General features: G+C 44.9%; 72 protein-coding genes and 2 tRNA genes. 39 read left to right on the top strand and 35 right to left on the bottom strand.

Translation table 11 applies throughout. From position 1 onward, the window contains the following. Together ybiA and IQ263_RS05050 are read left to right on the top strand one after the other, a co-directional pair. A partial coding sequence (ybiA, locus tag IQ263_RS05055) for a riboflavin biosynthesis intermediates N-glycosidase (protein WP_194066465.1) occupies positions 1-442 on the top strand: 442 nt, incomplete at its 5' end. A 374-nt stretch (positions 443-816) separates the two neighbouring features. Next, entirely contained in the window at positions 817-3,825 is a 3,009-nt protein-coding gene (locus tag IQ263_RS05050) for a GAF domain-containing protein (protein ID WP_194066464.1), read from the top strand. A 10-nt stretch (positions 3,826-3,835) separates the two neighbouring features. On the opposite strand, the gene IQ263_RS05045 is transcribed toward IQ263_RS05050, so the two are convergent. Together IQ263_RS05045 and IQ263_RS05040 are read right to left on the bottom strand one after the other, a co-directional pair. Next, positions 3,836-4,612: a pentapeptide repeat-containing protein gene (locus tag IQ263_RS05045; RefSeq protein ID WP_194066463.1), complete on the bottom strand. Its 777-nt coding sequence runs from the start codon at positions 4,610-4,612 to the stop codon at positions 3,836-3,838. A 347-nt stretch (positions 4,613-4,959) separates the two neighbouring features. Then, positions 4,960-5,604 carry a pentapeptide repeat-containing protein gene (locus IQ263_RS05040; protein ID WP_194066462.1) on the bottom strand — a complete coding sequence of 215 codons (645 nt, stop codon included), beginning with the start codon at positions 5,602-5,604 and terminating at the stop codon, positions 4,960-4,962. 1,192 nt (positions 5,605-6,796) lie between these two features. Between IQ263_RS05040 and IQ263_RS05035 the strand changes: the two genes are divergently transcribed. Further along, a complete protein-coding gene (locus tag IQ263_RS05035; RefSeq protein WP_194066461.1) occupies positions 6,797-7,234 on the top strand; it encodes a helix-turn-helix domain-containing protein in 438 nt (145 codons plus the stop codon). A 422-nt stretch (positions 7,235-7,656) separates the two neighbouring features. Here the strand turns inward: IQ263_RS05035 and IQ263_RS05030 are convergent, their stop codons facing one another. After that, on the bottom strand, positions 7,657-8,007 hold the full coding sequence (locus IQ263_RS05030; RefSeq protein ID WP_194010563.1) for a metal-sensing transcriptional repressor: 351 nt from the start codon (positions 8,005-8,007) through the stop codon (positions 7,657-7,659). Positions 8,008-8,300: 293 nt separating this feature from the next. Between IQ263_RS05030 and IQ263_RS05025 the strand changes: the two genes are divergently transcribed. The 3 genes from IQ263_RS05025 (at position 8,301) to IQ263_RS05015 (ending at position 12,929) form a co-directional block, all read left to right on the top strand. Then, entirely contained in the window at positions 8,301-9,578 is a 1,278-nt protein-coding gene (locus IQ263_RS05025; protein WP_194066460.1) for an HhoA/HhoB/HtrA family serine endopeptidase, read from the top strand. Positions 9,579-9,716: 138 nt separating this feature from the next. Beyond that, a complete protein-coding gene (locus tag IQ263_RS05020; protein ID WP_194066459.1) occupies positions 9,717-10,367 on the top strand; it encodes an RNA ligase family protein in 651 nt (216 codons plus the stop codon). A 183-nt stretch (positions 10,368-10,550) separates the two neighbouring features. Continuing rightward, positions 10,551-12,929, top strand: coding sequence for an EF-hand domain-containing protein (locus IQ263_RS05015; protein WP_228049794.1), 2,379 nt, complete (start codon positions 10,551-10,553; stop codon positions 12,927-12,929). A 102-nt stretch (positions 12,930-13,031) separates the two neighbouring features. On the opposite strand, the gene IQ263_RS05010 is transcribed toward IQ263_RS05015, so the two are convergent. Then, positions 13,032-16,265: an NACHT C-terminal alpha/beta 1 domain-containing protein gene (locus tag IQ263_RS05010; protein ID WP_194066457.1), complete on the bottom strand. Its 3,234-nt coding sequence runs from the start codon at positions 16,263-16,265 to the stop codon at positions 13,032-13,034. A 166-nt stretch (positions 16,266-16,431) separates the two neighbouring features. On the opposite strand from IQ263_RS05010, the gene IQ263_RS05005 reads away from it, so the two are divergent. Continuing rightward, entirely contained in the window at positions 16,432-16,620 is a 189-nt protein-coding gene (locus IQ263_RS05005) for a hypothetical protein (RefSeq protein ID WP_194066456.1), read from the top strand. A 246-nt stretch (positions 16,621-16,866) separates the two neighbouring features. Here the strand turns inward: IQ263_RS05005 and IQ263_RS05000 are convergent, their stop codons facing one another. Together IQ263_RS05000 and IQ263_RS04995 are read right to left on the bottom strand one after the other, a co-directional pair. Beyond that, on the bottom strand, positions 16,867-17,229 hold the full coding sequence (locus IQ263_RS05000; protein WP_194066455.1) for a type II toxin-antitoxin system PemK/MazF family toxin: 363 nt from the start codon (positions 17,227-17,229) through the stop codon (positions 16,867-16,869). Continuing rightward, positions 17,184-17,414, bottom strand: coding sequence for a ribbon-helix-helix domain-containing protein (locus IQ263_RS04995; protein WP_194066454.1), 231 nt, complete (start codon positions 17,412-17,414; stop codon positions 17,184-17,186). Before IQ263_RS04995 ends, IQ263_RS05000 begins: the two co-directional genes overlap by 46 nt. Positions 17,415-17,421: 7 nt before the next feature. Between IQ263_RS04995 and IQ263_RS29170 the strand changes: the two genes are divergently transcribed. Then, a complete protein-coding gene (locus tag IQ263_RS29170) occupies positions 17,422-17,550 on the top strand; it encodes a hypothetical protein (protein ID WP_255515813.1) in 129 nt (42 codons plus the stop codon). On the opposite strand, the gene IQ263_RS04990 is transcribed toward IQ263_RS29170, so the two are convergent. The 8 genes from IQ263_RS04990 to IQ263_RS04955 form a co-directional block, all read right to left on the bottom strand. Further along, entirely contained in the window at positions 17,526-18,737 is a 1,212-nt protein-coding gene (locus IQ263_RS04990) for a glutathione S-transferase family protein (protein WP_194066453.1), read from the bottom strand. The genes IQ263_RS29170 and IQ263_RS04990 overlap by 25 nt on opposite strands. Positions 18,738-18,761: 24 nt before the next feature. Next, positions 18,762-19,643: a tetratricopeptide repeat protein gene (locus IQ263_RS04985; RefSeq protein WP_339384743.1), complete on the bottom strand. Its 882-nt coding sequence runs from the start codon at positions 19,641-19,643 to the stop codon at positions 18,762-18,764. A 309-nt stretch (positions 19,644-19,952) separates the two neighbouring features. Continuing rightward, positions 19,953-23,135, bottom strand: coding sequence for an ATP-binding protein (locus IQ263_RS04980; protein ID WP_194066451.1), 3,183 nt, complete (start codon positions 23,133-23,135; stop codon positions 19,953-19,955). Between the two features lie 516 nt (positions 23,136-23,651). After that, complete coding sequence (locus IQ263_RS04975) at positions 23,652-25,220, bottom strand: hypothetical protein (RefSeq protein ID WP_194066450.1); 1,569 nt, start codon at positions 25,218-25,220, stop codon at positions 23,652-23,654. Between the two features lie 779 nt (positions 25,221-25,999). Then, positions 26,000-26,359, bottom strand: a complete 360-nt coding sequence (locus IQ263_RS04970; RefSeq protein WP_194066449.1) for a hypothetical protein — start codon at positions 26,357-26,359, stop codon at positions 26,000-26,002. A 121-nt stretch (positions 26,360-26,480) separates the two neighbouring features. After that, positions 26,481-27,860 (bottom strand): oligosaccharide flippase family protein, encoded by a 1,380-nt coding sequence (locus IQ263_RS04965; protein ID WP_194066448.1) that lies wholly within the window; start codon positions 27,858-27,860, stop codon positions 26,481-26,483. Positions 27,861-28,043: 183 nt separating this feature from the next. Next, positions 28,044-28,832 carry a TIGR03943 family putative permease subunit gene (locus IQ263_RS04960; protein ID WP_194066447.1) on the bottom strand — a complete coding sequence of 263 codons (789 nt, stop codon included), beginning with the start codon at positions 28,830-28,832 and terminating at the stop codon, positions 28,044-28,046. Between the two features lie 435 nt (positions 28,833-29,267). Further along, positions 29,268-30,344, bottom strand: a complete 1,077-nt coding sequence (locus IQ263_RS04955) for a permease (protein WP_194066446.1) — start codon at positions 30,342-30,344, stop codon at positions 29,268-29,270. Positions 30,345-31,163: 819 nt separating this feature from the next. Here IQ263_RS04955 and IQ263_RS04950 point away from each other — a divergent pair. Beyond that, the gene (locus IQ263_RS04950) at positions 31,164-32,603 is read left to right on the top strand and encodes a sensor histidine kinase (protein ID WP_194066445.1); all 1,440 of its coding nucleotides are present in this window, start codon (positions 31,164-31,166) and stop codon (positions 32,601-32,603) included. 322 nt (positions 32,604-32,925) lie between these two features. Here IQ263_RS04950 and dnaN read toward each other — a convergent pair whose 3' ends face one another. After that, on the bottom strand, positions 32,926-34,065 hold the full coding sequence (dnaN, locus tag IQ263_RS04945) for a DNA polymerase III subunit beta (RefSeq protein ID WP_194066444.1): 1,140 nt from the start codon (positions 34,063-34,065) through the stop codon (positions 32,926-32,928). 197 nt (positions 34,066-34,262) lie between these two features. On the opposite strand from dnaN, the gene IQ263_RS29165 reads away from it, so the two are divergent. Next, positions 34,263-34,397 (top strand): hypothetical protein, encoded by a 135-nt coding sequence (locus tag IQ263_RS29165; RefSeq protein ID WP_255515812.1) that lies wholly within the window; start codon positions 34,263-34,265, stop codon positions 34,395-34,397. A 170-nt stretch (positions 34,398-34,567) separates the two neighbouring features. Here IQ263_RS29165 and dnaA read toward each other — a convergent pair whose 3' ends face one another. Further along, positions 34,568-35,941 (bottom strand): chromosomal replication initiator protein DnaA, encoded by a 1,374-nt coding sequence (gene dnaA, locus IQ263_RS04940; RefSeq protein WP_194066443.1) that lies wholly within the window; start codon positions 35,939-35,941, stop codon positions 34,568-34,570. 313 nt (positions 35,942-36,254) lie between these two features. On the opposite strand from dnaA, the gene IQ263_RS04935 reads away from it, so the two are divergent. From IQ263_RS04935 to IQ263_RS04920, 4 genes are all read left to right on the top strand, one after another. After that, on the top strand, positions 36,255-37,496 hold the full coding sequence (locus IQ263_RS04935; protein ID WP_194066442.1) for an HhoA/HhoB/HtrA family serine endopeptidase: 1,242 nt from the start codon (positions 36,255-36,257) through the stop codon (positions 37,494-37,496). A 471-nt stretch (positions 37,497-37,967) separates the two neighbouring features. Then, positions 37,968-38,501 (top strand): peptide deformylase, encoded by a 534-nt coding sequence (gene def / locus IQ263_RS04930; protein ID WP_194066441.1) that lies wholly within the window; start codon positions 37,968-37,970, stop codon positions 38,499-38,501. A 55-nt stretch (positions 38,502-38,556) separates the two neighbouring features. Continuing rightward, positions 38,557-39,129, top strand: a complete 573-nt coding sequence (locus IQ263_RS04925; RefSeq protein WP_194066440.1) for a TerD family protein — start codon at positions 38,557-38,559, stop codon at positions 39,127-39,129. A 229-nt stretch (positions 39,130-39,358) separates the two neighbouring features. Continuing rightward, on the top strand, positions 39,359-39,958 hold the full coding sequence (locus IQ263_RS04920) for a TerD family protein (RefSeq protein WP_194066439.1): 600 nt from the start codon (positions 39,359-39,361) through the stop codon (positions 39,956-39,958). Between the two features lie 243 nt (positions 39,959-40,201). Here the strand turns inward: IQ263_RS04920 and lysS are convergent, their stop codons facing one another. Then, positions 40,202-41,755 carry a lysine--tRNA ligase gene (gene lysS / locus IQ263_RS04915; protein ID WP_194066438.1) on the bottom strand — a complete coding sequence of 518 codons (1,554 nt, stop codon included), beginning with the start codon at positions 41,753-41,755 and terminating at the stop codon, positions 40,202-40,204. A 596-nt stretch (positions 41,756-42,351) separates the two neighbouring features. Here lysS and tkt point away from each other — a divergent pair. The 5 genes from tkt to IQ263_RS04890 all read left to right on the top strand — a co-directional run bounded on the left by tkt (position 42,352) and on the right by IQ263_RS04890 (position 51,048). Further along, the gene (gene tkt, locus IQ263_RS04910) at positions 42,352-44,367 is read left to right on the top strand and encodes a transketolase (RefSeq protein ID WP_194066437.1); all 2,016 of its coding nucleotides are present in this window, start codon (positions 42,352-42,354) and stop codon (positions 44,365-44,367) included. 519 nt (positions 44,368-44,886) lie between these two features. Next, entirely contained in the window at positions 44,887-47,700 is a 2,814-nt protein-coding gene (locus IQ263_RS04905; RefSeq protein ID WP_228049793.1) for a PAS domain S-box protein, read from the top strand. Positions 47,701-47,749: 49 nt separating this feature from the next. Further along, a complete protein-coding gene (locus IQ263_RS04900; RefSeq protein WP_194066436.1) occupies positions 47,750-48,199 on the top strand; it encodes a response regulator in 450 nt (149 codons plus the stop codon). Between the two features lie 138 nt (positions 48,200-48,337). Continuing rightward, on the top strand, positions 48,338-49,837 hold the full coding sequence (locus IQ263_RS04895) for a sensor histidine kinase (protein ID WP_194066435.1): 1,500 nt from the start codon (positions 48,338-48,340) through the stop codon (positions 49,835-49,837). Positions 49,838-49,959: 122 nt separating this feature from the next. Next, positions 49,960-51,048 (top strand): response regulator, encoded by a 1,089-nt coding sequence (locus IQ263_RS04890; RefSeq protein WP_194066434.1) that lies wholly within the window; start codon positions 49,960-49,962, stop codon positions 51,046-51,048. A gap of 281 nt (positions 51,049-51,329) precedes the next feature. On the opposite strand, the gene IQ263_RS04885 is transcribed toward IQ263_RS04890, so the two are convergent. From IQ263_RS04885 to IQ263_RS04870, 4 genes are all read right to left on the bottom strand, one after another. Further along, positions 51,330-53,936, bottom strand: a complete 2,607-nt coding sequence (locus IQ263_RS04885) for a PAS domain S-box protein (protein ID WP_194066433.1) — start codon at positions 53,934-53,936, stop codon at positions 51,330-51,332. After that, on the bottom strand, positions 53,933-54,328 hold the full coding sequence (locus IQ263_RS04880; RefSeq protein ID WP_194008229.1) for a response regulator: 396 nt from the start codon (positions 54,326-54,328) through the stop codon (positions 53,933-53,935). The genes IQ263_RS04885 and IQ263_RS04880 overlap by 4 nt, the downstream gene beginning before the upstream one ends. Positions 54,329-54,590: 262 nt before the next feature. Beyond that, positions 54,591-56,027 (bottom strand): hybrid sensor histidine kinase/response regulator, encoded by a 1,437-nt coding sequence (locus tag IQ263_RS04875; RefSeq protein WP_194066432.1) that lies wholly within the window; start codon positions 56,025-56,027, stop codon positions 54,591-54,593. Continuing rightward, positions 56,020-58,884, bottom strand: coding sequence for a hybrid sensor histidine kinase/response regulator (locus IQ263_RS04870; protein WP_194066431.1), 2,865 nt, complete (start codon positions 58,882-58,884; stop codon positions 56,020-56,022). Before IQ263_RS04870 ends, IQ263_RS04875 begins: the two co-directional genes overlap by 8 nt. Before the next feature lie 354 nt (positions 58,885-59,238). Here IQ263_RS04870 and IQ263_RS04865 point away from each other — a divergent pair. After that, positions 59,239-59,311: transfer RNA gene (locus IQ263_RS04865), tRNA-Arg, on the top strand. 48 nt (positions 59,312-59,359) lie between these two features. After that, positions 59,360-59,444: transfer RNA gene (locus tag IQ263_RS04860), tRNA-Ser, on the top strand. Between the two features lie 92 nt (positions 59,445-59,536). On the opposite strand, the gene IQ263_RS04855 is transcribed toward IQ263_RS04860, so the two are convergent. After that, on the bottom strand, positions 59,537-59,779 hold the full coding sequence (locus IQ263_RS04855) for a translation initiation factor (RefSeq protein WP_194066430.1): 243 nt from the start codon (positions 59,777-59,779) through the stop codon (positions 59,537-59,539). Between the two features lie 101 nt (positions 59,780-59,880). Beyond that, complete coding sequence (locus IQ263_RS04850; protein WP_194066429.1) at positions 59,881-60,384, bottom strand: hypothetical protein; 504 nt, start codon at positions 60,382-60,384, stop codon at positions 59,881-59,883. Between the two features lie 282 nt (positions 60,385-60,666). On the opposite strand from IQ263_RS04850, the gene IQ263_RS29160 reads away from it, so the two are divergent. Next, complete coding sequence (locus IQ263_RS29160; RefSeq protein ID WP_255515811.1) at positions 60,667-60,795, top strand: hypothetical protein; 129 nt, start codon at positions 60,667-60,669, stop codon at positions 60,793-60,795. 101 nt (positions 60,796-60,896) lie between these two features. Next, positions 60,897-61,415, top strand: a complete 519-nt coding sequence (locus IQ263_RS04845; protein ID WP_194066428.1) for a pentapeptide repeat-containing protein — start codon at positions 60,897-60,899, stop codon at positions 61,413-61,415. A gap of 298 nt (positions 61,416-61,713) precedes the next feature. Here IQ263_RS04845 and IQ263_RS29155 read toward each other — a convergent pair whose 3' ends face one another. Continuing rightward, the gene (locus IQ263_RS29155; RefSeq protein ID WP_096830678.1) at positions 61,714-61,836 is read right to left on the bottom strand and encodes a hypothetical protein; all 123 of its coding nucleotides are present in this window, start codon (positions 61,834-61,836) and stop codon (positions 61,714-61,716) included. 21 nt (positions 61,837-61,857) lie between these two features. Between IQ263_RS29155 and IQ263_RS04840 the strand changes: the two genes are divergently transcribed. Beyond that, positions 61,858-62,469: a DNA-3-methyladenine glycosylase gene (locus IQ263_RS04840; RefSeq protein ID WP_194066466.1), complete on the top strand. Its 612-nt coding sequence runs from the start codon at positions 61,858-61,860 to the stop codon at positions 62,467-62,469. 49 nt (positions 62,470-62,518) lie between these two features. Then, positions 62,519-62,818, top strand: coding sequence for a hypothetical protein (locus tag IQ263_RS04835; protein WP_194066427.1), 300 nt, complete (start codon positions 62,519-62,521; stop codon positions 62,816-62,818). A 20-nt stretch (positions 62,819-62,838) separates the two neighbouring features. On the opposite strand, the gene IQ263_RS04830 is transcribed toward IQ263_RS04835, so the two are convergent. The 5 genes from IQ263_RS04830 to IQ263_RS04810 all read right to left on the bottom strand — a co-directional run bounded on the left by IQ263_RS04830 (position 62,839) and on the right by IQ263_RS04810 (position 69,186). Next, positions 62,839-64,164, bottom strand: a complete 1,326-nt coding sequence (locus tag IQ263_RS04830) for an O-antigen ligase family protein (protein ID WP_194066426.1) — start codon at positions 64,162-64,164, stop codon at positions 62,839-62,841. After that, positions 64,164-65,642 carry a nidogen-like domain-containing protein gene (locus IQ263_RS04825; protein WP_194066425.1) on the bottom strand — a complete coding sequence of 493 codons (1,479 nt, stop codon included), beginning with the start codon at positions 65,640-65,642 and terminating at the stop codon, positions 64,164-64,166. Before IQ263_RS04825 ends, IQ263_RS04830 begins: the two co-directional genes overlap by 1 nt. 237 nt (positions 65,643-65,879) lie before the next feature. Next, positions 65,880-66,554, bottom strand: a complete 675-nt coding sequence (locus IQ263_RS04820) for a WD40 repeat domain-containing protein (RefSeq protein WP_194066424.1) — start codon at positions 66,552-66,554, stop codon at positions 65,880-65,882. 225 nt (positions 66,555-66,779) lie between these two features. Next, on the bottom strand, positions 66,780-67,133 hold the full coding sequence (locus IQ263_RS04815; RefSeq protein ID WP_194066423.1) for a hypothetical protein: 354 nt from the start codon (positions 67,131-67,133) through the stop codon (positions 66,780-66,782). A gap of 556 nt (positions 67,134-67,689) precedes the next feature. Beyond that, a complete protein-coding gene (locus IQ263_RS04810; protein ID WP_194066422.1) occupies positions 67,690-69,186 on the bottom strand; it encodes a glycosyl hydrolase family 57 in 1,497 nt (498 codons plus the stop codon). Between the two features lie 262 nt (positions 69,187-69,448). Here IQ263_RS04810 and IQ263_RS04805 point away from each other — a divergent pair, with 262 nt between their 5' ends. The 6 genes from IQ263_RS04805 (at position 69,449) to IQ263_RS04780 (ending at position 73,703) form a co-directional block, all read left to right on the top strand. Further along, positions 69,449-69,631 carry a hypothetical protein gene (locus IQ263_RS04805; RefSeq protein ID WP_194066421.1) on the top strand — a complete coding sequence of 61 codons (183 nt, stop codon included), beginning with the start codon at positions 69,449-69,451 and terminating at the stop codon, positions 69,629-69,631. Beyond that, entirely contained in the window at positions 69,628-69,927 is a 300-nt protein-coding gene (locus IQ263_RS04800; protein WP_194066420.1) for a hypothetical protein, read from the top strand. The genes IQ263_RS04805 and IQ263_RS04800 overlap by 4 nt, the downstream gene beginning before the upstream one ends. A 274-nt stretch (positions 69,928-70,201) precedes the next feature. Further along, entirely contained in the window at positions 70,202-71,677 is a 1,476-nt protein-coding gene (glgA, locus tag IQ263_RS04795; protein WP_194066419.1) for a glycogen synthase GlgA, read from the top strand. A 288-nt stretch (positions 71,678-71,965) separates the two neighbouring features. Further along, positions 71,966-72,337: a DUF4342 domain-containing protein gene (locus IQ263_RS04790; protein ID WP_194066418.1), complete on the top strand. Its 372-nt coding sequence runs from the start codon at positions 71,966-71,968 to the stop codon at positions 72,335-72,337. Between the two features lie 335 nt (positions 72,338-72,672). Then, a complete protein-coding gene (locus IQ263_RS04785; protein WP_194066417.1) occupies positions 72,673-73,062 on the top strand; it encodes a deaminase domain-containing protein in 390 nt (129 codons plus the stop codon). 167 nt (positions 73,063-73,229) lie between these two features. Next, a complete protein-coding gene (locus IQ263_RS04780; protein ID WP_194066416.1) occupies positions 73,230-73,703 on the top strand; it encodes an SMI1/KNR4 family protein in 474 nt (157 codons plus the stop codon). 97 nt (positions 73,704-73,800) lie between these two features. Here IQ263_RS04780 and IQ263_RS04775 read toward each other — a convergent pair whose 3' ends face one another. The 3 genes from IQ263_RS04775 to IQ263_RS04765 all read right to left on the bottom strand — a co-directional run bounded on the left by IQ263_RS04775 (position 73,801) and on the right by IQ263_RS04765 (position 75,913). Continuing rightward, positions 73,801-75,123 carry a serine hydrolase gene (locus IQ263_RS04775; protein ID WP_194066415.1) on the bottom strand — a complete coding sequence of 441 codons (1,323 nt, stop codon included), beginning with the start codon at positions 75,121-75,123 and terminating at the stop codon, positions 73,801-73,803. A gap of 204 nt (positions 75,124-75,327) precedes the next feature. Next, positions 75,328-75,708, bottom strand: coding sequence for a hypothetical protein (locus IQ263_RS04770; protein WP_194066414.1), 381 nt, complete (start codon positions 75,706-75,708; stop codon positions 75,328-75,330). Between the two features lie 31 nt (positions 75,709-75,739). Further along, positions 75,740-75,913 (bottom strand): hypothetical protein, encoded by a 174-nt coding sequence (locus IQ263_RS04765; protein ID WP_194066413.1) that lies wholly within the window; start codon positions 75,911-75,913, stop codon positions 75,740-75,742. A 364-nt stretch (positions 75,914-76,277) separates the two neighbouring features. Between IQ263_RS04765 and IQ263_RS04760 the strand changes: the two genes are divergently transcribed. Further along, entirely contained in the window at positions 76,278-78,137 is a 1,860-nt protein-coding gene (locus IQ263_RS04760) for an AAA-like domain-containing protein (RefSeq protein ID WP_194066412.1), read from the top strand. Positions 78,138-78,604: 467 nt separating this feature from the next. After that, on the top strand, positions 78,605-79,204 hold the full coding sequence (locus tag IQ263_RS04755; protein ID WP_194066411.1) for a Uma2 family endonuclease: 600 nt from the start codon (positions 78,605-78,607) through the stop codon (positions 79,202-79,204). Between the two features lie 155 nt (positions 79,205-79,359). On the opposite strand, the gene IQ263_RS04750 is transcribed toward IQ263_RS04755, so the two are convergent. Together IQ263_RS04750 and IQ263_RS04745 are read right to left on the bottom strand one after the other, a co-directional pair. Continuing rightward, entirely contained in the window at positions 79,360-79,878 is a 519-nt protein-coding gene (locus IQ263_RS04750) for an O-acetyl-ADP-ribose deacetylase (protein WP_194066410.1), read from the bottom strand. Between the two features lie 48 nt (positions 79,879-79,926). Further along, positions 79,927-80,736 carry a 5-formyltetrahydrofolate cyclo-ligase gene (locus IQ263_RS04745; protein ID WP_194066409.1) on the bottom strand — a complete coding sequence of 270 codons (810 nt, stop codon included), beginning with the start codon at positions 80,734-80,736 and terminating at the stop codon, positions 79,927-79,929. Positions 80,737-80,985: 249 nt separating this feature from the next. Between IQ263_RS04745 and IQ263_RS04740 the strand changes: the two genes are divergently transcribed. Then, positions 80,986-83,709, top strand: a complete 2,724-nt coding sequence (locus tag IQ263_RS04740; protein WP_194066408.1) for an AAA-like domain-containing protein — start codon at positions 80,986-80,988, stop codon at positions 83,707-83,709. A gap of 560 nt (positions 83,710-84,269) precedes the next feature. On the opposite strand, the gene IQ263_RS04735 is transcribed toward IQ263_RS04740, so the two are convergent. After that, positions 84,270-84,734 (bottom strand): COP23 domain-containing protein, encoded by a 465-nt coding sequence (locus IQ263_RS04735; RefSeq protein ID WP_194008208.1) that lies wholly within the window; start codon positions 84,732-84,734, stop codon positions 84,270-84,272. 365 nt (positions 84,735-85,099) lie between these two features. On the opposite strand from IQ263_RS04735, the gene IQ263_RS04730 reads away from it, so the two are divergent. The 5 genes from IQ263_RS04730 to IQ263_RS04715 all read left to right on the top strand — a co-directional run. After that, the gene (locus IQ263_RS04730) at positions 85,100-85,597 is read left to right on the top strand and encodes an HNH endonuclease (RefSeq protein WP_194008207.1); all 498 of its coding nucleotides are present in this window, start codon (positions 85,100-85,102) and stop codon (positions 85,595-85,597) included. Positions 85,598-86,040: 443 nt separating this feature from the next. Then, the gene (locus IQ263_RS04725; protein ID WP_194066407.1) at positions 86,041-87,315 is read left to right on the top strand and encodes a DHH family phosphoesterase; all 1,275 of its coding nucleotides are present in this window, start codon (positions 86,041-86,043) and stop codon (positions 87,313-87,315) included. Between the two features lie 23 nt (positions 87,316-87,338). Then, on the top strand, positions 87,339-87,671 hold the full coding sequence (locus IQ263_RS28180) for a hypothetical protein (protein WP_228049792.1): 333 nt from the start codon (positions 87,339-87,341) through the stop codon (positions 87,669-87,671). A 660-nt stretch (positions 87,672-88,331) separates the two neighbouring features. After that, a complete protein-coding gene (locus IQ263_RS04720; RefSeq protein ID WP_194066406.1) occupies positions 88,332-90,011 on the top strand; it encodes a GAF domain-containing protein in 1,680 nt (559 codons plus the stop codon). 71 nt (positions 90,012-90,082) lie between these two features. Further along, positions 90,083-90,200: IS630 transposase-related protein (locus tag IQ263_RS04715; protein ID WP_194066405.1), on the top strand; the 118-nt coding region annotated here is incomplete at its 3' end.

The following is a 90,200-nucleotide window of genomic DNA, read 5'->3' as shown; positions in this document are numbered from 1 at the left end:
TTATAAAGTAGAGGAGCCTTACGGCTGCTTTTCCAATTTTTCACCGCATGAGATTTTCCTGGGCGGTCAAAATTGGTTAACCGTGGAACATTACTATCAAGCCCACAAATTTGTTGGTAGCGTCGATAGAAGATTAGTGGCGGCGATTCGAGGCGTCGCAACTCCTCAAGAAGCAGCCCAATTAGGTCGCGATCCCCATCACCGGATTCGCGACGATTGGGAAGCGGTGAAAATTCCGATTATGCGCGAAGCAATTTTAACTAAGTTTCTCGCTCATCGAGACATTCAAGCTATTCTTCTGGGTACGGGGGAGCGAGTGATTGTGGAGGATTCGCCAACCGATTACTACTGGGGCTGCGGCTGCGATGGAACCGGCCAAAATCATTTGGGTAAAATTTTGATGAGCGTGCGACACGAAATTGGTCAGCGTCTGGGAGGCTGAGAGAAACTCAAATTCCTTTTTTTTTTTGATTATTATATGAAGTTAGACAAACAAATGTCAAGTTACCTTGATGATTAATAATTATGAGAGTGAGATTTTAAGATTGCGAGAAATTTATGAGAATATTATAATAATAATTATCATTCGGTTAAGCTTCTTGGTCTGTTGAAGGCAAAGACTAAACCGGGGCGATCGCACATTTTCCGTCCCCCAGCGCTCCAGCGTCCTCTCTAAGCCGCGCGCGCGCGCCCAATTCATTCTACAGATCGGTTAAATTAACAAATCAGGCAGGTGCAGTGCTCGTCAGAGCGATATGACAGCATATCAAAACTTCTTATTTTTATCGTAATTCTGATGATTGTCAAAGGAGATTTATGCAACTGACAGAAAACACACAAGAAGAATTAAATCATAAACTAGACAGAGAAATTTTGGTGCGGCGGATCACAGAACGCATCCGCCAATCTCTAGAATTAGAAGATATTTTAACCACTGCGGTAGCAGAAGTGCGGTCTTTTTTGAAAACAGATCGCATCATGATTTATAGGTTTAGTGCCGACTGCAGCGGAGAAGTTGTTGCCGAATCAATTAATAACAACCGTCTCCCTTCCTTGAAGGGTTTGCACTTTCCAGCAGACGACATCCCCCCCCACGCCAGGGAGATGTATGTGAGGATGCGCCAGCGGACAATTATAGATGTTAACTCCGGGACGATCGTCCTGAGTCCCCTCGATGCCGCCGATACTGGTCAACCTTTGCTAAATGAAGAAACGCACTACCGATCGCTCGATCCTTGCCACGCAGCTTACCTGATGGGAATGGGAGTGCAATCTTCCTTCGTCGTGCCGATTTTGCACCGCCGGATCGTGTCGAAAAACAGCCAAACAGAAGATATGTGCGAAGCCCCCGCGTGCGTGACTAGATACGAGCCGGGAAGCGATCGCCAAACTCACATCGAACTGTGGGGACTCTTAGTTGCTCACCACTCGGTTCCCCGCAATATTTCACCCACAGATTTAGAAGTAGTTCAGCTCGTAGCAGATCAACTGTCAAATGCGATCGGCCACTCGATCCTGCTCCACCAAATCCGCTCTCAAGCAGCCCGCGAAGCCACCGTGAGCCGCATCGCAACCATGTTGTACGGTCACGCCAATATTCAACTGCAACAGGCTTTAGAGGCCACTGTAGCAGCCTTTGGTGGCAGCGGTGGCAGAATTTATCTCAACGCCCCGAATGTCAAAAACAGCGACAAGTTATCGGTTAAGGGCGATCGAGCATTTGCCATTACTGCCCAAAGCGAGCCTAGCTTTGAACTGTTCGCCACCGGCGAGCAACCCACACTTTCCAACGGAGAAACACTAGGGGCGATCGAAGCTCATCCGCTCTGGCAGCAATGGCTGAGCAAAGGATTCAAAAACACCGAAAAAATTCCCAAATTCTCAACTTTTACTAATTCTCAATTCCCAGCTTGGATAATTACAGACCTCTACAAAGAATCTCAATTTCGAGTTTTATTCCCAGCTTTCCAAGCTACTAAAATTCGGGGTTTGCTGGTAATTCCCCTCCACCACGAACAACAAGTAGTAGGCTGTTTGACCATTTTTCGCAATGAAATTGATACCGAAAAAATGTGGGCGGGGCGCTTTGACAGCAGCGCTGCACAAACCCTTCCCAGACAATCCTTTGACGTCTGGCGAGAAATCAAAAAAGGTCAGTCGCCGGAGTGGAAACGGGAAGATATCGAGCAAGCTTTAGCGATCGGCAGCCAATTTTGTGCGGCAATTGGGCAGTACCTACTTTATAAAGAAGTGCAGGCCCTGAATGCCAACTTGGAGCGCCAAGTTCAAGAACGCACTGCCCAATTGCAAAAATCCTTGGACTTTGCTCGAGTATTGACCAGAGTTAGAGACCAAATTCGCAGCACCTTAGATTTAAAAACTATCCTGCAAACTATTGTGCGGGAAGTGAGAGTTTTGCTCGATACGGATCGCACCGTAATCTATCAATTTACCGCCGCCAAACAGGGCGAGGTAGTTGTCGAAGCTGTGCGTGGCGAGTGGGAGTCAATTTTAGGTCTCAAATCTCCACAAGAATGCTTCCCCGAAGGCTCAGATTGCTTTTACCGAGCTGGACGAGTGCGAGCAATTAACGATATTGAGACTGAGGATTTAACGCCCTGTCACCGCGAATTTTTGGAAAAATTGCAGGTGAGGGGAAGTTTAATTGTGCCGATGATGGGCACAGATACCGAATGTTGGGGGTTGCTGATAGCCCACGAGTGTTCAGCGCCGAGGGTTTGGCAAACAGCAGAACAAGAGTTGCTGCAACATTTGGCCTCTCAAGCTGCGATCGCCATTCACCAAGCAGAACTTTATCAAGAAAGTCTCAATGCCGCAACTGCCGATCGAGCAAAAGCCGAACAGCTAGCTAAAACCCTCACAGAACTCAACAATACCCAAGCCCAACTGATTCAAACCGAAAAAATGTCCAGTCTCGGACAACTGGTGGCGGGAGTCGCCCACGAAATCAACAACCCGGTTAACTTTATCTACGGTAATCTTTCCCACGCCAGCGAATACAGCAAAGATTTGCTCTGCTTGGTGGAACTCTACCGCCAGCACTATCCCAATCCCCACCCAGAAATTAGCGAGTGCTCCGAAGCCATCGACGTTGAATTTCTGGTCGAAGATTTACCCAAAATTTTGACTTCCATGACAGTCGGATCTGAGCGCATCCGCCAGTTAGTTGTATCTTTGCGGAATTTTTCTAGACTCGATCAAGCTCAAAAGAAACCTGTTGATATTCACGAAGGCATCGACAGTACCATGTTGATTTTGCAACACAGATGCAAATCCCAGTCAGATCGCCCCAGCGTAGAAATCATCAAAGAATACGGCAATTTGCCCTTAGTAGAATGCTATGCTAGCTCGCTAAATCAGGTGTTTATGAATTTGCTCGGCAATGCCATTGACGCGCTAGAAATGGGACAAAAAGAGCAAATTATCAAGGTTCCCGGACTCTCTGGCAGCGCAGCAGCGACATATTTTAGCTCCCAGCAACAGGAGATAGAACCTGCAGATATAAAGGGCAGCAGCGAGTCTTTGATTCCTGATTTTTCCTACCCTTCCATTCGGATTCGTACCGAATTGATCGATGAAACAACAGTAGGAATTTGCATTGCAGACAACGGTCACGGCATTCCCAAAGAGTTAATTTCTCACATATTTAATCCCTTTTTTACAACTAAACCCGTCGGTCGGGGGACGGGTTTAGGACTTTCTATCAGTTATCAAATTGTAGTTGAGAAACACCAAGGAGCACTCAAGTGTATTTCTGTGCCAGGTCGGGGTACAGAGTTCTGGATCGAGATTCCGGTGAATTAGCAAGCTCTGCTTAAGGCAAGAGTATCTTCACCAGAACCGAACCGAGGGAGCCGAGAAGACTCACCAAGTTGCCGTTACCCCCAGTGCGCGGCTCGGTTGGTTTTTGGCGCGCCACAATGGCTTCGGCTAACTGCTTTGACAATTCCTGACCTTGGGGATTTCCTTGATCGGTAAAGAGTTGCTTAGCTCGATCGGCATCTTGAGTCGCCCCGGCGAAATCTCCCAAATCAGCCCGAGACATACTGCGCGCGAAATAAACGGCGGCTAGATCCGATTTCATATTCAGGGCTTGATTGTAATAATCAATGGCGTTTCTGTAGTTTCCCGCTTGAGCTTCCATTACTCCCAAGCGATAGAAATCTTCCGCGCTGCCGATATTAGTTGGCATTCCCCTAACTCCCAGCAATTGGGCGTTAGTTAAATTGGTGTCAGTTAAATTGGCATTGCTGAGATAGGCGCTTCTCAAGTCAGCTCCGCTGAGGTTGGCTCCGCTGAGGTTGGCTCCGGTGAGGTTGACACCAAACAAACTTGTGCCGCTGAGATTGGCTCCGCTGAGGTCGGCTCCGGTGAGGTTGGCTCGGCTGAGGTTCGCCAATCTCAAGTCAGCTCCTTTGAGATTCGCTCCTGTTAAGTTGGCTAAAACCAGACCGGCACTGCTCAGGTCGCAGTTGGGGCACTGTTTCGTGGCTAGTAATTGTTGCGTGTGTTGGATGTTCTCGGCCATTGCAGGAGCTAGAGGGGCGATCGTGCTCAACAGCGTTGCAGCAGCAAGGATTCTAAGTTTCATATTAACCATCCAAAATCCCAAATATTAAATCTAAAATAGCTTTTATCAAAGCAAGTGAAAGCCAAGATAACAGATATTGCTAAATATTACCTGATTCTAGACATCATAGATAGGGCTTACCCACGGGCGATCGGAAACTGGTTTTTTTAGGAAAATACGCGCGTTGTAGTCCACAGATCAGGTAAAAACCCGGTTTCTTTGACCTGAATGCCTCCAGGCCGATACATTGAAATTCACGTCCTCAACAGAGTCTCAAATAAACATTTCGCCACCAATAAATAAGGGTAACAAAAAGCTTGTTACCCTTGAGCAGCGGTTCTCACCAACCATAAAATTTAAAACATAAATTAGTCGTGGATCGTGCCGTCGGGCATCGTCGTACCCTTCAGATATACTCCGTTCAGGTTAACTTTTGTAAGGTTTGCTCCTAGGAGGTTTGCCCCGCTTAAATCAGAGGCACTTAAAATCGCTTCTGTCAAGTCTGCCCTAATTAAGCTCGCTCCCATTAAGTCGGCTCCGCTGAGGTCTACTTTGCTCAGGTTTGCGCCAATTAAATCGGATTCTGTCAGCACCGCCCTCCGCAAGTTTACTCCGTAAAGATTTACTCCGTGCAAGTCTGTGCGGCAGAGTATTGCCCGAGATATGTTGGCTCCAATTAAAGTTGCTTGGATCAGCGAAGCACCGCTCAAGTCTGCTTTGCTCAAATTTGCTCCCATCAACTCTGCTCTGTACAGGTTAGCTTCCAGTAAAAGTGCTTCTGTGAAGTCCGCTCCAGCTAAGTCGGCTCTGCTCAAATTGATTTTGGACAAATTGGCTTTGCCAAAGTTGACTCTGCTGAGTTTGCCTTTGCTGAGATTGGAGCCAATCAAGTCTGCTTCATACAGATTTGCTCCAATCAATTCTGCTTCGTAGAGATATACTTCGTGCAGGTAGACCCCACTAAAATTTCTTTCTCCTATTGCGTATAGCTTGAGCAGTTCGTCAACTTTCATTTTGGCTTCTCTACACCTTTTAAATGCAGAATACTGTCAGTTGGTTGGTTGTACCGGATGTTCTGCCATTTTAGATTTTAGATGCTGACAGGTTCACACCCAGGCCGAGAACTCTGAGACTGTTTGGGAAGTAGAAGCGCAAAACAGGATTCTCTTTGTCCCTTAATTAACAAAAAATTAAGATTAATTTTTTTAACAGCCTCGATCGCACTTTTTGAGTAAATCAAAGGAATTTTAACTCGAAAGGGCGATCGAGGCCATAAGTTCTTGCGTATAGTTGAGTTTACTGAGGAGTGGTGTGACCGCGATCGCTAATTGATGTTAGTAGTATCACATAGAAACAACCGTTTCGATCGCGACAAAGCCCAAAAAATAGCCGATAATGGTACTGTACGGCTGGGAAATTGACAATCCCACCGCCTGCGTGTTTTACTCAACAGGCGATCGATCGAGTAGTTTCACAGAGACAGGCCTGTGGCACGAAGGTCGGTTCTAGCGTCACTCGACGCAACCTGTTCAGATTGATGAAAGTGCTGATGTCGCAGGATTTCTGGCACAGCGAGAGCCAGAAATGCACTTATGGGTACAGGGAAATGTATGTGTAAAATTTCGATCGCTGGCGTACAGATTTAACCTGTTTGCTAGCACGTAATGATTAAAAGTTGCCAATATCGGCACAAAAAATACCGAAACACACCAGAAAAACGATGATAAATGTTGAGTAAAAATAGCAGAAATGGTATCGCATAAAATTTAACTAAGTAAGTCGGTGGGGAAAAACACAACTGTGTTAAGAAAGATAAATGAGGCTAAAACCCCAATCCCTCCTGCATTCTGTCTCCTGACTCCTGCCTCATCCCAACTACAAATATTTACGCCTTTCTACTTATTGCAGCGAATGTAGCAGTCAAACGGTTAACCGAGATCGGTATTAGCAATGACGCTGGTGCGATCGTCGAAGACAAAATTTACCCAAAAAGCAGGTAATTTCTCAAAAAATCTGGTTGCAGCCCCGGGCTAAACCAAGAACCAGCTTACTATCGTCTGAGTAAGCCGATGACTGAAAAAATTTGATTGAGAGCGCTTGTGTATTGCTTGATTAGCAAACAACAGGCGATCGATTGGGATGGGGCAGATTTTTATCCCTTGTCAAACAAACCTATTGTATAACGCAAATCGTGAGGTGATTGGTATGGCTGGAGTATGTAAACTTAGCATCACAGAGACAAGTGAAGAATTGAAAAGCTTGCTAAACGAACAAAAAACGGCAAGTGGCTTTCAAAAAATTCAAGCACTTTACCTGTTTAAAATTTGTCAAATTAAGACAGTTAAAGAATTAGCAATGACAATCGGCGTCAACCGAATTACTGTGCAGCGGTGGCTGAGAAAATACCGCTCTGACGGACTTGAAGGACTCCTAGAAACAAAGCACAGCGGCGGCCGCAAGCCTGCGATTCCTCCTCTAGCCCGCGCTAGTTTGGCAATGCGCCTCAGCGACCCCCAGAAAGGCTTTAAAAGCTATGGAGAAATTCAAGAGTGGTTGCAGCAGGAATACAGTATTGAAGCTTCCTATAAAGCCGTTTACGCAACAGTCAGATATCAGCTAAAAGCCAAGCTGACGAAAGTCTAGACAGTTGATATAGCCGAGTCTCAGAAAGATGAGGTACTATCCGGCATAGGGCATAGGGCATAGGGCATAGGGTTATCCTCACTTTTTTGAGAACCGCTATAGTTGATACTCGCGCGGCAAGTTAATCACCGTCCAAAAGTTTGCAAGTTTTGAAGCTTTTGAGGATTGGCTTCTTCAAGAAAAACTCAACTAATTGTTTTTGAACTAAGAATGGCGCGGGTCAGAAACCCGGTTTCTTCCTAGATACTGCGCTAGCAAACCAAGATGTTTCGCAAAAACCGGGTTTCTTTGGCATCAGTTTTGTGAAGCAAACTCGCTCTCAGAGTTTGTGAAAGATGCTTAAAAAATGTGCCATAATTTATAGCTTGCAAGTTTTGTCTAATTTGCAGGTTTTGTTATATGGAGGTAAAAATCGGCAGCAATTAAGGCAGAAACCGATCCAAAGCCGCTTTCAATTCTTCTATTTCGGTATCAATATTGCCTTCTTTAGCGGCTCGGGCGATGCACTCGGTTAAATGTTCGTCAAGAATGATTCTCGCTACGCGATCGAGGGCTCCTCTAACTGCTGCAACTTGCACGAGAACTTCGGGACAGGGACGGTTTTCTTGCACCATTGTTTTGATGCCGCGGACGTGTCCTTCAATCCGAGATAAGCGATTTACCAACCGCCGCATCGATTCTTCATCGTGATGGTGAGGGTGGGCCGATTCATTGTGATGGTGGTGGGAATTTGAGGGCAAGGATTTGTCAGTAGAAGTATCAGATACAATCATTGGGGTTATGCCATTTTAGATTTTAGATTTTAGATTTTAGATTGGGGAATGAGTTATTCGGTAAGGGTTGGCTCCCGTGTCTAGTGTTGCATTATTTTGTGAAACTGATGTTAGTAGGGAAATTTTTCAAGTTAGAATTGAGAATATGTTGAATTCGTCAAAGCTGCTGACTCATGTATTGTAACTGTCAAAATATATTTAGGATCTAGAGAGCCGCAAATAATTAAGCGGGCGCGATCGCACACCTTCGCACACCTTGACCAGAATAACTCAGAGTAACAAAGATTGACGCTATGCGACTATTTAAGTTTTTTGACCGCGCACCCCGCACAGGCGATCGCCACTTCGCCCTAATTTTAGGAATGACGATCGCCCTGAGCGTTCTAGCCATCAATCCTGCACTGGCTTTAGCAATTGACAAAAATCCGCCAAACTCGCGGCAAATGGCAAGAACAGCCGTGCAGCAAGCAGATTTGAGTTCCCCAGCGACTCTGCCAAATCCGCAAATGCTAGCGCTGCAGAGCCCGGAAATCCCGGCGGCGACAAATACCAACAGTTTTGTGACGGCGGCAGTCGATCGAGTCGGGCCAGCAGTTGTTCGCATTGATACCGAGCGCACTGTCAGCCGCAACCTCGACCCGTTAATGGAAGACCCCTTCTTCCGCAGATTTTTGGGAGAAGATTTGCGAAGCATGACCCCCAGACAAGAACGCTTGCGCGGTCAAGGTTCGGGCTTCATCATCGACAAAAGCGGGATTGTTTTAACCAATGCTCACGTAGTTGACAAAGCCGATCGAGTGACTGTCACCCTAAACGACGGGCGGACATTTCCAGGACAAGTCCAAGGTACTGACGAAGTAACGGATTTGGCTGTGGTCAAAATTAATACTAAGGAAGTTAACTTGCCCGTGGCAACCTTGGGAGATTCCGATGCGGTGAAAGTGGGAGATTGGGCGATCGCCGTGGGCAACCCCCTCGGATTTGACAACACCGTCACCTTGGGCATTATCAGCACTCTCAAACGCTCCAGTGCAGCCGTCGGCATTCCCGACAAGCGGCTCGATTTCATTCAAACGGATGCGGCCATCAATCCCGGCAATTCCGGCGGCCCGCTGTTAAACAGCAGGGGAGAAGTGATTGGCATCAACACGGCGATTCGAGCTGATGCAATGGGTATTGGCTTTGCAATTCCGATCGACAAAGCCAAGGCCATCTACGCGCAGTTAGCCAAGGGAGAACAAGTCAGCCACCCGTTTTTGGGGATTCAGATGATTGCTTTGACTCCTGAAATGGCCAGAGAGAATAATGCTGACCCCAATGCTCCTGCGATTGTCCCGGAAGTCAAAGGGGTGTTAGTGATGCGAGTTGTGCCCAATACGCCTGCTGAAGAAGCAGGGATTCGCAAGGGAGATGTCATCGTTCAAATTGACGGCGAGAAAGTGACACAGCCGGCACAGTTGCAAAATTTGGTGGAAAACAGCAAAATCGGTCAAATTCTCAAGCTGAAGGTGCGCCGCGGTGCCCAGACGAAAGATATTGCGGTTCAAACTGCTCAATTGAGGGATTTTTAGGGAAGAAGGGGAAGGGGGGAAACTGTTAGAAACCCTTTCCTTCTTCCTTCTTCCGACTTCCCTCGGACTGACATCCGTTACATCCGTTACATCCGTTACATCCCGTACATTGCTCGTTGCCGAACTTCCTTCCTCTATATGACACGAGTTCAACTTGCCTATCCCAAAATTCCAGATAGTAAAAATTGCCCTAACAAACAATGTATAGCTTTTGAGAAGTACGATGGCACTAATTTGCATTGGGTTTGGGAAGTTGAACTTGGTTGGTATGCTTTTGGTACGCGTCGCAGTAGATTTGATTTGGATGAAATGGGAATTGCAGAATTTAATGCTGCACATCCAGGTTTAGAAACAGCACCGGAAATATTTAAGAGAGATTTTGCTAGTCCGTTAGAGTCTATCTTTCGAGAAAATGAACAGTATCACTGTGCGGAAATTACGGTGTTTACAGAGTTTTTTGGTGCTAACTCGTTTGCGGGAATGCACCAAAAGGACGATCGCAAACAATTGGTGCTTTTTGATGTGGAAACCGATCGCGGTATGGTTATTCCCGATCGGTTTATTCAGGATTTTGGTAAATTAAATATTGCGCGAGTGATTTATCGCGGCAAACTGACGGGCAAGTTTATGGATGATATTCGCGAGGGGAAATACGGTGTGGATGAAGGTGTTGTGTGCAAGGGAGGCAGCAACTCTAATAATCTGTGGATGGTGAAGATTAAGACTGATGCGTATATGCAGAGATTACAGGAATTTTTTAAGGATGATTGGGAAAATTACTGGGAGTAATATCAAACTGATAGAGTAACTGTCACAAGCCAAAGTGGGAGATGTCGGCAACCCCCTGGGATTTGAGAAGACCGTTGCGTAAGTCATCAGGAATTAAAGTATATTGGTCGTAATCAATAGACAGCTAATAAAAAAATCAGGGAAAATTTAGTTATGACATCTGTGGAGCTTGAAAAAAAAGCCATGACTGAAGAAGAGGTGGCAAAGTTATGGGAAGCCTTCAAAGTATTTGACGCAGACGGGAGCGGTTCTATCTCATCAGAAGAACTGGGTCAAGTGATGCGATCGCTAGGCCAGAGTCCTAACGAAACCGATCTGCGCGACATGATTAAGGAAGTGGACGTAGACTTGTCGGGCAGTATCGATTTTGAGGAATTCAAAATGCTGATGGTGTCCCAGCAGGGCGATCGCCAGAGTCGTCTCAAAATGGCATTTAGTGTATTTGATGAGGATGGCAGCGGTCAAATCACTAAAAATGAGATGCAGGGTGTGATGAGCCAGTTTGGGCTCACAGAGCAAGAGCTGGATGAGATCATCAAAGAGGTAGACAATGATGGCGATGCCTCAATTGACTTTGAGGAATTCTGCAAACTGGTACCGGATGAATCAGAGCTCACAACCGGATATCAAGACTCGCCGGTTCCAGTTGTCAGTACACAGACAACGGAGATTTCAGATAGTACAGCCGCTGCGATCGCAAGTACAGCAACTGCGATCGATGAGGCAGCTTCTGCCACTATTGAACCTAATCTAGAAGAAGCACCCACCGATAGCAATCCAGAAATAGCGCGGCTAAAAGAACTACTCGCCCAACACCCACAAACTGAGAAGAAGCGCGGTACGTCCCGCTTGCAAATGCAGATTGGTTTGTTTCGTCTGATCCAGGGAGCGGCCTACCGCAGCTTCCGTGAGAGTTTTTCCGCCAACCACCAGACTCACCTGCGCGTGAGAAATTTGCCGTACAGAATCGCTGATTTTGTGCAATTTGTCAAAACTGCGATCGCCCTTTATAAAGGATTAGGTATCGTAGAGTCTGCGTGCAACCCTGTACTGGATTCAGTCGTGAAATCGATCGAAGATGAATATGCCAGACTAGAGGCTCGCATCAAGAACTGGAAGACGATCGAAAAAACTCCAGAAATGTTGGCAGAACAAAAAGCCATGTTGGAGGCGCGGGGTAAATCTGCCAGCGCCAAGGAGAAGTTTGCCGCGGGAGTCGAGTTTGCAATCACCATCAAGAAGAAGAGTCTCAACTTGCGCGACATCGCCGAGGGCGTGCTTGCCATCAACGAACTCAACCGACTGCGAAAAATGGAGCTGAGTGAGGAAATGGCACCGCCACCAGCCCAATCCGAGGGAAATCCCAAAGATTACCTGAAGAAGTGGAACCGCGTCATCCTCTCGGATGCCTCAGAGAAAATCGATGGTGCGATGATGCCCGTGGCCTATTGGTATGAAGACTTTATGCCGAAGTTGCTGGCTGCCTTTAGCGTCATTACCGCAGCAGACATCCCCTTGAACACGGTGCCTGACGAAACGGCTTTAAACCAGTGGTACGAAGCCACTAAAACGTCAGGGGAATTTGGGCGCTATGGGGCGGATGTTATAGAAAGCTTTCCCAAATGCGCTCCAAAACAAAAGCTAATGCTTCAACAGGCATGGCGCTTGACGCACAACTACCTAAATGGGGTACAGAAACGACGCGAACGCATGGAGTTTGGGCGCGAGTCTGGCGAGCTTTCGCAATATGTGTCATTTATCGACGTTTATATCGATCGCAGTGAAATAAAGAATTCACAAATGCGCGTCAGCTTCCCTTACTATATTGGCCCTGCGGTGTGGCGTTTCTTCCACACTACGGCTGAAATCGTCTCTACCAAGACCCCCCAACAGCAAAAAACTCTGGTGGCCATCTTCAAGGACTTTTTCAAGCTGTTTGCCACTATGTATCCCTGCCCCTACTGCCGCCACCACCTCAACGCCTACGTCGTGCAGAATAAGGAGGTGGAAATGTACCCTGTGGAGTACCTTGTGCTTGGGCGTGACCCGCGTCTGAATAACTTTGAGGTATCAATGGAGGCAAAGCTGTCCACCGTAGTAGATGGCGATTCCCTGCGCTTATTCTTCTGGAAGCTGCACAATACTGTCTCCTCATCAATTGCGCGATCGGAGGAGTGGTATCACAAGGATGAGAAAGCATTTTATACCACTCGTTATTGGCCCAGCATTGACTCTGAGCTAGCACGAGCCAAAGCCCTCAAACACATCAGCATTGCCACCGATCGGATGTACCGCCTCTACGGTATGCTCAAACCCGCAGCACGACTGACAGGGGTGAGAGCAACATTGCAAAAGCTATTGGATAAGCGGGATGAGGAAGGCATCAAGGAGGCCTGCTTAGTTGCCCAAGATTATATCAAGGAGTTGGAGGAGGCGATCGTCACCGGACAATTCCTACAAGAGACATATTACTTTGACCCCGATCTTGTCGATCGAGCTCCTGTCTTTAGTCCTGAAGAAGAGGAGTTTGCTCGCAGCGGTGTGTTCGTAGAGGTTGCTTAGATATCAGCTAAAAAGTTAAGCTTAAAAGCTTAACTTTTTACCGATTATAAAAAACTCGACAACTTAGCGTGATTAAAATTATTCACTTGATGGCGATCGCTTTTACAGATTTTCGAGAAGGCTCACTTTTATCCACTTGACGATATTCTCAATCAGATGAGTATCGCTATCTGAAAATTGTTTCAAGTACAGATTGTCCTCTGGTTGACTGCTAACAATACAAATCAAGCCATCAAATTTGCTGATGGCATCAAGAAAGCACTGACTAAAGTCTTTGGGTTCTGTTCCTTTATGGTTTTCGTATAAGACTAAGACAATCTGTTTTTCGCTGTCTAGCAAATCCCAATAAGTTTGAAGGTCAAGCATTGTTTTAGGTGTTCCATCATCGCTTTTAGAACAGCCCTGCTTAACCATTTCGCTATAAATTTTACTTGATGGGTTATCAGGTTCAATGAACTTGCTCCCGTCAATACAAATTAGCTTCACAGAATCCCTTAATTGTGAATCAGTGGAGAGCGCACGCAGAATTTCCTGGGGAAACAGTTCCCATTTGTGGCTTTGTGGTTCACCATGCCAAGCCCTGAAAAATTCTGGGTAGCTCATGTTTTGGGAACAAGGCCAAATCGCTTTATAGCAGTTGTAGTAGAGATTAAAATCACTTTCAGCAACCAGGTCGGATAGACAGTCTTTCATAGATGAAATTGCTAACTCAAACTGATGGGTTTGGAGTTTTTTACCCAAACATTCAGCCACGATAACACAGATCGACGAATCGATATTAGAGTACATCAGTTCAATCAGTTTTTTGACTGCTTCATCATTGCCTATTCCAACTTTTTCTAGTTTTTTTGCAGCTCCAATACAAATAGATAAGTCAGCACTGCTGCCAAGCATATCGGTTAGTTCTGTAATTGATTCTGGATAGTTCGCTGTAGTTTCCAGCAAGAGAGCCACCGCAATCGCTTTAGGGTGTTCAGGTGCAATTTCTATTAAGCGACTAGCTACTAAATGATGAATGAAATCATTAGGATTAAAATCTTTATAACTATCAATAATCTCGCTCAGAGTTTCAACTGCTTTTTTTAAGTATTGACTATCCATTCTCGCCAAGCTATAAGCTGCTCTAGAACGAAGATTATCATTTTGTTCAGAATCCATTAATTCAATCAAAGGATTGATAGCTTTTGACTTGTGACTAGGCGCAATTTTACCTAAACAGTCAGCGGCTTTAACGCGGGTAAGCATATCAGTATTGCTATCTATCAGGTCACTTATAACTTTGATTGATTCTGAGTCGTTAAAAGCAATTTGTGCTAAACTATCAATCGCTTGATAGTGGTTAGAGTTACATTCATAATGGGTGGCATCAGGGGTGCTAGTGCAAATCAAGGACAGGAGAGTAGAAATAGCTTCTGGTGAACCCATACCAATTTGCCCTAATTCCCAAATCAATAAATAACCTACACAAAGATTTAGCCTATTGTTAATTGTGTCAATCAAAATGGTGACAGCAAGGGTACGATCTGTTTCTAGAAGTGTTTCTCTCGCCAACTGTGCGCTTGGAGCGTCAAATGTCTGAGAACTGAAGCCTAATCTAACAAGCCACAATACAATCTCCCTATCACGTCTGCACTCTTTAAATTCAGCTATTGCCGACGCTGCTAAACAACACGCTCGATAAAAATAAAAGTCTTGACACCTATCCTCAAACTCTACCAATGACTTAATAAATTTTTCTTTCTCCTTATTGTCCACATCCTCACGTCCCAGCCATAGCAAAATGACCTCTTTCCACTGTGGCTCAAAAATGAGATATTTACCTTGATCTGGGTTGTGAGGAAGGTGCTTTAAAAAGTAGTCCCAATGCGGTATAGCTTTCGCGGCAAAATACTCCTTGAATGAGTCATGTATAAAGTCATAGTCCTTTTGGTCAGGACTGACACGCTGCAACCATCCAAGTTGGTTGATAGCTAACCCAAACAAATCCTCATTTGATTTCACTAAGTGAGAACAGACTAGGGAATGCGATAACGGATATTCGCCTCTCTCAATTGCCTGTTTTGCCAATTGGCAGAGAGAATTTATCAAGCGTTGCTTTTGGGGTTTAGTAGATTCTGGAATGCTCCGGTCATAGTCTGTATTAAGAAACCATTGAATTAGACCTGCTTTGGTACTGGGCAATTGGCGTTGTGGTTGCCAAGTACGACACAAAAACGTTAAATATAGAGGATTACTAACTAAATCTTTAATGCGGTGATATCTTGGCTGGTTTAACTCAGTCCATAACTGCTCTGCGTCGCTGGTAAACCAAGCATTAATTAACTTTTCGATCTGTTCAAGTCTCAAGCCTAGATTTTGATAAGTATCAAACCCTAAAACTTCTAAGGCATCTTTACTGGAGTTCCAGATACTTGTCCGACAGGTCAACACTACTCGGCACTTTATTCTCCTGTCTGTCAACTGTTCTAAAAATTTATTGGGTAGCTTTTCAACTCCATCTAGCAGAAAACAAGCCCGACCATTTTCTAAGCGTTTATCTAAGTTGGCGAGCCATTCCGAGGGTACATCTCCCACCTTTCCAGAAGCATCTTTCAACCACTCTTTCAAATATTGATCTACGGGTTTTGTGCCTACCTCTCTCCCATCAATCCAGATCGGTACTTCATCTGTCTGTTCCAACTGTTCCAACATCCAAAACCCAATTTTGAGCAACAGCGTAGTTTTTCCAGCCCCCGATTCTCCGATAATGGCTAGCCGTCGCCCTTGGCTTTTCGGACTTTTTTTTCCCTCCCGCAGAACTTCATGAAAAAACTGCTCCTCTGCGTCAAACTTCTCTGTTACTGCGTAATCGATATTTCTACCATTCTGATCTTTTTTCTGCTGTAGCAATCCCAGTGGCACAAAATCTAGTAGTTCAAAGGATAGCCTCCTATCATCCGCACCATTGAGCCAATTATCGACGGTGAGCCGTCTTTTACGCTCAAGCATGGTGAGGCAAAGTTGTCGCCAGTCAGGTGCGCTCGTACCCGTTGGTTTCAGCGACTCACTTTGACTGACATCCGTGCGATCGACAATCTCATTCCAAGACAGACCTAAAACTGTACAGAAAGCCTTGAAGACATTGGTGTTAACGGCTTCTGTTCCGTACAGAAAGCGCTTCCAAGTCCCTTCAGAGCAACCATCAGCATAAGGGGGGCTTTCTTGCCAAACTTTGTTTGGCTCCAGAACTTGACTAGCTTCCACAAGCCATCTGGGATCATCTATATTCCACCCTTTTTCTTTCCTCGCCTGCTTAATCTCTGCTTGTCCCTTCTCAGAAGCTTTGAGGCTTGCCATATACACCTGAATCAAGTCATTGTCAAGATCAATTTTAGATCATAGCTCGCGATCTGAAACTGACTCTAGTGAAAGTTTGAAAAATTAATCATTGTAGAAATGTGGAAAGCAAAGTTTGCCAACTAACTTCTCCTCAATGCAAACCCCAACCCCATATATAAAACAGATGGCTACTTCCAACAAATACGGTTCTCCCGAATCCCAACCCACCGCCGTGCAGCTTGCTTTCCCTTGGGGCGAGGAACAAATTCTCGACAAGTCTCCTGCATCACCAACTGAGCGTGTGACTCAGCATAAAACTTCAAGCAAAAAACAACACCCGCCACAAGTTGTGGTAATTCTCATTTGTCAGTAAACCTTATAATCCTTACAGGGCGGCTATCGCCGCCCATCCAACCAAACCACAACTTCTTTGTCCATGTAGCTAGCTATATCCCATGTATGTATGGTCAGCCTGAATTCGCTCATCAAAGTCCATATTTCCGTTTTCGATGCCACTTATATCGATGCCAAAGGGCAAAATGTAGGAAAAGTTTTCAACTATCCAGAAATCCTTCATTACTCGATGCTATGTTTGTCACTCCCCAGCTTTTGCATTGCCCTAATCTTCAAGCTCTAAATATCGAGCCAAAATCAGTTGAATTTCGGATATTTGTTGCAACTCCAATTGCCCAAGACAGCGCACAAGTCTGCGTTTATCAAACGTCATCGGATCGACGCACACGATAAAACTCTCGGTATTCAGACCATTGAGAGTCGAAGGAATCACAGGCAAAACAACAGCTCGTAAACCCTCGTTTGGAACAGCAGAAGTGATGGGCAGAACTGTGACTTTACTGCGTTGATTAAAAGCAGTTCCTGAAATAATTACCGCCGGTCGAGTCTTGCGGATTTCTGTACCGACTGAGGGATCGAAATTCACGAGCCAGATGCTTCCCAGTCGGTAATCGCTGCTTGCTGCCATGCTTCCTCCTCATCGGCTAATTCATCACTCAGTTCATCGAGCAATAAACAGGCTTCTACCATTGCCTGCTGTTCTTGTTGTTTGCGCCATCCTTGCAATAAAAGCTCAACTAGCCGACTGCGATTTTCTACACGCTCGTCAATGTAACGCACTAGCTCATCTGGCAAAGAGATAGATACTTTCATATTATTTATGCCACTTTTAATACTACCAATGGTAGCAGAAATATCGACCAGATTGCAAGTTGATGAAATAGAGCAGCAGCAGCGCCGATTCCGTCTGATTCCGATCGCCCCCTACACAAAATTAGCCGGATCTTGATCTCGCCGATGCTTCAGCAGAATCGGAGAACCTTGGCCATCACCCACCAAAGCCGCCGTTTTCTCCAACGCTTCCCTCAATCGCTTGGCGGCGTAGATGGACATATCGCGGGGTACATTCACCCGATCGCGCAAATACCGCAAAGCCGCATCAGAACCCGGTGGCGGCGTACAAACTTCGCCAGTCATCATCAAAGTTAAAGCACAGCGCAAAGCCTCATCAAATAAATTGTCATCAGCAGGATTGACTCGAATGATGTTGCGGTGGTGCTTAATGACGCGGTGAAGTGCTTCAGCGCGGGAGGTTTCCGGTTCTGGATACATCACATCCGGCAGTCCAGCCCAAGGCCCATTATCCACGCGGGCTTTATTGACTAGCATCTGAGGTTCGCCGTTTTCATAACACCCGCCCATCTGAGGCGGTAAATCGTGGACGTGGGTGTGAAAATCGCTTTGGGTGCCCCGATAGGTAGGGCGGGTTTCCATCGCCGCAAACCAGTCAGCAAAGCGCGGGTTTTCTTCCCGCATCGAGTAGCCTTTGTAGTAGTAAAGACTGGCATTCATCCGTTCCACGTAGGGCGTAAAGATGACATCCGCAGTGCCAAATTCATCGAGGAAATAAGGCCCCGGAGTGCTAGCCAAGGCTGCTTCTACCTGGGTGACGACGCTGATAAATTGGTTGCGGTTGTGCTGTTCTACTTTGGCTGAACTTGCTGGGTAGCACAGCCAAGAGCACCAAGCCCTAAACAGCAGTCGTTCTAGCCGCCGCATGGGTATGACTGCCGGGTTTTCCATCCCCAAACCCAAGGGGCCATAGACTCGTTCGAGGGCGATTAAGATATCATCGCTTTCGGTGATGATGCGGCCGTCTAGCTCGATCGCCGGTAACATTCCTGACGGCACTTTGCGCTTGTACCAGCTTTCTTTTTCCCCATAGCAGAACATTGTAACTTTGTCAATACGGTAGGGGATTTCTTTTTCTTCTAGCCACAGCCAGATTTTTTGGCAGTAGGGACACCACGCATGATTGTCGCGGTACAGCGTGACTCTCACGTCGGATTCGGGATGTCCGAAGAGGCGCAAGCGGGCTTGAGAGTTGGTGGGGCCGTTGGTGCGATCGACTTGAAAGTCTGTGAGTGCCTCCAATTCTGTCCAGCTTAGGGGCGCGAGGCGATCGGTGGTTGTCATAGTTAAATTGGGCTGATAATAAGCTTAGGGCGATGTCTGGGGAGGGGGTGGAGCCTCTTGAATTTTGGTGAGTGCTGCTTGAATTTGGGGGGTGGCTAGGAAGTTTTGGGTGGCTGCGATCAAGCGATCGCCCCAGAGGTTTTCTTTGAGAAAATCTACAGTGGCATAGCGTCTGTCTAATTTCAGGGCCGCTTCTCCCATTGCTAAACCTTTTTCTTTGTCGCCTTTGCTGTACAGTGCTACTGCTAGAGCTAGCATTGGTTCTGCTGCTTTGTTGTCGATCGCGATCGCTTGTTGCCAGCGTTTGATTGCGCCATCGACATCTCCGGTTTCGTATTTGACTAATCCGATGTTGTTGATAGCGGGCCACAGGTTTTTTTCTAAAGCAAAGGCTTTTTCGTACTGGGCGATCGCATTATCAAACCGCTTGAGCTTGTAAAAAGCGTTGCCCAAATCAAATAATGCGCCCGGAGTGTCTGGCTTTATTTTCAAACCAGCTTGCAGGTATTCGGCTGCTTTTTCGTACTTCGCTTGCCGAAAGTAAGCTTCTCCCAAGACAAATTTAATTGAGGGATTTTCTGGCGATAGAGATTGAGCTTGCCCCAAAGCTTCAATCCCTTTGTCCAACTGTTCGACTTGAAGGTACAAGCTGCCTAACAAAGTCCAAGCTCGATCGTTCTTGGGGGCTAACTGTGTGGCGAGTGCGGCTCTGGGGATGGCGAGTTGGTACTGCTGGAGTCTGGCTAGCTGGACTGCTTCTTCAGCAAGGCTCAAGGCTGTCTGGTCGAGTTGGGCCGAGTCGATTTGCAGGGTGTAAGGCAGGAGTGCCTGTGCGACAACGGGCTTGGGCATTGTCCCCAAAAAAAGCGCGATCGCCAGAGATATTAAAGAAATGCGATTAGGCACTGTACAGCCCCAGGAAAAAATATAATGGTTTCTCGATCGCCTATAATAACTCATATTTTTGAGTTTTGATATTGCTTCCTGACTCGCAACGTTTTGCGGTTTTCTGTTAAATTGTTCCCAGATTCTGTTTTGCACTCAGGGATAATATTTTTGATTCACTGCTTTAGAGAGGACTGAAATCCTTACTTAAAACCAGAGGATTTTTTTATTTTAGCAACTTTAGTGAGTTAATAAAGTCTGTTAAATACTGCTTTAGAGAGGACTGAAATCCTTACTTAAAACCTGAGACTTTTTTGTTTTTAGCAATATTTAGTGAGTTAATAAAGCCTGTTGAATTTGGTCTAACAATTGTGCTACCGATAAGGAAGAAGGCAAAATTTTAGCCGATACTTCTTGCAGCAAAAAGTCGATCGCCTCGGATTCTGAATTTACAACAGATCGATAATCCCAGACTAAAATTGGCAGTTGTCCAGTCATTTGTCGCAGGTTCGAGAGCGCTTGCAACATAGCAGTTGATTCTGAGGGGGCATCTCGCAAGCACAGCAAAACTAAGTCAACGCTTTGATATTGCAACTGCTGCAAAACTTCTCTCCAGCAGGGTGCGATCGACCCTCGGAATCCTGCGGTTTGGATGTATTGAATAAAAGCTTGAAAGTTGGGAGTACAAAACTGGGAATTGGGCATGGGAATCTCGGCATTTGTCGATCGATCGCCATTTTTCAATTCTTTTGTTATATTCTCCCCAGCCGCGCGGTGCAAGTCCGGTAAAGTCGAAATGTCAGCCAATAAAATGCTGGGCTTCCAACTCATGCCCGCAGCTACTTGAATCACTTGCCACAACGCAGAGGCGCCCAAAAGAGTGCCTTCGGGACTGCCGGCTGCCAAACAGGGAAATACCGACAATCCTTTGATTTGATTGGCCAGTTGCGTAGTTGCTGGGTCTAAAGTCACCAAGGGGAGAGAACCCAAATTTCGAGACCGACTTAACTGTTCAATAAAAGCTAAGGGGTTTTGCAGTTGACTTGTACTGTCCAAAACGATCGCCGAAGGCCGCCAAATTCGGGCGACGAGTTCTGCTTGGTCGAGGTCGTCTGCCTCTAAAACCCGGCAGTAGGTGGGATTTAGCAGTAAAGCGGAACCTTGAGACGAACTATTTTGCGGGCTTAGCCACAACACGGTTAAAGAATTTATCACCTTGTTGCTACTAGCATTACTTTGGCCGATCGAATCTGCCAGCAACCTTCGCAAAGCGGGTTCTTCCACCGGCAAGCTCAAAAAGCCTTCGGCGCGGTTGATAGCAGCCCGTTCTTTTTCGCCTCTGGTGGCTGTGACGATCGCCGGAATCGATCGGGTATCTGGATCGCTCTTGAGCAGCGTCAGCACGTCCCAACCGGACAACAGGGGCAGCAGCGGGTTGAGGAATATCGCTTCGGGACTGAACCTGCGGGCTTTTTCCAGGGCTTCGGTGCCGGAACGGGCGACTATTACTTGGTAGCCCAAACTGGAGAGGACGTTGGTTAAATCTTCGATATATTTGGGAACTGCTTCGACTATTAATACTAAACGAGAGCGAGAATTGGCGATCGGATGCTGATATTTTGGTTTGAATAATTCTTCCTCGGCCAAAGCAGGCGGTGGGGATTCTTCCCCGCAGTTTCCGGGAGGATTTGGCGGCAGCAGCAGGGTAAATTCAGAGCCTCGGTTTTCTGAGGAAATAAACGAAACGTCTCCGCCGTGGAGCCTCGCGAGCCTTTGAGTGAGTACCAGTCCGAGTCCGGTTCCTTGAAAACGTCTGGTCAGGGGGCTTTCTAGCTGTTGGAATTTTTGAAAGATCAGGTGCTGTTTGTCGGCGGGGATGCCGATGCCGGTGTCCCAAACGGTGAAGGCGAGCCAACCTTCCCAAACATTTACTTTCAATCCGATTTTGCCGCCGGCTTCGGTGAATTTTAGGGCGTTGGCAAGGAGATTGACGAGCATTTGTCGCAGCCGCAGTTCGTCGGCAATCAAATAGCTCAGTCCCGGTTCTATTTCGAGTGTAAATTCTATTTTTTCTGACGGTTCTGCCTTTGCTTCGCCGTTTGTTTTGGGGGGAGATTTTTCTTCTTGCTGTTGCAGTTGTTTTGCTTGTTCAAAGGCTCTTTTGCAGGTTGCTGCTATTTCTACGGATTCGGGAATTAGTTCTAGCTGCCCGGTTTCCATGCGGGTCAAGTCTAAAATGTCGTTAACTATTGTCATCAAATGCCGTCCGCTTTGATGGATTAGTTTGGCGTAACGTGATTGCCGGTCGTTGAGTTCTCCGATCAATTTATCTTTGAGGAGGCTTGACAAACCGAGGACGGCGGTGAGCGGGGTTTTTAGTTCGTGGCTGATGCAGGATAAAAATTCGTCTTTTAGTCGGTTGAGGTGGATTAAGTCTGCGTTTTTTGCTGCTAGTTCTTTGGCGACTAAATGTTCTTCGGTGACATCTTGTCCCATGACTAAAATTAGCTGGTCTCCGAGCGGCTGTTTGACAAATTGCCAGATCCGTTCTTGACCTGTTTGTACCGGGCAGTCGCAAATGTATGTGTCTGGTTTGCCTGCGATGGCGCACCAAGCTGGAGCGGTTAAGGTTGATGGGGAGGCGGCTGAGTACAGGGGTAGCGCGCAACTGCTGGCGGAGGCTGCATCCCGATCGCCCGATCGACTTACTCCTACTAAGCTCCTGCACTCAGAGGTGATAGCCTCGAATTGCACAGTCTGGTATTCGGTGGTTACATGGCTTGGTTGGTGGGACGAGTGTTTGCCCAAATTTGCTGCTGGTTCTGGAATTGGTTGAGGCCCGGCTCCCAGCAAAATCCGCCACGCTGCGTTTTGACTGACTATTTGTCCGCTGGGGGTTTGCAATCTCAGCGGTAGGGGCAGTTTTTCTAGGAGTTGGACTAGGGAGTTAAGGTTTTCCGAGGGTTTCAATCCCGCTTCTAAAAAGCGCCCTTTGCCCTCGGCGGTGGCTAGCGCCGAGGAAACGGGTATTAATTCGATTTCTTTGACTGCTGTTGACTCCGCCTGACTGCTGCTGTTGAGTGTGGCGATATATTGCAGCAGGCTCAGGCTCTCTAGGAGTCCTAAAAATTTACCGCTGGCATCTGTAAGGGCGATCGGGCTTTTGGAGAAACCGCCGACGCTTTGGCTGTGGGCTGGGCTATTTAGTTGTTCTTTTTGCAGGTACTGCCAGAATTCGCTGACACTCAAAGCGGCCGGTACTATGGTGATGGGTTCGATCGCGATCGAGCTTTCCGACAAAAGTTGCTCTCCGTCGTTTGTGCGCGAGTCCGTGCCCATCCAAAGGCTGCGGAGGTAAACTAATCCTAGGGGCTCCTTCTGTTCGTTGACTACTGCGACTCGATCGCAATTTCCCTCCATGAAAATTGACCGCAGCGATTCTAGTGTCGCCGTTGGTCGGCACAGTGGCACTGGGGAGATAAAATTCTTGAGACTGGGGTTAGTGGTTGGCATAACAAACCTGAGAGTCTGCTATTTATAGCAGTAATATTTTTGATACCCAATGTACCTGCGGATTTCTGTATCTTATTAATTTTATATCAGTTCGCTATCTAGTCCGGGATCGACCCAAAAAGAGCGAGTTCGATGCCTGCACTTGATTTGAGGCGATTACTAATTATTTTAAGGCTTAAGCTTAATTGCAGAAATCAAGCTCAGGGTGCTTGACATTGAAGCCAAGGAACACACTTTAGTTATTCTTCTGTTAGAAAGCTTATCCTTATTTATTGGGTCGTTAAGATTGGTTACAATTGATGTTGAAATGATTTTGATTGTGTAAACAAATTTGTCAGAGCGATCGACATGAATCTCGCTGTGTTATGGAGCATCTCCGGTTTTGTAACAAGCACTTTTTGGCGCGAGGCTGTTGTGCAAATAAACGTTTTATATCTCGACCAACTGAAAATCGTTAACTTTTTTCAAACTCTCAAACTCTCTCCACCTGCGATCGCCATAAAGTATAAAATCGATTTACGGCAGCCAGCGGGGATGATAGCCGGCAAAGGGAAGTTCTTCGGGCTGTACTTTTGCAGCAGAACCGTCTGGAGGTATTTCTAATAGGGGTAGCACCCAGAGGCGGCTGGTGGCGATCGACTGTCCGCCGGAGTTGCGGGGACTGTCTGCTGCTGACGGTTTTGCTGATGTAACTAATTGGTCGAAAATTAATGCCAGACCGTCGGGAGATAAACTGATTTGGGTATCTAATTGGTTCGGCAAAACTAGCAGCGGTTTGATGGTTCCTACCAAACGAGTGCCTTCTTTTTTGAGGTCGATGGTCGCGATAAAAGGCTGTTCTGTGTAGCTTTCTGTTTCGAGGCGTTGGGCTAACAAACAGTAAAGACGCTGGAATTGATTGTCTTTGTTTTTGCGCGGGTCGAAATAAACGGAGATAATGCTGCCGGGAATCCGCAATATTTCTTGTTCCACACCTTGGTTGTCTAAGATGAAAAGCGATCGAGTAAAGTCGCCGTTGTATTTAACATAGGCGGCGGCGGAGTTGTCGCGGGCCAGGCCCAATACTTGTTCGTATTTTGGTAAAAGTTCTACTGGGTCTGCTTCTGGTTTAAGCGGGACGATCGCTAATCCTTGTTTTTGAGATATTACCACCGATTTGCTGTCGGGCCGAATCATAAAATCTCCGCCTTGTTGATTTTCCAATGGTCGGGGCGGTAATTTTTCTTCGAGAATCCAAGGGCTGAAATCGCTGGGATTGCTGCGGTTGACGCGCTGAATCAGGATGATTTTTCCGTCGGCTGAAAGGTCAAATTTTAGGTTTTGGTAATCTTTGGAGTCTAGTAGTTTGTCGATTCTACCTGCTGGCTGTTTTTGTTGGGGTTCTTCTCCGGGGGATTGGGGATTGAGGCCGGTGGTGACTGTAAATAGTTCTTGATTTAGGGTGCCGCGAGTACGGGCGATCGATCGATCTGTGGCTGAGAATAAAATGCGATCGCCCCCGGGATAGGGTTTAAAATCGGTGACAACCAAATCTTTGGGAGTCAGGGGTATCGGTTTCGATTCGCTGCTGGAGAGATTGACTAGCATTAATCTGCTTTCTGTTTCGCCTTGAACGCCGATATAAGCAAAAGCCCGATCGCGAGTGCGAAAGGAACTGCTAAACGGCTGCATTGGCGTGCCTTTATATTGGTTGTTTTCTCCGAAATACTTGTCCGTTGCACCAGCGAGTTTTAATGTGTAGGTAACGCCGTAGGGTGCTGGATCTTGGAGGGTGTAAGCCATGCGCCGTCCCGCCCAACTAAATTTACCGGGGAGGGGAGGTTCTAGCGTTAAGTTTTCCTCGACGGTGGAGTGGTTCATCGGGCGAAAGAAGGTGAGGAGAAAGCCGGTATCTCGCGCGCCGATTTGTTTGTTTTCCCAGCTAAATTCTCGCACTCTGGGCGCTGTGCGATCGCCACTCAGCAGCAGCAGTCCGATTAAGACGCTCAACATTAACATCAGAAAGATGGCCGTGCGGTCGATCGGCTGTTTGAACGGCAGAATACCGAAGAATGAAGGATTAAATTTTTTGTTAAAAATATTCACAAATTGTTCTCTCCTATTTATGGTGAAAAATCACTGCCCAATTTTCCCTCTTAAATTTTACATTCCCAGGCGCACCCAGCTCAAAAACCCAATTTGGCGATCGGAGTTTCAGATCGACTCCGGTTGACGATCCTAGCAAAAAAAGTTCGCGCGTGCGGACTTCAGTCCGCACGCGCGAACCAATCTGAGATCGATCGCCACCGCGTCCAAAACTCCTAATAATTCAGACGGCTACTTAGCCCAGAGCCATTATTTCACGAATTCTTGACGATTGGTATATTGGAACTCTGATTAACCGCTGACAGTGTATAGGGCGATTGCGGTTCGGGATATAACTTAGAATATTTGCTATCGTAATGCCTGACCTCAAAATAGTTTAAATTTGATGGGTGAGGCTTATATATAGAGAAACATTCCCAAAGACAAAAAGTTGCTGCACTCTCTAAAGACCGGACATCCACTATTTGATTTTTGAAGAAACGACCTGATTTTATCCAGTGTTTCATCTGCTTTATTGACAAACAGTAAAATGCTGCGTTAGGATTGTTAAATTCGGCAAATCTTACACCTTCTATCTCTACACTAGATAGCTTGTTTATTACCAATGGTTGCGTTATCGTCAAATCAATATATCCCTTAGTCCCTTGATACATTTCATAACGGTTTGGGTAAAGAATTGCATTTTCATACCCGCTTTGTTGGTTGAATTTTTCTAGTTTTTCTAGAGTGAAAGCATCCGACAAAATAATGTCATCTTCTATAAATAAAAACCCTTCAAATTATTCTACTTTTTCAACAAACTCTTCCTGAAGTCTAAACTCTACAAACCTTGGGTCGCATTCAGGATATTCTGGTACCTGAACGCACTTAGTTTGATATTCAGGCAAATAAGCTGTAACGTGCCTGTTCGGTAGAGTTTGGATCGAAATACTCAGATTGCAATGAGCAAAACTTGTCCACAGTCCGTCTATGGTGTGCGCGAGTCTCTCTATCTTTGCTGCCCCTTTTTCTGGATTGTTAGATTCTTCAACTGATGTAATATGCGCGACAGCAACAAAGACTTTGGGGCGTTCTTGTTGGGGCTGTTCGTTTTCTCGAAATAAATTTATGATCGGTTTTTTTTGATAAAAAAGCATCATTTTATATACCTAACAACCGATCGCGATATTTCTTGTAACAAAGCAATTTGGAAAAAGATAAAGTGTATTACTTTTCTTTTTAGTGTATATTCATCTGACCTACAGACAATCTCCTTTGTGTTTACTTAAATAGTTGATTGATCGGTACTAAATCCATCGGTGATATTTTGTCGATAGGTAGTCCCCAACCGAGGACATACATTCTAATGCAAAGTATGCCAGCTAGTACGCCTAAGAACAGTGCTGTCAATTGGATATCCTCCCAAAAACAAGTTAGCCTTTCTTTCCAAAGACCGTAGCTGGTTACTAAATAAGTAGGAATATCACCGACAGCTACAGCAATCACAGCACCTAAATTACCAAAAAAATGATATCCGACTGGGATGCCAATAGTGATACTCAAGAAAGTTACCAGATTGCCCATAGCTGCATATTGAGATTTGCCAACCGCTAACAAACAAGAACCCATCAAATTGTGGAGAGTAGTGTGCCAGATACCTAAAGCCAAGATTGGCATCATCCAAGATGCTGCCATATACTCTTTCCTGTACAATGTTAAAATGACCTGATCTCCAAAGCTCACAAAAATTGCTAAGCCTACGGCTAAAGGTATCAGGATTAAGTTGCGGTTTTTAATAATTTTGGCGCGCAATTCCTCACGAGGCAATTCTGCTAGCATCGAAATTGAGGGGAAAATCACCCTACCTGCGAGGGCGATGATCACTTGGCGCGGCATATCGCCGAGGGTAAAAGCGATGCCGTAAATGCCCAACATTGTTAAAGTAAAGATTTTCCCTAGAACTAGGCGATCGGCTTGAGAGCACAGAAAAAATAAAATCGTCGATAAAAATATCCATTTTCCATAAGAAAATATTTCTTTAGCGGCTTCTTTGTCCCAAGCGAAGCGGTTTGACTTGCCGGGAATCAAAAAATGGCTCCATACTAACTCTATTATAGAGTTAGCAAAACCGCCGGCGAGGATAGCCCAGATTGTAGGATGGAAAAAAGCCCATACAATCATCACTGTAGTAGAAATTGCCTGTATCCCCAACTCAAAAAGCACTACTTGCTTGATGCTCATTTTGCGTTCGAGGGTGGATACGGAAGTGGATTTGAACCCTCCTATTAGGGTATTTATACTTATGCAGGGAAGCAACCACAGAAGACGCGGTTCTTCATAAAAGTTAGCAACTGGCCAGGTGATTAACATTAAACACAACCAAACAAACAAGCTGCGAAGAACTTGCATTGTCCAAGCGGTGTTGAGAAATTCTGGCTCGTTCCCGCGCTTGTTTTGAATGATGCTTGGGCCCAAACCTATGTCTGTGAATAGGTGGACACCTGTGATGAAAACGTAGGCTAGACCCATTAAACCAAATAGTTCGGGCAAAAGCAGGCGGGTCAAAATTAGGTTGCTGCCAAATCGGATAATTTGACTGCTTCCATAGCTGGCGATCGTCCAGAATGCGCCTTTGATGGCTAATTTTTTTTCTGATGACATATACTCTAAACTTATTTCCTAATTATGAGTCTAGTTGCTGAATCGGTAGTTGGCAATTTCTACAGGATGCTGCAGCCATTTTTTAGCGAACTTTATCATATCTTCATTTTCTGATTGTAGGACTGGCCCGACACACATTTTACAATCAGAAAGATAAAATTTAATCTGCAACCAGCTCCACATCTAATAATCATAAGGGTTTTTTGGTTCGGGAATTGGTTTGAGGGAGGATGCTTGAATGATTAATTTGCGCTTACCTTGTAGTTCTTCTACGATTGTTTCTCCTTCTATTTCTAGCCAACTGTCTGGGGGAAAAGAGGCGCGGTTTTGACCGATCGCTAATTTGACCGGCAACCCGATCGGATAGGCATCCGCCGCGCAGCAGGTAATGATAAAACGCCCGATCCACATATATTGTTCTGCTATGTTGGGCGGGTGAATCACAAATCCTTTAACCTTGACTTTTTGATCTCTGTATGTATCTGGTTCGGGATTAAAATTTAACAGCCGCACCCATTCGACGAGCGATCGATTTTCGGGTTTTGTAGTATTGCGAAATTCTTGCGGTTGCAGTCTGGTGATGGGCAGAGATTCGGTGAGACCTCGTTCCAATGCTGTCTGGCTGGTAAATGTGCGGGGCGTTACTGCTAAACCGATTAATGCGACGCTCAGCATTAAGGTGCTGCCGATGCTGGGGGGAAATAAAGTAATGTGTTCAACTTCTGTGATTCTGGGAGAGTTGTTGGCTGGGGATGTCCGGAATTGTTTGTTGGCGCGATCGACCTTTAAGAGTTCCCAAATCTTAAATCCGCCAATCACCATTAAGCCGATTCCTCCCGCGACTGTCAAGCCAAAGTAATTGGGGTGAATCAGAATGCTTAATTTGCCTGTAATCCAATATTTGAGGAGCAATATTCCCCAGGCTAGGATAGCTAGGGCGTCCAGCCAAGGGCTAAGTTTTTTAAGATTCATGTTTTAAGAGTCATTAGTTATTAGTCATTAGTCATTAGTCATTAGTCATTAGTCATCAGTCATCAGTCATTAGTTATTGGTTATTGGTTATTGGTTATTGGTTATTGGTTATTGGTTATTGGTTATTGGTTATTGGTTATTGGTTATTGGTTATTGGTTATTGGTTATTGGTTATTGGTTATTGGTTATTGGTTATTGGTTATTGATTATTGGTTATTGGTTATTGGTTATTGGTTATTAGTTGTTGCTCCTTAGTTATTAGTTGTTGTTATTTGTCATTGTTCTTGGCTCAAAGAGAATTGGAAGTCTATTGCGGTTCGATCGCGTGGTGAGGTATGCCCGGTTTGGCCGGTTTGGCCGGTTTTGCCTATGCCCGAAAGCACCTCATCTTTATGAGAAATGCTATATCGTTATTTGTCCGTGCGGGCAAATCGATCAACCTAAATACAAGTTGACAGCTAGGGTCATTAAAAATGTTAGTTGAGCAGCCAAGACAATTAAGTAAATTACGGCTCTACCTTTAAAAATAGAGAGCATTAAACCGATGCCTTTGAGGTCAATCATCGGGCCGAAAACGAGAAAGGCTAACAGCGAACCGCTGGTAAATGTGGCGGCAAAAGACAGGGCAAAAAAAGCATCTACTGTAGAACAAATCGATACGACTGCGGCTAATAGCAGCATGGCGAGAATCGAGGAAACCGGGCCTTGACCGAGGTTGAGAATTAGTTCGCGGGGTGCGCCAACTTGAATGATGGCGGCGATCGCGCTTCCGATGACCAAAACTCCTCCCAACTCCCGCAACTCCTGTACCATACTATCTAAAAGCAGGCGCAGACGCTCTCTAGAAACGCGGTGAAACATCGAAGAAGGTTTAGAGGTTTTTTCGGTTTTGCCTGTTGCTAAGGGCTTCCACTCCTCTTGTAGCAAAGATTCGATCGGCACTGCACCCCCCTGACCGAGCATAAATGTTCCAGACTGCAACAATAGCGGAGTGCTGTCTTGGGCGAGGTTTTGTTCGGAAAACTCTGGTTTTGGGAGGGGAATTGCGCGGGCTACAGAGGGGTGTAACAGAGGCCGCAAGTCTGCTTGGGCGCTGAACACCCAGCCGATGATTGTGGCGATAAACAGAGAAAAGACTACCCGCAAAACTACTATTTCTGGCTGATCGCGAAATGCTGTCCAAGTCGCCCAAACTACGATCGGGTTGATGGTGGGGGCTGCTAGCAAAAAGCCGATCGCCGCTGGTGCGGGTACTCCCTGCATCAGCAACCTGCGGGCTACGGGCACGTTACCGCACTCGCACACGGGAAACAAAAAGCCGATCGAACTCCCCATCAAAGCGCCCAGCAGGGGGTTTCGCGGGATGCGGGATACGAGCTTGCGTTCGTCTACAAACCCCAGCAGCAAACCTGAGAATAAAACTCCCAGCAGCAGAAAAGGTATTGCTTCTACTAACAGGCTGAGAAAAAGGGTAAAAGCATTGTTTAACTGATTCGTTAGGGCTGGTTGCATCGATCGCCTACTGGTAAATTGGTATTTAGTTTCACGTATTTGGCGGACTCCCTGTCGATCATACCTTCTGCACAGCACTAAGTTTAAAATTCCGTTGAAACTTTTTGGCGATCGTCCTCAATGTTATAGAAACCATTAAAAGTTGCAGATTCCAGCACCGGACACCGCAATATCCGATCCCTAGCAATGGTCGCCTATAATATCTATATCTCCACAGGAAAATAATAGTTGTTAAAATTAATTTTATATTTTTCCTATCAATCGGATAATTATTGATTTAACTGGCGCGAATTATCACAAAAAGTCACAAAAATTTAATCAATTAAAACATCACCAAATATTGCGCCAAATTGGCCTGTTGCAACGAACAAATCATAAAAGTAGCAAGCTTGTTTAGACAGCCAGACTCTATGGGTAAACCGAGCAGGGGTATTTGAGAATCGCGCCGCAATAATGATTTTCCTGTATCATCAATTAATGATAACTTCCAGCGCAATCGGGTTATTGTTAACGACAGGTTAAGCTTTTTAGCCCAAGGTTAACGAATAGTTAAATACTCTAAATAACAGTTAATACGCCTCAAGCCAATATAAAATAAAGTCAGGCATAATTACCAAGGCGCATCTATCTCGGCCATCCTCAAACTTGCCTAATACTTGGAGTGGTAAAATCCCCTTTGCCACAAACAGTTTTTTGTGTAATTTAAAATGCCGTTTGCCAGAGGGATGTCGGCAAAAGCACTCAGCTACTCACCGACTGAGCTTTGGTAACTGAATGTCTGCTGGCAAATAAAAACCAAAAAAGCGTGCTGATGAATTTATGTTAAATACTTCTTGCGTAGAAATACCAGTACAACCCGTGTCCGAAGCTGACTCTGGAGAACTTCGTTTAGACTCTACTCTCCAAGAATTATCGCTTTACGATTTTCAAGTAGAAGCTATGGATTTCGGGATGAAAATTTCCCAGATGTTAGAAACTAATCCGCTGTTACCGGGAGTCATTTTGACAAATCAAGGTAAATTTGTCGGCATGATTTCCCGGCGGAGATTTTTAGAATTTCTCAGCCGTCCTTTTGGAAGAGAATTATTTTTAAAACGACCTATCAAGGCTTTATATCGCTTTGCTGAAATTGAGACTTTGATTTTTCCTAGCAATACTTTAATCGTGGATGCAGCGCGGAAGTCGCTGCAGCGCTCGAAAGAACTGCTTTACGAGCCGATTGTGGTTCAAGTGTCGCCCCAAACTTATACTTTGGTAGATGTACGCGAACTGTTAGTGGCCCAGTCAAAAATTCACGAATTAGCGACAAAATTGCTGAGGCAGCAAACTCAATCTCAACTAATTCAAACCGAAAAATTAGCCAGTTTGGGGCAGATGGTAGCTGGAGTAGCTCACGAAATTAGAAACCCTGTCACCTGCATCAGCGGAAATCTCGGCTTTTTGTCTAACTACTCGAAAGACATCATGGAGTTGCTGTCTGCTTACGAGCAAATTGTCGGGCCTAGCGAAAAAATTGACGCACTCAAAAAAAATATAGAATTTGATTTTTTGCACGAAGATTGGGTGGAAATTCTCAAAAGCATGAAGGCTTCATCAGAGAGACTGAGGGAACTTGTCACCAGCCTGCACACCTTTTCTTACATGGACGAAACTCACTTGAAAGAAGCTAACCTCCACGAATGTATTGACAGTACGCTGCTAATTATGAAAAGCCGTCTGAAGTACGGGTTTAAAGTAGTTAAAAATTATGGGGATTTGCCTTTGGTCAAGTGTTACTCTGGTCAGTTGAGTCAGGTGTTTATGAATATCATCAGCAATGCGATCGATGCTTTGGAAGAAGTAAAAGAAGAAACAGGTTTTGTCGCTGCGATTACGATTGAAACTGAGGTAATAGACAGTTCTGACGGAGACTTCGTGAATTCGGAATTATTGCAAAATTATGTTTTGGGCGATCGACCAAATGCAAAACAGCTATCATCCGCCAGCCAAAACGCCGGTTTCAGCCCAGAAGCAAGCGAAAAAAATCAAAATAACGCTTGGATAGCGATCAGAATTGCCGATAACGGGCCGGGAATTCCGCCAGAAATTCAGCGCAGGATTTTTGATACATTTTTCACCACTAAACCTGCTGGGAAAGGTACGGGTTTGGGGTTGGCAATTACTCATCAAATTGTGACGGAGAAGCATAAAGGCAAGTTGAATTTGCATTCTACGCCCGGTACGGGGACGGAATTTGAGATTTTGTTGCCATTGATTTGAAGGAAGAAGGAAGAAGGAAGAAGGAAGAAGGAAGAAGGAAGAGGGAAGAAATAGAAACTAATACCATTTTTCTTTCATATGTGGTATAGATGAAGTCTTAGCCCCCCCGAAGTCGCGGGGGGGGTTGGGGGGGTAATATCTAGCGCTACTTTATGAAATTGGTATAATTACAGCAGATTCCACATTTATGAAGTACGCCGGCCTATCCTCAACTCCGCGTAGGGACACGGCACTGCCGTGTCCCTACACTTCACAAACCTGGAATACGCTGTATGTAGGGTGCTCTTCGGCGCACGGCCGTGCGCCGAAGAGCACCCTACTGTTACGCTCTTAGCTGAACGGGCATCACCAAAAATGTAGCATTGACTCCGCCCAAAGGTTGAAAAATTACAGGAGCCAGAGCGCCGTTTAATTGCAGTTGAATTTCGGGAGACTGAGCTGTTTTCAAAATGTCAATTAAGTATTTCACGTTGAAAGCAATATCGATGCTGTCTCCCGAAATCTGCGCCGGCATTGACTCTTTGCCGCTACCGACATCTTTGGCATCTACCGATAAGGTGATTTCCTGATTTTCCTCGTCGATGCTGCATTTGAGGATATTATTTTTTTGGTCGGCAAAGACTGCTATTCTTTCGACGGCTGCTAAGAGCGATCGCCTTTCCAAGGTAATTTGCCGCTCAAAAGACGGTGGAATCAACTGCCGGTATGCGGGATATTGCCCTTCTAAGGTGCGAGTTGTCAACCGCTGGTCTGCCCATTCAAACACTACTTGACCATGTTCAAAATGCAGCGTAACTGGTTCAGTCCACTGCCGCATTACTAGCATTCTTTCTACTTCCCGCAATGCTTTAGCCGGAACTGTCACCTCAAATTCTTCTTGGGTTTCTTCGCCTTCGACTTTTTCATTGATAGTTTGAACTACTGCCAATCTGTGGCCGTCTGTCGCTGCAAATTCCAAGCAATCTTGCAATACCTTTAAATGCACGCCTGCAAGTACCTGTTTTGCTTCGTCGGGGCTTGTCGCAAATAAAGTTCCTTTGAGTCCTTCTATCAAGGCTTCGGGCGGCAGTTTGAGGATTGTTCCGGCTTCGATTGCTGGCAATTCTGGGAATTCTTCCGGGCCCATGCCTCTAACTTGGTAGCTGCCTGAACTGCAACTGAGATATGCTACGGTGTCCCCCGCTTCATCTTCTAAAGTAATCTCTCCATCTGGGAGTCTCGAAACAATATCGTTGAGCAATTTAGCGGGTATGGTAAAACTGCCGCCGCCGGTCACTTCTGCTGCGAAGCTGGTGCGAATTCCTAAACTGAGATCGAAAGCTGTCAAGCTAACCCGCTGATTTTCCTCATCCGCTACTAAGAGCACGTTGGCTAGTACCGGATGTGTCGGGCGGGAGGGAACGGCCCGACTTACCAACGAGAGGTTGGCGTTGAGGTCACTTTGGGTGCAAACCAATTTCATGGGAGGTTAATTAACCGGATTTGAGACGAAACCAAATCCTATCACAGAAAGTCGGCGGGCTGACTTTTCTCTGTCAGGGCTTATTTCTGGGGCTAGAAACCGGGTTTATGGGCAAAATTTTGTGAAGGAAGGAGAAATATACTTAGAAATCGGGTTTCTGAGGTTAACGCGCTGAGGACTAGATTTTTTTTAATTTGTTGAATTATTTTTATGTCGATCGCCCTGTGGAAACTGTGGAAAAAAAAGTTAACTGTTTGCGGGATATGACTTGTAGTTTCCAAAAACTGTGGAAAACTTGTGGAAAAGCTGCTAAATACGATCGCCCATTTTAGTAAAAAAATGGTTTTGGGCGATCGAGTAAAGTTTTCCACAAACAAAGGGCAAATTTTCCACAGGTTTTTCCACAGGCAGGGGGCAGAGGCATTGGAATGACTGCTGACTAATGACTAATGACTGCTGACTAATGACTGCTGACTAATGACTAATGACTACTGACTTTTTATTAACTTTTGCGACTGACAACGTTAATTCGATCGCTCAACTGACGCAAAGTTTGAGCCAAATTCGGGTCAGTGTTCCGCAACTGAGCAATTTTGTCGCAACTGTAAAGCACCGTCGTGTGGTCTTTTCCGCCGAACACTTCGCCAACCTTCGGCAAACTCAAAGCAGTATGCTGCCGAATTAAATACATCCCTATTTGACGGGCGAGACTAATTTCGCGCCGGCGGGAAATACCTTTCAAATCTTCGACAGAAACATCAAACGCCTCAGCCACCACTGCAATTACCGCATCGGGAGTCGCCTGTACCGTTTCAGTTTGCGGATTCAAAACCGGGGCGATATTCTCAACTGTCATCGGCAAACCGGTAATGGAAAGATATGCTACGGCCCGAATCAAAGCTCCTTCTAATTCCCGAACATTGGAAGTATAGCTAGAAGCAATGTATTCAATCACATCTCGCGGCAACCGCATATTTTCGTACTCACCTTTTTTCTGCAAAATTGCCATCCGCGTTTCCAAGTCGGGCAATTGAATATCAGCAATTAATCCCATGGAAAATCGGGAACACAAACGCTCTTGCAGGCGGGGAATTTGCTGCGGCGGGCGATCGGAAGCTAAAACTACTTGATTTCCAGATTCGTGCAAAGTATTAAACGTGTGAAAAAATTCTTCTTGAGTGTATTCTTTGCCTTCAATAAATTGAATATCATCTATTAATAAAACATCCGCTGCCCGATAATGATCGCGGAAACTTTGCATACTGTCTTTGCGAATTGCGACAATTAAATCGTTAGTAAATTTTTCAGTAGAAACGTAAAAAATCTTGGCGTTGGGGTCAATTTCCAAGCGATAATGACCGATCGCCTGCATCAGATGAGTTTTCCCCAAACCAACGCCGCCGCACAAAAATAAGGGATTGAATTCTCGGCCCGGAGACTCGGCTACTGCGAGGGCTGCTGCGTGAGCCATGCGGTTGTTGGAACCGACGACAAAGCGGGAAAATACGTATTTGGGGTTTAAATTAGCGGGTTTAGGCGGGTGAAGCGATTTGTTTTCGGGGACATCGGTGGCGATGGGGGAGGGCGAAATTGTGGCGGAGTCGCTGCTGTCGCCTGTTTCATTTCCCCCGGCAATTGTCAAGTAAATGTCTACGGGATAGCCGAGAATTTCTTCGACTGCATCAGCAAGGATTTCTCTGTAATATTTTTGCAACCAATTGCGAGCAAAGGGGTTGGGGGCGCTGACAATCAAACAGTTATTTTCGAGTTGTTCGGCTCTGGCAGTTTTGATCCAGGTCTCAAAGCTAGGTCTGCTCAGTTGTACCTGGAGACGTTCAAGTATCTGTTTCCACAGATTTTCGAGGGGAATGTCCATCGATTACCTCTGCCGATCGGCATTTAAGAGATTTTCAAGTCCAAACAGTTCAGTTTAGTCGAGTTGGTGGTTGGGAAGCTAGAGCGGCCCAAGATTGGGCGGTTTCAACCGTATCTCTTAGCAAAATCAGCGAAAATCGGCAATCAAAAATCCAAAATGAGAAGCTGAATGTTAAAGTTTAAGGGAGTCTGCCGTAGCTTGCGGGGCTCCCAGCCATCGCCCAAAAATTTTGCGGCTCTGCGGCGATATAGCAGGTATCAAAGAGCTGCTAAGCAAATATTTAAATGTGGCAGGAAAGCCTAAAAACGTGGCTATGAAGAGTTCTACAGGCAAGTTTTGGAAGCAACCGGCAATTTACATATTGCTGCTGGTAACGGGGGCCGGAGCCGCCATGTTGGGCGATCGGCTGACGGTTTCTCAATTACGTCCTAATTCTGGTGATTCGAGACAAGAGGTGATGCAACCGAAATTGCAACTGCCTCCTAAGACGGAGGTTAAAGGTAGCAAAGTATTGCCGCAGGTTCCTTTGTCGGGCGATGCAGCTAATGTGAATTTCATTGTGGCTGCGGTGGAAAAAGTAGGCCCGGCGGTGGTGCGGATCGATGCTTCGCGCTTGGTGAAACCGACAAATAGATCGCTTTCGCCGGAAGATTTTTTTGGTGCAGAACCGAATTCGGGCGGTAGGGGCGGGATCGAACGGGGTACGGGTTCGGGTTTCGTCATCGGGGCCGACGGCGTGATTCTCACTAACGCTCACGTTGTAGAGGGTGCAGATACGGTAAATGTAACTCTCAGGGACGGCCGCAGCTATCAGGGGCGGGTGTTGGGGGCGGATAAGGTGACGGATGTGGCTGTGGTGAAGATTGAGGCGACTGCTCTGCCTGTGGCGGCGATCGGCAATTCTGATAAGCTGTTGTCTGGGGAATGGGCGATCGCCATCGGCAATCCTTTGGGTTTGGACAATTCGGTGACTGCGGGGATTATTAGCGCTACAGGGCGATCGAGCTCTGATGTGGGCGTACCCGACAAGCGCATCGGTTTTATTCAAACAGACGCTGCAATCAATCCGGGGAATTCCGGCGGCCCGCTGCTGAATGCTTCGGGGGAAGTTATTGGGATGAATACGGCGATTATTCAAGGCGCTCAAGGATTGGGCTTTGCGATTCCGATTCAGGCGGCGCAACAGGTGGCGAAGGAACTGATTTCGACGGGGAAAGTCGAACACGCTTATTTGGGAATTGAAATGGCGACGCTGACTCCTGATGTTAAGCAGCAAATTAACAGCAATGCTAACAGTAATCTGCGAGTTGCAGTCGATCGGGGTGTGGCTATTGTGAGTGTAGTTCCTAATTCTCCCGCGGCGGCGGCAGGTTTGCGGGCTGGAGATGTGATTCAAAAGATTAACAATCAGCCGATTATTCAGTCGGAAGCTGTTCAGGATTTCGTGCAAAATGCCAAGGTTGGCGGCCTGTTGCAAATGGAGATTAATCGCAACGGGCAAATAGTTAATTTGACTGTGAAACCGGGGAGTTTGCCTGTTCAACAAGTTCGATAATTTGTTAGTTGTTAGTTGTTAGTTGTTAGTTGTTAGTTGGTAGGGGCGGTGGATGGTGCGTGCCCGCCCTCTTAGTTGTTAGTTGACTGTTGTTATATCAAATCCGGTAGCATCGGAATGATTCAGATATATATTCTCGGACTCTGTGTACTCTGTGTTCTAGCGCCGGTTAAATCACCTGACGATGCAAGCGGAAACGATATTAGTTGTTATTAATAGTAATAAATTCTTAATGAGTCTCTCTACAAAATGAACACCAACTAATAATTGATGATAGAGATTGTAAAGCAGAGACCCGAACCAAGGATTTTTCTTGATTTCTTTATGGAATAGTTCAATCTCAATTGTTTATTGATTTTCACGAGTAAAGACTAATAACCAATAACCAATAACCAACAACCAATAACCAATAACCAACAACCAACAACCAATAACCAATAACCAATAACCAACAACCAATAACTAAAAAATATGTCAGAAATATTGCAAATTTCACAATTAGGAAATCCGGTATTACGCCAACCGTCGCAAGTTGTCGAGAATGTTAAGGACGATCGCATTCAACAGCTAATCGACAACCTAATCTCTACTGTCCAACAGGCGAACGGAGTAGGGATTGCGGCCCCCCAAGCGGCGAAGTGCGATCGGCTGTTCATCGTCGCATCCCGCCCCAACCTGCGCTATCCCCAAGCCCCTAAGATGGAACCGACGGCGATGATTAATCCCCGGATTCTCGCTGCATCCACAGAAACAGTCAAAGACTGGGAAGGCTGTTTGAGTATTCCGGGGATTCGCGGGTTGGTGCCCAGAAGTAGGGCGATCGAGATAGAATACACCAGTAGAGACGGCAAAGTCCACAGACAAGAACTTACAGACTTTGTAGCCCGGATTTTTCAACACGAATACGACCATTTAGAGGGCATCGTATTTTTAGACAGGGTGGAAAATACCCGAGAACTGATGTCAGAGGATGAGTACCAGCAGCAATTTGTCAAGCTCCTGTGATAATTGATATAATGGCGATCGGTAACTAAGATTGATGTTGTGAATAGGAGGGCGAATGTCTATTAACTTGGAAAAAGGCGGGAGAATCAATCTATCTAAAGAAGCACCGGGGCTGAAAAATGCCGGGATCGGTTTGGGATGGGATACCAATGCTACAGACACCGGCGCAGCGTTTGACTTAGATGCTTCCGTGTTTATGTTGGGTTCTGCTGGCAAAATTCCCAGCGAAAAATACTTTGTTTTCTACAACAACAAACAGTCGCCGGACGGTTCTGTAATACATCTGGGAGATAGCACAACCGGAGAAGGATTGGGCGATGATGAAACCGTTACAGTCGATTTAACCAAAGTCGATCCTTCTGTAGAAGAAATTGTGTTTGTTGTCACCATCCACGAAGCCGAATCGAGAAGGCAAAACTTCGGTCAAGTGCGGAATGCTTTTATCAGGATTTACGATACCACTACTAACACAGAAATCACGAAGTACGATTTGGATGAGGATTTTTCTCGCGAGACTGCGGTGGAGTTTGGCAGACTCTACAAGAAAGATGGCGAGTGGAGGTTCCAAGCAGTTGGAGATGGCTACAATTCAGGCTTGCAAAGCTTTGTAGACAAGTATGCCGGATAAAAGGTCGATATAAAACAATACGGTTCAGATCAAGTCGATCCCCCCTTAGCTTTCCCCCTACTCCCCCTTAAAAAAGGGAGGGGACAAGAGAGTTATCTTTCGTCCCCTTTCTTAAGGGGGATGCTGCAAGGGATATCCTGGGAATAAACAAATCGGACGTACTGTTGAAACCGCCCGGTCTTTTGATCAATCCCATATTGCACGATAAACCTTACAAAATCACAAAACAATGGCTATCAACTTGACAAAAGGACAATCAATTGTTCTCAGCAAAAGTGAATACGACTTATCCCGATTGACAATGGCTTTGGGCTGGGATGTCGCGCAAGTTAAAAAAGGTCTTTTCGGCAGAAGTAGCGGTGCAAATTTTGACCTAGATTCCTACGCTTTGCTACTGGGGGAAAATGGCAAATTAAAAGCTTACAAAGAAGATGTAATTTATTACTCTCATTTAGAATCAAAGGACAAAACAGTTGTACACTCCGGCGACAATCTCACCGGGGAGGGAGACGGCGACGACGAACAAATATTGGTGAAACTCAGCTCGTTGCCAGCACAATATCACAAAATTATCTTGGGTGTAAATATTTACAATGGTAAAGAAAGAAAACAGCATTTTGGCATGGTAGAAAATGCTTACGTCAGGGCTGTAGATGCAGCCGGTAAAGAAATCGCTCGCTATCGCTTGTCAAATGACCCTTCCTATGAAGGCAAATTAAATATGTTGATGGGAGAAGTTTATCGAGAAGGTAGCGAGTGGAAATTTAAGGCTTTGGGAAATCCTTTGACTGAAGATATGAACGGTGTTGTCGGTTCGTTTATGCGGTGAGATTAAAAATGTTTTTCAACCGCAGATAAACGCGGATAAACGCCGATGTAATTTCATCGGCGTTTATCTGTGTTAATCCGCAAATATCTGCGGTTGAAAAAGTAACTCTAATCGGGAGCATCTCACTTTTGCAGCCAAGCTAGAAATTGGAGGTAGGAGGCAGGAGACAGGAGACAGGAGGAAAGAGGAAGAAAGAAGGAGTCAAAAGAAGTCTTTTTACAAATATGAGATGCTCCCCTCTAATCAATCTTTGACAGGCCGCATTGTTGGGAACATCACGGCATCTCGGATGCTTTGAGTATTGGTTAAAAGCATTACCAATCTGTCTACACCGATGCCCATTCCGGCACAATTTGGCATTCCTAAAGATAGCGCTTGGATGAAATCTTCATCCATTGGATGCGCTTCGTCATCTCCTGCATTTTTCTGTGCTAATTGTTCTTCAAACCGCTTTCTTTGCTCTTTCGGATCGTTCAATTCTGAGAATCCGTTGGAGTATTCTGTGCCGTTGATAAATAGCTCGAAACGCTCGACAAATCCGGGTTTGCTGCGGTGTCCTTTGGCGAGGGGACTGACTTCGACTGGGTAGTCGATGATGAATGTAGGTTGAATTAGTTTGGGAACAACTAATTTGTCAAAAACTGCGTAGAGCACGTAGCCTAAACTCTGTTTTTCTAGCTGAGATAGGTGCATTTCTAGTTTGGTTGCGGAGGATATTGCACTTTCTAAGTCCAAACTGTCAAAATCCAGTCCAAACTCGTCTCTGACAGCTTCTACCATTGTTTTCACTTGCCAGTGTTTGCCGCTAAAACCGGGATATTTTTCGCTGTAGTCGTATTTACGTTCTAAACTGATTGTTTCTCCCTGATTTTCTATTTCCCGCACATCGCCAAATACTTCTGCTGCTGCGAAACAAATCACGTCTTCGACAACTGTTAAAATGTCGAATACATCTGCATAGGCTTGGTAAACTTCTAAGGAGGTAAATTCGGGATTGTGGGTGCTGTCAATGCCCTCATTTCTAAAGGCTTTTCCTAGTTCAAATACTCGCTCGAAACCGCCACAAATTGCTCTTTTTAAGAACAATTCGGGGGCGACGCGCAAATACAAATCTACTTCTAAAGCATTGTGGTGGGTGATGAATGGTTTAGCGGCTGCACCGCCGTAAATAGCTTGCAGTGTCGGCGTTTCTATTTCGTAAAAGTTGGCTTTCCAAAGATAGGAACGGATGCTTTGGACGATGCGGCTGCGTAGCATGAAACGGTTGAGGGCTTCTTGGTTGCTTGCTAAGTCCATTTCGCGGTGGCGGCGGCAAACTTCGGGGTCGTTGATGCCGTAATAAGCATCGGGAAATTGGATCGTAGCTTTTGATAAAAGCGTGAATTCCCGGACTAAAATAGAAAGTTCTCCCCTGGGGGTGCGGCAGCCGATACCTTCTACGCCGACAAAATCGCCGACATCAAGCAATTTTTTGATTTGTTCAAAGCTCAAACCGACTTCGCCGGTGACGATGGCTTTTTCGATTTTGAGTTGAATTTTATCTGTGGTGTCTTTTAAATCGATGAAGCCAATTTTGCCGCTGTCTCGCTTGGAAATAATGCGGCCGGCTAATCGCAGGGGAATTTCTTCGGGGTCGCTTTGTCCGTTTTCGAGTTCTTTTCCTGGCTGACTAAATATTTCGCGAACTTGTTGGGCTGTGTGCGATCGCGCGTAGGATTGACTGGGATACGGTTCTATGCCTTGCGATCGCAGTTCGTCTACTTTTTGACTGCGGACTTCGGCTTCACTCAGAGTCATTAGTTATTGCCTAGTTAAAATTACCAATATCTTAGATCTTGCACTGCATTGTCACATTCACAGGCTTTCTGGTCTGTTCCACAACTCAATTCTTTGGTGGGTAGGCCGAGGGCGGATGCCCGAAAGCTCGATCGCAACAGGTGCAAGATGTCAGAAACACCAAACTCTATCATAACTGAGCTGCCTGACGGGGCCAATTTGCTAAATAATTCAGATACACGCTGCTTTTTGTACCCTGGCTGCTGAAATATTTGCGATCGCAAATTGTTATCGACAGCATAAAGCGGGCGAAACATTAAAAAATTAAGTTGTCTGTCGGTCGCAACAGGTGAGATGATATGTAGTGCAGTCTCACGGCAGTTCCACAGAAACTCAATAGCAGACACGCGAGCGATCGAACTCGACTCATCGCACTTCTGCCAAAATTGACCACACAGATCGTGTCCGGTCGGTCGATCGTACTATTTGGTTTGGGGCGTTTACTAAAACTCTGGTTTTGATGAGGATTATTGGTTAACTCGCCCCTACAACAATCACGGTCAATTGACCGAATATGAGCTCGCACACACTCTCTCATACATATAAAAACCAGAATTATGGCTGTTGCAACCCAATCAATCGAAGAACTCTGCATTAACTCTATCCGCTTTCTCGCCATCGATGCGGTAGAAAAAGCAAAATCAGGACACCCAGGACTACCGATGGGCGCTGCGCCTATGGCCTTCGTACTGTGGGATCGCTTCATGCGGTTCAACCCTAAAAACCCTAAGTGGTTCAATCGCGATCGCTTCGTACTCTCCGCCGGCCACGGCTGTATGCTGCAGTACGCCCTCATGTACCTCGCCGGCTACGATAGCGTCAGCCTCGACGACATCAAGCAATTCCGTCAGTGGGAATCCAAAACCCCCGGACACCCGGAAAACTTCGTCACCGAAGGCGTAGAAGTCACCACCGGCCCCCTGGGACAAGGCATTGCTAACGCCGTCGGTTTGGCAATGGCAGAAGCTCACCTCGCTGCCAAGTTTAACAAGCCCGATAGCACCATTGTTGACCACTACACCTATGTCATCATGGGTGACGGCTGTCACATGGAAGGTATTTCTGGCGAAGCTTGTTCTTTGGCCGGACACCTCGGACTTGGCAAATTAATCGCCCTCTACGATGACAATCACATTTCCATTGAAGGCGACACTAACTTGGCCTTTACTGAAGATGTCGGCAAGCGTTTTGAAGCCTACAACTGGCACGTCATTACAGTAGACAATACCAACCTAGACGAAGATACTAACGCAGAAGCAGTTCACAAAGCTATTGAAGAAGCCAAAAAAGTCACGGACAAACCGTCTCTGATTAAAGTCCGCACAGTCATCGGTTATGGTTCTCCCAACAAGCGCAATTCTTACAGTTCTCACGGTGCGGCTTTGGGTACCGATGAAGTGAAAGCAACTCGCGATTTCTTGAAGTGGGAATACGCACCGTTTGAAATTCCTGATGATGCTTTGGCTCACTTCCGCAAAGCAGTCGATCGCGGTGCTGCATCCGAAGAAGAATGGAATAAAACTTTTGCAGATTATAAAGCAAAATATCCCGCCGAAGCAGCAGAATACGAACGCACGGTTGCTGGCAAACTTCCCGAAGGTTGGGATAAAGTTCTCCCGACTTACAAGGCAGAAGATAAGGCTGATTCGACTCGGAATCATTCTGGAAAATGTTTGAATGCTTTGGCTGCTGTCCTACCTGAATTGATCGGCGGTTCGGCTGACTTGGCATCTTCTAACATGACTCTGCTTAAGGGTGAAAAAGATTTCCAAAAAGGTCAATACGAAGGACGCAACCTGCGCTTTGGCGTGCGGGAACACGCTATGGGCGCGATCGCCAATGGTCTGCTACTCCACGGCGGTTTGATTCCTTACTGCGCCACATTCTTGGTATTTGCCGACTATATGCGCGGTGCAATTCGCCTCTCCGCACTCTCGGAAGCTGGAGTCATCTATGTCATGACTCACGACTCCGTAGCTTTGGGCGAAGATGGCCCCACTCACCAACCAGTCGAAACCATCGCTTCCCTGCGCGCCATCCCCAATTTGTTGGTGATGCGCCCTGCGGATGGAAACGAAACATCCGGTGCTTATAAAGTGGCAGTTGAAAGCCCCAAACGCCCCACATTAATGGCTTTGTCCCGTCAAAACTTGCCGAATTTGGCCGGAAGCTCGATCGAAGGAACAGCCAAAGGCGCTTACATTTTGTCCGACGACGGCGGCACTCCCGACATCATTTTAATCGGCACCGGTGGCGAAACATACCTCTGCGTTGATGCCGCTGAAAAATTGCGCGCCGCAGGCAAAAAAGTCCGCGTCGTTTCCATGCCTTGCTGGAAATTGTTCGACGCACAAGATGCCGCTTACCGCGAATCTGTACTCCCGAAAGCTGTTACCAAACGGTTAGCAGTTGAAGCAGCTTCTAGCTTCGGCTGGGGACGTTATTTAGGTTCCGAAGGCGACAGCATCAGCATCGACACCTTCGGCGCCTCCGCACCAGGCCCCGTTGCTTTAGAAAAGTTTGGCTACACCGTTGATAATGTGGTGGCTAAAGCTAAGGCACTCTTGGGTTAATCGCAGTAGCATAATGAATGATGGGGCGGGCTTTTGGCTCGCCCCTTTTTTTTATAGGAGAAGGAAGAAGGAAGAAGGAAGAAGGAAGAAGGAAGAGGGAAGAAGGAAGAGGGAAGAAGTCATTAGTCATTAGTCATTAGTCATTAGTCATTAGTCATCAGTCATTAGTCATTAGTCATCAGTCAGTAGGGGCGGTGGATGGTGCGTGCGGGCCCTATACGTTGTCATTAGTCATTAGTCATGTTTTGCTTTCCCCCCGGAGCTTTCCGTCCAACGTCATCAGGAAAACGGAAGACTGAAGACTGAAGACTGAAGACGGAAGAAAATCAAACGTTAACCCGCTGCGGTGGGTTTCGTTTGTTTGGCGTGCGAATTCCATTTGCCCGGTCTTATGTATATTTCAAAAATTTGAGATAAGTTATAAGTTATTGGGTTAAATTCCCCGTTACTCAATTACCAATTACCAATTACCAATTACCCATTACCCCTTCCCGATTCCCCATTACCCATTCCTTTATCATGTGGACTTTTTTAAATAACCTGTTATTCACTAGCAACTATATTTCTCACGGCCACTGTTACCTTTGGCAGCGAGATCTAGTCGCGCTCCACGTAGTGTCAGACTCTATAATTGCCCTGGCTTACTATTCAATACCCGTATCGCTGATTTATTTTAGCACTCAAGGAAAAGACTTGCCCTTTCGCAACATTTTTTTGCTGTTTGGAGCCTTTATTTTCTCCTGCGGCACTACTCATATAATGGAAGTTTGGACGCTTTGGCATCCTGTTTATTGGCTTTCTGGGAGCTTGAAACTGATAACCGCAGTCATTTCTGCTTACACAGCTTTCGCATTGATTCCGTTAATTCCTGAAGCATTAGTTTTCACGAGTCCCGCTCAATTAGAGATAATTAATCAAATACTGCAAACAGAAATCGTCGAACGCCGAGAAAGTGACGCTCGCTATCAAACTTTAACAGAAGCTTCGCCAGTTGGAATATTTTATGCTGACGATGCCGGAGACTGTTTGTATGTCAACGAACCCTGGTGTCAAATTGCTGGAATTACCGGCGATGAAGCTTTGGGTAAAGGGTGGTTGCGAGGCATTCATCCAGACGATCGCGAGAGCGTTTTTGCTCAATGGTATAGCGTCGCGCAGGAGCAATTGCCGTTTAAATCTGAGTACCGTTTTCAACGTCTTGACGACGGTCAAGTGAAGTGGGTTTTCGCTCAATCTGTAGGTCAAATCGGAGAAAATGGGGAGGTTAAAAGCTATGTGTGTACGATTACTGATATTACAGAACGCAAGCTGGTAGAAGAGGAAAATCGACTGCTCAATGAAACTCTGGAAAATCGAATTGCCGATCGCACTGCTCAAATGGAAATTTCCAAGCAACAATTGCAAAACGAAGTAGCTTACAGACAAAGAATTGCGATAACTTTGTTGGAATTGACGCAACTACAAAATACAATTCTTAACAGCGCTAACTACACAATTATTTCCACTGAACCAGACGGTAAAATTAAAATATTCAATCGCGCCGCCCAGCAACTTTTAGGCTATTCCCCCGGAGAAGTGGTAGGCAAAGTCACGCCAGCCATCATTCACGATCCTCTGGAGATAAGCAAAAGAGCGGAAGTTTTGTCTCAAGAATTGGGAGTAAAAATAGAGCCAGGAATGGAAGTTTTTTTTACTTTGCCGCGCGGGGGAATGGCTGACGAAAATGAATGGACTTACATTCGCAAAGATGGTTCGCGGTTTCCGGTGCAATTGTCGGTGACAGCCTTATTTGATACTGAAGGAAATATTACTGGTTTTTTGGCGATCGGTCAGGATATTAGCGATGCCGTGGCGACAGCTACGCAACGCAAACAAGCTGAAAAAGAGCTGCGCGACCTCACCAATGCTCTGCAAAATGCGGTGGAAGGCATTTCGCTGCTGGACATTGACGGACGCTATGTGAATGTTAACCGAGCTTACGCTCGTAAATGTGGTTACGAACCGGAAGAAATGCTAGGCATGGAATGGCAGCTTACCGTGCATCCAGACGATGTTGAGATGTTGACATTAGCTTATCAAGAAATGCTAATTTCGGGCAAAGTAGAAGTTGAAGCTAGAGGTGTGCGGAAAAAGGGTTCATTTTTTCACAATCAATTAACAATGGTCAAAGCTTGCGATGCCGAAGGAACATTTAACGGCTATCACTGTTTTATGAAAGATATCACCGAGCGTAAACTAACTGAAACAGCGTTGCAGGAAAGCGAATTCAAATACAGGCAAATAGTTGAATTAGCAAAAGAAGGTATTTGGGTAATTGATAACAATGCCGTCACGACTTACGTGAACCGCGCAATGTCGCGAATGCTCGGCTATAGTGAATTAGAAATGTTCGGTCGGCCGCTTTGGGACTTCATGGATGAACCGGAAAAACAACAAGCTCTCGATAATTTCGAGCGTCGCAAGGAAGGGATCGCTGAACAACATGAATTCAAATTCAAAACTAAGGATGGTAAAGATATTTGGACGGATATGTCTGCCAGTCCAGTCATGGACTCCCAGGGAAATATGCTGTCATGCTGCGCCTTAGTTTATAACATTACAAAACGTAAAAAATCAGAGCAACAAATGCTGCAACTTACAGAAGATTTGAAGCGTTCTAACGAAGAATTAGAACAATTCGCTTATGTGGCTTCCCACGATTTGCAAGAACCGCTCCGAGCCGTTACCAGCTACGCTCAATTGCTCGCCCACCGCTATCAAGACAATTTGGATGCTAAAGCAGATAAATATATTCATTATATTGTTGACGGCGCTACCAGAATGCAACAATTGATTAATGATTTGTTGGTCTATTCGCGCCTGGGAACCCGAAGTAAACAATTTGAGCTAGCCGATTGCAACGCTGCTGTCAACCAAAGTTTGTCTAATTTGCAAATTGCGATCGCCGAAACAAAAGCTGTCATCACCTGCGACGCGATGCCAACCGTGATGGCGGATGAATTTCAACTGGTGCAGTTATTCCAAAATTTGCTCGCCAATGGTATCAAATTTTGTCGCGAAGATATCCCGTTGATTCATATCGCTGCGGGCCGGCAAGATAGCGAATGGGTGTTCAGCGTGCGCGATCGGGGCATTGGCATCGATCCGCAATATGCCGATCGCATTTTTATTATTTTTCAACGCCTGCACTCTCGCCGCGAATATTCCGGTACTGGCATAGGTTTGGCGATGTGCAAGCGCATTGTGGAACGCCACGGCGGGCGCATCTGGGTGGAATCTCAAGAAGGAAAAGGAGCGACTTTTTACTTTACTATTCCTATAATTAGTATCTGAAGGCTTAAATTTCATTTATTTTTTTTATAGTCACAAGGATAAACAGGTTATGAGCGATCCCAGCACTGTTAGATTAGTTGAGATTCTGTTAATTGAGGATTCGCCCAGCGATGCCGATTTGGCAAGAGAAGTCCTCAGTCAGGGTAAAATATTGAATAACTTGCATTTTGTGGAGGATGGAGTCGAAGCAATCAAGTTTTTACGCAAAAAAGCACCCTATCTGGACGTACCCCGTCCCGATTTGATTTTGCTAGATTTGAATCTGCCGAAAAAAAGCGGTGTTGAAGTGCTAGAAGAAATTAAAACTGACCCGACGTTAAAATTAATTCCTGTCGTGATTCTCAGCACTTCTGCTGCTCCCGAGGATATTGTCAAGTCCTACTCGCTCCATGCCAACTGTTATATAACTAAGCCTGTAGACTTTGTACAATTTACTAAAGTAGTCAGGTTAATTGAGGAATTCTGGCTCGCCGTTGTCCACCTTCCTGTAATTTATTAATTGATTGAGGATTGGTGGCTGGCGGTAGTGACACTTTTACAATAATAGCTTAACAAATAAAAATTGCATAAAAAAAACAAAAAGTTTAACCTGAGATTGATACGCAGTGAAAATGTTACAGTCAAAAATCTTTAAGCTATGTGGATTAAGATTCTGTTAGTAGAAGACAATCCGGCTGATGCTGATTTGCTTGCAGAACTGTTGGAAGTATCTGTCGGAGTGGAGTGGGAACTGGTGTCTGTTGAATTCCTGCAGGAGGCGATCGCCCAACTGGGCAAGCAATCCTTTGATATAGTTTTACTAGACCTTTCTTTGCCCGACAGCCACGGTTTGGAAACGCTAACTCGACTGCGAGAAGTGGCTCCCGATGCGGCAGTGGTGGTAATGACAGGCTTGGACGATGAGGCGATCGGACTCGAATCAGTACGCTTGGGAGCCCAAGATTACATTGTTAAAGGTCAAATTACCACCCAATTATTAGTGCGGACGATCCGCTACGCGATCGAACGTTCTCAAACATTTCAAATGCTGCGGGAAAGCGAGCGGCGTTTTAGGGCGATTTTTGACTCTTCCTTTCAGCTTACCAAACTGCTGACTCCCGAAGGAATCGTGCTGGAAGTGAACCAGACAGCCCTAGATTTTGCCGGAGTTCGATCGCAAAATATTGTAGGCAGCCCGATTTGGGAACAGTTGATTTGGCAACAATCACCAAATGGTAAAGAACAATTAAAAGAAGGTCTCGCCAAGGCTGCTAAGGGTGAATTTTTTCGCCGCGAAATAGACTTGTTAGGCAAAAGTGGCCAAATTATCACAGTTGATTTATCACTGAAACCTGTTAAAAATGACACGGGACAAGTTTTGCTGCTGATTGCTGAAGCCCGCGACATTAGCGATCGCAAACGAGCCGAAGCAGAAATTCTCAAAACCCTCGCACGAGAAAAGGAACTTTCCGAACTGCGAGCCAAATTTGTGACAATGGTTTCCCACGAGTTCCGCACCCCCTTAACAACCATCCAATTTTCGAGTGGATTGCTGCAAGACTACAGTTCTAAGTGGACTGAAGATAAAAAATCTACTCATTTTGCGCGGATTCAAATAGCAATTAAACGCATGACAGAGTTATTAGAAGATATTCTAGTAATTGGCAAAATCGAAGCAAACACCTTGCAGTTTCAACCAGTTTCCTTAAACCTCGAAAAATTTTGCCGTCAACTGGTAGAAGAACAGCAGCTCAACGACAGCAACCAACACCCGATCGCCTTTAAACATGAAGGCGACAACTGCAACGCTCAAATGGATAAAAAACTGCTGCGGCAAATCTTGGGAAACATTCTCTCAAATGCCATCAAATATTCCCCCGCCGGCAGTACAATTTCCTTACAGCTCAACTGTCAAAACCAAAAAGCTGTTTTCCAAGTTCAAGACCGTGGCATCGGGATTCCCCAAGCCGATCTAGAGCGAATCTTGGAAACTTTTTACCGCTCTACAAATGTCGGCACTATTTCGGGAACAGGCCTCGGTTTAGCGATTGTGAAACGGGCTGTAGAACTGCACGGCGGCCAACTAGCGATCGACAGCCAAGAAGAAAAAGGTACAACTTTCACTATTACCTTGCCTTTGATTTCACAAACACAATAATCGCTTAATGCTTAACTATAAACATCAACCACTCACCTAAATTTTATCCAAGAATAACAAAATTATCAAGGTTCGGAAAGCAAAATTTTCCAACCAATTATTAATCAAAAGGAGTAACGACCGTGGCAAAAATTTTGGTAATAGAAGACGAAGAATCGATTAGAGAAAATATTTTAGATTTACTTGAAGCCGAGAATTTTCAAGGAATTGGAGCCACCAACGGCCGAGCCGGCATCAAATTGGCGATCGCCCAAATCCCAGATTTAATTTTGTGCGACATGATGATGCCGGAAATAGACGGTCACGCCGTCCTCAAAGCCTTGCGCTCCGAACCCCTAACTGCCACAATTCCATTTATTTTCCTCACAGCCAAAGCCGATAAAAATGACATTCGCACGGGCATGGAACTGGGAGCAGACGATTACATTACTAAGCCTTGTACGCCGCAAGAACTGCTAAAAGCAATTGCTATTCGACTTGAAAAATATAAAACCATTAGCAAGCAGTCTCAAAAAACCCTAGACGAATTGCGGACTAATATTAGTATGTCTCTTCCCCACGAATTGCGGACTCCTTTGAATGCCATTCTGGGTTTTTCTGAGCTAATTTTATCCGAATATCAAGTTTTTGAAAAAGCAGAAATATTAGAAATGATCGGTCAAATTAACACTTCCGGTCATCGCTTGTATAGGCTGATTCAGAACGTTTTGCTCTATGCAGAACTGGAAATAGCTGCCACCAATCCCGAACAGCTAAAAGAGATGCGTAGCAGCGAATTTAGCTGCGTCAAATCTTTGCTGACTGAAAAAGCACGGCAGCAAGCAAAACAAGTGAATAGAACCGACGACTTACACTTAAATTTGCAAGATTCGTCAGTTGCTATCGATTCTATAAAACTCACAAAAATTGTTGAGGAACTGCTCGACAATGCCTTCAAATTTTCTGTAGAAGGAACTCCAGTTTTTTTAAGCACTTTTGTCGAAGATCGGACGTTTATTCTCTCTGTACAAGACCAAGGACGCGGTCTGACTCCCGATCGCATTGCACAGCTAGAAGCTTACAGACAGTTCGATCGCAAACTTTACCAACAAGCAGGTTTGGGATTGGGCTTAGCCATAGTTCAACGCCTTGCAGAATTGCACGGAGGAGGATTTAAAATAGAAAGTTTACCGCAGCAAGAAACAATTGTTTGCGTTTCCCTGCCCATCTAAAAAACAATTATATCCTGTCCTATCGATTCATATCAAATCCTCTCTTCCTCGGAGTAGTAAATTAATAGTTAACAGTTAACAGTTAGCATCATGTATGAGTGCAACCGTATTTGTTATGGTGTTCAGCCGGACATGATATAGTTCCCAACTCTTACGCAATCAGTAGACTTTTTGCAAAAATTCTTTATTATTGTTACAACTTTTTTTATTCATTCTCATTTTTTCAATCTCAAATCCTTCGACGTTAGCGCTCACACCGCAGTCAAAAATTTTAAATAATTTTATATAGAATATATCGCCCGTTTCACACATCGCTGCATATAAATTTTAGCTACCTTATCCTCATGGTTGATTTGTTTGCACTGCGAAAACAATCTTCTCGCTTCGACAAACCTATTATTATTGTACAATACTAAACCTTCCTCAAAGATTGTCTTTGTATCTAATTTTTTTTGTCGCACCTCCGGCGGATCTCCCGTGAATATTTCATAAACTGTTACCAATTGCGACTTACCTTTCACTGTAACGCGATCGATCAATCTAAAATCATAAATATCGTTCAACTGTATAAAAGTATTGTGAGTAATTAACATCGAAACTCCATACTCTTTCGTCAAGTCTTCCACGCGGGAAGCTAAATTTACTGCATCGCTAATCACCGTGCTGTCCATCCGACTTTGGCCGCCAACCGTACCTAACATCAAAGAACCGGTATTGATGCCAATGCCAATTTGCAGCGGCGGGCGATCGGGTTGATGACGGCTGACATTGTACTCGTTAAGCTGTTCTAACATACCAATTCCAGCTTTCACAGCATCGTCCGCACTGCCATTAAACAACGCCATAATCGCATCGCCAATGTATTTATCAATAAACCCAAAATTTTCAGTAATTACTGGTTCCATCCGCGACAAATAAGCATTAATAAATTGAAAATTTTCTTCAGGATTCATAGTTTCAGAAAGAGTAGTAAAATCGCGAATATCTGAAAACAGCACCGACATTTCTTTCTGTACTTGATCGCCTAATTTTACGTCCAGAATACTTTCATATCCCAGAAAGTGGAGAAATTGGTGCGGCACAAACCGCCCGTAAGCATCTGTTAAATTTTCTTCCGCTGCTAAAGCTTTTTCGAGCTCGTTTGTGAATTTTTGCCGCTCGGTTTCTACCTCTTGACGCTCTGTGATATCTTGAAAAACCGCGATCGCGTAAACTATGTTTTTCCGTTCGTCGTAGATTGGAGTCGCCCAAACCTCGATCGGCACAATCTTCTCAGGGCCGTGAATTTCCGCATCGTCAACGTGCACCACTTCCCCCCGCAGCGCCCGTACAATCGGTTGGAGATCCTCCGGATACAGCTCATTGCTTCCAGCACAATAAATTTGATAAACTGCCGACAAATTGCTAGGAACAACATCAGAAACCAAGCCTTTGCCAAATATTTTTTCAGCCCAAGAATTCATATAGCAAGGTTTTCCGACATTATCTATCACAAATATACCCACCGGCACTGCTTCCAGCAATTGAGTCAGCCGATTTTCACTTTCTAACAGCGCTCCATTTAACTTTTCTTGAGCTACCAAAGCTTTTTCTAAATCATTTGTAAACTTGAGTCGTTCCACATCTACCAGTCTTCGCAAAGTAATATCCTCAGCAAAACCTTGATAGTAAAGCACATCACCGCTAGCATCAAAAACAGTGCGTGCGTCCTCAGAAATCCAGATAACACTACCATCTAGGCGATAAACTTCCGACTCAAACTCAGACACGCTACCGTACTTTTCCATCAGCGCCAAAAACTCTTGACGGCGATGCGGTTGCACGTAGAATTCCCGCTGAATATCATTAACACTTGCGATCAATTCTTCAGGGGAATCATAGCCGTAAATTTGAGCCAGAGCAGGATTAGCGCTGAGCAATTTTCCCCCCGGTGCAGTCTGAAAAATACCTTCAAGAGCATTTTTAAATATCTGGCGATACTTCTCTTCAGCTTGCACCAGCGCTGTTTCAGCTTGCTTGCGTTCTGTAATATCAGTAAAAGCAATAATCCCGTAGCAAATATCGCCAATAGAATCATAAATAGGAGTCGCCCAACTCTCCACCGGAATAATCTTATTTCCAGTCCTAATTTCTACACCCTCAGTCCGCACTGTTTCGCCCCGGAGCGCCTGCATAATTGGCAACTCTTCCACAGGACATCTCTCATTAGTTCCGGCTTTATAAAATTGATAAATTGCCGCTTTCTGCTCCGAATTAATATGCGGCACCGTGCCTTTACCAAAAACTTCCCGCGCCTTCTGATTTGCATAAAAAGATTGACCGTTAGCATCCAGCACGCACACGCCCAGCGGCATGGCTTCAAGATATTGCGTCAACCGACTTTCGTTTTCGTGGAGTTTGGAAATCAGCATCGCCTGCTTGCGGTTTAATCTGGCCAACTCCTGATTCATCTCCTGAAGTTCTATTTGCTTTTCAGCTAATTGTTTGTCTTGAAAATATCTATAAATCGCCTCAGTGACCGTTAATTTTAAATCATCAGATTGCCAAGGTTTAGCTATGTAGCGGTATAACTTAGCATAGTTAATAGCATTGGCTACCGCCTCCAAATCTGCCTGCCCCGTCAGCATAATTTTGAGAGTTTTCGGCGAAATGGCATGAACGCTCCTCAATAGCTCGTCTCCTTTCATATTCGGCATAATATGATCGGAAATAACCAAAGGAACTTCATACTGTTCTGCTAAAAGTTCGGATAGCAACTCTAAAGCTTCTTCGCCACTTTGGGCCGTTTCAATTAAATATTTATCTTCAAAGGCTTTGAGCAAGTCTATTTCCAGACTATCGAGTATAGTCTGCTCATCATCAACACAAATAATGACTGGCTTTTTCATAAATTTGCTAGACCAGACTTAATTGCTTCAATTAATTCTTGATTTTTCCAAGGCTTTTGTATGAAAGCATGAAGATTGGCTTGAGCTTTTGTGCGTTCGATTGCTTCTTTATCTGCTTGTCCCGTTAGCATAACTGTCACGATTTGCGGATATTTGTGATGAATTGCAATCAGCAACTCATCTCCTTTCATTCCGGGCATCAACCAATCCGAGACAATCACTAGAATGTTAACCTCATTTTCACATAGCTCTTCAATAATTTCCAACGCTTCTGCTGCACTTTCAGCAAATTCGCACAGATATTTACCGTTAAATGCCTGTTGCAGTTCAATTTCCAGACTTTCCAACACCGCTACTTCATCGTCAACACACAAAATTGCTGGTTTAGACATCGCTAGTTTCCTCCTTTAGTCTGGCTGAGTGAACCCCGACCTGTAAGCACATCGTTGTCTAAATTCTACATTCTGCGGGGTAGACTGCCAATTTTTAGCCCCAGATATAGTAGTTAGAGCAAAATATGAAGTATTGACCAATCAATCGCTCAATCCCTCAATCCCTCAATCTAAAAATTGTACGCTCGCATAGTCGAAATAAGTCGAATAATCTAAAATCTCACCTTTTTGATAAATCCTATAGATATCTGGGGAGTGTCAACTACTCCATTAAATTTATCGGTACAGACACTATAAATTCTGTTTGCCCTGGCACAGACTTTACATCAATTTTACCCTGATGTTTTTTAATTATTTTATCAACGATATCCAATCCTAACCCGCTGCCTTCTCCAGCAGGTTTAGTAGTAAAAAAAGGCTCAAAAATTCTCGGTAAAATCTCCGGTGTAATCCCCTTTCCACTGTCCGTGATTTTTACTACAACGTTGGTATCTTGCTGCTGGATCTCAATTGTTAAAGTTCCTTGATTGTCCATCGCTTGTAAGGCATTGTGAATTAAATTTGTCCAAACTTGATTGAGCTCGTCGGAATAACAAAATACCATAGGCAATTCAGCTTGATAGTTTCTGACTGTCTCCACACCCTGCTTGAGTTGGTTTTGATAAAGAGTCAATACAGTTTCAATTCCATCCGTAATATTCACCTGTATTTTTTCGCCATTGACATCGTAACGCGCATAATGTTTCAGGGCAAAAACGACTTTAGCAGCGCGTTCTGTAGCGGTAGCTATGGTTTTGGCGCTTCTGTGAATGCTAGCAAAATCGTAGGCGGTTTTGATGATATTTTCGCTTTTAGGATCTTTCAGCAATGGCAAGAATTTGTCCAAGTTTCCCTGCAATCCAATATTTACTAAAATGTTAGCAAGACTGTCAGCATTATCAATTTGTTCGGAGTCTAGTTGCTGCTTTACGCCTCTTTTTAATTCCCGTTTTTCTCGCGTAGATAAAGAGTAATTTTGTTGGCGGGCACTGTACATCAAACTTAAAAAATCGTGCTGGCGTTCGGCTGACAGTTCTTTAAAAAAAACTGGTAAACTTTCGAGATTGTTATCCAAAAAGTTGGTAATATTGCCAATAGACGATCGAATTGCGCCCAGTGGTGTATTGATTTCGTGAGCAATACCGGCAATCAGTTGCCCTAATGCGGCCATTTTTTCTGATTGAACTAATTGATGCTGAGTTGCTTGCAGTTCGTCTAAAGTGACTGTCAGTTGATCGTTTTTCTCTTGGAGTTTTTTTTGCAAGTGGCACATTGCTAAATGGGTTTCTACCCTGACTAGAACCTCTTCCATTTGAAAGGGCTTGGTAATATAGTCTACCCCTCCAACAGCAAAGGCTTTTACTTTATCTAGTACGTCATTAATCGCGCTAATAAAAATCACCGGAATGTCGCGAGTGCGTTCGTCTGCTTTGATTTTTTCGCAAACTTCATACCCGTTCATTTCGGGCATCATAATATCCAACAAAATCAAATCGGGAGGCATACCTTTTGCAGCAGAAAGCGCTAATTCACCGTTAGGTACGGGGCGGACTTTATAGCCCTTACCGTTCAAAATTCCAGCTAGCAGCCGCAAATTAGCTGGGGTGTCGTCAACTACTAAAATATTACCGCGATCGGTGCTAGGAATGTTGTTATTCATGTGATTCTGCTTGAGAGATTAACTTTAAAACTTTGTCGTACTCGAAATTTTCTATACAATGGGCGATCGCACTAGCGGTTACTGTATCCTTTTCTCGAATTTGCTCGATGGATATTTCAATTAAATCCATATCTACATTCAGTATGGCGAGCTTTAAATCCGCTACTAGCGACTCAGGCAATTTTACGAAATCAGCCTCAATCATTTCGCGATCGCGCTCTGGGATTGCCGATAAATTAGCTTGACCCGGATCTTCATAAATATAGCGCACTCCGATATGTTTGTGCATAGCATCAAAAATATCGGCTTCCCGGAAAGGTTTCCGCATAAAAGCATCGCAGCCAGCCGACAAAATAACTGCCCGTTCTTCCTCCAAAACGCTCGCTGTCAGCGCAATAACAGCAGTAGCTTGACCTTTAATCGTGCCTTTAATGTGTTTTGTTGCTTCGTAACCGTCCATCACTGGCATTCTCATATCCATCCAAATTAAATGGGGTTCCCAAGAGTCCCAAAGCTCAATAGCTTCTTCACCGTTAGTAGCTTCTTTTAGTTGAAAATTTAGAGGATGAAGAAGTTTGATTAACAGTTGGCGGTTGAGCGGTTTATCGTCTACAATTAAAATTCGATAAGGGTGTTGATTGGGTGCGAGTGCAATCACATGGCGGGTAGGCTTTTGACTTTCAATATCAGTCGCATCGACCGCAATCACTTGAATATCAAACTTAAAATTAGTTCCCTCCCCTACAGCCGAACTGACGCTCATTTCACCGCCCATTAATTCCACAAATTTGCGGCTGATTGGTAATCCCAAACCTGTACCTTCTTGCGAATCTTTGCCTGATTGGGTTTGCACGAAAGCTTCAAAAAGATTGTCTAATTCATTGGCCTCAATACCTAGGCCAGTATCTTTGACTTCAAAATGAAGAAATAAGGAAGAGGTAGAACCTAAACCGTTATCTGTGGTTGCATAAATCGGGTTTTCTGAATATTTATTTTGGTTGGTTTCATAACTATTAGGTGCGAAAATTTCGTTATTTTCTGAGGATAATGAAATATCAATGCTTTCGCCTTCTCTCTTGTTATTTGTGTCGGATGATTGCTTGCTAACTCTGACCGCAACGCCGCCTTCATTTGTGAATTTTAGAGCGTTGTTGAGCAGATTGATTAAGATTTGCCGCAATTTCAACTCGTCAGTTTCTACATATTGCGGCACGTCGGGACTGCGCTCGAAAACTAGCTGTAAGTGCTTGTCATCTGCTTTAAGCTGAAACATATCTTCCAAGTCGTTTAGCAGTTGATAGAGGTCAAATTTTTTGGGATTGAGGGTGGTGCGCCCCGATTCAATTTTAGATAAATCGAGTACGTTATTAATCAGGGTGAGGAGGTGTTCTCCGCTGCTACTAATTATGCTAATATTTTCTTGATGTTCTGGGGATAGATTTTGGCTGCGAGTCATCAGTTGGGAAAAGCCGAGAATTGCATTGAGTGGCGATCGCAATTCGTGACTCATGTTAGCCAGAAAGGTGCTTTTAGCTTGATTTGCTACTTCGGCTTTGTCCTTAGCTACAGCCAATTCAGCAGTCCGCTCTCGCACTCGCTGTTCTAAAGTTTCAAAAGATTGTTGCAGTTGTTGAGCCATGCTGTTAAAGGACTGGGCTAATTCCCCCAATTCGTCGGATCGTTGACTTTCTACTGTTTTATCCCATTCACCTTTAGCAATATTTTTGGCTGCTGTATTTAAGCGCAAAATAGGATTTGTTACCCAGCGAGAAGTTTGAATACCAATGGATACAGCTACTACTAAAGCTGCGAAACAAAGCAAAATCGTCAGACGGGTATTGGCATCGATTTCTTCGGTAAAATCTGCTTCGGGAACTACTACTACAATCAGCCAGTCTAAGCCTTTGCCGTCTTGGAATGGCAGGACTTTTAAAAATTGTCGCTTGCCATTTATTTCAAATTTTAATAATTCCGTTTTTTTAATATTTAATTGTTTAAATTGTGTAGTTAAATATTTGGCTGTAGCTTGAGTAAGAGGGTTACTACTTTCTTTTACTTTAAATATCTTTTTTTCCTTACCGCTAGTGCGAAATGGTTTTTCTGTGGTAGAAGTTGCTAACAAATTACCTTGGCGATCGATAATAAAGGCTTGTCCCGATTTTCCAATTTTTAGACTGTTGAGAAATCTGCCTATATAGTCGATACGCAAAGCAGCAATCAATACTCCTTCTAGCTGATTTTTTTCGCTGTATACAGCTTGGACAGCGCTGATAATTAATGTCGGCTCTAGGAAGGAAACGTAAACCGGACTCCATGTCGGCTTGCCTTCTTTTACGGCAACTTTGTAGGAAGAATGTTGTCTACTGTCAATATTCTTAATAACTGTTACTATGGTAGTGCGATCGCCCGTATCATTAGTATTGTAAGAATAAAAATTTCCTCCAGTAGATTTCTCGATCGCATTCATCGTTCGGGAGCCGTTAGAAAGTTGTTCTCCGGATCGATAATCTCCCTTTTCGTTGCCAACGGCAGTAAAATTGATATAGGGATATAGTTTTACTTGCCGCCAAAGATATTTCTCCCATTTTGACAAATCATCCATTCTTAAAAACCCGATCTTCACTGTATCGAGCTTGCTTTGATTGATTTGATGGGGAGTTCTCAGGTAAACTTGCAGGTTTTGCTCGACACGCAAACTCACCTCGCTCATTAACTGAGTGGCTAGGTTGTTAACTGCTTTTTGTCCGTTTTTAAAAGACAAATATCCTACGAGTCCCACTGCTCCGACGATTTGCAGTACAAATGGAACTATCAGAACTGTTCGCAGCGGTAATTTGTCTAAAATTTTAGAAATCATCAGATTTAGAGGTTTGGTGAACTTAGCCTAGAAGCGTCCTTGCAGAGTTTGTCTTGACAGCAGCGCCATCCCCGATGAGCTAGAGGGAATTCATGGGGGCTATATTAGGTGTGGTAGATGTTTAACGGCGATCGAATGCGAACCTAATCTTTGCTATATGAGAGTATATTATTTTACCTATTGTCGTAATTATTGACGATATAGGCAAAATTTGCAGTCTCTGGCTTCGATAACTGGCTGATGCGCCCTCTGTGGGCGAGTTCCCTAGGGAGTGAGGGGTTTGGAGACTGGCGATCGAATTTGGTTGATCCACTAGCCATTTTCGGCAAGACGTGTTATGATGGCAAAAGTCGAGGGCACGTAGCTCAGTGGATAGAGCATCAGGTTCCGGTCCTGAGGGTCGGGGGTTCAAATCCCTCCGTGCTCATTTTATATGTCTTGTGTTGAGTAAGGGTTTCAGGTTAATTATACGCTCGGAGAGGTGGCAGAGTGGTCGAATGCGCCTGACTTGAAATCAGGTGAACCGCAAGGTTCCGTGGGTTCAAATCCCACCTTCTCCGTTTTTGAGAACTAGCAAAAGAACAGCCAAAAAAAACACCCCCGCAGGAGTGCTGTTGCTTACCAGGTAAAATTTCTAGCGAACTAATTCAACTCAAACAACTTCCTCATCGGCCGGGTCGCCGTAGGGGTCTTCGCTGGCCGGACGCACGTTGCCGAACTGTCCGGCATCCGCTACGTTGTCGGCCGGGTCGCCGTAGGGGTCTTCGCTGGCCGGACGCACGTTGCCGAACTGTCCGGGATTTGCGCGATCGTCATAATTGGCATCAGGATCGACTTGCTCGCTGTCTGGCCCGACGATCGCATCTTTTAACTTGCGGAAAAATCCGTCTACCATGATAAAATTCCTCTGTTTTATGGGTTGAAAAACTGGTGTTTTAGATTTGGAATACCAGATTTAATTAAAAATCGCGGCAGTGACCATCTCAAATGATGAGGCTACTGTGCCGGAACAGGACTTGTAGCTTCCGGCAAGCTTCTGAGGTCTCGGCCGCTAGTTTGGTTGTTGTACCCCTGGAATTCGCGGTAACGCGCCGCCTCGGACTCAGGAACTGTAATTCCTTCAGGCGGGGGCGTTACCCAGTGAGCGCGATTCTGGGCATCGCGGTAGTAAACGCGACCGTTTTTAGAAAGGTAATACTTTCCCTGCGGCCCCTGTTCTTGCTTGTTTTGGTGCTGGCGGTAGAGGTAATAAAGAGCTGCTGCTCCTACTAAAGTAATCCCTACTTTTTGAGCATTGTTCAAGCCTTTGTTTGCTTGTGGCAAAGGAGTCTGGCCGCGATTAGTTTGTACTCCTCCAGCACGAGTGTCGTCAACGGTCGGCGGAGGGGTGGAACTTTGCTGGCTAGAACCGCAAGCATTCAAAAGCGGAAATGTCAGTAGCGTTGTCAGCAGCAGAGCCATGAAGCGCGATCTTCTGGGTTCGGGTTTGATTGTGTTCATTGCCGCTCCGAATTATCGGGATTACAGATAGGGTGTGTTTTGGCTAGGTTGGGAAACCTGAGCTGCTGCCAACGGTTTTTTAAGTAAATTCATCGATCGCAGCAATTTTGCCAAAATTAGTTGCCGAGAACTTCCAACAGCGCAGGTAAAGTATTTCCTTTCTGTTTAATCATCTTCACATCTGTCTAAGATCGGCTCACTCCAGGGATATAAATAAAGTTTCTTTGATTTCAGTCCGCAGGTATATGCAAATGCACGCCCTCTGCTCAAAAAAAAATCCGTTTGCGGCCACAAAGCGAGCCAAGTGAAGCCGACGGAGGCGAGCCGGAAACCCAAAGCAGCACTGGCGAAGGAAAAGAAGCGGGATTTATCACTCCCGCAGTGTTTAATTGCACCTCCGAGCTTGTCTGATATCGAGGCAATTTTTTCGTAGAAATTCTGGAGATGCCGATCGCACTCTTGTATTAATAATTAACCGCAATAGAAAGCCGCCGCAGCTTTTATGAGTTTTTATGAAAACCAAAAATATAGTTACCGTTGGATTGTCGATCGCAGTTTTATTAGCTGCGACCAAATACATACCTGATTTTAAGCAACAAAACCTAGTCAAGCAATTGCTCGAAACCAAACAGTGTCCCGAATGCAATCTCAGCAATGTCAACTTAAAAGCAATGGACTTACAAGGATTTAACTTGCAGGGAGCCAACCTAGAAGGTGCTAACTTATCAGGAGCAAAATTGGCGAATGCCAACCTCAAAAATGCTAACTTGAATAAAGCCAACCTCACCGGAGCAGATTTAGGCTGTAGCGGCATAAGTTTCAATCTTGATACTAATGGTCAAGCAGCAAATATGGATTTTAAGGTCAGTGCTGTTCCCGAAAAGAATAACCCAGAAAATGCCACAGTTGGTTTGAACATGAAATCAACAGACCGAGGAGCTACAATTCGTTTAAATCTGCCGGGATGCGCCGATTTCGAGAATACTAAATTGCAGGGCACTAAAATGCCCGATGGGAACATTCACCCTTAATAAAAGCAAACATAGCAATCAGCCCCACAATCATGTGTGAAATACTTGTCAATCTTTGAGTTCTCTGTTTTCTCAATCTCTGCGTCCTCTGCGGCCTCTGTGGTTCATCAAAAAAAAACCGCCATCTCAATAACAAACATCAGCCCCACAATCATTTGTGAAATTTTTGTCAATCTTTGAGCTCTGTGTTTTCTCATCAATCTCTGTGTCCTCTGCGGCCTCTGTGGTTCATCAAAAAAAACCGCCATCTCAATAACAGACAGCGGTTTTTTTTTAAACAACTAACAGTCGCCTAAAATTAGTGAGCAGAACCGTTACCGTGATACTTGTCGCTATCGTAGAATCCGTTTTTTGTACCGAAGAACAAACAGCAAACGGTGAAAACTGCTGTCAAGACTGCTAAAACTAACTTAACGTCCATAATTGAGTGTCTCCTGATTTAGTGAGCGAAAATACTCAGATTGTAGAAGATTTTTGGCTGGCGCGCCCGTCTACGGGCGTAGCGCCAGATTTGCTGGGCTGTGCTTTGGTGCGACAATTTCCTGATGGCGAAGAAATTCGAGGAATTATTGTCGAAACCGAAGCTTACGCCCCGGGAGATCCTGCTTGTCACGCTTACCGCCAGCGCACTCCTCGCAATCAGGCGATGTTCGGGCCTGCGGGTATCTGCTACGTTTACTTAATCTACGGGATGTATCACTGTTTTAACGTGGTGACGGATGTAGAGGGGGTTGCTAGCGGTGTGTTGATTCGAGCTTTGCAGCTAGATGTGCTTCCCAAGGGGTTCGCTGGAATTCCCGAAAAAAAGCGATCGCGCCTCGCCGCCGGGCCTGGGAAACTGTGTAAGGTACTGGAGATCGATCGAACTTTCAGCGGTTCTCCCTTAGATGCAGGCCACCCGCTGCGGTTGGAACACCGGAGCGAGCAATTTCAGCAAGCCGTGGAGGAGGGTACAATAAATTTTGTGCAAACTACGCGGATCGGGATTTCTCAAGGAATTGATTTACCTTGGCGATGGTATGTAGGGAACTCTACGGCTGTGTCAAAACTCTAGTAATGTCAAAGGTATCACTGTAAATTTTGTCGCTTATCTTAGTGAAATTATGGCTTACTCTTCTGAAAATCCGATCGTACAACTCAAAAAATGCCTAAGCCTGGTTCAGGATGTCAACACTCACACCGAAGCGAACCGAGCCTTCGAGCAATTGTGCGCGATTATCGATGCTGAAAATCCGATGGCGGCGCAACTTTTGGAGATTTTGTGGGAAGAAGCTATCATGGCGAGGCGATCGGCCTTATTTTGGCAGCAAATGAGCGATGTTGAGAAAGATATGGCTAATCGAATGATGGAAAATATGACGCAGATGCGGCAAAACTATTTGCGGCTGATGCAGGAAATGTAAGATTGGGCAATGGGTAATTGCTAATTAGTAATTACCCATTGCCCAGACTGCGATCGGAAACGATAAAAACGAGTAAAAGAAGCAGATTTAACTCCAGCGAAACTCATCGTCCACCAGGCAATATGTGCGTATTGAGCGCAGTCGAACCAAGTGAAAATAAAAATCAGATAAGCAATAGCAACAGCTTCAATACCGCGAAGAGACGAATTCAGCGCTAAACATACATAATATCCCCAAAGTGCCATGCCAGCCAGCAGCCCCAAAATACCAACAGATAAAGTAGTATCCAGAATCCAATTGTGAGCTTTGTAAGTAGGAATTTGTCTGGTGCTGATTTCACCTTTTATGTTAATATAGTCGTAAGTAAACTCATTTAAATTTATAACAATCGGAGTTAGTTGAGGATTTCTGATGTAGGGATAGGCAATGCCGAAACCATCAAATCCCCATCCAAGTAGCGGGCGTTTTTTGATGCCACGGGCTGAAAGTGTCCACATGGGCGATCGGCTGGACATGATTTGGGCGATGGTCGGTTTACTCCAATCGAGCGGTCTGGTGACAGTCATGATGGCAATGGCGATTATGGCGATCGGAACAATAGCTACAAGGATTTTGTAATATTTGCCTCTGAGCAAATAGACACTCGCAACCATCAAAGCTAAAATAGCACTTCGGGTAGAAGTTAGCAGCAGTGCAGGAACAGTTAAAATTAAAGTAATTGCAGTTAATTTAGTTGTGGTAAATCTCCAAAACCATCCCACAATAGCAGTGATTACTATTAATGCTAAAACTATAGCTGCGTGGCCGCGATGGGAGTACAATCCTATTGGTTGCTGTCCTTGAAAAATGCTACTGGCTAGGACATCAGCTCTGATAATTTGCCCCATTGTGGCGGTATAGTCGATGCGCCAGTCGATGATTTGGGGGAAGATACTAACAGAAAGAATGATGCCGCCAATTAGCAGTCCTTGGAATTGGGAATTAATCAGTTGCGGGTGTACGGTTAAGAGCAAGCTGTTGCTGAGAGTGAAGGCGGCGATTAACAGCCAGTACAACCAGCCGTCTCCCATTTGGTCTTGACCGAAGAAAGAAGTTAAAGGGAAGGGACTTTGTAGAGTGGAGATAGCTCCGATTGATAGAAATATTGTCCAAAGTATTAGGGATATTTTCCATGTTCGGGAAATGGTTAGGGCTTTTCTTTGTTCCCACAAGAGAGCGAGATTGACTCCTACTATTAGCCAAATAACGAACACTTTGGGGGAAGTCCAGATGAGGCCCCGGCTGTTTCCCCAAGGGTTGATGAGGATGATGCTGAGGGCAAACAGGATGGTATAGAGGGTTTTCATTACTCTTTGTTTTTCCTGTTTTTGAGTCTTTTAATTACAGGCAATACGGCTAGAGCTAATAAAGTTCCTAATGCTGTAGTTGGTTCGGGAACTGCTTCTGCCGAGAGTGCGTCGTCCTCGGTGTTTTTACCGGACGCATTTTTGGCTGATGGCGCGTTGCTACCAGCGATGCCAGACATTAGCATAGGCTGGCTGGCAATGTTCCTAGCGAGAGCCGGAGCGCAGCCACCGCCACCGCTAGCACCGCTACAAGTGGCAGTTTCGGGATAATTAAACCAGAAATGCTTGTTGCGGACGTACTCACTTATACCTGCTTGTTGGGAATATGGGAGCGAAATTTCACCAGGATTGACAGTTGATAGTCCATCGCTAAAGCCAACGCCGGCTGCTGTGCCGCCAAATCCACCCGTTCCACCGCTAGCATAGCCTGTTTCCCACTGCACATCTTTGTAAAAGAAGCCGACGTTGCCTTCATTAGGTGGAACTGGGTAATCGGAACCGCGCAACACTAACTGGAAAGAAGCTAATTTGTCGGTCTCCTGTGAGTAATATCCTACTTTGTCCCAGGTGACAATGAGTTGGTTGGGAATGTCTGTTCGTACTGCTACAGTACCTGTACCGCGCGTATCTACATCAGCCCAGTAAGGGGCAATTAGGGGGGCTATATTTTCTGTCAGAAGAGGGTTCGGCGTGTATGCACTAACTGGTCTGCCAAAGGAAATATTGCCGTTGTTGTTGATGTAGAAACTGTTGTAGCTTTGGCCGAAGTAATTAAATGAAAAGCCCAAGGGATATGACCCGAAGGAGCCGTCGTCGTTTGGTCTATATCCAGGTGGGGATGTTCCTATACTACCGCAAAGTGCATTATCAAACACACCACCCAAACCGCCACAAAACTGACCGCCCAATGCACCTCCGAGTTGATCGGTGTAGTACCTGCCAGAGGAGTGGAGTATCGGCTGCCATCTGTATCCAAATTCATTCAATATTTGCTGTTTGTAGCTTTCTTTAAATATTGCATTATTTTCCAAACGAACTATTTTTGAAGCTCCTTCTTCACCTTGCGGTACACCCCTGCTAGACCACTCAAAACCACCCAAAAAATCATAAATTTTGTTTTGGGGATCGCTGGCTATGAGAAATGTAGCAAAATCTGTTTCCTCGCCAATGTAATTTCCTGGGCTGTCTTCAAAACTTAGTCGCGAGCCGAATACATTATTGTCTAGCAACCCTCTTGGATCCCAAAAGCGAGGGTCATTAGGTGGTTGGGAAAATTCATCTAAATACCAAGGTCTATCATCAGCCCAAAGATCCTCATACCCATTTCTAGGAGGATCGATGTATGGGGCAGTCAGTAAGTTTCCGTTAGAGTCATTTTTGGGATCGCTATCCTGCGTGATTATCTGAAACCAATTGAAGCGAACTTTATACTGATTCTCTAAATCTCGGATTTGGCTTGTCGCCTCAAACTCACCCACAAGTGCATCAAAGTAAGGGTCATCTTGGTCATTAACTTTAACTTTAACTTGACCGACTTGAGTATTGTTGATGAGGACGGGAAACTGAATAGGCCCAAGAGTAGCGCCAAGAGCTGGTATACTCTAGAAATTGTTAATTACAACAGCTATGCCTATTCCGTTTAGGGAAACACTCCAAATTTGCTGATAAGCTTTCATTTTTCCTCTCTTTGTTGAAAAGATAATACGACTTAGTAACTAGAACTCTTCAATTTGATATGTTGTTAGATCGAATCGCCATCGACCTTTTTTCAAGGGCGATAGCATGGTTATAAATTTTTCCGGTATTTCATAATACCTAGAATCCGCAGAAAACTCACAAATTGCCCGGATATTTAGGCGCGAAAATTCGGTAATTTCTTGACAGTCTTGAATCTTGAACAGTTTTGTAGATACAAACCCTCGCGTCACATGATTTCTTCTTGGGTAATTTTTATCGGTTGAGGGAAATCCCGTCATAGATCGAATGACTAAAAAGCGCTCGTCTGGCGAAAAACGAAAAGATTCAAGACCTCCCATGTGCTGTGACAATTGGCAGACAAAGGTTAAATCTGGGTAAGAATATAAACATACTTTGCCTGGAACTTCATAAGTAAAAAACTTGCTTTCATCAGGAGTAAAACCATAAATTCTTTGGGGAAAGCGGTGAATTTCTTCGCCTGTTGTCAAATCCCAGAAAACAGCATGGTCTTTCTGCGAAGCAGCAACAGTTTTGCCTCCCTCTAAAATAAATGTTTCTCTGACAACAACTCCAGGGTCCATTTGAAAAGTACGGATCGTTTCGCCAGATGCAGTATCTGTTACAGTAACTTGACCTTCGCGATCGCCACTAACAGAGTAGGGACTTACTGAGGGCGTGTTTTCTCTATCCAAGTCAGCTATCCTCCTATTTTCCTATCCTCGTGCGTGGTAACTCCAGGTAAAACAGAGCCTAATGCCATTACCCCAGAAAGGATTAAAGCCAACATAAACAGGAAAAAATATTTCATGTCTCGGCTTTTCTCGTGTGTTTCATAAGTTGCAAAGTAGTTTATCACAGCCGTCAAAGCAATTTTGTAAGTTCTAATACAAATAATCTCAAATTCAGTAAAAAACTAATTAGCAATTCTTATGTAATGATGTATATTTGTAATATCCCAACACAGGCTCACGATTATTCTGCTTCGGGGCAGGAGCAGGCCAAGTATAAGAAGGTTTTGACCAATAATCGTCTGGCGTACTCTGCCCTCTGCTGGGCAGATAACCGTAGGTTAAATTCAGCTTTGAACGAGGTGGTAAGCGTTCTTGAAGAGCAAGTTCCTTCTTTGTTACCTGCACAAACTCTGACTTCAGTTCGCTGCTGCGATGAGGTCCAATTGTTTTACTACAACTGGTGCAAAACTGATTACAAGCTAGCTTGGGCGGGTGAGGACAGTCAAATTTATCACAGTAATGTTTTTCGCGGTATTTCATAACGATGCCTTGGATTTCCCTGATTAATGAGTTCACAACTAACACTTGAACTGATGGACTAAAATTAGCATGACTATTCGATCTGGATACAGGGTTTATACGGAACTTTTTGGAATTCTCCTTGCATCCGAAACTTAGGATCAACTAGAGATTTCTCTGTTACAAACAAGTTAATTTTACACAATCTTTATAAAAAAATCTGACTTCCGGCATTTCGGATCGGTTGTTGTCAAAAGCGTCAAGAGGACTGCTGGAAATGAAATTGGCACTCTGGTACACAAGCTAACTCTACACAATCTTCACAAAAGAGAGAAATTGTGTCAATTTAACACTTACGTAACAAGACTTACGTATCGCACACAGACGAAAGAAACCGGGTTTTTTACCGAATCTGCGGGTTACAATCAAGGATTTCTGTAAAAAAACCCGGTTTCTGATCCCCCATGCGTCCAGGAATGTTGATATCAAATCCGCGTGCACTGGAATTATTTGTTTGTAAAATTTGGGAAAATTCGCAGTTGCGGGTTTTTCGCCACACCGCAACTGCGAACTTTTCCTACTTCATTAAAGCAGCGCCGCAGTTGTAAAGTTCCCGCGCATAATCAGTCCAAGTTCCCTGTCCCCAATAGCGGAAACAACTTGTTTGCAACAACAAGTTGTAAAGCAAAGCTTGTTGGTATTCAAACTGCTTGGTAACGGCGGCATCTTGCTGCACCAGCCGATCGTACTTTTGGTGAAATGCTGCGCTGAGTTGATTCATCGGTTCCAAGACGTTTTCGTAGCCTTTCACCCAACTTAAATCGTTAGTCCAAGAGGCACCATCCATATGAAAATTATGGTCTGTTTGCTTGAGTTGGGCGATCGCACTTTCGACCTTTTCCGGCGTCGCACTATCAGCATCGACTAACTGCCAGATTTTGTGCTGGTTGACTCCCTGACAAATCGGATAATCATCAGGATTAACACCCGCCGCCTCAATTATCTCCAAATATTCAGTCCCATTTAAACCGACAACACCCGATTTGCCACCGCCATCTTCCCGGTTTTCGTGCCAAGCTTTCATAAAAGCGCTGGGAAATTCATTCATCATCACGCCGCCATTTTCGCCGTCAGCAATCTGAGTGACTAAAGAAGGAACTGTGACATTGCCAATTTGCTGTTTTTGGCGGACTTTAGCTTCGTAATACGGCTGCATTTGACCGACCAACTTTGTATCGGAACCTTGGGTTTTAATCAAAGCCGTAATGCTGATGGTTTCGCCGCGAGAATTCCGGGCTTGCAAACGGTTGGGAATGTATTTTTGGTCTTGAGACAATCCCGAACCGTCGAGATTTTCTACAGAATGTTCCTGCACCATCAGCCAGCGGTAGCCGCATTCTTTCAAAGCTTTGATGTATTCGTAAAGCGTATCTGGGTGATTGGGAAAGTGCATTTCTGGGGGCGAAAAACCTTTGACGCGCTTGAGGGCATCAATGCCAAAAATGGATGCAAAATGATGTTGCCATGCTTGTATTTGGAGTTTAATGTCGGGAATTGGAGTTGAAGGAATGACGGCATGACTCCACATTGTCCCCAGCCATTCTACGTAAGGTTGGTATTGAGGATCGCAGGTAATCCGCTTGAGATTGTTGAGGACATCATCGCGTCCCATTTGGCGCAATCCCCACAATAAATTGCCGGAATAATCGAGCATAATTCGCGGGTTGCAGCCTTCGGCAATTAGTTGGGGAATGAATTCGCCCATGCGGGAATAACACCAAGCAAAGACTCCGGCGTTGTGATTGTCTCCTTGGTTAGGATTTTCAAACATATTCTGCAAATTGCAGATTAGTTCGCCGTTTGCACCGGCTGGAATTGTGGGTTGGTGCATATGCAGGGCGCAGGCAAATCCGGCTTGAATATTTTCGAGGCGCAGATTTGTGGTAGGTAGAAAGACTGGTTCGTTGCTGTGGGCTGCGGCGCTAATTTCTGCTTCAAAACCGCAAATATTGGGTAATCCTGAGTTGATTTCGTTTAAAATTGGTAGGTTGGGAGATTGTGCGATCGCAGGCATAAGACTTTCCTCAGTAATTGTGGAGCTGTACTGTCTGCTATTGCTAAAATAGCTGTAAAATTTAATTTTAGCAGAATATGCATACCCAAAATAAGTTTATTAATTACCGATATGCTCTATTGGGTGCAAGAGCCTGAAAGAGTCTTATTCGTTGCAGTGGGGTTAAATAGTTACAGGGAGTTTTTTATCAGAGCGTTTATTTGAAGAAATTTAGGTAAGATCAGGAGGAAGAAACATCGCACAAAAATTTGCAGGCATGAAAGTGTCTGAGATTCTTAAAGGTAAAAAAGGTAGTATAAAACAAGCGCAATTTCCGGCAAATTCGCCAAGTTGGGAAGAGTTGAGCGAAATGATATGGGAGGAAATTAAAAGGGGTGTTGAAGATAATATTCTAGGTTTTAGTATGGTTCGCAAGTTGTTGAGCGATCGGAGATTTGATCGATGAAAAGTAATGAATTTGACCGAATACTTTTGTTTTTGCAAAGGCTGGGAAAACAGGCGATCGATTACAGTTTAGCCCATCACCGGGATGAAGCTGTGATGGTAATTGTGGCTGTACCTGGGGAACGGTGGGAAATTGAATTTTTGAGCGATGGTTCGGTGGAGGTAGAGAAGTTTTTCAGTAATGGAGAGATTGCTGGAGAAGAAGCTTTGAGTGAGTTATTCGATCGCTATTCGGAACGAGAGGAGACAAAGGGCGATTTGGCTCAAAAGATTGAGTTAACAAATGCGAGAAAATGAGTTATGTTTTGCGGAATTTGCGATCGAGCTACTGCATTTTTTACTGGCTAAACCGATGATTTGTGCTTGGAAGGAGAGCTTGCAGCTTAGCCTTGATGGTATCCTGCCGCGTTAGGTTATTGCCAGCGATCGACCGAATCGGCCTCAACTTTCGCAGCGCGGCGCGTATTTTCCCTGTATTCCCAATGGCCGACTTGCTTAGGAGCCGAGAAATCATATACTTTGTCAAGTTAAGAAAATATTTTTGGATTCAATCTAGGAGTAAGCAAAAAAAATGTACATCGTACAAATTGCCTCAGAGTGCGCCCCCGTTATCAAAGCTGGGGGTTTGGGCGACGTAGTTTACGGTTTGAGTCGAGAATTGCAGAATTCCGGCCACTGCGTCGAGATTATTCTGCCCAAGTACGACTGCATGAGGTACGACCACATTTGGGGGCTGCACGAGGCCTATCGGGATTTGGCCGTGCCCTGGTACGACGGCGAAATCCTTTGCGATGTCTACTGCGGCTGGGTGCACGGGGTGTTGTGTTTTTTCATTGAACCTCGATCGCAAGATAACTTTTTTAACCGCGGCTGTTATTACGGTTGCAATGATGACAATATGCGGTTTGCATTTTTCAGCAAAGCTGCTTTGGAATTTTTGCTCAGAAGCAACAAGCGCCCGGATGTGATTCACTGTCACGATTGGCAAACTGGTTTGGTTCCAGTCATGCTGTTTGAAGTTTACAAATACAATTGGATGGAAAATCAGCGAGTCTGCTATACCATTCACAATTTCAAACATCAAGGTATGGGCGGTAGCGAGGTTTTGCGGGCAACGGGTTTGAATCGAGATGATTATTATTTTCAGTACGATCGCCTCAGAGATAATTTTAACCCCTTTGCCATTAACTTTATGAAAGGGGGCATTGTCTACTCAAACTTTGTCACCACGGTGTCGCCGCACCACGCTTGGGAAGCTCACCTCGGCGAGTTCGGCTACGGTTTGGGCCACACTTTGCATACATATCAAGATAAGTTTCGCGGGGTGCTCAACGGCATTGATTATGATGTATGGAATCCTGAGAGCGATCGCTATATTCCGCATCACTATACTGAAAAGGATCTGGCAGGAAAAGCCAAAACTAAAAAGGCTTTGCGCGATCGGCTTTTATTGCGCGATGCTGACAAGCCTATGATTACCTTTATCGGTCGTTTGGACGATCAAAAAGGCGTTCACCTCGTCCACCACGCAATTTATTATTCTCTGAGTAAAGGCGCGCAATTCGTGCTTTTGGGTTCGGCGACGGAAGCAGGAATTAACGCACATTTTCAGCACGAAAAATGGTTTTTAAATGACAATCCAGACTGCCATTTGGAACTTGGTTTTAATGAGGAACTGTCGCACTTAATTTACGCGGGTGCGGATATGATCGTGGTGCCGAGCAATTACGAACCCTGCGGGCTGACTCAGATGATCGGGTTGAGGTACGGTACTGTTCCTGTGGTGCGAGGTGTGGGCGGTTTGGTGAATACGGTGTTCGATCGCGATTACGGCACCAGCCATCTCCCCGAAGAGCGCAACGGTTACGTGTTTTACCAAAGCGACTATTACGCTTTAGAGTCGGCGCTCGATCGGGCGATCGGATTGTGGTATGACTATCGTGATGAATTTGAAAAACTCGTAATTCAAGGTATGAATTGCGATAATTCGTGGAAATATCCAGCTAAAGACTATGTGGAAATTTACGAGCTAATTCGACACAAATGAATTAGTCAGTAGTCAGTAGTCATTAGTCATTAGTCATTAGTTATTAGTCATTAGTCATTAGTCATTAGTCATTAGTCAACAGTCAACAGGTAGGGGCGGTGGATGGTGCGTGCCCGCCCTCAAGCGTCAACTGTCAACAGTCAACTGAGATAATGTTTTGAGTAAAAATGCGGGGGTGGAAAGTACGAATGTTGATTGTAGGGTTTTCTTGCCTGTCGCACTCAAGTGCGATCGTACAAGATAGAAGTATAGAAATTAAACGGCTGGTGTTCGCCCGCCCTACAAAAAATGAATTCACAACTAGAACAACAAGTAACTATTCTGCAAGACGAAACAGTAGCGGCAGGCAATACAGCAAACCCAACGGTTGAAACACCTTTATTCGCCTCAGAATTTGCAACCGAAGAAAAAGTCAGAGTAGAAGAGTTTAAGATTAGCGCCGACAGTTTAATTGGTAAAGTCAAAGAACTAATTCAGCAAGGAAAACTGCGCCGCCTCGTCATCAAAAACTCGCAAGGACGGACTTTGGCAGACATTCCGCTGATGGCGGGATTGGTAGGTGGCGTTGCAGGCTCAGTAGTCTTTCCAATTGCTGCTGCACTTGGCGCAGTTGGGGCGGTTGTGGCTCATTTGACTGTAACTGTCGAGCGAAAAGAGTAGTCATTTGTCCGCAGTCATTAGTCCTTAAATCATCTAATTTGTAATTGCGCGACGAGAGAGCAATCCCAGAGTTGGGGATTGCTCTTTCGTCGCGTAATGGCATTACTCTCGTTACTACGATCTGCGAAAGTAAAGTAACGCATATCTTGAGGCTCTGCTTCGCTGTTTCGAGTCTCATTTTACCGGAGGCAGAGGCTAGGAAGCAGAAGATACCCTAATTTTTAGGGTGAAGTATTCTGCTAGTTTCAGTTTTTTTCCCAGATCGCTTTGCTAAAATAAAATGGGGCTACTGAAAAGTTTTACCCCATATAGTTGTCTTTATTTAAAAAAAAGTTATGCCAGAACGGATAACTCGTATCGATATAATACGGGAAGAGCTAGGAGTGTCAGCCTACAAAAACATTGCTGTTGCAGACTTTCAGATTGGGAATGATAGTGAGGAATTGATAGCCGTCAGCGGTCGATCGACTCGTCCCGGCACAGTTGGTTTACCAGACGAGCCATTATTTAAGACTTTTGAAGTCGCGCCCGGACATTCACGAGGCTATGACAGCGAATACAAACTTCTTGAGGAAGTGGCATTGAGATATGTTCAAACACCAGAGATTCAAGGTAACGTAAATCTATGGACGGAAAGAGAACCCTGCGATTCCTGTTGTTACGCAATCGAGCAATTTCGTAGGCTGTTTCCCAATATCAGACTGACGGTAAACCATACAATGTAAACTCAGCAAAATCTACGCACAGCCAGATTTTTAAAGTGGGAATATCTCAAGGTTGGCGTTGCTGAATAGGGTTCGGAAATCTGTAAGAGCAATCCTCCCAAGAATTGCTCCCATCGCCAACACACTCCGGGGCGCCCCGGAGGTATTACTTAAAGGATGTAGTAGCTATGTACTTAGATCGAGTTAAACAACAACTGATAGAACTAAAACTCATAAGGCAAGATGAACTTGTAGGCTGTACCCCCGATGAGGTAATGGCTATCCAGCAACAGTTGGGGATTTCTCTGCCCCTCGCCTATCAAGAATTTCTGTTATCTATGGGGCGTAGTGCTGGTAAATTCTTGCGGGGTTCGGACTGTTTCTTGAATCATTTACCTCAACTTCAGGAGTGGGCTGTTGAGTTATTAAATGAAAATAACTTTCCTGAATCCTTAGCAGATGATGCCTTTATTTTCTTGATGCACCAGGGCTATCAATTCAGCTTTTTTAGATTATCAGAAGGCGCAGATCCCCCGATTTACTCTTATTGCGAAGGGACTAACCAAATTGATTTCATTAAAAGCCATCAAAGTTTTAGTGATTTTTTGGTGACAGAGGTCGAAATTCATGCGAAGTATTTGATGCCTGTTGCTAGCAAGTAATGACTTCACATACAACAGAATCTCACCTTACTGAAGTCAGAGCCTCTTGGTATTCATTCCCAGGCCTAGCCTGGGAATGAGAGGAAGAGGAAATGATTTAATTAGATGCTTTCGCCGCAGGCTGGTCTAAATAATTGTATACAATCCGCGAAATTCGGCGCACAAAATCTCTGACAATTGGGTCATTGTAAGGACGTTTCACAAAAATTGCGGCTAAATAACGCTTGCCATTCGGCATATCAATAATCCCCGCATCGCCCACCACAAAACCGATATCTCCGGTTTTGTCAGCAATCACGGCTCCCGCCCCCAAACCCGAAGGTAGCAGCGTTCTAGTTGTGGTGCGCCGCAATAATTCTAAAGCTTGTTCTCGACTCGATTCCGAAACTAATTTCTCGCGAGACAGCATTGCTAGCAACTTTACCATATCCACAGAACTTGTGGTATTTGTTCCTTGAAAATCGCCTAACCAGTTGCGAATTCTCGTATCCGTTAATCCCCAACTGCGAAAACGTTCGTTGAGTTTAGCGATTCCTCCCAAACGTTCGATAATCATGTTGGTGGCTGTATTATCGCTGATCGTAATCATTTTATCTACGGTTTCTCTGATGCTAAACCGAGTGTTATCTGGTTCGTCCTGCATGGTTCCAGAACCGCTGGCCACTAAGTCCGACTTCATAATTAATGTTTCGTCCAGGCTAACTTTGCCCGCGTCTACATCTTGATAAAATGCAATTAAAATTGGCAATTTAATTGTACTCGCCGCCGGAAATACTCGATCGCCTTTGATATCCAAATATTCTCCTGTATCTAAATCCAGAAAAAACATTCCGGCACTCAGGGATCTGTATTGGGCGATCGCACTTTCAATCTGAGGCTTAATTGCGCTCATTTCCAAACCGGTTCGCATCTCCAAATCAGCGCCATGGTTTCTCTCAATTCCTGAAGCAACAGTAGGCGAAACTTGACGTGGTTTTTGTTCTACCTGGGTAATAGCTGTTGGTGGAAAAGACTCGTTGCCGGAGATTTGCTCTGGATTCGGCAACTGAAACGACCAGCGGGTTGCAGATTCTCTAATAACTCGGACTTTTTGCGGATCTAACTGATAACCGGGAGTTAATTGTATCACTAATCTGGTAGTTTCGCTATCAAATTGCCCGATTCTAATTTGTTGAATAGCTGAGTTGTAGCTTTGAGGACTTTCGGGATATTCCAAGACAATTCCCGGTAAATCAATTACTAAACGGGTGGGATTGGCAATAAGTTGAACTTGGGGTTGAACGCCTGAATCCGTGGTTAAGTTTAGTTGATTTTGGCTGGCATCGAAGTGCCATGATGTTAGTGTATCAGCTTTGACAGGCAGGGCGATCGACAAAACACTAATTAAAGAAGGCAACAGCCATCGCAGTTTTGGAGTCATATTTAAAGAGAAAGAGTTGAACGGCTGCAACGAAACAACGGCCAGAACAGCGTTCTCAACCGCTTTCGACGCAAACCACCTAGCATCATACAGTCAACTCTTGCCCGCAACCGTAAAGTTTATTATTTTGTTTGAGAATATTCCCTTGCCCGCACTGAACAGACATTTTGACAAAAATCGACAACAATCGAGAAATTATCTGCGTTAAGAAAGCGTCGATCTGCGTCGATTTGCGGTTTCGGCAATTACCAAATCTAAAATCGATTGGTTTCTAGCATCTTCGATCGAGTCGATCGCAGCTTTGAGAAAAACTTTGCCTTTAGCAACCTTGCGGCGATCGCTCAAATGATCGTAAGCTTCCCAATTACCGCTAACTTCGCGGTCGTGCCACAGAAACCAGCCGCGATAGATTTCCCCGCTATCTATATCATCGCACAGAACCAGCCAATCATCCCCGGTGAGAGTGCTGTCATCTAACGCTATCAATTCAATCCACGCTAAAGCAGTGCAGGCATCGATCGCCTCAGCATCAACCAAGTTAGATTGTGTAGCGGTAGGTTGCGGCGAACAAAGTGTAGACTTCATAATTTCTCCTTAATTAAATTAATGAATGTTTTTATTTGTGGAACAGAGGGGGAACAGCAAGTGGAAAAACGTTGTTTTGATGAGTTTCGGGTTGGTCGAATTTACCAGCGGCGGATACTTCTGTTAAATTATTAAGTGTATTAATTGTGAAAATTGCAGCGGTTCCTAAAGCGGCCATTGCCAGTCTGTGTAAGATTTTAGTCATTTTGATGCTCCTTTTTGGCCTGACGGATCGATTCTGCTAGTGTAGGGTGTGTCACAGAAGATATTTGACGCGAATCAGACAGTTTGTTTCTGCGGCACCCTTGGGTTTTGATGTATCTACTCTAAAAAATTCAGTGATTCCGGGCGGGGGAGATTGGGGAGTTAAGAAAAGTTTCTGGTTTTCAAATACATTCAAAGGTTGAAGCCGTTATCAGGATGGAGTTTGAAGAATCGATCGCCCAAAAAACCTCCCGCAGTAAAATTCCTTAAATTCCGGCTAGCTGACTATCTGGCTCAAAATCGGCTAAAATAGGAACTTAAGACCTTAAACTTTTTAAATTTGTTCCCTTTTCAGTGCAAGCGAAGTGCTCAAGTCAAAACGATCTCGCGGTCGCATTCTCACAGCGTCAGGCTTAAAGAAACTTAACGAAACGCTCCAAGAATGGTCTGACCGATATAACATTAGAGGTACTCTGACGGAAATCGAGGCTGAATCTGGCGTCGGTATCGATACAGTCAGCAAAATTAAGCAGGGTAGAGAAGGTGCAGATTTAAGTAAAATTCGTCAGTTGTTCGCGGCTTTCGATCTAACTCTGACGAATGACGACCACCGATCGGCTAAACTAGACGATGCCGAAGGTCTCGGCGAGTCGGACAATTTAGCTGCGGCGGGGGAAACCGCCAGCAGTGTTAAAGTATTTGTCAGCTATCGCAGCGCCGAACCCGATCGCGAGTTGGGAAAACAGTTGGAAACGGCATTAAGTGCGATCGGTCATACAGTTTTCACAGCCGAAAATAACATTAGATTGGGAGATAATTGGTTCGATCGCATTAACTTCTTCCTCAAAGAATGCGATTACTTGGTGTTGCTACTGCCACCAACAGTCAGCCAAAGCGAAATACTAACATATCAAGTTCAGCAAGCAAAAGAACTGCAAGATGCCCGCCCTGACAAAAAACCGATAATTCTCCCCATCCGCGTCGGTTTCCCGCTAAACGCGCCTTTAAACCACGACTTGCGGGGCTATCTGTACCGCATCAAACAAAGGGAATGGAAAACCACCGCCGACACACCAATTATTATCGAAGAAGTGCTAAATTTGCTAGCAGAAACTCCCGCACCAGTCCCAGAAGAAGCGGAAGATTTAACGCAAAACCAAGTATTAGAAATTAGCAGCGACGAAATACCCCAACCAGTCGCCGAACCGGAATTACCGGGAGGACAAGTAGATGTCGCCTCTCAATTTTATGTAGAACGCCAGCCCATCGAAGAACGCTGCTATCAAACTATTGTACAGCCCAGCGCGTTAATTAGAATCAAAGCACCCAGACAAATGGGAAAAACTTCCTTGATGGCAAAAATTTTGCATCACGGAAGCCTTCAAGGTTATTGCACAGTGCCACTAACTTTTCAGTTAGTAGATAAAGCCGTATTCGCCGATTTAGATCAATTCTTAAAATGGTTTTGCGCCTACGTTGGGCGCGAGTTGCACTTAGCCAATCAATTAGACGATTATTGGGACGAGATTTTTGGCAGCAAAGTCAACTGCAAAGATTACTTTGAAAAATATATCTTGCCGCAAATCGACAGTCCTTTAATTTTAGGATTAGACGAGATCGATCGCGTTTTCCAATATCCAGATATTGCCGAAGACTTTTTAGGATTGCTGCGGGCGTGGCACGAAGAATCAAAACGGCGCGACATCTGGAAAAAACTGCGATTAATTGTAGTTCATTCTACCGAAGTTTACATTCCGATGAACATCAATCAATCGCCTTTTAACGTGGGACTGCCCGTAGATTTACCGGAATTTAACCACCTGCAAATCCAAGATTTAGCCGCGCGTCACAATTTAAATTGGTCGGATGCAGAAGTTGAGGAATTGATGGCAATTGTCGGCGGACATCCGTATTTAGTGCGAGTTGCATTATATCACATTTCGCGATCGGATTTGACGCTTGATGAATTAAAAGAAACTGCTACCAGCGATGCGGGAATTTATAGCGACCACCTGCGCCGCCAATTGTGGAATTTAGAAGAATATCCAGAGTTAGCGGAAGGAATGAGAGAGATTGCAGCGGCGGACATTCCCGTTCAATTAAAGTCGATGCAGGCGTTTAAATTGGATAGTTTGGGGTTGGTGAAGTTGCAGGGTAACGAGTGCGTGCCGAGGAATGAACTGTACCGCCAATATTTTCGATCGCACTTAAGCGCGATCGGGTAAAATATAGAGCGATCTATGGTTGAAATCGCTACTCTACAAACTCTCGTTCCACCAGAGAGGAACTAATTAATAATCAGGTGAACACTGCCCGTGAACGATATTTTTTTGATAAATTCCGATAATTGGCTGGATTGGATAACTGTGTTTGGTTATTTAGCTTTTACAGCTTTCATTGCATGGCGCGTAATCACCACAAAGTAGATGTAAGTAGAAAGGCGTAAATATTTGTAGTTGGGATGAGGCAGGAGTCAGGAGACAGAATGCAGGAGGGATTGGGGTTTGAGCCTCATTTATCTTTCTTAACACAGTTGTGTTTTTCCCCACCGACTTACTTATTATGAAATTATCTTCTTCTTCTTCTTTCTTACTTCGCGTCCTAGCGCTGACGCGCGGCTTCGCCTAAAGCGCCTTCGCGGTTCGTTAAAAAAACGGTAAAATAAGACAATAATCAACTCGCCCATACAGTTATGCCGCCCGTCGAAAGTGTTGCAGCAATTCCGAACGATCTGATTTTGCGCTTGAGCATCGAGCAGTATCATGCGATAATTCAAGCTGGCATTCTCACGGATGATGACTCTGTAGAATTGCTGGAAGGTTGGCTGGTTTTCAAAATGCCCAAAAATCCACCGCATCGAGTCACAACTCGTCTTGTCAGAACAGCTTTAGAGAATATTTTACCCCCTGGTTGGTATGTCGATTCCCAAGAACCGATCACGCTATCCAACAGCGAACCCGAACCTGATATAGTGGTTGTCCGAGGGGATACGCGACAATATCTCGATCGGCATCCGGGGGCTGAAGATATTGCCCTGATTATTGAAGTATCAGATACGACGCTTCAGCGCGATCGAACTGTAAAAAAACGGATTTATGCCCGCGCTGGAATTGCAATTTATTGGATTGTGAATCTTGTGGAAGGACTGGTTGAGGTGTACTCTCAACCTCTTGTTGAAGTTGAGCAGCCAGATTACAGTCAAAGGTTAGATTTCGGGCGATCGGCTGTTATACCGATTATTATTGAAGGAATAGAAATTGGGGCGATCGCTGTGAATTCTCTTTTACCTTAAGATAAAATGAGTAATATTGTTTACGGTTGTTTTTGAATGATTGAACCGCAGAGGCCGCAGAGGCCGCAGAGTCAGAGAAGAGAGAGAGATGAATAATTCCGATAGCAACGGATTTGAGATCAATCCTAAACTTGTAGGGTGCGTTAGATGAAGTTTTAGAGAGGTTTTTTAGGGTTGTATTTAGATAGAATCCTCTCATAGATTTCATAATTTTCTCGATCGAAACAGCAAAAAATTACTTGTTGAGAACCACCATTATTTTGTATATATTCCGAGCATACCTTCACTGCAATCTCACCTGCTAGAGCTTTAGGAAAGCTGTAAATGCCGGTGCTAATGCAAGGAAATGCCAAACTCTCAAACTCTCGTTCTGCGGCAATTTGCATACACTTACGGTAACACTCGGCTAAGAGTTCCGGTTCTCCATCATTACCCTTCCGCCATACTGGCCCTACTGCGTGGATGACGAAGCGTGCAGGCAATTTATATCCCTTAGTTAGTTTAGCATCTCCAGTCTTACATCCTCCAAGTAATCGGCATTCATCAAAAAGTTCCGATCCTGCTGCTCTGTGTATTGCTCCATCTACTCCACCACCACCAAGTAAGCTGCTATTTGCAGCATTCACGATCGCATCAACTTCGAGTTTTGTGATGTCGCCCAAAATAACTTTCATATTCTACAATAGTAAAATTTAGACAATTTTAGCACAGGAACTCGTTATCTAGTCTTGCTCTCTCAACTTTCGCAAAATTGGAATTTGTGCCAACTGTTCCGGCCGTATACTATCCCAGTTTAACCCTGTCGGACGCGGATAACTTGTATTAGTCTCAATTACCTCACCAGCAGTAACAATCCAATTCAGCGGCCAATCGTGAGGCTGCATTGGCAAGCGCGAATCTGCGACTACTTGCAAAGGATGCACTGTTGTTACAATTGGCGTATCGATTTGTACTAACCCGAATTCCTTCAACATAGCCAATTCCAAATCGGCAAATCCTGCACCTTTTCCGGTTCTTCCACCGCTGCGCCCCGCCGCTACACAGCCGACTATTACTAAATCAATTGGTTCCATTTCTGCAAAACTTACCAATTTGCCGCAAGCAAGTGCTTTGTGGGCGATCCTCTTCGTTGGCGCAGCCCCCGCAGGGGCGGGCTTTCCTTCGGATCGCTTCGCTAACGCTAACGCACTTTCGGCAATAGATACATTTTGTCTCTGCAAATCCGCAGCAGTCAACTCAACAAAACAGCGATCGTCTGTCAAGCGCGGTACAGCCACATACAAGCGTTTTCCATCTTGCAAAGCGCGCATTCGCACCGGAATTTGTGCCGCATCTGGATTGCACTTAATCGTTTTTGCTTGTTGCCAAATTGGTAAGGTTGCTAATTTTTCTGCCGCCATGTCAGCATTAACAAAGTTGGGAATATGACCAAAGCAATCGCCAATAGATGCGGCTTGCTGTTTCAGCAAAGACCAAACTTCATTTCTTAATAAATCTTTGTTCTGGTGATATCCAATCCAATCAGTTTTCATGCTGTTTTGTGGTACAATATGTTATACAAAATTAAACTTTAATACCGCCTCATTTCTTCAGTCCGCGCAGGCGGACTTCGTTTGACAAGCTGCGGTTTCAACCGCCGAATAATCTTTATTGTGGTACAATGTATCATACAAAATTAAAACTTTAATACCGCCTCATTTCTTCAGTCCGCGCAGGCGGACTTCGTTTGACTAGGAGCGGTTTCAACCACCGAATAATCGAAGCCGTAATCTTGTTATTTTATGGATTTTACCACAAAGCCCAGTTACTATCAAGTCGGCGGCAGTCTCGGCACTAACGCTCCCAATTACGTCAAGCGCCAAGCAGATGACGACTTCTATAATGGATTGAAAGCGGGGGAATTTTGCTATGTTTTGAATTCGCGACAAATGGGAAAATCTAGCTTGCAAGTGCGGACAATTCAACGGCTGAGAGATGAAGGAATTGCTTGTGCTGCGATCGACATTTCGGAAATTGGCAACCGCAGCGTGACTCCCGAACAGTGGTATGCTGGGTTACTCCGCATTCTGGAAAATAACTTTAATCTGTCGGATGTTGTCAACGTGCGGACTTGGTGGCGCGATCGCAATTTTTTAAGTCCGGTTCAAAGATTGAGCGAATTCATCGAAACTGTACTTTTAGCCAATATTTCCAGCAATATTGTCATTTTTATTGACGAAATCGACAGCATTCTCGCCTTGGATTTTCCCGCCGATGATTTTTTGGCGTTAATTCGATCGTGCTACAACAAGCGCGCCAACAATCCAGAATTCGATCGCCTGACGTGGGCACTGTTGGGCGTAGCATCGCCAGCGGATTTGTGCCGCGACAAAAATCTCAGCAGCAGCACCCCTTTTAATATCGGTAGGGCGATCGAACTAACGGGTTTTGACGAAACAGAAGCGCAACCGCTAGCAGCGGGGTTGGCCGAGCTTACAGACCAATCTGGGGAAGTTTTGAAAGAAGTATTGTATTGGACTGGCGGGCAACCCTTCCTCACTCAAAAGCTGTGCAAACTTCTGTTTGAAAATGCACCTCCCGCTTGTCAAGGGGGAGAGCAAGATCGCATTCAAAATCCTCAAGCTTGGGTTGAGGAAGTGGTGCGCTTGAAAATCGTGGATAATTGGGAATCTCAGGATGTGCCCGAACATTTGTCCACAATTCGCGATCGGCTTTTCAAAGAAAACCAACGCATTATCAGAAGACTCGGATTGTACCAGCAAATTTTGCAGCAAGTTGACATTGTTCCCGATCGCAGTGCCGAACAAATGGAATTGCGCTTAACCGGATTAATCGTCAAGCGCCGGGAAAAATTAACAATTTCCAATCCTATTTATCAAGCTGTATTTAACAAAAACTTAATCGCCAAAAAGTTAGAAAAACTATCGCCTTATTCCGAAGCTATCAAAGTCTGGCTGAATTCAAACTGCGAGGATAATTCCCAACTGTTGCGCGGGGATAATTTGCAGTCAGCATTAGTTTGGGCCGCCGATAAAAGCTTGAGAAACGAAGATTTCCAGTTTTTGACAGCCAGCCAAAAAATGATTTTGAGCGACCAAAATCAACTGCTGCTTGCAGCTACACTAGAAACCAAAAAAGCTGCGCGCGATGCCGAAACAGCTTTGATAGAAGCTGATGCAGCCAAGCACAAAGCGCAACAGTGGATCGGCATCGGTTCCGCGGTACTCGCAGCCTCGTTAATTGGGGCGATCGGCTTTTCAACTCTCGCTTACCAGCGTTTTAAACTCGCACAAGCAAGTATTGAAATCGAACAAAATGGCAGCGATGCTTTGCTATTAGCGGTATCTCAAAAGACAGATAACAGCCAAGCTTTATCAGAAGCGTTACTCAGGGCGATCGCCTCGGGAGAAAAATTAAAAACCCTGGTTAATAATAAACCAAATTTAGAACAATATCCAGCCACAAGGCCGCTGCTAGCATTACAAATAATTCTCGATAAAATCAGCAAAAAACAGCAGATAAAAGCATCATCACTTCCGCACTTGATGAAGTGGCAAGCTCATGCAGGTGCAGTTACCAGCGTCAGTTTTAGCCCTGACAGACAAATTTTAGCAACCGCAGGTATAGACGATAAAGTTCGGATTTGGAACTTTTCCGGGTCTAAAATTGCTGAATGGAAAGCTTTGCAGCAGTCAGTTAATATGATAAGCTTTAGCCCGGATGGCAAGTTTTTAGCAACGGCAGGAAAGGACGGCACAGTTAAATTTTGGAACTTATCAGGTAAAAATATTTCGAGTTTTCAAGCAATTAAAGGCTCAGTTACCAGCATCAGTTTTAGTCCCGATGCAAAGTTTTTATCTGCGGCAGGAATCGACAGTAGTGCGGCAATTTTGCTGTTATCAAAACAGCCTAAAGTAATATCATCCATTGTCAAACTTCCCGGTCATAACGGCTTAGTAAGAAGCGTTAATTTTAGCCCTAAAGGAGATTTTGTCACGACTTTAGACGGTAAATCTACAGTGCGAATTTGGAATTTGTCAGGACAACTGGAAAAAATACTGCCGGTGCAGGCAATCGGTATCAGCTTCAGTCCGGCTCAACAGCAGTATCGCTTTGCTACAGTAACATTTAACGGCAAAGTCGGGCTGTGGAATTTGTCAGAAAAAGAATTAATGAATGAATTTCAAACCTTGCATTTTGATGCTAAATCAATCAGTTTTAGTCCAGACGGAGAAAAGCTGGCTACTGTGGGAATTGACAAGACGGTGCGGCTGTGGAATTTAGCGGGGCGACAGGTTGCTCAATTTGAGTTTGAGGAGAATGTTGTTAGTGTTGGTTGGAGTCGAGACGGCAAGCAAATTGCTGTAGCTGGAAGCAACGGCACTGTCTGGCTGAGACAGGTTGAAGGGTTGGCAGAATTGCTGAAGCAAAGTTGCAATTTTCTTGGTAGTAAACCGGAGTATTTCAGAAGGGTTTCAACTATCTGCAAGCAATCAAATTATTGAGAATACACACACGGCAATGTCGATATATAGCCGAGTCTCAGAAAGATGAGGTACTATGCGGCATAGGGCAAACAGGGCATAGGGCATAGGGCATTGGGCCCAGCGAAGCGGAGGGATTGGCCCGCGCAGGGCGAGCGCGAAGCGGAGGGATTGGGCATTGGGCATATCTCACTTTTTTGATAACCGCTATATCGTAATAAGTAAGGTTCGTAGTGCGGACTAAAGTGCACTCTTAATTTTCGGACTGAAGTCCGCATTACGAACCCATATTCTTAAGGAGGCAGAGCCAAAGCATCTGCATTACCAGGCAGAGCTTGGTAACGAGCAAATGACTAATGACTAATGACTGTTGACTGTTAGCTGTTAGCTGTTAGTTGTTAGTTGTTAGTTTTTATTTGTTAGTTGTTATTGGGAATTGAGAATTGGGCGGAGCGAAGCGGAGGGATTGGAAATTCGTAGCCAATAACCAATAACCAATAACCAATAACAACTAACAACTAACCAATAACCAATAACAACTAACCAATAACCAATAACTAATGACTAATGACTAATGACTATCAATTTACCTTAACAGGCGAAACACTTACATTCGGATTTTTAACTCTTCTTAAAAGTTCTTGTCGGGCTTGTTCGGAATTTTGCCCTTTTGGCACTTGATATAATAATCTACAGGAACCGTCTTGAGGATTAGCTGCACAAATAATTAGTTGACCGCTAGGAGATGCACCTGCTGTGACAAGATTGTCCCAGTTTCCTTGGGGTTGCGAATTGTTGAGAATTCCCGAGACTCTGGTGCAGCGAGTAATTGCGTCTTCTCCTGATTCATTGAAATAGTTATCGGCAACCCACAGAATAACGGGAATATTTTTGCCTTGTTGCACAGCAATTGTGGCCGGGCGCCCGCCCGCAGCGCCGCAGAAAAATGAGGGGGTTTGGGCAAAGGCTGGACAGTTTCCTAACATCGGAACTGCCAGGGCAATAATTGACGCGCTAAAAGCTGACTTTAAAAGCCGAAATTTCATGGGCGGTAATAAGCTTTTTCATTTATGGTTACTAATACTCTAAAAAATTAGACTGCTTCTTGCCGGGAAGATTAGGCATTTAGGGAAAAAATAAAAATTATTCTGTAAAGTTTGCCCGTTAGCGAAGCCCTCGGAGAGGATCGCCCATACTTGTCTCATCAGGGTCAAAATTTACCGAAAAATGCTCGCCGACAGACATCGAGGGCAGAAAATAAGTGCAGCCACAAAGGGCGCAGGTGCGAAGCTATAGGGTAAAGGTGCGGTTTTTCACCGTTTTTTGTTAAGCCTTGCCCAGATCGCTCTCGCCCCCCCTAATCTGCAACCTGTGTTAGCATCAGTAAAAATATTCTCTTTAATAATCAACAATGGGCAATGTTCTAGTGCTCAACGCATCCTACGAACCGCTCAACATCACCAATTGGCGAAGGGCGGTAATTTTGTTGTTGAAAGGAAAAGCAGAACAGGTAGAACATAACGGGAAATTTATTGCGCCAAACTTCCCGCTACCAACTGTGATCCGACTGAGGCATTACGTCCGAGTTCCCTATAAGGAAATTCCGCTTACCCGCCGGAACATCTTGCACCGGGACGCGCACTCTTGTCAATACTGCGGTTATACCGGAGACGGTTTGACGCTGGATCACGTGATTCCTCGATCGCGCGGAGGAGGCGACAGTTGGGAAAACCTCGTCACGGCTTGTATGCGCTGCAACGTGAATAAAGGCAGTCGCACCCCGAAAGAATCGGGAATGCTGCTGCGCTATCCACCGAGGAAACCTCACAGCGGTCTTTATTTTGAAGTGACGAAACAAGTTAAGAGCGGTATGCACAAAGAATGGCAAAAATATGTAATTGGCCTTTAACACCCCTGTCAGCGAAAGCGCGGGGGTTTTTTGCAGAAGTTTTGAGTTGTAGGGATGCGCCGGTCAGCGCGCGCGCGCGATCGTTTAAAGTTAAAAGTTAAATAATAGAGAACTTACGCTTTTAAATCGGGTTTTTCATCAGAAATATTGGCTTTGATAACGAAGCACCTACAAAAAAACCGGGTTTAAGGGCTTTTGGCGCGCAAGTTCTGAGAGAATTACAGTCCGGGACGCACGCGGTGTCAAAAACCAGGTTTTTGCATCAAGTATCTCTCGGCTCGATCGACAATTTTTCTGAGAAACCGGTTTTTTGGGTCTAGGACTATTAAAGAAACCGGGTTTTTGCCTAATCTATAGACTGTAGGGCATAATTTTCTCCAAAAACCCGGTTTTTGGCCGCTCCTCCGTAAGTCCTAAATTAATTAAATGGTTAAACTTTAACAATGAAAGACCGCCCGCCTACTAATTCAGATGAAACATCTAGCAACCGCGAAGGTGAGGTTGACCCCATCGGCGAGGCTGTACCCGCAGCGAGTGAGCCCCAGAAACGGCGCAGCAAAGCTGAAGTTGCTTCCGAAGAAAATCGCGCCAGTCTCCGCGAGGAATTGCACGCTCGTAAAGTCGAGCAATTGCGCCAAATGTTCGATCGCAACAAAGGCAGTCGCCAGTTAATTTTGCTGCAAGATTTTCCAGACCCCGACGCGCTTTCAAGTGCTTGGACTTACAAATTAATCGCCGAAAAATACGATATCCAATGCGAGATTCTCTACGCCGGCACTCTCAGCCACCAAGAAAATATTGCCTTAGTCAAATTAACAGGGTTGCCGTTGCAGCGCTGGACGTTGGAAACGGCAAAAAGTAAGAATTTATCGGCTTATAAGGGGTGCGTTTTTATCGATAACCAAGGCACTACTTGTAACTTAACTGAGTTTATTTTAGGGGCGGGAATTCCGATCGCAGCAGTGATCGACCACCACAGTTTGCAGGGGGAAATGAACGCAGAGTTTACGGATTTGCGCCCGGAAATCCGCGCTACAGCCACGATTTTTACGGAGTATTTGCAGGCGGGAATGTTAGCTTTTGACAGCAGTATCAGCCAGCACGTCAAGTGCGCTACGGCTTTGATGCACGGTTTGCGATCGGATACGAATGCCCTCAGACAAGCTCAGGAGGAAGAGTTTTTAGCTGCTGCTTATTTGAGCCGTTTTTATGACTCGCAGTTGTTGAATGCGGTGTTGCAGTCGTCTCGTTCTAAATGGGTGATGGATGCGATCGAGCGATCGCTCAAACACCGCATCGTCCAGAACAATTTTTCGATCGCCGGCATCGGCTACCTCCGCTATGACGATCGGGATTCTATTCCCCAAGCCGCAGACTTTTTAATGACCGAAGAGAACGTACACACAGCCGTCGTCTATGCAATTGTTCACGACAAAGACGAAGAAATTGAAGTAGTAATTGGCTCGCTGCGAACGAATAAACTGACTCTCGACCCGGACGAATTCATTAAAGAAGCCTTCGGAAAAAATGCTGAAGGACGCTTTTTTGGCGGTGGTAGAAGTCAAGCTGGAGGCTTTGAAATTCCGGTGGGATTTCTTTCTGGCGGAAATGAGGATAGCGATTATGCAAGGATGAAATGGGAAGTATTTGATGCTCAGATAAAGCAAAATTTGCTAGATTTAGTTAGTCCTAAAGAGAATCCGATTTACGATCATTAACTTTGGAGTTTCTAGGCACGGCCTTGATTCCAGCAATAGCCGGGGAATGCGATGCGGGGTTCGACCTCCGGTTGCTACCAGGTTTTGCCATATTTTTTTCTACCGAAGCGCAAACTCTCAACTTAATCGTCAGTCCTCCCCCCATTTCAAATCTCCTCAACCGGGTTTTTTCACTCTTATTGAGGGTTGGAAATCAAATCCAGCACACCTCTGTCAGTTTGAACGAAGTAATATCGGCGTTGCTGATTTACGGTACGATCTCAATTCCGGTTGCACTCCTCATGATGTTAACTGTTAACAGTCAACAGTCAACAGTCAACAGTCAACAGTCAACAGTGAATTTACTATTCCGATGAAGACAGGATTTGATATGAGGTAATGGACGGTAGCATCGGAATAATCTATTTGGACGATCGCACTCATAATTCCGATACTACCGGATTTGAGATGAAATCCTAAATATGCCAGTCATAGAAACCAGTATCGACAAAGCTGGAGGATTTTCAACTGATTTTTTTCATACCCTGATTAAGCAACGCCATAGATTTTATCCCATTTCCCAAAAATACACACCAAACAAACCGGGTATTTTAACTATTGTCAAAGGATGCAACAAAGTATTTTCGTGAAAAACCAGGAGTTGGGAAAAATTTAGTTGGCTCTAGCTTACTAAAATTCACGATATGATTCTTCAATCATAACACTTCTACAGGGTTAACTTTTTTCAATTTGCTGATAAATTCACTAAGTTAATCATAATTCGTTATATTTGGCGCAGAAAAATTCCGCTCGGAATTAGAAAATAAACGCCGTAAAAAAGCAAAATAAATCTAGAAAAATTTAGATGATTTGCTAAGTTTAAAAAACTAAGATTTGTAGTGTTCTCGCTTTCAAAATACAAATTAAGTATTTTTTTTGATAATCCTAACAACAGATTATGAGAATTTAAAAAAATATTATATTTATTTGTTGCGGGGTAGAATAGTAATAAATAGCTAAAAAAAAGGAACACGGAGATGTCTACAAAACAGACTTTCTCTTGGTCGTTAGAGAAAATCCTAGAAAAACTTTCAGAAATTGTAATTCAAATCAACGAGTTCGGGGATCGGGAGAGCATTTTGCAATGTGCGGTAGCAGAAACTAGGGTGCTGCTGCAAACCGATCGCGTAATTATTTATCGCTTCCTACCGCATGGAGATAGTGCAGTATTGGCTGAATCCGTTGGTGGCGAGTGGCCGCCCATGCTGGGACAACTGATTGATGACCCTTGCTTTGAAACAACCTGGCTAAAGGGTTACAGCCAGGGACAAACCAGCAGCATTGCTGATATTAACAGCGGTCATATTCCAGCTTGTCATATCGAATTGCTCGATCGCCTCCAAGTGCAGGCAAATTTAGTTGTACCAATTTTGCTAGATGGCAAACAGCAGCAATCTCCGAAGCTGTGGGGACTGTTGATTGCTCATCAATGCCGAAGTCCGCGTCAGTGGGAACCTCTCGACATTCAGATCCTGCAACACGTTGCAGTGCAGCTCAGCTTGAGGATGCGGCAACTGGAATCTCACCACCCGGTGCTGCCAAATCAACCGCCACAACTCGAAACAGCACCGGCTCAAACTGTCACCAATATAGAAAGAGTCAACCGTCAAAATAGCCTGGAACCAGACAGTGCCTGTTCCCTGAGCGGCGATATTATCCACCTCAGAGCCTTTGACTTGTTGCAAAACCCGATCTGGATATTTGATATTGAGCATTGGCAAATGCGGTGGGCAAACCAAGCATCCTTGTACCTGTGGAATGCTGCGACGCGGCAAGAACTCACGAGCCGCAACTTTAGCGATGTGTCAGAGTCTACTCGGGTTCGCTTGCAGAGCTATCTGCAGCAGTTTGAGCAAGGCCAAACCTTGTCCGAGCGGTGGACGTTTAACCCCGCCGGTGAGCCTGTTTCTGTCGGCTGTCGGTGCTCTGGCATCAGGATTGACGGCGGGCGTTTGGCAATGCTGGTGCAGGGTACGATCGAAACCGTCGATCGAATTGAGCCGGAAACTCTGCGATCGATCGAAGCACTCCGCCACACCACGCTGATGGTTTCCCTGTACAGCCTAGAAGGCTTGCTGCTGCTGCAAAACCAGGCGGCCTTGCGCTGTTATGGAAACACAGACAATGCTTTTGTGAGCCGCTTTGTTGACGATCAGGTAGGAGAGCGAGCAATGGCAGTTCTCAAGTCCGGTGAGGTCTTTAGTGCTGAGGCTCAAGTGATTACTCTGGCGGGAATTCGGTGGCACGAGATGGACGTGCGATGTAGCAACGACCCGGTAACAGGCAACCCGATGTGGCTCGTAAACGAAAAGGACATTACCGACCGCCAGCAGACGGAAACAGCCCTGCAACAGAGTGAAGCCCGGTTGTCAGAAGCCCAGCGGGTTGCCCAGATCGGTAACTGGGAATGGGACGTAATTACGAGTAAAATTACCTGGTCTCCCCAACTATTCGAGATTGTGGGACGCAACAGGGCCCTGGGGGAACCTACCTATGAAGAAAACCTACAGCTTTACCATCCCGAAAGCGCCGAACAGCTACACCAGCTAGTTCTACGATCCCTCAGTCACGGAGAACCCTATCGATTGCGGCTCAGAGTCTTGGGTGTCAATGGTTCGATCCGCTATATCGAAGGCAGGGGACAAGTCCAACTATAGTCATTTCAAATAAGTATGAGACTATTTAAAAATGAGGTAAAATGAATAAAAATAGTGAAGCTGCTAGGAAAATGTCTTACAGTATTGATTTGAGAAAAAGAGTAGTGGATTATGTAGAAAATGGCGGTCGTATCGCTCAAGCTGCCGGACTTTTTAAGGTAGGAAGGGCAACGATATATCGGTGGCTGG

It is taken from the genome of Tychonema sp. LEGE 06208 (genome assembly GCF_015207505.1).
GTDB lineage: Bacteria > Cyanobacteriota > Cyanobacteriia > Cyanobacteriales > Microcoleaceae > Microcoleus.
Note: the sequence above shows the minus strand (reverse complement) of the source record. Positions and strands in the feature narration are given on the sequence as shown.

Excerpts from the sequence above, each read along its gene's own strand:
- IQ263_RS04790 (WP_194066418.1), top strand. The coding sequence starts at position 71,966 with ATGAATTCACAACTAGAACAACAAGTAACTATTCTGCAAGACGAAACA.
- IQ263_RS04735 (WP_194008208.1), bottom strand. The coding sequence starts at position 84,734 with ATGAAATTTCGGCTTTTAAAGTCAGCTTTTAGCGCGTCAATTATTGCC.
- IQ263_RS04995 (WP_194066454.1), bottom strand. The coding sequence starts at position 17,414 with ATGAAAGTATCTATCTCTTTGCCAGATGAGCTAGTGCGTTACATTGAC.
- IQ263_RS04730 (WP_194008207.1), top strand. The coding sequence starts at position 85,100 with ATGGGCAATGTTCTAGTGCTCAACGCATCCTACGAACCGCTCAACATC.
- IQ263_RS04785 (WP_194066417.1), top strand. The coding sequence starts at position 72,673 with ATGCCAGAACGGATAACTCGTATCGATATAATACGGGAAGAGCTAGGA.
- IQ263_RS04745 (WP_194066409.1), bottom strand. The coding sequence starts at position 80,736 with ATGAAAACTGATTGGATTGGATATCACCAGAACAAAGATTTATTAAGA.
- IQ263_RS04720 (WP_194066406.1), top strand. The coding sequence starts at position 88,332 with ATGTCTACAAAACAGACTTTCTCTTGGTCGTTAGAGAAAATCCTAGAA.
- IQ263_RS04900 (WP_194066436.1), top strand. The coding sequence starts at position 47,750 with ATGAGCGATCCCAGCACTGTTAGATTAGTTGAGATTCTGTTAATTGAG.
- IQ263_RS04800 (WP_194066420.1), top strand. The coding sequence starts at position 69,628 with ATGAAAAGTAATGAATTTGACCGAATACTTTTGTTTTTGCAAAGGCTG.
- IQ263_RS04925 (WP_194066440.1), top strand. The coding sequence starts at position 38,557 with ATGTCTATTAACTTGGAAAAAGGCGGGAGAATCAATCTATCTAAAGAA.
- dnaN (WP_194066444.1), bottom strand. The coding sequence starts at position 34,065 with ATGAAATTGGTTTGCACCCAAAGTGACCTCAACGCCAACCTCTCGTTG.
- IQ263_RS04885 (WP_194066433.1), bottom strand. The coding sequence starts at position 53,936 with ATGAAAAAGCCAGTCATTATTTGTGTTGATGATGAGCAGACTATACTC.
- def (WP_194066441.1), top strand. The coding sequence starts at position 37,968 with ATGTCAGAAATATTGCAAATTTCACAATTAGGAAATCCGGTATTACGC.
- IQ263_RS04920 (WP_194066439.1), top strand. The coding sequence starts at position 39,359 with ATGGCTATCAACTTGACAAAAGGACAATCAATTGTTCTCAGCAAAAGT.
- IQ263_RS04740 (WP_194066408.1), top strand. The coding sequence starts at position 80,986 with ATGGATTTTACCACAAAGCCCAGTTACTATCAAGTCGGCGGCAGTCTC.
- IQ263_RS04780 (WP_194066416.1), top strand. The coding sequence starts at position 73,230 with ATGTACTTAGATCGAGTTAAACAACAACTGATAGAACTAAAACTCATA.
- IQ263_RS04990 (WP_194066453.1), bottom strand. The coding sequence starts at position 18,737 with ATGACAACCACCGATCGCCTCGCGCCCCTAAGCTGGACAGAATTGGAG.
- IQ263_RS04775 (WP_194066415.1), bottom strand. The coding sequence starts at position 75,123 with ATGACTCCAAAACTGCGATGGCTGTTGCCTTCTTTAATTAGTGTTTTG.
- IQ263_RS04815 (WP_194066423.1), bottom strand. The coding sequence starts at position 67,133 with ATGAAATACCGCGAAAAACATTACTGTGATAAATTTGACTGTCCTCAC.
- IQ263_RS05020 (WP_194066459.1), top strand. The coding sequence starts at position 9,717 with ATGACACGAGTTCAACTTGCCTATCCCAAAATTCCAGATAGTAAAAAT.
- lysS (WP_194066438.1), bottom strand. The coding sequence starts at position 41,755 with ATGACTCTGAGTGAAGCCGAAGTCCGCAGTCAAAAAGTAGACGAACTG.
- IQ263_RS04850 (WP_194066429.1), bottom strand. The coding sequence starts at position 60,384 with ATGAACACAATCAAACCCGAACCCAGAAGATCGCGCTTCATGGCTCTG.
- IQ263_RS04770 (WP_194066414.1), bottom strand. The coding sequence starts at position 75,708 with ATGAAGTCTACACTTTGTTCGCCGCAACCTACCGCTACACAATCTAAC.
- dnaA (WP_194066443.1), bottom strand. The coding sequence starts at position 35,941 with ATGGACATTCCCCTCGAAAATCTGTGGAAACAGATACTTGAACGTCTC.
- IQ263_RS05030 (WP_194010563.1), bottom strand. The coding sequence starts at position 8,007 with ATGATTGTATCTGATACTTCTACTGACAAATCCTTGCCCTCAAATTCC.
- IQ263_RS05045 (WP_194066463.1), bottom strand. The coding sequence starts at position 4,612 with ATGAAACTTAGAATCCTTGCTGCTGCAACGCTGTTGAGCACGATCGCC.
- IQ263_RS04955 (WP_194066446.1), bottom strand. The coding sequence starts at position 30,344 with ATGCAACCAGCCCTAACGAATCAGTTAAACAATGCTTTTACCCTTTTT.
- glgA (WP_194066419.1), top strand. The coding sequence starts at position 70,202 with ATGTACATCGTACAAATTGCCTCAGAGTGCGCCCCCGTTATCAAAGCT.
- IQ263_RS05015 (WP_228049794.1), top strand. The coding sequence starts at position 10,551 with ATGACTGAAGAAGAGGTGGCAAAGTTATGGGAAGCCTTCAAAGTATTT.
- IQ263_RS29155 (WP_096830678.1), bottom strand. The coding sequence starts at position 61,836 with ATGGACGTTAAGTTAGTTTTAGCAGTCTTGACAGCAGTTTTCACCGTT.
- IQ263_RS04970 (WP_194066449.1), bottom strand. The coding sequence starts at position 26,359 with ATGATGCTTTTTTATCAAAAAAAACCGATCATAAATTTATTTCGAGAA.
- IQ263_RS29170 (WP_255515813.1), top strand. The coding sequence starts at position 17,422 with ATGCCACTTTTAATACTACCAATGGTAGCAGAAATATCGACCAGATTG.
- IQ263_RS05010 (WP_194066457.1), bottom strand. The coding sequence starts at position 16,265 with ATGGCAAGCCTCAAAGCTTCTGAGAAGGGACAAGCAGAGATTAAGCAG.
- IQ263_RS05040 (WP_194066462.1), bottom strand. The coding sequence starts at position 5,604 with ATGAAAGTTGACGAACTGCTCAAGCTATACGCAATAGGAGAAAGAAAT.
- IQ263_RS04765 (WP_194066413.1), bottom strand. The coding sequence starts at position 75,913 with ATGACTAAAATCTTACACAGACTGGCAATGGCCGCTTTAGGAACCGCT.
- IQ263_RS04950 (WP_194066445.1), top strand. The coding sequence starts at position 31,164 with ATGTTAAATACTTCTTGCGTAGAAATACCAGTACAACCCGTGTCCGAA.
- IQ263_RS05005 (WP_194066456.1), top strand. The coding sequence starts at position 16,432 with ATGGCTACTTCCAACAAATACGGTTCTCCCGAATCCCAACCCACCGCC.
- IQ263_RS04905 (WP_228049793.1), top strand. The coding sequence starts at position 44,887 with ATGTGGACTTTTTTAAATAACCTGTTATTCACTAGCAACTATATTTCT.
- IQ263_RS04965 (WP_194066448.1), bottom strand. The coding sequence starts at position 27,860 with ATGTCATCAGAAAAAAAATTAGCCATCAAAGGCGCATTCTGGACGATC.
- IQ263_RS05025 (WP_194066460.1), top strand. The coding sequence starts at position 8,301 with ATGCGACTATTTAAGTTTTTTGACCGCGCACCCCGCACAGGCGATCGC.
- IQ263_RS04870 (WP_194066431.1), bottom strand. The coding sequence starts at position 58,884 with ATGATTTCTAAAATTTTAGACAAATTACCGCTGCGAACAGTTCTGATA.
- IQ263_RS04835 (WP_194066427.1), top strand. The coding sequence starts at position 62,519 with ATGGCTTACTCTTCTGAAAATCCGATCGTACAACTCAAAAAATGCCTA.
- IQ263_RS04895 (WP_194066435.1), top strand. The coding sequence starts at position 48,338 with ATGTGGATTAAGATTCTGTTAGTAGAAGACAATCCGGCTGATGCTGAT.
- IQ263_RS04750 (WP_194066410.1), bottom strand. The coding sequence starts at position 79,878 with ATGAAAGTTATTTTGGGCGACATCACAAAACTCGAAGTTGATGCGATC.
- IQ263_RS04845 (WP_194066428.1), top strand. The coding sequence starts at position 60,897 with ATGAAAACCAAAAATATAGTTACCGTTGGATTGTCGATCGCAGTTTTA.
- IQ263_RS04935 (WP_194066442.1), top strand. The coding sequence starts at position 36,255 with ATGAAGAGTTCTACAGGCAAGTTTTGGAAGCAACCGGCAATTTACATA.
- IQ263_RS04830 (WP_194066426.1), bottom strand. The coding sequence starts at position 64,164 with ATGAAAACCCTCTATACCATCCTGTTTGCCCTCAGCATCATCCTCATC.
- IQ263_RS04810 (WP_194066422.1), bottom strand. The coding sequence starts at position 69,186 with ATGCCTGCGATCGCACAATCTCCCAACCTACCAATTTTAAACGAAATC.
- IQ263_RS05050 (WP_194066464.1), top strand. The coding sequence starts at position 817 with ATGCAACTGACAGAAAACACACAAGAAGAATTAAATCATAAACTAGAC.
- IQ263_RS04880 (WP_194008229.1), bottom strand. The coding sequence starts at position 54,328 with ATGTCTAAACCAGCAATTTTGTGTGTTGACGATGAAGTAGCGGTGTTG.
- IQ263_RS04755 (WP_194066411.1), top strand. The coding sequence starts at position 78,605 with ATGCCGCCCGTCGAAAGTGTTGCAGCAATTCCGAACGATCTGATTTTG.
- IQ263_RS04980 (WP_194066451.1), bottom strand. The coding sequence starts at position 23,135 with ATGCCAACCACTAACCCCAGTCTCAAGAATTTTATCTCCCCAGTGCCA.
- IQ263_RS04725 (WP_194066407.1), top strand. The coding sequence starts at position 86,041 with ATGAAAGACCGCCCGCCTACTAATTCAGATGAAACATCTAGCAACCGC.
- IQ263_RS04960 (WP_194066447.1), bottom strand. The coding sequence starts at position 28,832 with ATGAATCTTAAAAAACTTAGCCCTTGGCTGGACGCCCTAGCTATCCTA.
- IQ263_RS05000 (WP_194066455.1), bottom strand. The coding sequence starts at position 17,229 with ATGGCAGCAAGCAGCGATTACCGACTGGGAAGCATCTGGCTCGTGAAT.
- IQ263_RS04855 (WP_194066430.1), bottom strand. The coding sequence starts at position 59,779 with ATGGTAGACGGATTTTTCCGCAAGTTAAAAGATGCGATCGTCGGGCCA.
- IQ263_RS05035 (WP_194066461.1), top strand. The coding sequence starts at position 6,797 with ATGGCTGGAGTATGTAAACTTAGCATCACAGAGACAAGTGAAGAATTG.
- IQ263_RS04875 (WP_194066432.1), bottom strand. The coding sequence starts at position 56,027 with ATGAATAACAACATTCCTAGCACCGATCGCGGTAATATTTTAGTAGTT.
- tkt (WP_194066437.1), top strand. The coding sequence starts at position 42,352 with ATGGCTGTTGCAACCCAATCAATCGAAGAACTCTGCATTAACTCTATC.